This is a genomic window from Pseudomonas sp. SAR267, from assembly GCF_052077595.1.
Lineage (GTDB): Bacteria > Pseudomonadota > Gammaproteobacteria > Pseudomonadales > Pseudomonadaceae > Aquipseudomonas > Aquipseudomonas vlassakiae.
The window spans coordinates 2,285,125-2,370,000 of the sequence record NZ_JBQIHU010000001.1 but is presented as its reverse complement, the minus strand read 5'-3'; the positions used below and the strand labels follow the sequence as shown (position 1 = coordinate 2,370,000).

Genomic DNA, 84,876 nt, shown 5'->3' with positions numbered 1-84,876 from the left:
CTTTAAAGAAAGCGTAATAGCTCACTAGTCGAGTCGGCCTGCGCGGAAGATGTAACGGGGCTCAAACCATGCACCGAAGCTACGGGTATCACCTTCTGGTGATGCGGTAGAGGAGCGTTCTGTAAGCCTGTGAAGGTGAGTTGAGAAGCTTGCTGGAGGTATCAGAAGTGCGAATGCTGACATGAGTAACGACAATGCGAGTGAAAAACTCGCACGCCGAAAGACCAAGGTTTCCTGCGCAACGTTAATCGACGCAGGGTTAGTCGGTCCCTAAGGCGAGGCTGAAAAGCGTAGTCGATGGAAAACAGGTTAATATTCCTGTACTTCCAGTTATTGCGATGGAGGGACGGAGAAGGCTAGGCCAGCTTGGCGTTGGTTGTCCAAGTTTAAGGTGGTAGGCTGAGATCTTAGGCAAATCCGGGATTTCAAGGCCGAGAGCTGATGACGAGTGCTCATTAGAGCGCGAAGTGGTTGATGCCATGCTTCCAAGAAAAGCTCCTAAGCTTCAGATAACTGGGAACCGTACCCCAAACCGACACAGGTGGTTAGGTAGAGAATACCAAGGCGCTTGAGAGAACTCGGGTGAAGGAACTAGGCAAAATGGCACCGTAACTTCGGGAGAAGGTGCGCCGGCGAGGGTGAAGGACTTGCTCCGTAAGCCCATGCCGGTCGAAGATACCAGGCCGCTGCGACTGTTTATTAAAAACACAGCACTCTGCAAACACGAAAGTGGACGTATAGGGTGTGACGCCTGCCCGGTGCCGGAAGGTTAATTGATGGGGTTAGCGCAAGCGAAGCTCTTGATCGAAGCCCCGGTAAACGGCGGCCGTAACTATAACGGTCCTAAGGTAGCGAAATTCCTTGTCGGGTAAGTTCCGACCTGCACGAATGGCGTAACGATGGCGGCGCTGTCTCCACCCGAGACTCAGTGAAATTGAAATCGCTGTGAAGATGCAGTGTATCCGCGGCTAGACGGAAAGACCCCGTGAACCTTTACTATAGCTTTGCACTGGACTTTGAATTTGCTTGTGTAGGATAGGTGGGAGGCTTTGAAGTGGGGACGCCAGTTCTCATGGAGCCATCCTTGAAATACCACCCTGGCAACTTTGAGGTTCTAACTCAGGTCCGTTATCCGGATCGAGGACAGTGTATGGTGGGTAGTTTGACTGGGGCGGTCTCCTCCCAAAGAGTAACGGAGGAGTACGAAGGTGCGCTCAGACCGGTCGGAAATCGGTCGTAGAGTATAAAGGCAAAAGCGCGCTTGACTGCGAGACAAACACGTCGAGCAGGTACGAAAGTAGGTCTTAGTGATCCGGTGGTTCTGTATGGAAGGGCCATCGCTCAACGGATAAAAGGTACTCCGGGGATAACAGGCTGATACCGCCCAAGAGTTCATATCGACGGCGGTGTTTGGCACCTCGATGTCGGCTCATCACATCCTGGGGCTGAAGCCGGTCCCAAGGGTATGGCTGTTCGCCATTTAAAGTGGTACGCGAGCTGGGTTTAGAACGTCGTGAGACAGTTCGGTCCCTATCTGCCGTGGACGTTTGAGATTTGAGAGGGGCTGCTCCTAGTACGAGAGGACCGGAGTGGACGAACCTCTGGTGTTCCGGTTGTCACGCCAGTGGCATTGCCGGGTAGCTATGTTCGGAAGAGATAACCGCTGAAAGCATCTAAGCGGGAAACTTGCCTCAAGATGAGATCTCACTGGAACCTTGAGTTCCCTGAAGGGCCGTCGAAGACTACGACGTTGATAGGTTGGGTGTGTAAGCGCTGTGAGGCGTTGAGCTAACCAATACTAATTGCCCGTGAGGCTTGACCATATAACACCCAAGCAATTTGCTAGCGCAGATTGCGGTGGTGAAGATGACACGAACCGAAAGTTCGCAAGATCACAAATTCACATATCCGAATTAGCCAAGAGTGTTCAAAAGACATTCTGGCAACAGAATTTCTTGACGACCATAGAGCATTGGAACCACCTGATCCCATCCCGAACTCAGTAGTGAAACGATGCATCGCCGATGGTAGTGTGGGGTTTCCCCATGTGAGAGTAGGTCATCGTCAAGATTCATTTCGCAAAACCCCTATCTGCGCATGCAGGTAGGGGTTTTGTCTTTCTGGGCTGAATACAGGCATTTGTCGCAGCCATGCGCAGCCCTTTTCCTATGCAAGCCAACGACCCCTAGCTATCATGCCAGCCTTATTCCAAGTCGAGACTGGCATGCTGAAGTTGTTGAATCTCCTCAAGGATGGCCGGTTCCATTCCGGAGAAACCTTGGGGGCAGCCCTCGGGGTGAGTCGCAGCGCCGTTTGGAAGCAGCTGCAACACCTGGAAAGTGAGCTGAACCTCACCATTCATAAAGTTCGAGGGCGTGGTTACCAGTTGGTTGCGCCGCTGAGCTTGCTTGATGCGCAGGCGATCGCTGAGCTCACCGAGGGTGAGCGCTGGCCCGTTTTCATCCACGAAACAATCGATTCGACCAACGCCGAAGGGCTGCGGCTTGCCAGTGAAGGACAATCAGCGCCATTCCTGGTCCTGGCCGAGCGTCAAAGCGCTGGGCGTGGCCGACGAGGGCGCATGTGGATAAGTCCATTTGCAGAAAACCTCTATTACAGCCTGGTTTTGCGCGTAGATGGTGGCATGCGTCAGTTGGAGGGGCTCAGTCTGGTGGTCGGATTGGCCGTGATGCGCACGCTGCAGGCGTTTGGGGTAGAGGGCGTGGGGCTGAAGTGGCCCAATGATGTCTTGGTTCGCGGGCAGAAGATCACCGGTATTCTTCTGGAGCTAGTGGGCGATCCAGCAGACGTCTGCCATGTGGTGCTTGGCATCGGCATCAATGTGAACATGCAGGTCAATGACCAGGTCGATCAGCAGTGGACCTCGATGCGACGTGAGGTTGGAGTGACAATTGATCGCAATCGCCTGGTGGCCATGCTCAGCCGGCAACTGCAACATGAATTGGCCCGTCATCGGCGCTACGGTTTTGCGGCATTCCAGGAAGAGTGGGAAGAGTCGCATCTGTGGCAGGGGCGTAATGTATCGCTCATCGCCGGTGCCACCCGTATCGATGGTGTAGTGCTGGGGGTGGATGGGCAGGGTGGATTGCGCCTTGAAGTCGACGGTGTGGAAAAGAGCTTCAGTGGTGGTGAGCTCAGTTTGAGGTTGCGTGATGATTCTTGAGCTCGATTGCGGAAACAGCTTCATCAAGTGGCGTGTCATTCATGCTGCCGACGCCACCATTGTCGGTGGTGGCATTGTCGATTCGGACCGGGCGCTGGTAGACGAGGTTGCGGCCCTGCAATCGTTGCGTCTTACCGGTTGTCGAATCGTCAGTGTGCGTAGCGAGGATGAAACCGCTGCCCTCTGCGCACTGATCGCCAAGGCTTTTGCAGTGGTTGCTCGGGTTGCCGAACCTGCACAAGAAATGGCAGGTGTGCGCAATGGTTATGACGATTACCAGCGCCTCGGCATGGATCGCTGGCTCGCGGCCTTGGGTGGGTTCCATCTCGCCAAGGGCGCCTGCCTGGTCATTGATCTGGGCACAGCGGCCAAGGCCGACTTTGTATCGGCCGATGGCGAGCACCTGGGTGGCTACATCTGCCCAGGTATGCCACTCATGCGCAGCCAACTGCGTACGCATACGCGCCGTATTCGCTATGACGACGCTTCGGCTGAGCGGGCATTGAGCAGCCTTGCGCCAGGGCGCTCCACAGTCGAAGCGGTAGAGCGCGGTTGTGTATTGATGCTGCAGGGTTTTGCCCGCACGCAGCTCGAGCAGGCGCGGGCTTTGTGGGGTGAAGACTTCACGGTGTTCCTGACGGGAGGGGATGCGCCGTTGGTACGAGAGGCGGCGCCGCAGGCCAGGGTCGTCCCTGACTTGGTATTTGTCGGTCTGGCCATAGCCTGTCCACTGGACTGAGGTGCTTATGCGTTGGTTGTTTCTGCTGTTGCTGGTGCTTAACGTCTTCTATTACGTCTGGCACCAACAGGAAGCCCCGCTGAAGGCGAAGGACGTCGCCCCGTTGTCGTTGTACAAAGGAAATCAGCAAGAGATCCGTCTGCTCAAGGAGACCGGTGTATCTGCACCGGCCCGGCGACGCGATGAATGCCTGGTGGTAGGTGGCCTGATGGCTCGCGATCAACTCGATGCGCTGCGACAGCGCCTGCTGAGCCTGGACATCAATGCTGTGCCGGTGTCTGGCCAGTTGCCTGGCGCTGAAGGTTCCTGGCTCAAGATTTCCCCGGAAAGCGAGCGTTTGCTGGATCAAACCGTTCTCGAGACTCTTTCCAACGATTTCAAAGACTTAAAACATAAAATTATTTTCTGCCAGGGTATTGCAACTGGTGAATAGCTTGATAGAATGGCGCCCGCTTCACAGGGAACACCACTCAGGTGATAGAACTGGAAGCGAGTGTCAAAGCAGCTAAGTTTCAGATTTGATTGAAAAAATTTGAAAAAAAGCTTGACACTGGGACGGCAGACAAATAGAATGCCGGCCACATCTGGAGGGATTCCCGAGCGGTCAAAGGGGACGGACTGTAAATCCGTTGCGAGAGCTTCGAAGGTTCGAATCCTTCTCCCTCCACCAGTTTTAGCGAGAGCCGCAAGCTCCGCGGGTATAGTTTAGTGGTAGAACCTCAGCCTTCCAAGCTGATGATGCGGGTTCGATTCCCGCTACCCGCTCCAAGTTTGCTGGATTTTGCGCAAAGTGTTTCGCTCTTGTAGCTCAGTTGGTAGAGCACACCCTTGGTAAGGGTGAGGTCAGCGGTTCAAGTCCGCTCAAGAGCTCCATATAAACAAGGCAGATATGAAAATATCTGCCTTTGTTTTATCAGCGTAAGACTATTTTCTTCTGCGGAGGATTGTATCGATGGCTAAGGAAAAGTTTGATCGTTCCCTTCCCCACGTTAACGTCGGCACTATCGGCCACGTTGACCACGGTAAGACCACTCTGACCGCAGCTCTGACTCGCGTCTGCTCCGAAGTTTTCGGTTCGGCCGTCGTTGAGTTCGACAAGATCGACTCGGCTCCAGAAGAAAAAGCACGCGGTATCACCATCAACACCGCTCACGTCGAGTACAACTCGAACATTCGTCACTACGCTCACGTTGACTGCCCAGGTCACGCTGACTACGTGAAGAACATGATCACCGGTGCTGCCCAGATGGACGGCGCGATCCTGGTTTGCTCGGCCGCCGATGGTCCGATGCCACAAACCCGTGAGCACATCCTGCTGTCCCGTCAGGTTGGCGTTCCGTACATCGTGGTCTTCCTGAACAAGGCTGACCTGGTAGACGACGCTGAGCTGCTGGAGCTGGTCGAGATGGAAGTTCGCGACCTGCTGTCCACTTACGACTTCCCAGGCGACGGCACTCCGATCATCATCGGTTCGGCTCGTATGGCGCTGGAAGGCAAAGACGACAACGAAATGGGCACTACCGCTGTCAAGAAGCTGGTAGAAACTCTGGATGCCTACATCCCTGAGCCAGTTCGTGCCATCGACCAGCCATTCCTGATGCCAATCGAAGACGTATTCTCGATCTCGGGCCGTGGTACCGTTGTTACCGGCCGTATCGAGCGTGGTATCGTCCGCGTTCAGGATCCGCTGGAAATCGTTGGTCTGCGTGACACCTCCACCACCACCTGCACCGGTGTCGAGATGTTCCGCAAGCTGCTGGACGAAGGCCGTGCTGGCGAGAACTGCGGCGTTCTGCTGCGTGGTACCAAGCGTGACGACGTTGAGCGTGGCCAGGTTCTGGTCAAGCCAGGTTCGGTCAAGCCGCACACCAAGTTCACCGCAGAAGTCTACGTCCTGTCGAAGGAAGAAGGCGGCCGTCACACTCCGTTCTTCAAAGGCTACCGTCCTCAGTTCTACTTCCGTACCACTGACGTGACCGGTAACTGCGAACTGCCGGAAGGCGTTGAAATGGTAATGCCAGGTGACAACATTCAGATGACTGTTACCCTGATCAAGACCATCGCAATGGAAGACGGTCTGCGCTTCGCTATCCGTGAAGGCGGTCGTACCGTCGGCGCCGGCGTCGTAGCAAAAATTATTGAATAAGTAGTTGATTTACTTGATCAGGCCGGTATAATGGCCGGCCTGATGCAGCGTTACAGGTCAGTAGCTCAATTGGCAGAGCGACGGTCTCCAAAACCGTAGGTTGGGGGTTCGATTCCCTCCTGACCTGCCATTTCACCTCGGTGTGATGGCTTTCTTCTTACAGGATCCTCCTCGATGACCCCCAAAACTGAAGCCCAAGAATCGCGTTTTGATCTGTTCAAGTGGCTGGCTGTAGTGGCTTTGGTGGTTGTTGGTGTCGTGGGTAATCAGTATTACTCCGCCTCTCCGATCCTGTATCGCGTCCTTGCACTTCTCGCCCTGGCTGCTGTCGCAGGCTTTGTAGCTCTGCAGACTGCGAAGGGTAAGTCGTTCTTTGTGCTGGCGAAGGAAGCTCGTACCGAGATCCGTAAAGTCGTGTGGCCGACCCGCCAGGAAACCACCCAGACCACGCTGATTGTTGTGGCTGTCGTGCTGGTTATGGCACTGCTGCTGTGGGGGCTTGATTCCCTGCTCGGCTGGGCGGTCTCCCTGATCGTTGGCTAAAGGTGTCCCGTGGCTAAGCGTTGGTATGTTGTGCATGCTTACTCGGGTTACGAGAAGCATGTAATGCGCTCTCTGATCGAGCGCGTGAAGCTGGCAGGCATGGAAGACGGTTTCGGCGAGATCCTGGTCCCGACCGAAGAAGTCGTTGAAATGCGCAATGGCCAGAAGCGCAAAAGTGAGCGCAAATTCTTCCCTGGCTATGTATTGGTCCAGATGGAGATGAACGAAGGGACCTGGCACTTGGTCAAGGATACCCCTCGTGTGATGGGCTTTATCGGTGGTACTGCAGACAAACCTGCACCGATTACCGATAAAGAAGCTGAAGCTATCCTGCGTCGCGTTGCCGACGGTAGTGACAAGCCGAAGCCGAAGACGCTGTTCGAGCCGGGTGAAGTGGTTCGAGTCATTGACGGTCCGTTCGCTGACTTCAATGGTAGTGTCGAAGAGGTTAACTACGAAAAGAGTCGCCTGCAGGTCGCGGTGCTCATTTTCGGTCGCTCTACTCCGGTGGAGCTCGAGTTCAGCCAGGTCGAAAAGGTCTAGGCGGACGAAGCATCCCATACCCCGCAGCCCTGTGTGCTGCGGGGTTTTGTCGTCACTGGGATAAAACGCAAGTCATCCGGGGAGCCATTAGGCGTTTGTACCCGATTTTGGAGTAGCTCATGGCTAAGAAGATTCAGGCTTACATCAAGCTGCAAGTTAAGGCCGGCCAGGCCAACCCAAGCCCACCCGTCGGTCCAGCTCTGGGCCAACACGGTGTGAACATCATGGAGTTCTGCAAGGCCTTCAACGCCCGTACTCAGGGTCAAGAAGCCGGCCTGCCGACTCCAGTGATCATCACTGTCTACAGCGACCGTAGCTTCACCTTCGAGACCAAGAGCACCCCTGCCTCGGTTCTGCTGAAGAAAGCTGCTGGCCTGACCAGTGGTTCGGCTCGCCCGAACACCGTTAAAGTCGGTACCGTTACCCGTGCTCAGCTGGAAGATATCGCCAAGGCTAAACAGGCTGATCTGACCGCCGCTGACCTGGACGCAGCTGTACGCACCATCGCTGGCTCTGCCCGCAGCATGGGCCTGAACGTGGAGGGTGTGTAATGGCTAAGCTGACCAAGCGCCAAAAGGCAATCGCCGAGAAAATCGAAGCAGGCAAGGCCTACAACTTCGAAGAAGCTGCAACTCTGCTCGCTTCGCTGCCGGCTGCCAAGTTCGTAGAATCCTACGACATCGCCGTTAACCTCGGTGTTGACCCGCGTAAATCCGACCAGGTCGTTCGTAGCGCTACCGTGCTGCCACACGGCACTGGCAAGACCGTACGTGTTGCTGTCTTCACCCAGGGTCCAGCTGCTGAAGCCGCTCTGGCTGCCGGCGCTGACCGCGTAGGTATGGACGATCTGGCTGCCGAAATGAAAGGCGGCGACCTGAACTATGACGTCGTCATCGCATCGCCTGATGCCATGCGCGTTGTAGGTCAGCTGGGTCAGGTTCTGGGTCCTCGCGGCCTGATGCCTAACCCGAAAGTGGGTACCGTGACTCCAGACGTAGCCGGCGCAGTCAAAAACGCCAAGGCTGGTCAGGTTCGCTACCGTACCGACAAAAACGGTATCATCCACACCTCCGTTGGCAAGATCGGCTTCGAAGCTGACAAGCTGAAGGAAAACGTTGAAGCCCTGATCGCTGACCTGAAGCGTATCAAGCCGGCCTCTTCGAAAGGTATCTACGTCAAGCGCGTTACCCTGAGCACCACCATGGGCCCAGGTCTGATCATCGATCAGAGCTCGCTGAACGTGTAAGAACATGGTGGCGCGACCTGTCGCGCCACCAGCAAAAATTGGGGTCCCTGCCTGGCGGGGGCTATCCAAGACCGTAGGCGGCGCGAGCCTTAAAATCCCAGCCCACGCAGATGGTGCTCCCGATTCGTTTACCGAATCAGACACCAAAACGACATCCGGCTTCGGCCAGATGAAACGGTAAAAACCAGGAGTAAACCCGTGGCAATTAAACTCGAAGACAAGAAGGCCATCGTCGCTGAAGTCAACGAGGCTGCCAAAGTCGCTCTGTCCGCTGTCGTGGCCGATGCCCGTGGTGTGACTGTAGGCGCAATGACCGGACTCCGTAAAGAGGCCCGCGAAGCTGGCGTATACGTACGTGTCGTACGTAACACGCTGCTCAAGCGCGCTGTTGAAGGCACCGAATTCTCGATCCTCAACGACGCGTTCAAAGGCCCGACCCTGATTGCTTTCTCCAACGAACACCCGGGCGCTGCCGCTCGTCTGTTCAAAGAGTTCGCCAAGGGTCAGGACAAGTTCGAGATCAAGGCAGCTGCGTTTGACGGCAAGTTCCTTGCCGCTAACCAGATCGACGTGCTGGCGACCCTGCCAACTCGCGACGAGGCTATCGCACAGCTGATGAGCGTAATCCAAGGTGCAACCAGCAAGCTGGCTCGTACCCTGGCAGCTCTGCGCGACCAGAAAGAAGCTGCTGCTGCCTAAGGCACGCGCAACTCTTTCAAAATCATACGTTTAATTTGATGGCTGCGTAGGCTGTCACCCCAATACAGGATTTAAGTGATGTCTCTGACTAACGAGCAAATCATCGAAGCGATCGGCCAGAAAACCGTTCTGGAAATTGTTGAACTGATCAAAGCGATGGAAGAAACCTTCGGCGTTACCGCTGCTGCCGCTGTTGCCGCTGGCCCAGCTACCGCCGCTGCCGCTGTTGAAGAGCAGACCGAGTTCAACGTTGTTCTGGTTGAAGCCGGCGACAAGAAAGTGAACGTGATCAAAGCCGTTCGCGAACTGACCGGTCTGGGCCTGAAAGAAGCCAAAGAGAAAGTCGACGGCGCTCCTCAGGTTGTAGCTGAAGGCGTTTCGAAAGAAGCCGCTGAAGACGCTAAGAAGAAGCTGGAAGAAGCAGGCGCTAAAGTCGAGCTGAAGTAATTTCGACTTTGCGATGCCAGCCTGAGCGTTGAGCGAAAGGCTGATGGCTGGTGGCTTATGCCACCGGCCTTTTTCCGTTATTGGTGGCTGGTCAAGCCGGCCCCGATAACACGCTGCAAGACACCCATGTGGGTGCGCAAACCAAGGGGTTTGCACGATTTTCTGGCTGCTCCCGCCGGGAGAAGCCAAACAAGCAGGTGACCAAGCTGGGGAACGCTGATGGCTTACTCATACACTGAGAAAAAACGTATCCGCAAGGACTTTAGCAAGTTGCCGGACGTCATGGATGTGCCATATCTTCTGGCCATCCAGCTGGATTCGTATCGCGAATTCCTGCAAGCGGGAGCATCCAAGGATCAGTTCCGTGACGTCGGCCTGCACGCGGCCTTCAAGTCGGTATTCCCGATCATCAGCTACTCCGGCAATGCTGCCCTGGAGTACGTAGGCTACCGCCTGGGCGATCCCGCCTTCGATGTGAAGGAATGTGTCCTGCGTGGCGTGACCTTCGCGGTCCCACTGCGGGTCAAGGTGCGCCTGATCATCTTCGACAAGGAATCGTCGAACAAAGCGATCAAGGACATCAAAGAGCAAGAAGTCTACATGGGTGAAATCCCCCTGATGACTGAGAACGGTACCTTCGTTATCAACGGTACCGAACGAGTAATCGTTTCCCAGCTGCACCGTTCGCCTGGTGTGTTCTTCGACCACGACCGTGGCAAGACGCACAGCTCCGGCAAGCTGCTGTACTCCGCTCGCATCATCCCTTACCGCGGTTCGTGGCTGGACTTCGAGTTCGACCCGAAAGACTGCGTGTTCGTGCGTATCGACCGTCGCCGCAAACTGCCGGCCTCGGTGCTGCTGCGCGCGCTGGGCTACAGCACGGAAGAAGTACTCAACACCTTCTACACCACCAACGTGTTCCACATTTCGGGCGAGAAGCTGAGCCTGGAACTGGTACCTCAGCGTCTGCGTGGTGAAGTCGCGGTCATGGACATCCATGACGGCGCTGGCAAGGTCATTGTCGAGCAGGGTCGTCGCATCACTGCGCGTCACGTCAATCAGCTCGAGAAGGCTGGCGTCAACCAGCTGGACGTGCCGATGGAGTACGTCCTCGGTCGCACCACCGCCAAGGCCATCGTTCATCCGGCTACCGGCGAGATCCTGGCCGAGTGCAACACCGAGCTGACCACCGAGCTGCTGATCAAGATCGCCAAGGCTCAGGTTGTCCGCATCGAGACCCTTTACACCAACGACATCGATTGCGGTCCGTTCATTTCGGATACCCTGAAGATCGACACCACCAGCAACCAGCTGGAAGCCCTGGTCGAGATCTACCGCATGATGCGTCCAGGCGAGCCGCCGACCAAGGATGCTGCCGAGACCCTGTTCAACAACCTGTTCTTCAGCGCTGAGCGTTACGACCTGTCTGCCGTCGGCCGCATGAAGTTCAACCGTCGTATCGGTCGTACCGAGATCGAAGGTTCGGGCGTGCTGAGCAAAGAAGATATCGTCGAGGTTCTGAAGACCCTGGTCGATATCCGTAACGGCAAAGGCATCGTCGACGACATCGACCACCTGGGTAACCGCCGCGTTCGTTGCGTTGGCGAGATGGCCGAGAACCAGTTCCGCGTTGGCCTGGTACGTGTTGAGCGTGCGGTCAAGGAACGTCTGTCGATGGCCGAAAGCGAAGGCCTGATGCCGCAGGACCTGATCAACGCCAAGCCGGTAGCGGCGGCGGTGAAGGAGTTCTTCGGTTCCAGCCAGCTCTCGCAGTTCATGGACCAGAACAACCCGCTCTCCGAGATCACCCACAAGCGTCGTGTCTCGGCACTCGGCCCTGGTGGTCTGACCCGTGAGCGCGCCGGCTTCGAAGTCCGTGACGTACACCCGACCCACTACGGCCGCGTGTGCCCGATCGAGACCCCTGAAGGTCCGAACATCGGTCTGATCAACTCCCTGGCAGCCTATGCCCGCACCAACCAGTACGGCTTCCTGGAAAGCCCGTACCGCGTGGTGAAGGAAGGCGTGGTCAGCGACGACATCGTGTTCCTGTCGGCCATCGAAGAAGCGGATCACGTGATCGCCCAGGCTTCGGCCGCGATGAACGAGAAGAAGCAGCTGATCGATGAGCTGGTAGCGGTTCGTCACCTGAACGAATTCACCGTCAAGGCGCCGGAAGACGTCACCCTGATGGACGTTTCGCCGAAGCAGGTTGTTTCGGTTGCCGCGTCGCTGATTCCGTTCCTCGAGCACGACGACGCCAACCGTGCGTTGATGGGTTCGAACATGCAGCGTCAGGCTGTACCAACCCTGCGTGCTGACAAGCCGCTGGTAGGTACCGGCATGGAGCGCAACGTTGCCCGTGACTCCGGTGTCTGCGTGGTTGCTCGCCGCGGTGGTGTTATCGACTCGGTCGACGCCAGCCGTATCGTCGTTCGTGTTGCTGACGACGAAGTCGAGACCGGTGAAGCAGGTGTGGATATCTACAACCTGACCAAGTACACCCGTTCGAACCAGAACACCTGCATCAACCAGCGTCCGCTGGTGAGCAAAGGTGACAAGGTCCAGCGTGGCGACATCATGGCTGACGGCCCGTCCACCGACATGGGTGAACTGGCGCTGGGCCAGAACATGCGCATCGCGTTCATGGCGTGGAACGGCTTCAACTTCGAAGACTCCATCTGCCTTTCCGAGCGTGTGGTCCAGGAAGACCGCTTCACCACCATCCACATCCAGGAACTGACCTGTGTGGCGCGTGACACCAAGCTTGGCCCAGAGGAAATCACTGCGGACATCCCGAACGTGGGTGAAGCCGCTCTGAACAAGCTGGACGAAGCCGGTATCGTCTACGTGGGTGCCGAAGTCGGCGCTGGCGACATCCTGGTTGGCAAGGTCACGCCTAAGGGCGAAACCCAGCTGACGCCGGAAGAAAAACTGCTGCGCGCCATCTTCGGTGAAAAGGCCAGCGACGTTAAGGACACCTCCCTGCGTGTGCCGACCGGCACCAAGGGTACCGTCATCGACGTACAGGTCTTCACCCGTGATGGCGTGGAGCGCGACAGCCGCGCCCTGTCCATCGAGAAGATGCAGCTGGACGAGATCCGCAAGGACCTCAACGAAGAGTTCCGCATCGTGGAAGGTGCAACCTTCGAGCGTCTGCGTGCTGCCCTGAACGGCCAAGTGGTCGACGGTGGCGCGGGCCTGAAGAAAGGCACCGTGATCACTGACGAAGTCCTGGACGGTCTGGAGCACGGCCAGTGGTTCAAACTGCGCATGGCCGAAGATGCACTGAACGAGCAGCTGGAAAAGGCTCAGCAGTACATCGTCGACCGCCGCCGTCTGCTGGACGACAAGTTCGAAGACAAGAAGCGCAAGCTGCAGCAGGGCGATGACCTGGCTCCAGGCGTACTGAAGATCGTCAAGGTCTACCTGGCAATCCGCCGTCGCATCCAGCCGGGTGACAAGATGGCCGGTCGTCACGGTAACAAGGGTGTCGTCTCGGTGATCATGCCGGTAGAAGACATGCCGCACGACGCCAACGGTACTCCGGTTGACGTGGTACTGAACCCACTGGGTGTACCTTCGCGTATGAACGTCGGTCAGATCCTTGAAACCCACCTGGGCCTCGCGGCCAAAGGCCTGGGCGAGAAGATCGACCGCATGATCGAAGAGCAGCGTAAAGCCGCTGAACTGCGCACCTTCCTCACCGAGATCTACAACGAGATCGGTGGTCGTCAGGAGAACCTGGACGAGTTCACCGACGAAGAGATCATCGCCCTGGCGAACAACCTGAAGAAAGGTGTGCCAATGGCTACTCCGGTCTTCGACGGTGCCAAGGAGCGTGAGATCAAGGCCATGCTGAAACTGGCAGACCTGCCAGAAAGCGGCCAGATGGTGCTGTTCGACGGCCGTACCGGCAACAAGTTCGAGCGTCCTGTGACCGTTGGTTACATGTACATGCTCAAGCTGAACCACTTGGTGGACGACAAGATGCACGCGCGTTCCACTGGTTCCTACAGCCTGGTTACCCAGCAGCCGCTGGGTGGTAAGGCGCAGTTCGGTGGTCAGCGTTTCGGGGAGATGGAAGTGTGGGCGCTGGAAGCATACGGCGCGGCATACACCCTGCAAGAAATGCTCACAGTGAAGTCGGACGACGTGAACGGCCGTACCAAGATGTACAAGAACATCGTGGATGGCGATCACCGTATGGAGCCGGGCATGCCCGAGTCCTTCAACGTGTTGATCAAAGAGATCCGTTCGCTCGGTATCGATATCGATCTGGAAACCGAATAACACGTGACGCGAAGGGGAGTGGGGCAGGTAATGCCCGCTCCCTGCTCCGCCAGGAGGAAAGGCCTTGAAAGACCTACTGAATTTGCTGAAAAACCAGGGTCAAGTCGAAGAGTTCGACGCCATCCGCATCGGTCTGGCGTCGCCTGAAATGATCCGTTCGTGGTCGTTCGGTGAAGTTAAGAAGCCGGAAACCATCAACTACCGTACGTTCAAGCCTGAGCGTGACGGCCTGTTCTGCGCCAAGATCTTTGGCCCAGTCAAGGACTACGAGTGCCTGTGCGGCAAGTACAAGCGCCTCAAGCACCGTGGCGTGATCTGCGAGAAGTGCGGCGTTGAAGTTGCCCTGGCCAAGGTTCGTCGTGAGCGCATGGCGCACATCGAACTGGCCTCGCCGGTTGCCCACATCTGGTTCCTGAAGTCGCTGCCGTCCCGTATCGGCCTGCTGATGGACATGACCCTGCGTGACATCGAGCGCGTGCTCTACTTCGAGAGCTACGTCGTGATCGACCCAGGCATGACCACCCTCGAGAAGGGTCAGCTGCTCAACGACGAGCAGTACTTCGAAGCGCTGGAAGAGTTCGGTGACGACTTCGACGCCCGCATGGGTGCCGAGGCTGTCCGCGAGCTGCTGCACGCCATCGACCTGGAGCACGAGATTGGCCGCCTGCGCGAAGAGATTCCGCAGACCAACTCGGAAACCAAGATCAAGAAGCTGTCCAAGCGCCTGAAGCTGATGGAAGCTTTCCAGGGCTCGGGCAACCTGCCTGAGTGGATGGTCCTGACCGTACTGCCAGTACTGCCGCCGGACCTGCGTCCGCTGGTACCGCTGGATGGCGGCCGCTTCGCGACCTCCGACCTGAACGACCTGTATCGTCGGGTGATCAACCGTAACAACCGTCTGAAGCGCCTGCTCGATCTGTCGGCGCCAGACATCATCGTGCGCAACGAAAAGCGCATGCTGCAGGAAGCGGTCGACGCCCTGCTGGACAATGGCCGTCGCGGTCGCGCCATCACTGGCTCGAACAAGCGTCCGCTGAAGTCCCTGGCCGACATGATCAAAGGTAAGCAAGGTCGCTTCCGTCAGAACTTGCTCGGTAAGCGTGTGGACTACTCCGGCCGTTCGGTAATTACCGTAGGCCCGACCCTGCGTCTGCACCAGTGCGGTCTGCCGAAGAAGATGGCGCTCGAGCTGTTCAAGCCGTTCATTTTCGGCAAGCTGGAAATGCGTGGTCTGGCGACCACCATCAAGGCTGCCAAGAAGATGGTCGAGCGCGAGCTGCCAGAGGTATGGGACGTTCTCGCCGAAGTGATTCGCGAACACCCCGTGCTGCTCAACCGTGCACCGACCCTGCACCGTCTGGGTATCCAGGCATTCGAACCGGTACTGATCGAAGGTAAGGCCATCCAGCTGCACCCGCTGGTCTGCGCCGCGTACAACGCCGACTTCGACGGTGACCAGATGGCCGTTCACGTGCCGCTGACGCTGGAAGCCCAGCTCGAAGCGCGCGCGCTGATGATGTCGACCAACAACATCCTGTCGCCAGCCAACGGTGAGCCAATCATCGTTCCGTCGCAGGACGTTGTACTGGGTCTGTACTACATGACCCGTGAAGCCATCAACGCCAAGGGCGAAGGTCGCGTATTCGCCGACCTGCAGGAAGTCGACCGCGTGTTCCGCGCCGGCGAAGCTGCCCTACACGCGAAAATCAAGGTTCGTATCAACGAAACCGTGAGAGAGCGTGACGGTTCGGTGGTCAAGAATACCCGCATCGTCGACACCACCGTCGGCCGTGCGCTGCTGTTCCAGGTTGTTCCGGCAGGCCTGCCGTACGACGTGGTCAACCAGCCGATGAAAAAGAAGGCGATCTCCAAGCTGATCAACCAGTGCTACCGCGTGGTGGGTCTGAAAGAGACCGTTATCTTCGCTGACCAGCTGATGTACACCGGTTTCGCCTACTCGACCATTTCCGGCGTTTCCATCGGTGTTAACGACTTCGTTATCCCGGACGAGAAAGCCCGCATCATCGGTAACGCTACCGACGAAGTGAAGGAAATCGAGAGCCAGTACGCCTCCGGCCTGGTAACCCAGGGCGAGAAGTACAACAAGGTCATCGACTTGTGGTCGAAGGCGAACGACGAAGTGTCCAAGGCGATGATGGCCAACCTCTCGAAAGAGAAGGTCATCGATCGCGATGGCAACGAAGTCGACCAAGAGTCCTTCAACTCGATGTACATGATGGCTGACTCGGGTGCGCGGGGTTCCGCAGCCCAGATCCGTCAGCTGGCTGGTATGCGTGGCCTGATGGCCAAGCCGGACGGCTCGATCATCGAGACGCCGATCACCGCGAACTTCCGTGAAGGTCTGAGCGTACTCCAGTACTTCATCTCGACCCACGGTGCTCGTAAGGGTCTGGCGGATACCGCACTGAAGACTGCGAACTCCGGTTACCTGACTCGTCGTCTGGTAGACGTTGCACAAGACTTGGTCGTGACCGAGATCGACTGCGGCACCGACCAGGGCCTGCTGATGACCCCGCACATCGAAGGCGGCGACGTTGTAGAGCCGCTGGGTGAGCGTGTACTGGGCCGTGTCATCGCCCGTGACGTGTTCAAGCCAGGCACCGAGGACGTCATCGTTCCGGCCGGTACCCTGGTCGACGAGCAGTGGGTCGAGTTCATCGAGCTGAACAGCATCGACGAAGTGGTCGTGCGTTCGCCGATCAACTGCGAAACCCGTTTCGGTATCTGCGCCAAGTGCTACGGTCGTGACCTGGCTCGTGGTCACCAGGTGAACATCGGTGAAGCTGTCGGCGTTATCGCTGCGCAGTCGATCGGTGAGCCGGGTACCCAGCTGACCATGCGTACGTTCCACATCGGTGGTGCTGCAAGCCGTACCTCGGCTGCCGACAGCGTCCAGGTGAAGAATGGCGGTATGGTTCGCCTGCACAACCTGAAACAGGTTGAGCGTGCCGACGGTAACCTGGTTGCCGTATCGCGTTCCGGCGAGCTGGCCATTGCCGACGAATTCGGTCGTGAGCGTGAGCGCTACAAGCTGCCTTACGGTGCGGTGATTTCGGTCAAGGAAGGTGACAAGGTCGAAGCTGGCGCCATCGTCGCCAAGTGGGACCCGCACACCCACCCGATCGTTACCGAACTGAAAGGTACCGTGACCTTCGTGGGCATGGAAGAAAACATCACCATCAAGCGTCAGACGGATGAGCTGACCGGCTTGACCAACATTGAAGTGATGGACGTCAAGGATCGCCCTGCCGCAGGCAAGGAAATCCGTCCGGCAATCAAGATGGTCGACGCCGCTGGCAAGGACCTGTACCTGCCAGGTACCGACGTACCTGCCCAGTACTTCCTGCCGGCCAACGCCCTCGTGGGTGTGGCTGACGGTGCCCAGATCGGTGTTGGTGACGTTATCGCGCGTATTCCGCAAGAAACGTCGAAGACCCGTGACATCACCGGTGGTCTGCCACGCGTTGCCGACCTGTTCGAAGCGCGCCGTCCGAAGGAAGCCTCGATTCTGGCTGAAGTCAGCGGCACCATCGCGTTCGGTAAGGAGACCAAGGGCAAGCGTCGTCTGGTCATCACTCCGACCGACGGCAGCGAGCCGTACGAAGAGCTGATTCCGAAGTGGCGCCACCTGAACGTCTTCGAAGGCGAACAGGTAAACCGCGGCGAAGTTATCTCCGACGGCCCGAGCGATCCGCACGACATCCTGCGTCTGCTGGGTGTGAGCGCGCTGGCCAAATACATCGTCAACGAGATCCAGGACGTTTACCGTCTGCAAGGCGTTAAGATCAACGACAAGCACATCGAGACCATCCTGCGTCAGATGCTGCGCAAGGTCGAGATCGCCGAGTCGGGTGACTCCAGCTTCATCAAGGGCGACCAGATGGAACTGACCCAGGTGCTGATGGAAAACGAGCGCCTGGCAGCGGAAGACAAGTTCGTCTCCAAATACACCCGCGTGCTGCTGGGTATCACCAAGGCCTCGCTGTCGACCGAATCGTTCATCTCCGCGGCTTCCTTCCAGGAAACCACCCGCGTACTGACCGAAGCGGCTGTAACCGGGAAGCGTGACTACCTGCGCGGCCTGAAAGAGAACGTGGTCGTGGGTCGTCTGATCCCGGCTGGTACTGGTCTGGCCTACCACAGCGAGCGCAAGCGCCGCCGTGATGCCGACAAACCGCTGCGTGTGAGCGCCAGTGAGGTGGAAGCCGCACTGACCGAAGCGCTGAACTCCAGCGGTAACTAAGTACAGGGCAGGGCCCCGGCAAACCTCGAACGACCATCGCTGACATGAAATGTTGCCGATGATCGGGCGAGGAGGGCCGGGGCCTCGTCTTGACTGGGTGCAAGATCCTCCGTAGACTTTTGTACCCTTAAATTTGGTGAGGCTCCGTCTCGCCAATTTTTGGCTTTCTTGCAAGACAATAGAGTCGCAAGACAATCAGTGGAGCTAGTAGATGGCAACTATCAACCAGCTGGTACGTCAGCCGCGTAAGCGTTCGGTCGAGAAGTCCGACGTTCCTGCGCTGCAGAACTGCCCGCAGCGTCGTGGCGTGTGCACCCGCGTGTACACCACCACGCCGAAAAAACCTAACTCGGCACTGCGTAAAGTATGCCGTGTGCGTCTGACCAACGGTTTCGAGGTTTCCTCGTACATCGGTGGTGAAGGCCACAACCTGCAAGAGCACAGCGTCGTCCTGATCCGTGGCGGCCGTGTAAAAGACTTGCCAGGTGTTCGTTACCACACCGTTCGCGGCTCTCTGGATACTTCGGGCGTTAAAGGCCGTAACCAGGGTCGTTCGAAATACGGTACCAAGCGTCCGAAGTAATCGGCCGTTTGCAGACATCCATTTTTTTGAGTCGATAAGAGTAAGGTCGGGCAGGGGTCGAAGACCCGCGTCCCGGGCTAACCTGAAGACCGTTTGAGGGCTTATCATGCCAAGACGTCGTGTAGCAGCAAAACGTGAGATCCTTGACGATCCGAAGTACGGATCCCAGATCCTCGCCAAGTTCATGAACCACGTGATGGAAAGCGGCAAGAAGGCCGTAGCCGAGCGCATCGTTTACGGTGCCCTGGATACCGTCAAAGCACGCAAGAACAGCGACCCCCTGGAAATCTTCGAGAAAGCTCTCGACGCCATCGCTCCGCTGGTCGAAGTAAAGTCCCGTCGTGTCGGCGGTGCCACTTACCAGGTTCCGGTTGAAGTTCGTCCATCCCGTCGTAACGCTCTGGCAATGCGCTGGCTCGTAGACTACGCCCGCAAGCGCGGCGAGAAGTCGATGGCTCTGCGTCTGGCCGGTGAGCTGCTGGATGCTGCCGAAGGCAAGGGTGCTGCGGTCAAGAAGCGTGAAGACGTGCACCGTATGGCTGAAGCCAACAAAGCGTTCTCGCACTACCGCTTCTAATTCAAGCATCAATTATTTTGCGAGGGCTTTATGGCTCGTACTACAGCAATTAACCGCTACCGTAACATCGGTATCTGCGCCCACGTTGACGCGGGCAAGACTACCACTACCGAGCGGATCCTGTTCTACACAGGTCTGAGCCACAAGATGGGCGAGGTGCATGACGGCGCCGCGACCACCGACTGGATGGTGCAGGAGCAGGAGCGCGGTATCACCATTACCTCCGCTGCCGTTACCACCTTCTGGAAAGGTTCCCGTGGTCAGTACGACAACTACCGCGTAAACGTCATCGATACCCCCGGCCACGTTGACTTCACCATTGAAGTTGAGCGTTCGCTGCGTGTACTCGACGGCGCGGTCGTTGTGTTCTGCGGTACTTCCGGCGTTGAGCCGCAGTCCGAAACCGTATGGCGTCAGGCCAACAAGTACGGCGTTCCACGTGTTGTCTACGTGAACAAGATGGACCGTGCCGGTGCCAACTTCCTGCGCGTTGTCGGCCAGATCAAGAACCGCCTGGGCCACACCCCGGTTCCGATCCAGCTGGCTATCGGTGCAGAAGACGATTTCCAGGGTCAGGTCGACCTGATCAAGATGAAAGCCATCTACTGGAACGAAGACGACAAGGGTACTACCTACCGTGAGGAAGAAATTCCTGCGGATCTGGTCGACCTGGCTAACGAATGGCGCAACAACATGGTTGAAGCCGCCGCCGAAGCCAGCGAAGAGCTGATGAACAAGTACCTTGAAGAAGGTGAGCTGACCGTCGAAGAAATCAAGGCAGGCCTGCGCGCGCGCACCCTGGCCAGCGAGATCGTTCCGGCTGTCTGCGGTTCGTCGTTCAAGAACAAGGGCGTTCCCCTGGTTCTCGACGCCGTCATCGACTTCCTGCCTGCTCCGACCGAGATTCCTGCGATCAAGGGTATCCACCCTGATCTGGCCGAAGTGCCGAAGGATGAAGTCACTCCTGAGCAGTACGACGAGCGTCACGCCAGCGATGACGAGCCGTTCTCGGCTCTGGCATTCAAGATTGCCACCGACCCGTTCGTTGGTACTCTGACCTTCGTCCGCGTTTACTCGGGCTTCCTGACCTCTGGTGACTCCGTCGTCAACTCGGTCAAGGGCAAGAAAGAGCGCGTTGGTCGTATGGTGCAGATGCACGCCAACCAGCGTGAAGAAATCAAGGAAGTACGTGCAGGCGACATCGCTGCTCTGATCGGCATGAAGGACGTCACCACCGGTGACACCCTGTGCAACGCCGACAAGCCGATCATCCTCGAGCGTATGGACTTCCCTGAGCCGGTAATTTCGCTCTCCGTAGAGCCGAAAACCAAGGCTGACCAGGAGAAGATGGGTATCGCTCTGGGCAAACTGGCCCAGGAAGACCCGTCGTTCCGCGTCAAGACCGACGAAGAAACCGGCCAGACCATCATCTCCGGTATGGGCGAGCTGCACCTGGACATCCTCGTTGACCGCATGAAGCGCGAGTTCAACGTCGAAGCCAACATTGGCAAGCCGCAGGTTTCGTACCGCGAGAAGATCACCAAGTCCAACGTCGAAATCGAAGGCAAATTCGTTCGTCAGTCGGGCGGCCGTGGTCAGTTCGGTCACTGCTGGATCCGTTTCTCGGAGCCGGATCAGGACGACAAGGGCAACATCACCGAAGGTCTGGTGTTCGCCAACGAAGTCGTTGGTGGTGTGATTCCTAAGGAATACATCCCTGCGATCCAGAAGGGTATCGAAGAGCAGATGAAAAACGGCGTTGTTGCCGGTTATCCTCTGATCGGCCTGAAGGCCGCGGTATTCGATGGTTCGTACCACGACGTCGACTCCAACGAAATGGCGTTCAAGATCGCTGCTTCGATGGCAACCAAGCAACTGGCCCAGAAGGGCGGTGGCGTGGTTCTCGAGCCGATCATGAAGGTCGAAGTTGTAACCCCGGAAGACTACCTGGGTGACGTGATGGGTGACCTGAACCGTCGTCGTGGTCTGGTACAGGGTATGGATGAGTCGGTCTCTGGCCGCGTCGTCCGCGCTGAAGTTCCGCTCGGAGAGATGTTCGGTTACGCGACCGACGTTCGTTCCATGTCTCAGGGTCGCGCAAGCTACTCCATGGAATTCTCCAAATACGCCGAAGCTCCGTCGAACATCGTCGAAGCACTCGTTAAAAAACAAGGCTAATCCCCTTTAGGCAAGAGGTTCACTGTCGTGGCTAAAGAAAAATTTGATCGTTCCCTTCCCCACGTTAACGTCGGCACCATTGGCCACGTTGACCACGGTAAGACCACTCTGACCGCAGCTCTGACTCGCGTCTGCTCCGAAGTTTTCGGTTCGGCCGTCGTTGAGTTCGACAAGATCGACTCGGCTCCGGAAGAAAAAGCACGCGGTATCACCATCAACACCGCTCACGTCGAGTACAACTCGAACATTCGTCACTACGCTCACGTTGACTGCCCAGGTCACGCTGACTACGTGAAGAACATGATCACCGGTGCTGCCCAGATGGACGGCGCGATCCTGGTTTGCTCGGCCGCCGATGGTCCGATGCCACAAACCCGTGAGCACATCCTGCTGTCCCGTCAGGTTGGCGTTCCGTACATCGTGGTCTTCCTGAACAAGGCTGACCTGGTAGACGACGCTGAGCTGCTGGAACTGGTCGAGATGGAAGTTCGCGACCTGCTGTCCACCTACGACTTCCCAGGCGACGACACTCCGATCATCATCGGTTCGGCTCGTATGGCGCTGGAAGGCAAAGACGACAACCAAATGGGTACTACCGCTGTCAAGAAGCTGGTAGAAACTCTGGATGCCTACATCCCTGAGCCAGTTCGTGCCATCGACCAGCCATTCCTGATGCCAATCGAAGACGTATTCTCGATCTCGGGCCGTGGTACCGTTGTTACCGGCCGTATCGAGCGTGGTATCGTCCGCGTTCAGGATCCGCTGGAAATCGTTGGTCTGCGTGACACCTCCACCACCACCTGCACCGGCGTCGAGATGTTCCGCAAGCTGCTGGACGAAGGCCGTGCTGGCGAGAACTGCGGCGTTCTGCTGCGTGGTACCAAGCGTGACGACGTTGAGCGTGGCCAGGTTCTGGTCAAGCCAGGTTCGGTCAAGCCGCACACCAAGTTCACCGCAGAAGTCTACGTCCTGTCGAAGGAAGAAGGCGGCCGTCACACTCCGTTCTTCAAAGGCTACCGTCCTCAGTTCTACTTCCGTACCACTGACGTGACCGGTAACTGCGAACTGCCGGAAGGCGTTGAAATGGTAATGCCAGGTGACAACATTCAGATGACTGTTACCCTGATCAAGACCATCGCAATGGAAGACGGTCTGCGCTTCGCTATCCGTGAAGGCGGTCGTACCGTCGGCGCCGGCGTCGTAGCCAAAATCATCGAGTAATCACTCGACCGATTGAAAAAACCCCCGCTCAGCGGGGGTTTTTTTTATTGGGTTGACACTAAATTGGGGCGTCTATAGAATCACGCCTCCTTTTAGCGGGCGTAGTGCGTCCGTTGGGAACAGCCTGGAGTCTGAAATCCAATGCAAAATCAGCAAATCCGTATCAGGTTGAAGGCTTTCGACCATCGCCTGATCGACCAATCCACCCAGGAAATCGTGGAAACCGCGAAACGTACTGGTGCACAAGTGCGTGGTCCAATTCCACTGCCTACCCGCAAAGAGCGTTTCACCGTTCTGGTCTCCCCGCACGTCAACAAAGACGCGCGTGACCAGTACGAGATTCGCACTCATAAGCGTGTTCTGGACATCGTCCAGCCAACGGATAAAACCGTTGACGCGCTGATGAAGCTCGATCTGGCGGCAGGTGTGGAAGTACAGATCAGCCTCGGCTAAGACTTCGGTCTAGTCGTGTAACGCTCTGAAATGGGCGGCCATAGCGGGTGAAAGCCCCGTACACTCATGAGGTTTACAACATGACTATTGGTGTAATCGGTCGCAAGTGCGGTATGACCCGCATTTTCACCGAAGAAGGTGTCTCCATTCCGGTCACGGTCATTGAGATCGAGCCGAATCGTGTCACCCAGTTCAAAACTGAAGAAACCGATGGCTACCGTGCAGTGCAAGTCACTGTCGGCGAGCGTCGTGCTTCGCGTGTGACTGCCGCTCAGGCAGGTCACTTCGCCAAGGCCAACGTTGCCGCTGGTCGCGGTGTCTGGGAGTTCCGTCTTGAAGAAGGCGAGTTCCAGGCTGGCGACTCGATCAAAGCTGAACTCTTCACTGCAGGCCAGCTGGTTGACGTTACTGGTCAGTCCAAAGGTAAAGGCTTCGCCGGTACCATCAAGCGCTGGAACTTCCGTGGCCAGGACAACACCCACGGTAACTCCGTGTCGCACCGTGTCCCAGGTTCCATCGGCCAGTGCCAGACTCCTGGTCGTGTGTTCAAGGGCAAGAAAATGTCCGGTCACATGGGCGCCGAGCGCGTGACTGTTCAGTCCCTGGAAGTAGTTCGCGTAGACGCTGAGCGCAACCTGCTGCTCGTCAAGGGTGCCGTTCCTGGCGCTACTGGCGGCGACGTGGTTGTACGTCCAGCTGTCAAGGCTCGCGGTTAAGGGGATACTGACATGCAACTTAATGTAAATGACGCTCAGGCGATCGAAGTTTCCGAACTGGCTTTCGGTGGCGAATTCAACGAGACGCTGGTACACCAAGCAGTCGTAGCCTACATGGCTGGCGGCCGTCAGGGCACCAAGCAGCAGAAGACCCGTTCCGACGTGGCCGGTGGCGGTAAGCGCCCATGGCGTCAGAAGGGTACTGGCCGTGCTCGTGCTGGTACCACTCGTGGTCCGATCTGGCGTGGCGGTGGTGTAACCTTCGCAGCTCGTCCTCAAGATCACTCGCAGAAGCTCAACAAGAAGATGTACCGCGCAGCCCTGCGCTCCATCCTCGCTGAGCTGGTGCGTAGCGACCGTCTGGTCGTGGTTCAGGACTTCGCTGTTGAAGCGCCGAAAACCAAAGATCTGCTGAACAAGCTGAACGGCATGGGTCTGAACGACGTACTGATCGTTTCCGACGCTGTTGATCAGAACCTGTACCTGGCTGCTCGCAACCTGCCGCACGTCGATGTACGTGACGTTCAAGGTTCCGACCCGGTCAGTCTGATCGCATACGAGAAGGTGTTGATCACCGTCTCGGCCGTGAAGAAATTCGAGGAGCTGCTGGGATGAACCAGGAACGCGTATTCAAAGTCCTCCTTGGCCCGCACGTTTCCGAGAAGGCTACCGTTCTGGCTGAGAAAAAAGGCCAGTTCGTATTCAAGGTTGCTACCGATGCAACCAAGCTGGAAATCAAGAAAGCTGTCGAAGGCCTGTTCAACGTAAAAGTTGAAAACGTGTCGACTGTTAACGTTCTGGGTAAAACCAAGCGTACCGCACGTGGTCTGGGCAAGCGTAATGACTGGAAGAAGGCGATCGTCTCCCTTCAGCCAGGCCAAGATCTCGATTTCAGCAGCAGTGCTGAGTAAGGAAGGGGTGCATCATGGCAATCGTTAAATGCAAACCGACTTCCCCTGGCCGCCGTTTCGTGGTCAAGGTGGTCAACAAGGAGCTGCACAAAGGCGCTCCTCACGCACCGCTGATCGAGAAAAAATCGAAGTCTGGTGGTCGTAACAACAATGGCCGCATTACCACTCGTCACGTTGGTGGTGGTCATAAGCAGCATTACCGTCTGGTCGACTTCCGTCGCAACGACAAAGATGGCATCCCAGCCACTGTCGAGCGTATCGAATACGATCCAAACCGTACTGCTCACATCGCCCTGCTGTGCTACGCAGACGGTGAGCGTCGCTACATCATCGCCCCTAAAGGCGTGAGCGCTGGCGACCAGCTGATCGCAGGTGCCCTGGCCCCAATCAAGGCCGGTAACTCCCTGCAGCTGCGCAACATTCCAGTAGGTAGCACCATTCACGGCATCGAACTGAAGCCGGGTAAAGGTGCTCAGATCGCACGTTCCGCTGGTGCTTCGGCTCAGCTGATCGCTCGTGAAGGTGTCTACGTGACCCTGCGTCTGCGCTCTGGTGAAATGCGTAAAGTCCTGGCTGAGTGCCGTGCGACCCTGGGTGAAGTCTCGAACTCCGAGCACAGCCTGCGTTCGCTGGGTAAAGCTGGTGCCAAACGCTGGCGCGGCGTTCGCCCAACCGTTCGTGGTGTTGCCATGAACCCGGTTGACCACCCACATGGTGGTGGTGAAGGTCGTACCTCCGGTGGTCGTCATCCGGTATCGCCATGGGGCTTCCCAACCAAGGGTGCGAAGACCCGCGGTAATAAGCGTACCGACAACATGATCGTCCGTCGTCGCAAGTAACTAGAGGGATACGACAGTGCCACGTTCTCTGAAAAAAGGTCCTTTTATCGATCTTCACCTGTTGAAGAAGGTCGAAGTGGCGGTGGAGAAGAACGATCGCAAGCCAGTTAAAACCTGGTCGCGCCGTTCGATGATCCTGCCACAAATGGTCGGTCTGACCATCGCGGTTCACAACGGTCGTCAGCATGTCCCAGTTCTCGTGAACGAAGACATGGTCGGCCACAAACTGGGCGAGTTCGCCGGTACCCGCACCTATCGCGGGCACGTGGCTGACAAGAAAGCCAAGCGTTAAGGGGTAAGGAAATGGAAGTAGCCGCTAAGTTGTCGGGCGCTCGCATCTCCGCCCAGAAAGCCCGCTTGGTCGCCGACCAGATCCGCGGGAAGAAGGTGGGCGAAGCGCTCAACCTGTTGGCCTTCAGCAGCAAAAAAGCCGCTGAAATCATGAAGAAAGTCCTCGAGTCGGCCGTAGCCAACGCCGAACACAACGAAGGCGCAGACGTTGATGACCTGAAGGTCTCCACCGTCTTCGTCAACGAAGGGCGTTCGCTGAAGCGCATCATGCCACGTGCCAAGGGCCGTGCTGATCGCATCGTCAAGCGGTCTTGCCATATCACTGTCAAGGTTGCGGACAAGTAACGGAGTCGATCAGATGGGTCAGAAAGTACATCCCACTGGCATTCGCCTGGGAATCGTCAAGGAGCACACCTCCGTCTGGTACGCAGACGGTGCTACTTACGCAGATTACCTGTTGAAGGATCTGAAAACGCGTGAGTACCTCCAAGACAAACTAAAAAGCGCGTCCGTAAGCCGTATCGATATTCATCGTCCGGCTCAAACTGCACGCATCACCATCCACACCGCTCGTCCAGGTATCGTTATCGGGAAGAAAGGTGAAGATGTCGAGAAGCTGCGTCAGGACCTGACCAAGCAGATGGGTGTGCCTGTGCACATCAACATCGAAGAGATCCGCAAGCCGGAACTCGACGCTATGCTGGTTGCGCAGAGCGTAGCTCAGCAGCTGGAACGCCGCGTAATGTTCCGTCGCGCCATGAAGCGCGCCGTACAGAACGCCATGCGTATTGGTGCCAAGGGCATCAAGATCCAGGTGAGCGGTCGTCTCGGCGGTGCTGAGATTGCTCGTACCGAGTGGTATCGCGAAGGTCGTGTGCCGCTGCACACCCTGCGTGCCGATATCGACTACAACACCTACGAAGCTCACACCACTTACGGTGTGATCGGTGTGAAGGTTTGGATCTTCAAAGGCGAAGTTATTGGTGGTCGCCAAGAAGAACTGAAACCACAAGCACCAGCGCCTCGTAAAAAAGCTGCTAAGTAAGGGGTACGCCAAATGTTGCAACCAAAGCGTACAAAATTCCGCAAGCAGATGACTGGCCACAACCGTGGTCTGGCACTGCGCGGTAGCAAAGTCAGCTTCGGCGAATTCGCCCTGAAAGCTGTTGCTCGCGGTCGCCTCACCGCTCGCCAGATCGAGTCCGCACGTCGTGCGCTGACCCGTCACGTGAAGCGTGGCGGCAAGATCTGGATCCGTGTGTTCCCGGACAAGCCGATCTCCAAGAAGCCTCTCGAGGTTCGTATGGGTAAAGGTAAAGGTTCCGTGGAATACTGGGTTGCCCAGATCCAGCCAGGCAAAGTCCTGTACGAGATCGAGGGTGTTTCTGAAGAGCTGGCGCGCGAAGCTTTCGCCCTGGCTGCTGCAAAGCTGCCTCTCGCCACCTCCTTTGTTAAGCGGACGGTGATGTGATGAAAGCGAATGAACTTCGTGAAAAATCTGCACAGCAACTGAATGAGCAACTGCTCGGCTTGCTGCGCGACCAGTTCAATCTGCGTATGCAGAAGGCAACTGGCCAGTTGGGGCAGTCGCACCTGCTCTCGCAAGTTAAGCGTGACATCGCTCGCGTGAAAACTGTGCTTAACCAGCAGGCAGGTAAGTGATCATGGCTGAAGCTGAAAAAACCGTCCGTACGCTGACTGGCCGTGTCGTCAGCGACAAAATGGACAAGACCATCACCGTTCTGATCGAGCGTCGCGTAAAGCACCCGATCTACGGTAAATACGTTAAGCGTTCGACTAAGCTGCACGCGCACGACGAATCCAACCAGTGCAAAATCGGCGACAAGGTTTCCATCCGTGAAACCCGTCCGCTGGCCAAGACCAAGTCCTGGGCACTGGTTGAAGTCCTCGAACGCGCTGTTGAAGTCTAAGGGCTAGGGGTCGGAGAAATTTTATGATTCAGACTCAATCCATGCTCGATGTGGCCGATAACAGCGGCGCTCGTCGCGTCATGTGCATCAAGGTTCTCGGCGGTTCGCACCGCCGTTACGCCGGCATCGGTGACATCATCAAAGTAACCGTCAAGGAAGCAATTCCACGCGGTAAGGTCAAAAAAGGCCAAGTGATGACTGCTGTTGTCGTCCGTACCCGTCACGGTGTACGTCGCGCTGACGGTTCCATCATTCGTTTCGACGGCAACGCTGCTGTTCTGCTGAACACCAAGCAAGAGCCGATCGGCACTCGCATCTTCGGGCCAGTGACCCGTGAACTTCGTACTGAGAAGTTCATGAAGATCGTCTCGCTCGCCCCTGAAGTGCTGTAAGGAGATCCGACATGCAAAAGATTCGTCGTGACGACGAGATCATCGTGATCGCCGGCAAAGACAAAGGTAAGCGCGGTAAGGTGCTGAAGGTTCTGGCTGATGACCGTCTGGTCGTCGGTGGTGTGAACCTGGTCAAGCGTCATACCAAGCCTAACCCGATGGCGGGCGTTCAGGGCGGTATCGTCGAAAAAGAAGCGCCTCTGCACGCTTCCAACGTTGCCATCTTCAACGGCGAAACCAACAAGGCTGACCGCGTTGGTTTCAAAGTAGAAGACGGTAAGAAAATTCGTGTCTTCAAGTCGACCCAAAAAGCGGTTGATGCTTGAACACTGCTAGGTAGAAGACCATGGCACGACTGAAAGAGATTTACCGGAACGAAATCGCTCCTAAGCTTAAGGAAGAACTTAAGCTGTCGAACGTGATGGAAGTTCCGCGCGTTACCAAGATCACCCTGAACATGGGTCTGGGCGAAGCGATCGGCGACAAGAAAGTCATCGAGCACGCTGTTGCCGACCTGGAAAAGATCACCGGTCAAAAGCCGGTCGTGACTTTCGCTCGTAAATCCATCGCGGGCTTCAAAGTCCGTGAAGGATGGCCGATCGGCGTCAAGGTGACCCTGCGTAGCGACAAGATGTACGAATTCCTGGACCGCCTGCTGGCGATCTCCCTGCCTCGGGTACGCGACTTCCGCGGCCTGAATGCCAAGTCCTTCGATGGCCGTGGCAACTACAGCATGGGCGTGAAAGAGCAGATCATCTTCCCGGAAATCGACTACGACAAGATCGATGCTCTGCGCGGTTTGGACATCACCCTGACCACCACTGCTCGTTCGGATGACGAAGGCCGCGCTCTGCTGCGTGCATTCAAATTCCCGTTCCGCAACTGATTGGAGTAGGAAAATGGCCAAGAAGAGCATGAAAAACCGCGAGCTGAAGCGTCAGCTCACGGTAGCCAAGTTCGCCAAAAAGCGTGCTGAGCTGAAAGCGACCATCGTCAACCTGAACGCCTCTCCAGAAGAGCGTTTCGCTGCCGTTGTCGCTCTGCAGAAGCAGCCACGTGATGCCAGCGCTGCGCGTCTGCGCAACCGTTGCCGCCTGACTGGTCGTCCTCACGGTGTATACCGTAAGTTCGGCCTGGGCCGTAACATGCTGCGTCAAGCTGCAATGCGCGGTGACGTACCGGGTCTGGTCAAAGCCTCCTGGTAATCCCTGCAGGTGTGATCCCGGTGGACGGGGAGCAATCTTCCGACCATCGGTGACCTCGCCAACAAACAAGCCCCCTCGTGGGGCTTGTTTCGTTTCTGCCTTATGTCTAGAATGACCGGCTCACCTGAGCCTGGGTTTTTTACCCTGCCCGCTCGGGTGGTTGTGATAGCCGCAAGGCTAATATTTCTTGTATCAGGAGCATCTAGCCCATGAGTATGCAGGACCCGTTAGCGGACATGCTAACTCGCATCCGTAATGCCCAGATGGCTGAAAAGTCCGTCGTAAGCATGCCTTCCTCCACCCTGAAGGTCGCGGTTGCCAAAGTTCTGAAGGACGAAGGTTACATCGCTGGCTACCAGGTTACTGGTGAAGCCAAGCCTTCCCTGTCGATCGAACTGAAGTACTTCGAAGGCCGTCCGGTCATCGAGGAACTGAAGCGCTCCAGCCGTCCAGGCCTGCGCCAGTACAAGTCCGTCGCTGAGCTGCCGAAAGTACGTGGCGGCCTGGGCGTGTCTATTGTCTCCACCAACAAAGGTGTGATGACTGATCGCGCTGCGCGCGCTGCCGGTGTCGGCGGCGAAGTTCTCTGCACAGTGTTCTAAGGGGGGATAGACATGTCTCGCGTCGCTAAGAACCCCGTTAAGCTGCCTTCTGGTGTCGAAGTCAAATTCGCCGGCCAGCAGCTTTCGGTGAAGGGTGCCAAAGGTACTCTCGAACTGAACGTTCACTCGTCTGTTGAAGTTACCGAAGAGTCTGGTGAGCTGCGTTTCGTCGCTCGCAATGGTGACCAGCAAGCTCGCGCCATGGCCGGTACTACCCGCGCTCTGGTCAACAACATGGTCCAAGGCGTAAGCCAAGGCTTCGAGCGCAAGCTCCAGCTGGTCGGTGTTGGTTACAAGGCACAGGCCAAAGGCACCGTCCTGAACCTGGCCCTGGGCTTCTCTCACCCAGTGGATTACGAACTGCCAGCCGGCATCACCGCTGAAACTCCTAGCCAGACCGACATCCTGATCAAGGGTATCGACAAGCAGCTGGTAGGTCAGGTGGCCGCTGAAATCCGCGGGTTCCGTCCGCCAGAGCCTTACAAAGGCAAGGGTGTGCGTTACGCGGACGAAGCAGTCCGTCGTAAAGAAGCCAAGAAGAAGTAGGGCCTAGCAAATGACCGACAAAAAAGTTATTCGACTGCGTCGCGCTCGCAAAGCACGTCTCAAGATGCACGAACTCGAAGTCGTGCGCCTGTGCGTGTTCCGCTCCTCGCAGCACATCTACGCCCAGGTCATTTCGGCCGACGGCAGCAAGGTTCTGGCAAGCGCCTCGACCTTGGACAAAGACCTGCGTGATGGCGCCACTGGCAACATCGACGCGGCCACTAAGGTTGGCAAGCTGGTAGCTGAGCGCGCGAAAGCCGCCGGTGTATCTCAAGTTGCCTTTGACCGTTCCGGCTTCAAGTACCATGGCCGCGTCAAAGCGCTGGCTGATGCTGCTCGTGAAGGCGGGCTGGAGTTCTAAGTTATGGCAAATAACGATCAAAAGCGCGACGAAGGCTACATCGAGAAGCTGGTTCAAGTTAACCGCGTAGCTAAAACCGTAAAAGGCGGCCGTATCTTCACCTTCACCGCACTGACCGTGGTGGGTGATGGCAAGGGTCGCGTTGGTTTTGGCCGTGGCAAGTCGCGCGAAGTACCTGCTGCGATCCAGAAAGCCATGGAAGCTGCACGTCGCAACATGATCCAGGTTGACCTGAAGGGCACCACCCTGCAGTACGCCACCAAGGCTGCCCACGGCGCCTCGAAGGTTTACATGCAGCCTGCTTCGGAAGGTACCGGTATCATCGCCGGCGGTGCAATGCGTGCCGTCCTGGAAGTTGCTGGTGTTCAGAACGTCCTGGCCAAGTGCTACGGTTCGACCAACCCAGTGAACGTGGTTTACGCCACCTTCAAGGGTCTGAAAGCCATGCAATCTCCTGAGTCCATTGCTGCCAAGCGCGGCAAGAGCGTTGAGGAGATCTTCTAATCATGGCAACCGTAAAAGTAACGCTGATCAAGAGCGTCTCGGGCCGCCTGCCTAACCACAAACTGTGCGTTAAAGGTCTGGGTCTGCGTCGCATCGGTCACACTGTAGAAGTCCAGGATACTCCCGAGAACCGCGGGATGATCAACAAGGCTTACTACATGCTGAAGGTCGAGGGTTAATCGATGAAACTCAATGATCTGAGTCCAGCGCCGGGTTCCCGTCGCGAGAAGCATCGTCCAGGTCGTGGTATCGGTAGCGGTCTGGGTAAGACCGGCGGCCGTGGCCACAAAGGTCAGACCTCCCGTTCCGGTGGTTCGATCGCTCCTGGCTTCGAAGGCGGTCAACAGCCGCTGCACCGTCGTCTGCCGAAATTCGGCTTCGTTTCCCTGAAAGCCATGGACCGCGCTGAAGTGCGTCTGTCCGAGCTGGCCAAGGTGGAAGGCGACGTGGTTTCCGTACAGTCCCTGAAGGACGCCAACGTGATTGGTCAGAACGTACAGCGTGTGAAAATCATGCTGTCTGGCGAAGTCACTCGCGCAGTCACCATCAAGGGCATCGCAGCCACCAAGGGTGCGCGTGCGGCTATCGAAGCAGCTGGCGGCAAATTCGAGGAATAAATGGCTAAGCAAGGTGCTCTCTCTTCGCTCGGTAAGGGCGGGATGTCGGAACTCTGGGCTCGTCTGCGCTTTCTGTTCATGGCGATCATCGTCTATCGGATAGGTGCGCATATCCCGGTTCCTGGCATCAATCCAGACCGTCTGGCGGATCTGTTTCGGCAGAATGAGGGGACCATTCTTAGCTTGTTCAACATGTTTTCCGGTGGCGCGCTCGAGCGCATGAGCATCTTTGCATTGGGGATCATGCCGTACATCTCGGCATCGATCATCATGCAGCTGATGACGGCGGTCAGCCCGCAACTGGAGCAGTTGAAGAAGGAAGGTGAAGCTGGCCGTCGCAAGATCAGCCAGTACACCCGCTACGGCACCGTTATCCTGGCACTGGTTCAAGCCATTGGCATGTCCATTGGCCTGGCCAACCAGGGCGTGGCGTTTTCTGTAGGGCTCGGCTTCTATGTCGTTGCTGTCTCCACCTTCGTGGCAGGCGCGATGTTCATGATGTGGCTGGGTGAGCAGATCACCGAGCGCGGTGTGGGTAACGGTATCTCGATGTTGATCTTCGCAGGTATCGTTGCCGGTCTTCCGAGAGCAATCGGGCAGTCTTTCGAGTCTGCACGCACAGGCGATATCAACATTTTCGCCCTGGTCGCAATCGGTTTGCTTGCAGTAGCGATCATCGGTTTCGTGGTGTTCATTGAGCGTGGTCAGCGTCGTATCGCCGTTCACTACGCCAAGCGTCAGCAGGGCCGCAAGGTCTTTGCCGCGCAGACCAGCCACTTGCCGCTGAAGGTGAACATGGCAGGGGTTATCCCGGCCATTTTCGCGAGCAGCATTCTGCTGTTCCCGGCTTCGCTGGGTGCCTGGTTCGGTCAGTCCGAAGGTATGGGCTGGCTGCAGGACATCTCGCAGTCGATCGCTCCTGGTCAGCCGTTGAACATTCTGCTGTTTAGTGCAGGGATCATTTTCTTCTGCTTCTTCTACACAGCGTTGATGTTCAACCCGAAAGACGTAGCGGAAAACCTGAAGAAGTCCGGTGCCTTTATTCCGGGTATCCGTCCTGGTGAGCAGTCCGCACGCTACATTGATGGCGTTCTGACTCGTCTGACCATGTTCGGTGCTCTTTACATGATGGCCGTCTGCCTTCTGCCCCAGTTCCTGGTGGTGGCAGCAAATGTGCCGTTCTACCTTGGCGGGACCTCGTTGCTGATTGTGGTAGTGGTTGTGATGGACTTCATGTCCCAAGTACAATCGCACCTCGTTTCGCACCAGTACGAATCCCTGATGAAGAAAGCCAACCTGAAAGGCTACGGTGGCAGCGGTCTGCTGCGCTGATACGCCCCTAAGGTTCGAGGAGTCGGTAATGAAAGTTCGTGCATCGGTGAAAAAGCTGTGCCGCAACTGCAAGATCATCCGTCGCGAAGGCGTCGTACGAGTGATCTGCAGCGCGGAACCGCGTCACAAACAGCGCCAAGGCTGAGTGTGATCTGCGCTTCAAACCCAGCAGCTAGTGTGCTGCTGGGTTGATTATTCGTTTCTACAGCGATATTATCTCGCGCCCTATTTCTTGGCTTCCGGGGCGTAGGTAGCTGTCAATTGGAGTCCCACTGAATGGCCCGTATTGCAGGCGTCAACATTCCAGATAACAAGCATACTGTTATCTCGCTGACCTACATCTATGGTGTCGGTCGCACTACTGCACAGAAGATCTGTGCAGACGCTGGTGTCAACCCAGCCGCAAAGATCAAGGATCTGAGCGACGAGCAAATCGAAACCCTGCGTGGCGAAGTCGCGAAGTTCACCACCGAAGGTGACCTGCGTCGTGACATCAACATGAAGATCAAGCGCTTGATGGACCTGGGTTGCTACCGCGGCCTGCGTCATCGTAAAGGTCTGCCGGTTCGCGGTCAGCGCACCAAGACCAACGCACGCACCCGTAAGGGCCCGCGTAAGCCGATCCGCAAGTAATCGCCCAGGAATATAGACATGGCAAAACCTGCTGCTCGTCCTCGTAAAAAAGTCAAAAAGACAGTGGTTGATGGCATCGCCCACATCCATGCGTCTTTCAACAACACCATCGTGACCATCACCGACCGTCAGGGCAACGCATTGTCCTGGGCTACTTCCGGTGGTTCGGGTTTCCGTGGTTCGCGCAAATCCACCCCGTTCGCAGCTCAGATCGCTGCTGAGCGTGCTGGTCAAGCTGCGCTGGAATATGGTCTGAAGAACCTCGACGTCAACGTCAAGGGCCCAGGTCCAGGTCGTGAATCCGCCGTTCGTGCATTGAACAGCTGCGGCTACAAGATCGCCAGCATCACCGACGTGACGCCTATCCCGCACAACGGGTGCCGTCCGCCGAAGAAGCGTCGCGTGTAATCAGGAGACAGAAGAATGGCACGTTACATTGGTCCAAAATGCAAACTGTCTCGTCGTGAAGGCACCGACCTGTTCCTGAAGAGCGGCGTTCGCGCTCTGGAATCGAAGTGCAACATCGAAGCAGCCCCAGGTATCCACGGTCAGCGCCGTGGCCGTCAGTCCGACTACGGTACCCAGCTGCGCGAGAAGCAGAAAGTCCGTCGTATCTACGGTGTTCTGGAGCGTCAGTTCCGCGGTTACTACCAAGCTGCTGCCTCGAAAAAAGGCGCAACTGGTGAGAACCTGCTGCAACTGCTCGAGTGCCGTCTGGATAACGTCGTTTACCGTATGGGCTTCGGTTCGACTCGTTCCGAATCCCGTCAGCTGGTTTCGCACAAGGCGATCAGCGTCAACGGTAAGACTGTAAACATTCCATCCTACCAAGTTCGTCCGGGTGACGTGGTCGCGGTTCGCGAGAAGTCGCTGAACCAGCTGCGCATTGTTCAAGCCCTTGAACTGTGCGCCCAGCGTGGCCGCGTTGAGTGGGTAGACGTAGATTCTGCTAAGAAGTCGGGCGTTTTCAAGAACGTTCCTGCTCGTGGCGATCTGTCTGCCGACATCAACGAAAACCTGATTGTCGAGCTCTACTCCAAGTAAGGGCTAGAAAATAGGTGCATCCATGCAGATTTCGGTAAATGAGTTCCTGACTCCCCGCCATATTGATGTGCAGGTAGTCAGTCCGACCCGCGCCAAGATTACGCTCGAGCCTCTCGAGCGTGGTTTCGGCCATACCCTGGGCAACGCGCTGCGCCGCATCCTGTTGTCTTCCATGCCTGGCTGTGCAGTAGTCGAGGCCGAGATCGATGGCGTACTCCACGAGTACTCCGCGATCGAAGGTGTTCAGGAAGACGTCATTGAAATCCTGTTGAACCTGAAAGGCCTGGCTATCAAACTGCACGGTCGTGACGAAGTTACGCTGACCTTGTCGAAAAAGGGTTCGGGGGTGGTTACCGCTGCCGATATTCAGCTGGATCACGATGTCGAGATCGTCAACCCCGATCACGTAATCGCGAACCTGGCGTCCAACGGCGCCCTGAACATGAAGCTCACCGTAGCTCGTGGTCGTGGTTACGAGCCGGCTGACTCCCGTCAAACCGACGAAGACGAAAGCCGTAGCATTGGCCGTCTGCAGCTGGACGCTTCGTTCAGCCCGGTGCGTCGTATCGCCTATGTGGTCGAAAACGCCCGTGTTGAACAGCGTACCAACCTGGACAAGCTGGTCATTGATTTGGAAACCAACGGCACCCTGGATCCTGAAGAGGCTATCCGCCGCGCTGCGACCATCCTGCAACAGCAGTTGGCCGCGTTCGTCGACCTCAAGGGTGACAGCGAGCCTGTCGTAGTCGAGCAGGAAGACGAGATCGATCCGATCCTGCTGCGCCCGGTTGACGACCTGGAACTGACTGTACGTTCGGCCAACTGCCTCAAGGCGGAGAACATCTACTACATCGGCGACCTGATTCAGCGTACCGAAGTAGAGCTGTTGAAGACTCCTAACCTGGGCAAGAAGTCCCTGACTGAAATCAAGGACGTCCTGGCCTCTCGTGGTCTGTCTCTCGGCATGCGCCTCGACAACTGGCCGCCTGCAAGTCTTAAGAAAGACGACAAGGCGACCGCCTGATCGTCGTAATCACCGAACGTAGTGTTTGGTAAGGAATGAATCATGCGTCATCGTAAAAGTGGACGTCACCTGAGCCGTACCAGCTCTCACCGCAAGGCTATGTTCCAGAACATGGCAGTGTCGTTGATCGAGCACGAGCTGATCAAAACCACCCTGCCGAAAGCCAAGGAACTGCGCCGCGTTGCCGAGCCGCTGATCACCCTGGCCAAGGAAGACAGCGTTGCTAACCGTCGTCTGGCCTTCGATCGTACCCGTTCGAAGTCCGCTGTTGGCAAACTGTTCAACGACCTGGGCAAGCGTTACGCCACCCGTCAGGGCGGCTACCTGCGGATCCTGAAGTGCGGTTTCCGCGCTGGCGACAACGCGCCTATGGCGTACGTCGAGCTGGTTGATCGTCCGGTCGGCGGTGCTGTAGAAGCTGCTGAGTAAGACGTTCTGTCTGCTACAAAGAACCGGGCCTAGTGCCCGGTTTTTTGTTCTTGCAGGTATTGTTTATTTCTATTGATGTAACTCATGTAATGAATTTGTTCTGAGGTGACCGCTCATCGATACTTCTTCCCAAGCCGTTTAGCCGGCACTCGAAGACCGATAAGGAGAGCCCATGAGCAAACTTCTCACCACCGCCAGCGGTGCACCTGTAGCCGACAACCAGAATTCCCGCTCCGCCGGCCCGCGTGGCCCGCTGCTGCTCGACGACTTCCACCTGATCGAAAAGCTTGCCCACTTCAACCGCGAGAACATCCCTGAGCGTCGTGTGCATGCGAAAGGCTCGGGTGCCTACGGTACCTTCACCGTCACCCGCGATATCACCTCGTACACCAGTGCCAAGCTGTTCGAACAGATTGGCAAGCAGACCGAGACCTTCCTGCGCTTCTCGACGGTTGGTGGCGAGCGTGGCTCGGCAGATACCGAGCGCGATCCGCGTGGCTTTGCGGTCAAGTTCTACACCGAGGAAGGCAACTGGGACATCGTGGGCAACAACACCCCGGTGTTCTTCATCCGAGATCCGCTCAAGTTCCCGGATTTTATCCACACCCAGAAGCGCCACCCGCAAACCAACCTGAAGAACGCCCAGATGATGTGGGACTTCTGGTCGCATTCGCCCGAGGCCCTGCACCAGGTCACGATCCTGTTCTCCGACCGCGGCATTCCAGACGGTTACCGGCATATGCACGGGTTTGGCAGCCACACCTACAGCCTGGTCAATGGCCAAGGCGAGCGCACTTGGGTCAAGTGGCACTTCAAGACTCAGCAAGGTATCAAGAACCTGACTCCGGCCGATGCAGCGCGCCTGGCCGGCACCGATCCGGACTACGCCCAGCGTGACCTGTTCGAGGCTATCGAGCGTGGTGACTTCCCGCGCTGGACCGTGTGCATCCAGGTGATGAGCGAGGCCGAGGCGGCCAACCGCGACGAGAACCCGTTCGATGTGACCAAGACCTGGTCGCAAAAAGACTACCCGCTGATCGAAGTCGGTGTGCTGGAGCTCAACCGCAACCCGCTCAACTATTTCGCCGAAGTGGAGCAGGCGGCATTCGGCCCGAGCAACATGGTCCCGGGTGTTGGCTTGTCGCCAGACCGCATGCTGCAGGGCCGCGTATTCGCTTACGCCGATGCACACCGCTACCGTGTGGGTACCAACCACCAGCAACTGCCGGTGAACGCCCCACGTAGCCCGGTGAACAGCTACCAGCGCGATGGTTCGATGGCCATGGGCAGTTACGGCAGTGCGCCGAACTACGAGCCCAACAGCCACGCTGATGCGCCAAAGCAGTCGCCACGCTACGCCGAACCCGCACTGGCTCTCAGCGGTGCGGCGGACCGTCACAATCACCGCGAGGACAACGATTACTACAGCCACGCCGGCGCGCTGTTCCGCCTGATGAGTGACGAGCAGAAGGCGCTGCTGATCAGTAATATCGCCGGCGCCATGGCGGGCGTCAGCGAAGATGTGATTCAGCGCCAGTTGCAGTACTTCTACAAGGCTGACCCGGCCTACGGCGAAGGCATCGCCAAGGCATTGGGGGTGAATCTCGCCTAAGTCGAAGTGATAAGAAGAACCGCCCTCATTTGGGCGGTTTTTCAATGAATATCACTACTGTTTAACCGATTTTTTGCTTCTAATTGCGCATTTTTCAGTGACCGCGCGCAAAAGCTGGTTCACACTATGTGCATTAGTCGTTTTCACAGGGAGAAGCAGGGCGATGCAAGGTCACCCGGACGTTATCAACTACCTCGTCACATTGCTGAAGGGCGAACTGGCCGCTCGCGATCAGTACTTCATCCACTCGCGCATGTACGAAGACTGGGGCCTGACCAAGCTCTACGAGCGTATCAACCACGAGATGGAAGAAGAGACGCAGCACGCTGATGCCCTGATGCGTCGTATCCTCATGCTCGAAGGCACTCCGGACATGCGCGCGGATGATCTCGAAGTGGGCAGCACCGTGCCGGAAATGATCGAGGCCGACCTCAAGCTCGAGTACAAGGTGCGTGGCGCTCTGTGCAAAGGCATCGAGTTGTGCGAACTGCACAAGGACTACATCAGCCGCGACATCCTGCGCGCGCAGTTGGCTGATACCGAAGAAGATCACACCTACTGGCTGGAGAAGCAGCAGGGTCTGATCAAGGCCATCGGCCTGGAGAATTACCTGCAGTCGCAGATGTAAGTTATCCACAGCGTCATGAAAAAGCCCCTGGCACCAACGGTACCAGGGGCTTTTTCACGCCAGCGCCAACCGTCAGGCCCGGTCACGCTCCAGCAGCGGCTTGAGGTAGTGCCCGGTATAAGACTGCTTCATCTTGGTCAGCTCCTCAGGCGTCCCGCAGGCGATGATCTGCCCGCCCTTGGAACCACCCTCCGGCCCCAGGTCCACCAGCCAGTCGGCAGTCTTGATCACATCCAGGTTGTGCTCGATCACTACCACGGTGTTGCCGTGGTCACGCAGGCGATGCAGAACGTCCAGCAGCTGCTGGATGTCGGCGAAGTGCAGGCCGGTGGTCGGCTCGTCGAGGATGTAGAGGGTCTTGCCGGTGTCACGCTTGGACAACTCGCGAGAGAGCTTCACACGTTGTGCCTCGCCACCGGACAGGGTGGTCGCCGATTGCCCCAGCTTGATGTACGAAAGCCCCACGTCCATCAGCGTCTGCAGCTTGCGCGCCAACGCTGGTACCGCATCGAAGAACGCACGGGCATCCTCGATGGTCATTTCCAGCACTTCGTGGATGTTCTTGCCCTTGTACTTGATCTCCAGGGTTTCGCGGTTGTAGCGCTTGCTCTTGCAAACGTCGCAGGGCACGTAGATGTCCGGCAGGAAGTGCATCTCGACCTTGATAAGGCCATCCCCCTGGCAGGCCTCGCAACGGCCACCCTTGACGTTGAACGAGAAGCGCCCCGGACCGTAGCCGCGCGAGCGCGATTCCGGTACGCCGGAGAACAGCTCGCGAATCGGCGTGAAGATACCGGTGTAGGTAGCCGGGTTCGAGCGCGGTGTGCGGCCGATCGGGCTCTGGTCGATATCCACGACCTTGTCCAGGTGCTGCAGGCCATCCATGCTGGTGTGCGGCGCGGCTTCCAGGGTGCTCGCGCCGTTCAGGGCGGTGGCCGCGAGGGGGAACAGCGTGTTGTTGATCAACGTCGACTTGCCAGAGCCGGATACGCCGGTCACGCAGGTCAGCAGGCCGATCGGGATTTCCAGGTCGACGTTCTGCAGGTTGTTGCCACGTGCGCCCTTGAGCTTTAGCTGCAGTTTCTTGTCGCGCGGGGTGCGCTTGGCGGGCACGACGATCTTCTTGCGCCCGGACAGGTACTTGCCGGTCAGCGAGTCAGGGTGGTCCATGACCTCCTGTGGCGAGCCCTCAGCGACGATCTGGCCACCGTGCACGCCGGCACCTGGGCCGATGTCCACCACGTAGTCGGCCAGACGTATGGCGTCCTCGTCGTGTTCAACCACGATCACCGTGTTGCCCAGGTCGCGCAGGTGGTTGAGGGTGGCCAGCAGGCGGTCGTTGTCCCGTTGATGAAGGCCGATGGACGGTTCGTCGAGGATGTACATGACCCCGACCAGGCCGGCACCAATCTGGCTGGCCAGGCGGATACGCTGGGCCTCACCGCCAGACAGCGTATCGGCACTGCGGTCGAGGGTCAGGTAGTCGAGGCCGACGTTGACCAGGAACTGCAGGCGCTCGCAAATCTCCTTGAGGATCTTTGCCGCGATTTCGCCGCGCCGGCCGGTCAGGCTCAGGTCAGCGAAATAGCTGCTGGCCTCACCGATCGGCAGGTTGGTCACCGCTGGCAGGGTTTTCTCGCCAACCCACACGTGGCGGGCTTCGCGGCGCAGGCGGGTGCCGCGACAGTCCGGGCAGGGCTGGGTGCCGAGGAACTTGGCCAGCTCTTCACGCACGGTGGCCGACTCGGTTTCGCGGTAGCGGCGTTCGAGGTTCGGCACTATGCCTTCGAACGGGTGCGAGCGCTTGACGATATCGCCGCGGTCGTTGAGGTACTTGAAGTCGACGCTCTGCTTGCCGCTGCCTTGAAGGATCACCTTCTGGTGCTCGGCGGACAGTTCACCGAACGGCTCTTCCAGGCTGAAGCCATAATGCGCTGCCAGCGAGCCGAGCATCTGGAAGTAATACACGTTGCGCCGGTCCCAGCCGCGAATCGCGCCTTCGGCCAGGGTCAGCTCGCTGTTGACCAGGCGCTTGGTATCGAAGAACTGCTTCACCCCGAGGCCGTCGCAGGTCGGGCAGGCACCGGCCGGGTTGTTGAAGGAGAACAGCTTCGGCTCCAGCTCGCTGATCGCGTGGCCACACACCGGGCAGGCGAAGCGCGCGGAGAAGATCATCTCTTCGCCGGGCTCGTCGTCCATGGGCGCTACCAAGGCGATGCCGTCAGCGAGCTTCAGCGCGGTTTCGAACGATTCGGCCAGGCGCTGTTGCAGGTCGGCGCGGACCTTGAAACGGTCCACTACCACGTCGATGCTGTGCTTCTTCTGCTTGTCCAGCTTCGGCAGTTCGTCCAGCTCATGAAGCTTGCCGTTGACCCGTGCACGCACGAAGCCTTGGGCGCGCAACTCGTCGAATACCGCCAGGTGCTCACCCTTGCGCTCGCGCACGACCGGCGCCAGCAGCATCAGCTTGCTGCCTTCCGGGCGCTCCAGTACCAGGTCGACCATCTGGCTGATCGTTTGCGCTTCCAGAGGGATGTCGTGGTCCGGGCAGCGCGGCGTACCGACGCGGGCGTACAGCAGGCGCAGGTAGTCGTAGATCTCGGTGATGGTGCCGACCGTTGACCTTGGGTTGTGCGATGTCGACTTCTGCTCGATGGAAATCGCCGGCGACAGGCCTTCGATGGTGTCGACGTCGGGCTTTTCCATCATCGACAGGAATTGCCGGGCATAGGCCGACAGCGATTCCACGTAGCGGCGCTGGCCTTCGGCGTAGAGTGTGTCGAACGCCAGGGACGACTTGCCGGATCCGGACAGGCCGGTGATCACGATAAGCTTGTCCCGCGGCAGGGTCAGGTCGATGTTCTTCAGGTTGTGGGTACGTGCCCCACGAATCAGGATCTTGTCCACTGCGGCCTCGCTCGGCGGGCATAAACAAGGAAGTATACGGCGCGCTGCCAGTACGCGGCAAAGCGTCGCGTAGATGCCGTCAAGCTGTCGGACTGATAGAATCGCCGCCGGTTCACACGAGGTTTATCCATGCACGACACCCACAACGAGCGCATGAGCAGCGGCGAAACCCGCGCTGCTGGCGGCCTGGCCCTGGTCTTTGCCTTTCGTATGCTGGGCATGTTCATGGTCTTGCCGGTGCTGGCCACCTACGGCATGGACCTGGCCGGCGCTACCCCTGCGCTGATCGGCCTGGCCATAGGCGCCTATGGCCTGACCCAGGCGGTATTGCAGATCCCGTTCGGGATGATTTCCGACCGCATAGGCCGCCGGCCAGTCATTTACCTGGGGCTGGTGGTGTTTGCCCTGGGTAGCCTGCTGGCGGCTCAGGCAGACACCATCTGGGGGGTGATCGCCGGGCGTATCCTGCAGGGGGCCGGGGCGATTTCCGCGGCGGTCATGGCTTTGCTCTCGGACCTGACCCGCGAGCAGCACCGGACCAAGGCGATGGCGATGATCGGCATGAGCATCGGCCTGTCGTTTGCCGTCGCCATGGTCACAGGCCCATTGCTGACAAGCCACTTCGGCTTGTCAGGATTGTTCCTGGCCACTGCAGGACTTGCCCTGGTTGGTATCCTGCTGATCGCCTTCGTCGTGCCCAATACCCACAGCACATTGCAGCACCGCGAGTCGGGTGTGGCGCGCCAGGCCCTCGGCCCGACCCTGCGTCATCCGGACCTTCTGCGCCTGGATGCAGGCATTTTCATCCTCCACGCCATCCTCATGGCCAGCTTCGTCGCGCTGCCCCTGGCCTTCGTCGAACGCGGAGATCTGCCCAAGGAGCAGCACTGGTGGGTGTACCTGACCGCGCTGCTGATCTCATTTTTTGCAATGATCCCGTTCATCATCTACGGCGAAAAAAAGCGCAAGATGAAACGCGTCCTGGCTGGTGCGGTCAGTGTCCTGCTGCTGACGGAAGTGTTCTTCTGGCAGTGGGCTGACGGTTTGCGCGGACTGGTGATTGGCACCGTGGTATTCTTTACCGCATTCAACCTGCTGGAGGCCTCGTTGCCTTCGCTGGTGAGCAAGGTGTCGCCTGCTGGTGGCAAGGGGACGGCGATGGGGGTGTATTCCACCAGCCAGTTCCTCGGCGCTGCCCTGGGAGGCATCCTCGGTGGCTGGCTGTTCCAGCACGGCGGGCTGAACATGGTGTTCCTTGGTTGCGCAATCCTGTGTGCCATCTGGTTGGTCGTCGCCTTGCGCATGAACGAGCCGCCCTATGTGACCAGCCTGCGCATGCCGCTGACGCCAGAGGCCGTTCGGGAAGCCGGCTTGACCGAGCGCCTGATGGCCGTGCCGGGTGTGACCGACGCCGTGGTGGTGGCAGATGAAGCCGCCATCTATATCAAACTGGATACGAAAATTTTGGACCGTGCGACCCTCGAGCGACTGGTGAATCCAGCCTCTTCGGCGTGCGAAGCCTAGGAGAACGTTATGGCCCGTGGGGTTAACAAAGTCATTCTGGTCGGCACCTGTGGCCAGGATCCCGAAGTCCGCTACCTGCCCAACGGTAACGCCGTGACCAACCTGAGCCTGGCCACCAGCGAGCAGTGGACCGACAAGCAGTCGGGCCAGAAGGTCGAGCGTACCGAGTGGCACCGTGTGTCGCTGTTCGGCAAGGTTGCCGAAATCGCCGGCGAGTACCTGCGCAAAGGTTCGCAGTGCTACATCGAAGGCAAGCTGCAGACCCGCGAGTGGGAAAAGGACGGCATCAAGCGCTACACCACCGAGATCATCGTCGACATCAACGGCACCATGCAGCTGCTCGGCGGTCGTCCGCAGGGCCAGCAGCAGGGCGGTGACCCGTACAACCAGGGTGGCGGCAACTACGGTGGCGGCCAGCAGCAACAGTACAACCAAGCTCCGCCACGCCAGCAGGCTCAGCGCCCGCAGCAGCAACAGCGCCCGGCGCCGCAGCAGCCTGCGCCGCAGCCGGCGGCTGACTTTGACAGCTTCGATGACGATATTCCGTTCTGATCGAGCGGCAAGGCGTCTAGCTGGAACAGAAACCCAGGGCAGTTGCCTTGGGTTTTTTTATGCCTGTTCAGGCATCGCTATCCAGCGCCGCCTGAGCAAACTGTGCATCCAGCTCCGGCGTGGCACCACTGATGCCAATACCGCCGATATGCATGCCGTTCTTGTCCATGATCGGCAGGCCTCCTTCCAGCAACGTGAACCCCGGTAATGATGCATAGGGGTTGGCCGGGTGTGCGGAGCTGCGTTCGCCAAGTGCGCGTGAAGACAAGGGGAAGCGGGCAGAGGTCGAAGCCTTGAGTTGCGCTACCTTGATGCTGCCGCTGCTGGTGCCGTCCATGCGGTGGAAGTGTTTCAGGTTGCCATGGTTGTCGATGATGCTGATGACGATCGCATAGCCCTGGGCAGTGGCCGCTCGTTCGGCGGCCGCGGTCATTTTTCGCGCTTGTAGTGACGTGAGTGGCGAAGGATTTTCACCCGAGGCGGCTGCAGGACTTGGGGCAATGGTGCCTGAGCCGGCGACGAGTACACTCAGGCAGAACGTCTTGAAATTCATGAGGACAGATCCCTTTGTCGGAGTTTGCCTCAACCTAGTCAGTTTCAAGCGAATCTGATGTAGTCCTTTTCCGAAAGTGCCGAGCGGGAGGCAGAGCGGTGCAGCATGCCGCTCAATAGAACAACCGCGGCTCCGGTGAATCCAGCAGGCTCGCCAGTTTGGTCAGGGCAAAGCCCAGCTCCTGGCGGCTGGGAGACATCAAGGCAATGCGCACGCCACAGGTGGCATGGTTGCGCTCGGGCAGGAACTGGCTGCCGCTGACCACCGTGACGCCATTGTTGCGCGCCAGGTTGGCGAACTCGTCGCTGGTCCAGGGCTCGGGCAACTCCAACCAGATATGGAAGCTGTTGGGCTGGCTGCGGATCCTGTACTTGCCCAAGATTTCTCGCGCCATGTGCTGACGCGCAGCTGCTTGCTCCTGCTGCACCTGCACCAGCTGATCGGCCATGCCGCTGTTGATCAGGTTGCTGGCCAGTTGCGCCATCAATGGCGATGGCATCCAGACACTGCTGCGTACCATCGATGATAGCCGCGAGAGGGTTTGCGGCGGGGCATACAGGTAGCCGATACGCAGTGCCGGCAGCACGCTCTTGGACAGGCTGGTGAGGTACACCGACCGCTCAGGGGCATACGCGGCAAGCGGCTTGTAGTCCGGGGCGGGTTCGAGAAAACCATAGATGTCGTCATCGACGATGAACAGGTCAAACTCGCGAGCGATCTGGGCGATGGCCTCGCGCCGCGCATGGGGCATGATCGAGTTGGTCGGGTTCTGGTGCGTGGTGACGCACACCAGCAGCGAGGGGCGATGTTCCAGGCATGCCGCACGCAGCGCCTCGGGAATCAGCCCGAATTCGTCCATGGCCACGCCTCGCAGGCGACGCCCCATGCTGTGGGCCAGGGAGATGATGCCTGGGTAGCAGAACGATTCGCACAGCACCACGTCGTCGCTCTTCGACAGGCTGCTGATGGCTACTAGCAAGCCATGCTGGGCGCCCGACGTCAGCACCACCTGCTGCCAGCGGGCTTCGGGCAGCCAGCGCTGGATCCAGGCCGCTCCAGCCTGCTTGTGGGTCGCATGGCCGCCCTCGGTGACATAGTCCAGCACCTGGGCCAGGTCGGGCGACTGGGCCAGTTCGTTGATGGCGCCGCGCAGCCAATCGGTCATGTGGGCGTCATTGGGCTTGATGATCGACAGATCGATCTGCCCGCTCTCGCGCTCGGCGCTGCTGGGGCTGGGCCGTGCAGGTGCAGGCGGGGCAGGGGGCTGCGCCTGGCGTTGCGGCAGCACGAAAGTCCCGCGTCCGACCTCACCCACCACCAGGCCACGCTTGGCGGCTTCGTCATAGGCTCGGCCAATGGTGCCGGGTGTCACGTCCAGTGACTCGGCCAGGTCCTTGAGGGTTGGCAAGCGTTCGCCAGCCACCAGCCGGCCGCTGCCGATGTCCTGCTCCAGGGCGTCGGCGATCATCAGGTAGACCGGCTGCGCCAGGTCGCTGTAGCGAGGAACCCACATAGAAATGGCACCAGAATCTGCGAGAACGCGGAAGCCTAGCACGAAAGGTATGATGGAAGTAATTGTGTTTTCTTACGTGTAAATTGCCTTGATTGAATCGCATCGATCAGTCGGTCGACGACCTTGAATCGAGGCCTTGATCGAAATAAATCCGGTCTGCATCCAGCGCCGTTTCGCCACGCCTTACAGAAACCTTTTGAAATCAATAAGTTGATTGAATCGACTTAATTGTATGTCTTCGCCTTTTGGAAAATGGATTGAATCGACGTTATTTTTGTAATTACAATGATTGCGTCGATGCAATTCGCTGGCCTCTTGCCGGCTTCAGCCGCTTGCATCGTCCCGCTGTGACCGGCTTCAAAAACATAAACATCTGCCGCCGACACCGACTGGCCTCAAGCCAGCAACATGGAATATCACTGCAAATGGAAAGTGCACACCTGCATCAAGGCGCCGAGCTACAAGCCTCACTGGAGATCCGTCTGCCCTGGGTCATCTCCAGCGCCTGGCAAACCTTGCTGAACAACACACCGCTCGACTTCGAGACGAGCAAGGAGCTTTATCCACAGCTCAAGGACCAGGCCCAGGACGTGCTGGGCAAGGCGCTTTGCCAACAGATCCGTGACTTTGTCACGGACCCGTACCTGACCAGCATGATCGTGCGCAATTGCCCGCGTGACCGTGACATCCCACCCACGCCTTATTCGGGCGTACTCAGCCCGCGCAGCACGCCGGTTGCCTGCCTGGTCAGCCTGACCATGCAGAGCCTGATGGGGATCAACCCGGTGGTCTACGAGGGTGAGAACGATGGTCGGCTGTTCCGCCATGTCATTCCTTCGCGTCATTCTTCCAGCCACAAGAGCTCCCATGGCTCGAAGCTGCGCTTCTCCTATCATGTGGACAACCCGGACCTGCCACTGTCATCCGAGCCGCTCGGCGACACGTCTTGCTGCCCGGAATACCTGTCGTTCTTCGGCATGCGCTGCGACCCGCGCATCAGTACCACACTGGTGAGCCTCGATGCCGTGGTGGCGGCACTGCCCGCGGCCACCGTACGCGAACTGTGCCTGCCTCAGTTCGAGATCCGCCGCCCCGACTCCTTTAGCGGCAACCGCCGTTGCACGGCCGAACTCCCTGTACTGGTGCGCGGCCATGCCGGTGAATGGTTGTGCCGTTTCGACAGCGAAAACACCCACGGCCTCAACCTGCGGGCCGAGCAGGCACTGGCCAGCCTGCGCAGCGTGCTGGAAACCCGTCGCTTCGACGAACCCCACCTGCTGCTGCCGGGCGACTTCATGGTCTTCAAGAACCAGCGTGTGCTGCATGCCCGCGATGGTTTCGAGCCACAGAACGATGGCGCCGACCGCTGGCTGCTGCGGCTGTTCGCGGTCAACGACCTGAACCGCGTGCATTTCGCCCGGGCCGATCACCTTTACGAAGTGCTCTCCTGATTCTTTTTACTGACTCGACGGACGTACCGATATGGAACTGTTAGGCGCCTTCTGGGCGGAACACTGGTTGTTGGCGATCCTGATGCTGGGCGCCATCGCATTCGTTGCAGGCTTTGTCGACAGCATCGCCGGGGGTGGCGGGCTGTTTCTGGTGCCGGGCTTTCTGCTGGTGGGCATGCCGCCGCAGGTTGCCCTGGGGCAAGAGAAGCTGGTGAGCACCCTGGGCACCCTCGCGGCCATCCGCAACTTCCTGGCCAACAGCAAGATGGTCTGGCAGGTGGCGCTGGTCGGTGTGCCGTTTTCATTGCTCGGGGCTTACCTGGGCGCGCACCTGATCGTGTCGATCCCCCAGGAAACCGTGGGCAAGATCATCCTGGCGCTGATCCCGTTCGGCATCCTCATCTTCCTCACCCCCAAGGACCGCCCGGTGGAGGAGCGCGAGCTGTCGCCGCGCATGCTGTTCACCGTGGTTCCGCTGACCTGCCTGGCCATCGGCTTCTACGACGGCTTCTTCGGCCCCGGCACCGGCAGCATGTTCATCATCGCGTTCCACTACCTGCTGCGCATGGACCTGGTCTCCAGCTCCGCCAATTCCAAGACCTTCAACTTCGCCTCCAACATCGGCGCACTGGTGGCGTTCGTCATGGCGGGCAAGGTCGTCTACCTGCTGGCGCTACCGCTGGTGGCCTGCAACATCCTCGGCAACCACCTGGGCAGCGCCCTGGCCCTGCGCAAAGGCAATGAAGTGGTACGCAAGGCGTTGGTGTTCTCGATGCTCTGCCTGTTTACCAGCCTGGGCTTGAAGTACCTGGGCTGACCCCTTTCAAAGGAGATAACTGATGAAAACTGCATTCGTCACCGGCGCTTCTTCGGGCTTTGGCCGGGCCATCTGCCGCACCCTGATCGGCAAGGGCTACCGTGTGATCGGCGCCGCCCGGCGCATGGACAAGCTGCAAATGCTGGAGGCCGAGCTGGGCGACAATTTCATTGCTCTGGCGCTGGATGTCACCGATCCGCGGTCGATCGAGTCGGCGTTCGAACAAGTCCGCGACGCCTCGCTGCAAATCGACCTGCTGGTGAACAATGCCGGGCTGGCGCTGGGTGTCGACCGCGCCCAGGCCAGCAGCAGCGAGAACTGGCAGCAGATGATCGACACCAACGTCACCGGCCTGGCGATGGTGACCCACAAGGTCCTGCCGCAGATGGTGGAGGCCGACAGCGGGATGATCATCAACATGGGGTCCATTGCCGGCACTTATCCGTACCCGGGCGGCAACGTGTATGGCGCCAGCAAGGCGTTTGTCCGCCAGTTCAGCCTCAACCTGCGCGCCGACCTGGCCGGCACCCGCGTGCGGGTGAGCAATATCGAACCGGGGTTGTGCTCGGGCACCGACTTTTCGGTGGTGCGCCTGAACGGCGACCTGGATGCCGTGCAAGCGCTCTATCGTGACGTGGAGGCCATCTTGCCGGAGGACATCGCCGCCACAGTGGCGTGGATTGCCGAGCAACCGGGGCATGTGAACATCAATACCGTCGAGATCATGCCGGTGGCCCAGAGCAGTGCGGCACTCAATGTGGCGCGTAACCTGCCGCACTGTTGATTGGCTTATGCGATGACCCATGTCATCGCACGTTCTCGTTTCTTGACTAGTCTTATCCATTGGCGGCCATCAATTAGCCGCCACCGTGACTACCAAGAGGCGCCGGCCATGTTCCGTGCGTCCGAACCTGATCAGGAGTGCACGATGGATCTCAACCGTCGGCAGTTCTTCAAGGTCGCCGCTGTCGGCCTTGGAGGCTCGAGCTTGGCGGCGTTGGGCATGTCCCCTACGCCGGCCTTCGCCGAGCAGGTGCGTCACTTCAAGCTGGCGCACACGAAAGAAACCCGCAACACCTGCCCCTACTGCTCGGTCGGCTGCGGCCTGATCATGTACAGCCAGGGCGATGCGGGCAAGAACGTCAAGCAGAACATCATCCACATCGAAGGCGACGCCGATCACCCGGTCAACCGTGGCACCCTGTGCCCCAAAGGTGCCGGGCTGCTCGACTTTATCCACAGCCCCAGCCGCCTCAAGTACCCCGAGGTGCGCAAGCCGGGCAGCAAAGAGTGGGTGCGGGTCAGTTGGGACGAGGCGCTCGACCGCGTCGCCGACCTGATGAAGAAAGACCGCGACGCCAACTTCATCGAGAAGAATGCCCAGGGGCAAACGGTAAACCGCTGGCTCACCACCGGTTTCCTCGCTGCCTCCGCCGCCTCCAGCGAGGCGGGTTACCTGACCCACAAGGTCGTCCGCGCAACAGGCATGCTGGGGTTCGATAACCAGGCACGTGTCTGACATGGCCCGACGGTGGCAAGTCTTGCCCCGACGTACGGCCGTGGCGCCATGACCAACCATTGGTCCGATATCGCCAACGCGAATCTGGTCCTGGTGATGGGTGGCAACGCAGCAGAAGCGCATCCATGCGGCTTCAAATGGGTGACCGAAGCCAAGGCGCACAACCAGGCGCGGCTGATCGTGGTCGACCCGCGGTTTACCCGTACCGCTTCGGTGGCGGACTACTACGCGCCGATCCGTACCGGTACCGACATCGCCTTCATGGGCGGGCTGATCAACTACCTGCTGAGCAATGACAAGATCCAGCACGAGTACGTGCGCAACTACACCGACGTGTCGTTCATCGTCAAAGAGACCTATGGCTTTGAGGACGGGCTGTTCAGCGGCTACGACGAGGCCAAGCGCGTGTATGCGGACAAATCCGGCTGGGGCTATGAGCTGGGCGAGGACGGCTTCGCCAAGGTCGACCCGACCCTGCAGCACCCGCGCTGCGTGTTCCAGTTGATGAAGCAGCACTACAGCCGCTACACCCCGGAGCTGGCCAGCATGACCTGCGGCATGCCGCAGGACGCCATGATGAAGATCTGGGAAGAGATCGCCACCTGCTCGGTACCGGGCAAGACCATGACGATCCTCTACGCACTCGGCTGGACGCAGCACTCCATCGGCGCGCAGATCATCCGCAGTGCGGCCATGGTCCAGCTGCTGCTGGGCAACGTCGGCATGCCGGGCGGCGGGGTCAACGCCCTGCGCGGGCACTCCAACATCCAGGGCCTGACCGACCTCGGCCTGCTGTCCAACTCATTGCCGGGCTACCTGACCCTGGCTGGTGACGCCGAGCAGGACTACGCCGCCTATATCGACAAGCGCGCTTCCAAACCGCTGCGCCCGGGGCAGCTGTCGTACTGGCAGAACTACGGCAAGTTCCACGTCAGCCTGATGAAGGCCTGGTACGGGCCGAACGCGACGCCCGAAAACAACTGGGGCTATGACTGGCTACCCAAGCTCGATGTGCCGGCGTACGACGTGCTGCGCATGTTCGAAATGATGAGTCAGGGCAAGGTCAATGGCTACATGTGCCAAGGCTTCAACCCGATCGCCGCGCTGCCGGACAAGAATCGCGTCACCGCGGCGCTCGGCAAGCTCAAGTGGCTGGTGATCATGGATCCGCTGGCCACCGAAACCTCGGAGTTCTGGCGCAATGCTGGGCCGTTCAACGATGTCGACACGGCCAATATCCAGACCGAGGTGATCCGCCTGCCCACCACCTGTTTCGCCGAGGAGGATGGCTCGCTGGTCAACAGCAGCCGCTGGCTGCAGTGGCACTGGAAGGGCGCCGACGGCCCGGGCGAGACCCGCACCGACGTGCAGATCATGAGCGAGTTGTTCATTCGCCTGCGCCAGCGTTACCAGGCCGAGGGCGGGGCCTATCCAGACGCCATGATGAACATTCACTGGCCGTACAAGATCCCCGCAGAGCCATCACCCGAGGAGCTGGCCAAGGAGATGAACGGCTGGGCAGTGGCCGATGTCACCGACCCGACCGGCGCAGTCATCAAGGCTGGCCAGCAACTGTCCGGCTTCGGCCAGCTCAAGGATGACGGCAGTACCGCCTCCGGCTGCTGGATTTTCGCCGGCTGCTGGACCGAGCAAGGCAACCAGATGGCCCGCCGCGACAACAGCGACCCGTACGGCATGCACCAGGTGCAGAACTGGGCCTGGGCCTGGCCGGCCAATCGCCGCATCCTCTACAACCGCGCGTCCAGCGACCCCCAAGGCAAGCCGTGGGACCCAGAGAAGAAGCGCCTGGTGTGGTGGAACGGCAAGGCCTGGACCGGCACCGACGTGCCCGACTTCAAGGTCGACTCGCCACCTGAGGCAGGGATGAACCCGTTCATCATGAACCCCGAAGGTGTGGCGCGGTTCTTCGCCATCGACAAGATGGCCGAAGGCCCGTTCCCCGAGCACTACGAGCCGTTCGAGACGCCGATTGGCATCAACCCGCTGCACCCGCAGAACAAGAAGGCCACCAGCAACCCGGCCGGGCGTATCTTCGATTCCGTGTGGGACACCCTTGGCAAGCACGAAGAGTTTCCATATGCGGCGACCACTTACCGGTTGACCGAGCACTTCCACTTCTGGAGCAAGCACTGCCGCCTCAATGCCATCGCCCAGCCCGAGCAGTTCGTCGAGATCGGCGAGGTGCTGGCCAACGAAAAAGGCATCAAGGCCGGTGACCGGGTGCGGGTGTCGAGCAAGCGTGGTCACATCGATGCGGTGGCGGTGGTGACCAAGCGGATTCGCCCGCTGCAGGTCAACAACCAGACGGTGCACCAGATCGGCATACCGCTGCACTGGGGCTTCACCGGGACCACGCGGCATGGCTACCTGACCAACACCTTGGTGCCGTTCCTCGGTGACGGCAACACCCAGACGCCAGAGTCCAAGTCGTTCCTCGTCAAAGTGGAGAAACTCTGATGGCCAGCCAAGACATCATCGCCCGCTCGGCCACCACCACCGTTCCGCCTTCGGTACGCCAGCTGGACGAGGTCGCCAAACTGATCGACACCACCAAGTGCATCGGTTGCAAGGCCTGCCAGGTGGCATGCTCGGAATGGAACGAACTGCGTGACGAGGTCGGCCACAACCACGGCACCTATGACAATCCCCAGGACCTCACCGCTGAAACCTGGACCCTGATGCGCTTCACCGAGCACGAGCGCGACGACGGCAACCTGGAGTGGCTGATTCGCAAGGACGGCTGCATGCACTGCGCCGAGCCGGGCTGCCTGAAGGCCTGCCCAAGCCCGGGCGCGATCATCAAGCACGCCAACGGCATCGTCGACTTCAACCAGGACCACTGCATCGGCTGCGGCTACTGCATCACCGGCTGCCCGTTCAACATCCCGCGCATCTCGCAGAAGGATCACAAGGCTTACAAGTGCACCTTGTGTTCCGACCGCGTGACCGTGGGCCTGGAGCCGGCCTGTGTGAAGACCTGCCCGACCGGGGCGATCGTGTTCGGTACCAAGGAGGAGATGAAGGTGCATGCCGCCGAGCGTATCGTCGACCTCAAGTCCCGCGGCTTCGAGCAGGCCGGGCTGTACGACCCGGACGGTGTCGGCGGCACCCACGTGATGTATGTGCTGCACCACGCCGACACACCGAAGCTGTACGCCGGCCTGCCGGACCAACCGGTGATCAGCCCGCTGGTGGGCTTGTGGAAGGGCTTCACCAAACCGCTGGCGCTGTTGGCCATGGGCGCGGCGGTGCTGGCCGGGTTCTTCCACTACGTGCGGGTGGGGCCACAGCGGGTCGAGGAGGACGAACACCCGGCGCCACCGGACAACAGCGTGCATCAGGTGGACCCTGCGGTGCATGTCTATGACCCGACCAAGCCCGGTGGGCAGGGGGAGCAGCGGCCATGAACGACGACAAACCCATCCTGCGCTACAACGCCAATGAGCGGACCAACCACTGGATCGTCGCCATCCTGTTCATGACGGCAGGTCTTTCCGGGCTGGCGCTGTTCCATCCGGCACTGTTCTGGCTCAGCCATCTGTTTGGCGGCGGACCATGGACGCGCATTCTGCACCCCTTCCTGGGCGTGGCGATGTTCGTGTTCTTCCTCGGCTTGGTGTTCCGTTTCTGGCGCGCCAACTTCATCACCGCCAACGACCGCCTGTGGCTGCGCCGCGTGGACCGGGTGATGTTGAACCAAGAGGAGGGAGTGCCACCGATCGGCAAGTACAACGCCGGGCAGAAGCTGCTGTTCTGGACCCTGCTGGTGTGCATGCTGGTGTTGTTGCTCAGCGGCGTGGTGATCTGGCGCGCGTATTTCAGCCAGCTGTTCGGTATCGAGGTCATTCGCCTGTCGGCGCTGGCCCATGCGCTGGCGGCGTTCGTGCTGATCCTCAGCATTATCGTGCACATCTACGCCGGTATCTGGATCAAGGGCTCGATCGGCGCCATGCTGCATGGCGGGGTCAGCCGCGCCTGGGCACGCAAGCACCATGAGTTGTGGTACCGCGAAGTGACCGGCGACAAGACGCCGGGCAATCACGGACGGAAAGAAGGATGAGCGCTTGAGCACGATACTCGAACCGGGGCAGATCGAAGCGTCGGCAGTGATGCCGCCGTTTCTGCACCTGCCGCCTGCCAATCTGTTTGCACTGCGCGCAGCGCGCCTGGAGCACTTGGCTGAGGGCAATGCCCTTGGCGATTACCTGCTGCTGATCGCTCAACTATGCCGCGTCCAGCAGCAGCTTGTGGATAACCCTCCCGGTAGTTTGCCGGTGGCCGAGGAGCGTCATCGCCTGTGCATAAGTCATGGGCTGCCGCCGTTGGCAGCCGACGGTCTGGTACGGGAGGGGCCGTGGCTGGTCTGGTTGCAGGCCTTGCTCTTGCACTTCGATAGCGAGGCCAGTGGCGCGCTGGGCGAAGCGCTACAGGCCCTGCGCGACAGTGACGACAGCCAGCGCAAGAGCTGGGGGATCGCTTTGCTGGCCGGCCAGTACGATGCGCTGCCGGCGGCGTTGGTACCGTTCATTGGCGCCGCCTTGCAGGCAGCCTGGTCGAGCTGGTTGCTGGCCCTGCCAGCACCGGAACTGAAGCCCGCCGGTAGCCTGGCGCAGTGCCCGGCCTGCGGTTCGCCGGCAATGGCCGGGGTGGTGCGCAACCGTGGCAAGCACAACGGCCTGCGTTACCTGGCATGTTCGTTGTGTGCCTGTGAGTGGCATGTGGTGCGGGTCAAGTGCGTCTATTGCGAATCGAGCAAGGACTTGCGTTACACCAGTCTCGAAGACGATCGCCATGCGCCGGGCAAGGCGCCGCTACGGGCCGAATGCTGCCCGGAATGCTCCAGCTACCTGAAGCAGCATTATCTGGAAAACGATGCGGCGGCCGAGCCACTGGCTGATGACCTGGCCAGCCTGGCGCTGGATATCAGGCTGGACGAGGAGGGCTTCCATCGCCTGGCACCCAACCTGATGCTCGCGCCGGGTAGTGGCTGAGTGTCTACACTGTAATACCGAGTTGCCTGCTTCGCGGGTAAACCCGCTCCCACAGTTACAGCGCACTTCTGAAGGTTGGCGCTATACCTGTGGGAGCGGGTTTACCCGCGAAGAGGCCATCAAAGACAACGGACCCGTCCAAGGTAGTACTCTGCATGCCCTCCAGCCTAGCCAGCGACACCCTGCGCCTGCCCTCCATCGATACCCTCCTGCGCCACCCGGCCTGCCTCCCGCTGATCGACCGTCACGGCCGCGACGCCGTCCTGAGCACCTTGCGCCAGCTGCTCGACGACCTGCGTGACCCTGCCCGCAACGGCGAACTCAGCGCCACCGAACTGGCCCCTGAAATCCTCCTCGGTCGTGCTGGCGAACGCCTCTCGATCCAGCAACGCAGCCAGGTCCGCCGCGTGTTCAACCTCACTGGCACCGTGCTGCACACCAACCTGGGTCGCGCGCTGCTGCCCGAGGAGGCCATCGAGGCCATGCAGACCGCCGCCCGCTATCCCCTCAACCTGGAGTTCGACCTGGCCACCGGCAAGCGCGGCGACCGTGATGACCTGATCGAAGGCCTGATTCGCGAGCTGACCGGCGCCGAGGCCGTCACCGTAGTCAACAACAACGCCGCTGCCGTGCTGCTGGCGCTCAACAGCCTGGGCGCGCGCAAGGAAGGCATCATCAGCCGTGGCGAACTGATCGAGATTGGCGGTGCCTTCCGCATTCCCGACATCATGGCAAGAGCCGGGGTGAAGCTTCACGAAGTCGGCACCACCAACCGCACCCATGCCCGCGACTATGAAGCCGCCATCGGCCCGCGCACCGGCCTGCTGATGCGCGTGCACTGCAGCAACTACAGCATTCAGGGCTTCACCCATCAGGTACCGACTGCCGACCTGGCGCGTATCGCTCACCAGCATGACTTGCCACTGCTCGAAGACCTCGGTAGCGGCAGCCTGCTTGACCTCACGCGCTGGGGCCTGCCCGCCGAACCGACGGTGCGCCAGGCCTTGGCCGATGGCGCCGATATCGTCACGTTCAGTGGCGACAAGCTGCTGGGCGGCCCCCAGGCCGGGATCATCGTCGGTAGCAAAGCCCTGATCGCCAGGATCAAGAAGAACCCGCTCAAGCGCGCACTGCGGGTCGACAAGATCACCCTCGCCGCACTCGAGGCGGTGCTGGCGCTATACCGCAACCCCGACCGCCTGGCCGAACGCTTGCCGAGCCTGCGCCTGCTGACCCGCGGCCAGGCCGAGATCCAGGCCCAGGCCGAACGCCTGGCTCCCGAGCTCAAGGCGCACCTTGGTGAGCAATGGCAAGTCGGCGTCGAGCCGGCGCTGGGCATGATCGGCAGCGGTAGCCAGCCAGTGGCGCGGCTGCCCAGTGCGGCGCTGTGCCTGCGCCCGCTGGTGTCGAAGAAGCTGCGCGGGCGCAGCCTGCATGTGCTGGAGCGTGCCTTGCGCGACCTGCCGGTACCGGTGCTTGGGCGCATCGCTGGCGACGCCCTGTGGCTCGACCTGCGCCAGCTCGACGATGAAGCCCAATGGCTGGCGCAGTTGCCGGCCCTGCAACTTGGGCCCGTGCAATGATCGTCGGCACCGCCGGCCACATCGACCACGGCAAGACTGCGCTGCTTCAGGCCCTTACCGGCCAGGCCGGGGACCAACGCCAGGAAGAGCGCGCGCGTGGCATGACCATCGACCTCGGCTACCGCTACGCGGCGCTGGCCGAGGGGGCTGCCTTGACCGGCTTCATCGATGTGCCGGGCCATGAGCGGTTCATCCACAACATGCTGGCCGGCGCCCATGGCATCGACCTGGTGCTGCTGGTGGTGGCCGCCGACGATGGGGTGATGCCACAGACCCGTGAGCACCTGGCGATCATCGAGCTGCTGGGGATTCCCCAGGCGCTGGTGGTGATCAGCAAATGTGACCGGGTCGAACCCGCTCGTTTGGCAGAGGTGCAGGCGCAGATCAGGGAGTTGCTGGCAGCGGGGCCTTATGCCAAGGCACGGCAGTTCCCCGTGTCGAGCATCACCGGGCAGGGTATCGAGGTGTTGCGTCGGGCCTTGCTAGAGGCCGAGGTGCGGGTGCGTCAGCGCAGCGCACGCGGGGGCTTTCGCCTGGCCGTCGATCGCGCCTTCGCCGTGACCGGCGCCGGGGTGGTGGTGACCGGCACGGCACTGGCCGGGCGTGTCAGTGCCGGCGACACGTTGCTGCTGGGCAAGGCCGGCAAGCCGGTACGGGTGCGTGGCTTGCACGCGCAGAACCAGGTGGCGTTGGTAGCCGAGGCCGGCCAGCGGGTGGCGTTGAACATTAGCGCCGAGCGCCTCGCGGTAGAGCATGTGCACCGAGGCGACTGGCTGGTGCCGGAATGGCTGCATGCGCCCAGCTTGCGAGTCGATATCGAACTTTGCCTGCTTCCCGGTGAAACCCGCCTGTTCGAGCATTTCAGTGCGGTACATGTGCACCTTGGTACTCAGGATGTGACGGCACGGGTGGCCTTGCTCGAAGGTGAAACCTTGGCCGCTGGCCAGCGCATGTTTGCCCAGCTGCTGCTCAACGCACCGTTGCAGGCGGTACATGGAGACCGCCTGGTGCTGCGCGACCAGCGTGCCCAGCGCACCCTGGGCGGCGGCAAGGTGCTCGACCCGTTCGCGCCCAGTCGGCAGCGCCGCAGTGAACAACGCCTGCGCCAACTGCAGGTGCTGCGTGATGCCGATGGCCTGGAGGAGGCACTGCCGGCCTTGCTCGCCAGTGCGCTTGGGGGGCTCGACCCGCAGCGCCTGGAGCGCCAGTTCAATCGCCAGCGCGATACCTGGCTGTTGCCCAATGATGTGTTGGTGGTAGCCACGCGCCAAGGCCCGCTGCTGTTTGCCCAAGGCCAATGGCAAGCGCTGAGGCAGCAGGTGCTGGAGCAACTGGCGCGCTTCCATGAGCAGGAGCCTGACCAGCTCGGCCCGGACCGCGACCGCCTGCGCCGCTTCGCTGCCTTGCCGCTTGAGCGCCCGGCGTTTGTCAGCTTGCTCGATGAGCTGCTCAATGACGAAATGATCGCCAGCAGCGGTCCGTGGCTGCATTTGCCTGATCACAAGGTGCAGTTGAGCGCCGTCGACAGCGCGCTATGGGAGCGGCTGCAGCCGAAGTTGCTCGCAGGGGAATATGACCCACCTTGGGTCCGGACGCTGGCCACCGAAGAACATTGCGCGGAGGCGGATGTGCGCCTGTTGCTGCGCAAGCTGGCCCGGCTGGGCCTGGTACATCAGGTGGTGCGCGACCTGTTCTATCCTGAGGTAACGCTAAGGCGCATGGCAGAGCTGCTGCTGCGGCAGGCTAACGACACGCCAGTAGTGCAGGTTGCTGCGTTTCGCGATATGTTGGGCATCGGTCGCAAGCGCAGTGTGCAGATTCTCGAATACTTCGACCGTATCGGGCTGACCCGTCGGGTGGCTGACCAGCGCTACATCCGCGCCGACAGTGCCCTGGCCCAGCAGCAGGCCAGGCACTGAGTTCAAGGAAGGCAATCGCGCCCGGTGGCGCGGCCGGGCTTCAAACCCGGTTGGGGACGGCAGCCGTTCCCGGGCAGGTTCGACTCCCGCTGCCTTCCGCCATTTTCCGCTTTCAGGCCCGCTCGCCGCAAAGGTCCAGCGCGAACCATTGCTCCACCGCGTCTACATCCAGCCCCGCACCCAGTAGCGCAAACATCTTGCCCAGCGCCGCTTCGCGGGTCATGCCGCCAGCGCTGACCAGTCCAGCCGCGCGCAGGCGGTTGCCTGCCGCATAGGTATCGAACACGACCGAACCTTCGGGGCACTGGCTGATGGCTGCCAGCAGCACACCACGCTGGCGCGCTGCACGCAGCACTTCCAGCAGCGCCTGATCATCCGACGGGCCGGTGCCACTGCCATAGCATTCCAGCAGTAACCCTTGCACGCCGCTGTCGAGCAAGCCCTTCAGATGCCCGGCTTGCAGGCCTGGGTACACCGGCATCACCGCCAGGTTGACTGGCTGACGCTGCTGGCGATAGTTCAGGGCGGCAGGCAATTCGGCGGCACGCTCGCCTCCACGGTGGCGCGGCAGTGCAGCGAAGGCGTCGAAGGCCTCGCTGCGCAGCTTCGAAGCCCGGCAGCCATGCAGCAGCTGGCCATGGAAGTACAGCTGCACGCCAGCCTCCAGGCCCTGTTCGAGCAGGCGCAAGGCCCCGCACAGGTTGCCCCAGGCATCGCTGCCCGGCGCGCCAGCCGGCAACATCGAGCCGGTCAGCAGTACCGGCACCGGCAGGCCCAGCAACAGGAACGACAGCGCTGCGGCGCTATAGGCCAGGCTGTCGGTACCGTGCAGCAGCAGCACACCGTCATGGCCGGCGTCCACCGCCGAGACGATGGCATCGCGCATCGCCAGCCAGTTGTGCTGCTGCATGTTGGCGCTATCGAGCAGCGGGTTCATTTCCTGCAGTGTCCATTGCACCTGGGGCGCGTCGGTCAACTGGGCCAGGTGTTCGCGCATCCGCGCGTCGAAGCCGCCAGCCGGCGCAAGGCCTTCGGCGGTTTCGAGCATGCCGATGGTGCCACCGGTGTAGAGCACGAGAAGATTCTTGACAGCACGCATGGAAAGCATCCGTAGCGGTGAGCGGAGGTGAAGCAGCCGCCCACGGACGGGGCGGCCAGGCAGGGGAGGATATCAGCGCTGCGTCTGAACTTGGCCAGCGGCCGCGTCAGTGGCGGTTTCCGCCTGCGGATTGGCAGGCCAGGCGTTACGGTCCAAATCCAGGTCGGCGAATTTCGACGAATCGAACACCGGCTGCTGGATGCCGGCCTTGCGCTGTTCGTCGTAGTCGCGCATTACCCGCAGGCCGACTTTGAACAGCAGCGCCAGGGCCACCAGGTTGACGAAGGCCAGGCAGGTCATGGTGATGTCGGCGAAGGCGAATACGGTCGACAGGTCCTGCATCGAACCCCATACCACCAGCGCCAGTACCAGGGCGCGGAATACCAGCAGCACTACGCGGTTGCGGCTGAGGAACTGCAGGCTGTTTTCACCCAGGTAGTAGTTGTAGAGGATGCAGGTGAACACGAACAGCGACAGTGCCACGCTGACGAACAGGCGGCCCCAGTCGCCGACCACGGCGGCCAGCGAGTTCTGGGTCAGGACGATGCCGTCACCTTCGAAGCCCGGGGTGTAGAAGCCCGACAGCAGGATCAGCAGCGCGGTGCAGGTGCAGATGACGAAGGTGTCGAGGAACACGCTGAACGCCTGGACCACGCCCTGGGCGCCCGGGTGTTTCACAGCGGCCACGGCAGCCACGTTTGGTGCACTGCCCAGGCCCGCTTCGTTGGCGAACACGCCACGCTTGACGCCCATGACGATGGCGCTGCCGAGCAGGCCACCGAACGCCGGGTCAAGGCCGAATGCGCTCTTGAAGATGGTTTCCAGCATGGCGGGCACGTGTTCGATCTGGGTGCCGATCACGTACAGGGTCACGCCGATGTAGGCCAGGGTCTTGACCGGTACCAGCAGGTCGGACACTGCGGCAATGCGCTTGATGCCACCGATGAAGGTGATGGCCAGCAGCACGGCAAGGACGATGCCGGTGTGCTTGGGGTCAAAGGCAAAGGCATTCTGCAGCGAGTGGGTCACGGTATACGACTGCAGGCCGATGAAGGCGAAGCCATAGGTGACCAGCAGCAGGATCGAGAACAAGATGGCCATGCTCTTGAGCTTCAGGCCGTGCTGGATGTAGTAGGCCGGGCCGCCACGGTACAAGCCGTCGCCGTCAGCGCGCTTGTAGACCTGGGCCAGGGTGCATTCGAAGAAACTGCTGGCCATGCCGACCAAGGCAGTGACCCACATCCAGAACACCGCGCCTGGGCCACCCAGAGTCACGGCGATACCGACACCGGCGATGTTACCGGCGCCAACGCGGCCGGCGAGGCTCAGCATCAGGGCCTGGAAGGAGCTCAGCTGGCCTGCCTGGCCACGCAGCGATTCCTTGAATACAGCAAACATGTGGCCGAAGTGGCGGAACTGGACGAACCGCGAACGGATGGTGAAGTAACCGCCGAGACCGACGATCAGCACGATGAGGAGTTTCCCCGAAAGGAAATCGTTGAGTGCTTCGAGCATTGGAAAATGACCTCGATTCTTATTCTTCGCATGGAATGAACAGCGGACGGCAGGCGTATCGCTGTTCGTTGGCGCGCATGGTTGGCCATGACAAAGGTGGTTACAATTTCGCGGGTTGCTCTAATTTGGTGCGACTTGATGCTACACTGGCGTCAATCGCGTCACCCGAGCCCCTAAGCATGAGCGATCATTTCGCTACCAACCTCAAACTGGCGTGCAGCCATTACCGCTCTATCTCCGAAGTTTGCCGCCAGCTGTCGATAAACCGCGCGCAATTCAACAAGTACCTGAGCGGGCAGAGCCGTCCGACGGCTTACAACCTCAAGCGCATCGGTGATTTCTTCGGCGTTGAAGATTACGAGCTGAACTTGCCGCCTGAGCAGTTCAGCCGCCTTATCGGTGCCCGTGCATCGACACCGGCCGAGCAGAGCGGTGACCCGATCAGCGAACTGTTCCGCCCGCTGCACGATCACGCGGGTAATCTGTCGCGTTATTGCGGCTACTACCTAGAATACTCCAACTGCATGTCCGTCCCGGGCACCATCCTGGTGTCGTTGGTGCACCTGTGGGAGGAGCGTGGCCGCTATTTGTTCGAGCGCCAGGAACGCCAGGAGCGCTCCAGTGCCACCGACCCACATGCCGAGGTGCGTTGCCGCTACCTGGGGGCGGCGTTCCAGTTGCAGGACCGTATGTTCCTGGTCGACTACGAATCGTTGACCTTCAACGAGATGAGCCAGACCATCCTGATCCCCAGCTTCAAGAGCCGCATCACGCGCCTGAACGGCCTGAAGGCCGGGGTCTCCAGCGGCGATCGGCGCAACCCGGCCTGCACCCGCGTGGTGTGGGAGTACCTGGGGGAGGAGATCAACCGCATCAATGCCTATCGGCAGGTGAGGTTGTACCAGCCGGATGATCCACGGATCGATGACGATGTGCGTGAGCGGTTGAGTGTTGGGCCGTTGCGTAACAGCTTGTTCGAGATTGAGTGAAATATTTAGTGCAGCACTGTGTAAGCGCGCAGCCATTCACCTACCGGATGACCGTCACCCAGCAGCAACTTCGTCGCCATCAGGCAACACACCGTGATCAACAGTGGCTTGATCAGTTGCGGCCCGAAGTAGAGGGCGCAACGAGCGCCGAGTTGAGCACCGAGGATGGCGCAGGCTGCCATGGCCAGCGCCAAAGGCCAAATGATGGCCCCACCGAAGGCAAATACTGACAACGCTCCAAGGTTGCAGGATGCATTGAGCAGTTTGCTGCTGCAGATTGCCTGCATGAGGTGCTGCCCCAGCAGCAACGTGAAGGCGACCATGAAGAATGAACCGGTACCCGGGCCAAAAATACCGTCATAGAAACCAATGCCTGGCGCTACCACGAGCGCGAAGCACAAATACGACAGCCGCCGCTTACGGTCCTGGTCCTCAAGCTTGGGGCTGAGTGCAAAATAAGCAGCGACCGCTATCAGCAAGAGCGGCACAATTGCTTCCAGGACCGCTCTGTCGAGCAAGCTGATCGACAAGGCGCCTGCAACACCACCTGCGAATGACAGCAAAGCCATTGGCCAGTCTGTTCGCCATTGGATCATTCGCTTGCGGGCGAACGCCCAGACTGCTGAAGAACTGGCCGAGGAGGCCTGGAACTTGTTGGTAGCCATTGCCGCCAGCGGATCGACTCCAGCAATGAATAACGCCGGAAGCGTGAGTAAACCACCGCCGCCTGCGATGGCGTCGAAGAAGCCTGCCAGCAATGCAGTGGCGGCAAGGATCAACAAAGTTGAAGTTTCGATTTCCATATTTGTTATTCCGTCTTATCCGCGAACGACGAGTGGGTCTGATTGAAGTACCAGAGGCTCCGCGTGAGGTGCATATGCAAACAGCCGAACCAGAAGCCTCCTGTTATCAAGAATGGTGTCCCGAGAATGCAGGGCCTGGCTGTTGTTGATCAAAAGCGCTGAGCTTGAGTCCAGCACAAATACTTTGGCTTCTATTTCGCTGACTAATCCCGCTAATGCCTTAAGTGCGTGCTGCGCAGGGATTGAAGCCTCTGAGTCCAACGAGTAGCGGTAAGTGCTGTAGCGCAAGGCAAACCCTTCCATTCTGTCGAACTGCAATATGGAACTTGCACGAGGAGGCGGGCTGTCGTCCTTGATGAAGCATTCGCTTCGGCTGAAGCGAAACGAGCGTGATGTGAGCGCAAGTGCCTCGATACCGTTCAGTCTTCTAATGGCTCCGCGCATGGGTGTTAACCGTGTCGGCTCGCGCTGAGGGTTCCATCTTGCGGTCAGGATAAGTGCGCTCGGTGCTGGTGAGTGTTCGTCTTCAGCCTTGACCGAACAGTTGTAAGGGGGTTCTGTATGGGGGCCAAGGCTGACGCCTGCATGGGAGCTCAATTCGGCCGTTCGGTCTTGTTTTTCCTCAACAAGCGGGACCTTTCCACCACCTTTGAAGTTACCCACAAGACGCGTTTGTCTCCCCTCGTTATCGATATCAAATGCGAAGGATTGGTATCCGACGAGACTCAGCAGAATCTGATGTCTGGACGCCAGATAAATAATAGCGGGCGCAGTGTTGAGGTTCCCATGTGGCGGCATTACATCAGGGAGTGGGTCACTGGACAATGGCAGCATGTTGCAGAACTCAATTGCGCAAACCTGGCCGGATGTGAATGCATCAAGAAGTCTCTGCTGTCGAGCTGTGATCTCCTGTTTCAGCCGCTCAGCATAGTGTCTGGATAACGCTGCAGTGCCTGAAGCATCAGGCCCCCCCTCAGCGGCCACACGAAGGCACGCTTCATCCAGTCTACGAGCTTGATCTGGCTCGAAGTTGAAGTGAGCAACATCGTGTAATTCTTCGCTATAGCCCGCAGCCATTGTTTTGTCCTTGCCTGTAGGGATTCTGTGAAACTTTCAAAGATACGGGAGCTATTTAGGCAACTTTTTTTGATGTTGGATGCAGGACCTGGCTACTCGAAGGTGTAGGAATATTCCTGCGAGGTGGTGGCTCCAAGGCGCATTAGTAGCGGCGCACCCTAGGGTTGGACTTCCCCGCCCGGAAACCGCAAAATGGCTCCTTTCCTTCTATCAACCTGTTCGGATCTGCTGACTCTATGCGTATGCGCCTGATGCTGTTGGGTGGTGGCAATGCCCTCGGGCAAGCGCTGATTCGTCTCGGGGCCGAGGAGGACATCGCATTTCTGGCACCGCGCCCGCCGGAGAACGGCTGGGCCCCGGCCAGCCTCACTCAGCTGCTTGACGATCATCGCCCCGATGCCCTGGTCAACCTGGCCTATTACTTCGACTGGTTCCAGGCCGAGTCGGTCAGCGACCAGCGCCTGGCCCAGCAGGAGCGGGCGGTAGAGCGGCTGGCGGAGTTGTGCCAGCACCACCAGATCACCCTGGTGCAGCCTTCCAGCTACCGGGTGTTCGACGGTTCGCGGGCCACGGCCTACAGCGAAAAGGACGAACCGGTCCCCTTGGGCCAGCGGGGCCAGGCCTTGTGGCGTATCGAGCAGAGCGTGCGTGCGGCGTGCCCGCAGCATGTGCTGCTGCGCTTCGGCTGGTTGCTGGACGAAAGCATTGACGGTGTTTTGGGCCGCTTCCTGACCCGAGCCGAGCAACCCCAGGAACTGCTGCTGGCCGATGACCGCCGCGGCAACCCGACGCCGGTCGACGACGCCGCGCGGGTGATCCTGTCGGTGCTCAAGCAGCTCGATTGCAGCGCGCCGCTGTGGGGCACCTACCACTACGCCGGTAACGAGGCGACCACGCCGCTGGCACTGGGCCAGGCAATCCTCAGCGAGGCCGGGCAGTACCGTCAGCTGGCCGTGCAGGCCCCGACCGCGCAGGCCCATGCCGCACGGCCGGATGCCAGCGAGGAGCCGCAGCACGCGGTACTGGCCTGCAAGAAAATTCTTCACACCTTCGGCATCAAGCCGCGTGCCTGGCGCGCTGGCTTGCCGCCACTATTGGATCGATTCTACCGCCATGGCTGATGCCCCCATCCTGATCACCGGCGGCGCCGGCTTCATTGGCTCCCACCTGTGCGATGCGTTGCTGGCCAAGGGCTACGCCGTACGTATTCTCGACGACCTTTCCACCGGCAAGCGCGATAATCTGCAACTGGATAACCCGCGCCTCGAACTGATCGAAGGCGATGTGGCCGACGCCGCGCTGGTTCAGCGTGCCGCCGCCGGTTGCGCTGCCGTGGTCCACCTGGCCGCGGTGGCGTCGGTGCAGGCGTCGGTCGAAGATCCGGTGAAGACCCACCAGAGCAACTTCATTGGCACCCTCAATGTGGCCGAGGCCATGCGCGTGCATGGCGTGCGCCGCGTGCTTTTTGCATCGAGCGCAGCGGTTTATGGCAACAATGGTGAAGGCGAGTCGATTGCCGAGGAAACGCCCAAGGCGCCGCTGACGCCCTATGCCGTGGACAAGCTGGCCAGCGAGCAGTACCTGGATTTCTACCGCCGTCAGCATGGCCTGGAGCCGGTGATATTCCGCTTCTTCAACATCTTCGGCCCGCGCCAGGACCCATCCTCGCCATACTCGGGCGTGATCAGTATCTTCAGTGAACGGGCGGTCCAAGGGTTGCCGATCACCGTGTTCGGTGATGGCGAGCAGACCCGGGACTTCCTCTACGTCGGGGACCTGGTGCAGGTGATGGTGCAGGCGCTGGAGCAGCCGCAGGTGGAAGAGGGCGCGGTGAACGTTGGCCTCAACCAGGCCACTTCGCTGAACCAGATGCTCAAGGCGCTGGAGCAGGTGGTGGGCAGCCTGCCAGCGATCAGTTACGGCCAGGCGCGCTCCGGTGATATTCGCCATTCGCGGGCGGACAACCAACGCTTGCTGGCGCGTTTTGCATTCCCGCAGCCGACCCCGATGGTCGAGGCATTGGCCAAGCTACTCGGCAAGGCTTGAGATAGCTGGGGCCGCTTTGCGGCCCTTTCGCGACACAAGGCCGCTCCTACAAGGGATCTCGGTCTGTGGTAGGAGCGGCCTTGTGTCGCGAAAGGGCTGCGAAGCAGCCCCAGCTCACGTATGCCGCACAACCTTGCGTAGGCAATCCTCCGCCGCGAGCAGTCTGCCATCTTCGGCCCGCACCTGCAGAATCCCGACTGGCCGCCCCTTGGCACTGTCCACCAGCTCCGACCGCGCTTCCCCCGCCTCGAACAGAAACCGCTCCCCCCACTGGCGCAACCCCACCACGATCGGAAACACCGAGCGTCCTTTCTCGGTCAGCACGTATTCCTTGTAGGCACTGCCATCCGACGCCGGCTGCAAAGCCAGCAGCCCACTCTCCACCAGCCATTTCAGCCGTGACGCCAGGATGTTCTTCGCCAGCCCCAGGTTCTTCTGGAACTCGCTGAAACGGCACAGGCCATCGAAGGCATCACGCAGGATCATCAGCGCCCAGCGGTCACCCAGCACTTCCAGCGCCCGGGCCACAGGGCATTGAGCATTCACTTCATCGAGCATTGGCAGCACCTGCATGATTCATCTGGTTGCAGATTAAAACCACATTTGCTAAATATCCATCATGTGGTTTCAATTTGAAACCAGGTGCGTAGGAGTCAGCCCGATGAATCGCTGGATAACCCTGTTGCTTGCCGCCACCTGCGCCATGGCAGTGGCCACGGTCTATTTCGCCCAGCCTCTGCTCGAGTCGATCGGCAGTGACCTGGGGGTGGCGCAGCGACAGATCGGTTGGGTAGTCGGTGCGACCCAGGCGGGTTATGCCCTTGGGCTGATCCTGATCGTACCGCTGGGCGATCTGATCGAGCGCAAGCGCCTGCTGCTGGTGCAGCTGCTGGTTGCCGCTTTGGCCCTGGTCGGTGTTGGCCTCGCACAGGACTGGCTTGTTCTGCTGGCAGCCTTGGCCCTGGTCGGGCTGATGGCGGTCATGGTGCAGGTGATGGTCGCCCACGCCGCCACCCTCGCCACCCCTGCCAGTCAGGGCCAGGCGGTTGGCACGGTCACCAGCGGGATCGTGCTGGGCATCCTGCTGGCGCGTCTGGTCTCCGGAGCACTCGCCGACCTGGCCGGATGGCGCAGTGTGTACTTCGTGGCGGCGGCACTGCTCATGCTGATGGCCGTGGTGCTCTGGCGCTGGCTGCCAGCGAGTCGGTTACCTGCACAACGACCTGGCTACCTGCGACTGATTGGCTCTTTGTACGCCTTGTATCGCCACGACAGTCTGCTGCGCCGGCGTGGGTTGCTCGGCCTGCTGATCTTCGCTGCGTTCAGCGTCCTGTGGAGTGCCATGGTGCTGCCCCTGAGTGCACCCGCGCTTGCGCTCAGCCATACCGAGATCGGCCTGTTCGGCCTGGCAGGTATCGCCGGCACCTTGGCGGCGTCGCGGGCCGGGCGTCTGGCTGATCGAGGGTTGGGCGAGCGCACCACCGGCCTGGCGCTGGCGTTGTTGACGCTGTCATGGCTGCCGACGGCCTTCGTCGGCCAATCGCTGACTTTGTTCGTGCTGGGTGTGCTGATGCTGGATTTCGCCGTGCAGGCGGTGCATGTCACCAACCAGAGCCTGCTGCTGGCGGGGCGTGGGGCGATGGCCAGCCGCTTGATCGGCGCCTACATGTGTTGCTACTCGATTGGTAGCGGCCTGGGCGCAGTGCTGGCGAGCTGGGTGTATGCGCGCTGGGGCTGGACCGCAGTATGCGGGCTGGGGATGGTGATCAGTGGGTTGGCACTGGGGTACTGGTCTTGGGGGCAACGAGAAAGGGCGACCGAAGCCGCCCTGCCGTGTTCAGGTCAGAACTTGTAGCCAAGGCCGACCATGTACACCCATGGGTCGACATCGACGTCGACCTTGGTCTTGCTGTAGCCCAAGGCGGTCGGGCCGTTGACGCTGGCCTTGGTGTCGATGTCGACATACCAGACCGAGGCGTTCACCAGCAGGTTGTCGGTGATCATGTAGTCCATGCCCAACTGGCCGGCGATACCCACCGAATCCTGCAGCTTGAGGTTGCTGAAGCCCTGTTGCTTGCGCTCGCTGGTCAGGTCTTCATCGAAGAACAGGGTGTAGTTGATGCCGACGCCAGCGTAGGGCTGGAACTTGGAGTTGGGCTCCATCGGGTAGTACTGCACGGACAGGGTCGGTGGCAGTTGCTTGATGTCGGCCAGCTTGCCGTCCAGCCCGCCGCCCAGGCCCTTGACGCCTACGCTGTGCTTGAACGGGGTCGCGGCCAGCAGCTCCAGGCCGATGTGGTCGGTGAGCATGTAGGCGAAGGTCAGGCCCAGCTGGGTGTCGCTGTCCAGGGTCGCCTTGGTGCCCGACACCTTGTTGCCGTCGAATTTCAGGTCGCCGCTGCTTTCGTTCGGCGCAGTGGTAATGGCACCGGCGCGGACGATGACATCACCCGCCTGGTGGGCGTGGGCAACAGGGGCGGCGAGCGCAAGGGCCACAAGCGAGGCGCCGAGCAAGGACTTGTTCATGGAAGCTCCCAAAGGACGTGAGTAATCGAATAGTCCAATGGTACGGAGCTGGCTAAACGGAATGTTTGACCCAGCTCAAAGAAGCGTCGTCATGAATCCGACACAGTTCTCACTTGAGAACATAAGCGTATATTTTCTCCGCTTCCATCTGGTATCCGGCGTCGGCCAATTCGCTGCTGGAGGCTCTAACCTGCATCTTTCCCTCGATCCAGTAGGGCTGATAGAGGTCCTCCACGCGCACACCCATTTCGCTGGAAACATGCACGATCTGATTCGACGGCGGCGGTGGCACATGGATGCAGGCGCCGTAGTAGGGCACCAGCAAAAACTCTGTGGTGCGCCCCTCTTCGCTCACCTCCAGCGGCACGATGTAGCCCGGGATCTTGACCTGCTGGCCGTCGAGGCTTTTCACCACTGGGGCATCAGGTGCCTGCTGGCGTGCAGCTGGGGCCGACTCGGCCGACAGCGCATCGCTCAACTGCGACATGTCGTGCAGCGGTGCCAGTTGTGGCGGGATGACCGGCGCGCCTTCGGGGATCAGCGCAGGCCAATCCAGCTCTTTGGGTTCGGCGGCCCACAAGGGCATCGACACTGTCAGCAGCAGGATCAACCCTATCTGCAGTGCTCGCCTGTTCGCGGCCCCTCTGCAAGAGTTGAGGCCTGCGCAGAACCCTGTGGGAGCGGGTTTACCCGCGAAAATGGCAGTGAGGTGCTGGATCATTGCACGGACTCAGAGGTGAATGGACAGGCCATCGGCCAGCGACTGCCGATAGGCACGCCAGGCCGGTACGCTGCCCATCAGCAGCGCAGCGCCAAGGATGATGGCCAGCAATGTCCATTCATGTGCGCTGGGCAAGGCCAGAGGCAGATACAGCCCGTAGTTGGCCTGAACGTAGCCCTGGGCCAGGGCGATGCCCGCGTACAGCAAACCCAGCCCCGCTGCGATGCCGGTGACGGCCAGGGCTAACGCTTCCAGCACCAGCAGCCCGGCGATATGCCATGGCCGCGCGCCCACCGAACGCAGGATCGCCATTTCCCGGCGGCGTTCGTTGAGGCTGGTGAGAATCGCCGTGAGCATGCCGATCAGGCCGGTCAGCACCACGAACAACGAGACCACGAACAACGCCTGCTCGGCAGTGCCCATCAGGCTCCACAGCTCCTGCAAGGCCACCCCAGGCAGGATCGCCAGCAACGGCTCGTTGCGATACTCGTTGATCTCGCGCTGCAGGCTGAAGGTGGCGATCTTGTTGTTCAGGCCGAGCATGAACGCGGTGATGGCCGCTGGCTGCAGGTCCATGGTCCGCGCCTGTTCGGCACTGATGCGCCCGGCACCACGAGCCGGCACGCCGTTGTGCCAGTCGATGTGGATGGCCTCCATGCCGCCGAGGCTGATGTGCAGGGTGCGGTCGACCGGCGTGCCGGTGCGCTTGAGCACGCCGACCACGGTGAACGGCTTGTCGTCATGCTTGACCAGGCTGATCGCGGCGACACCGTGCGCCAGTACCAGCTTGTCGCCAAGCTTGTAGTGCAGCGCGTCGGCCACTTCGGCGCCGAGTACCACTTCGAACGGGTCGCTGGCGAATTCACGGCCCTGGCTCAGCTGCAGATGCTGCTTGCGGCCGTACTGGTAGTGGCTGAAGTAATCGGTGGTGGTCCCCATCACCCGGTAGCCACGGTGCGAATCGCCCAGCGAAATCGGGATCGCCCACTTGACCCGTGGGTCCTGGGCGTAGTGCTGGTAGCTGTCCCAGCGGATGTTGTTGGTGGCGTTGCCGATGCGGAACACCGAGTACAGCAGCAGGTTCACCGACCCCGAGCGGGCACCGACGATCAGGTCGGTGCCGCTGATGGTGCTGGCGAAGCTGGCGCGCGCTTCGGTGCGCACCCGTTCGACCGCCAGCAGCAGGCATACCGACAGGGCGATGGCGAAGGCGGTGAGGAAGGCGGTGAAACGGCGGTTGGCCAGGCTGGCCAGGGCTAGGCGGGGCAGGTACATCAGGCCTCCCGGGGCTTGGCGGCGTGGTTGAGTTCGGCCAGGGACAGGTGACGGTCGAACAGCGGTGCCAGGCTCTGGTCATGGCTGACGAACAGCAGGCTGGAACCGGCCGCGCGGCATTCGTCGAACAGCAGGCGGATGAAGGCCTCACGGGTGTCGGCATCCAGTGCCGAGGTCGGCTCGTCGGCGATCACCAGTTCCGGCTGGCCGATCAGTGCGCGAGCAGCCGCAACGCGCTGCTGCTGGCCGATCGACAGGCTGTCGGCACGCCGTGCGAGCAACGTCGGGTCCCCCAGGCCCAGGTGCGCAAGCAGCTCGCTGGCGGCCTGGTCGACGCTGCCGTGGCGCTGGATGGCCCGTTCGGCGCGGCTGCGCGAGAAGCGGCAGGGTAGCTCGACATTCTCGCGCACCGAGAGGAACGGCAGCAGGTTGAACTGCTGGAAGATGTAGCCAGTGTGGTCGACCCGGAAGCGGTCACGTGCCCCCTGGCCGAGCAGGGCGAGGTCCTGGCCGAGCAGCTGGATACGCCCCTGTCCCGGCCGGTTGACCCCGCCGAGCAGGCCCAGCAGGGTGGTCTTGCCACTGCCGCTGGGGCCCTTGAGAAACAGCGCTTCGCCGGCCTCCAGGCGGAATGCCGGGATATCCAGCAGCGGCGCCTGGCCGGGCCATGCGAACACCAGACCTTGCAGTTCAATCAACGCCTGGCTCATTTTCAGAATGCAACCACAGCCTTTGCGGGCGAAGTTTCGACGCCTTTCTGGCCGTTCGGGCCAATCAATTGCACATTGATCTTCTGCGTGGCCGGGAAGGCTTTGTACAGCGGGGCGAGGTCGATCTGGGTGAGCTTTTCCGGGGTGGCGCAGGTCAGCTGATAGTGGGCATTGATGTCGCTGTGCACGTGGCCCTTCTCGTGTTCATCACCGTCGTCGTCAGCCTTGGCCGCGTCGCCGAACAGCGGGCTTTCCAGTTCTTGCTGGTCTTCCTTGCAGCCGGCGGACGAGGCCAGGGCAAACAGCTTCAGGGGTTGTTCGAGCTGCTGGCGCACCGCGGCAACCTTGGCCTTGTCGGCATCGCTGCTGGCCATGTGCTCGAAGCCGACCAGGTTCATCGCCGGGCTGTCCAGCTCCAGCTCCAGGGTGTTGCCGTCGAGCACGGCGTTGAGCCTGGCCACACCATGCTCGTGGGCGCCGAGGGTACCGTGGGCGTGATCGTGGTCATGTTCGTCGTGGGCGTGGGCCACGGCCAGGGGCAGCAGGGCGAAGGGCAGGGCGAGCAGCAGACGACGCATGAACGACTCCGGGAGCGGGCTGGAAGATTGGGTTATGTTATAACAACTTTTCTTGGCGCCGCCAGCCTGCGTGGCGCAGGTTTCATGTTGCGGTAGCATGGCTGCATTGACTTGAGCTCAAGGAACGCATCGTGAGAATTCGTGGACAGATTGGTGACTGGCCGGTGGACCTGACCATCGAGCTGGAGCCGCAGGAGTGGGCGCAATTGGGGCGGCAGATCGAGGTGCCAGTGGCTGAGCCGGTAGCTGCAGCGGCAGCTGCGCCGCGCCAGGATGATGGGCAGTGGCACGCGGCGTGTGAGGTGCTGCGCCTGGCCGGGCAGATGAGCGGGCCGGAGTTGCTCGATCGGCTGGAAGGGCTGGCCGGCAGTACGGCGGCGGGCAAGCGGTTGCTGGTGCGCTTGCGGCACAGCAGTGAGGTGAAGGTGGAAAGTGGCGTGGATGCGCCGGTGTATCACTGGGTGGGGTGAGGTTCTTTCTGGGGCTGCTCTGCAGCCCTTTCGCGACACAAGGCCGCTCCTACAAGGGCACGCGGTCTCGTGTAGGAGCGGCCTTGTGTCGCGAAAGGGCCGCAAAGCGGCCCCGGCAACCCCAACTCAGAACATGGCCGAAGACAGTCGACGGCGGTAAACACCCACCAGCGGATGATCACTGCCCAGCAGCTCGAACACCTGCAGCATCGCCTTCTGCGGCAAGCCGTTCTCATACCCACGATTACGCTGGAACAGCTTCAGCAACCCGTCCAGTGCCGCTTCATACTGCTGACGCGCCAACTGCTGAATGCTCAGCTGGTAGGTCGCCTCATCATCCTGCGGGTTCTGCGCCAGGCGGCTCTTCAAGTCGGCTATTTCCGGCAGGCTGGCGGCCTGGCGCAGGAAGGTCAGCTGGGCCTTGGCACCGGCCAGTGCAGCCTTGTGCTCATCGGTCTTGACCGCGTCCAGCACCACCTGGGCTTCACCCAGCTCACCGCGTTCAGCCAGGCAGCGGGCATAGTAGATCAGTGCTTCAGCATTGCTGTTGTCTTCACCCAGCAACGCTTGCAGCAGGGCCTCAGCCTCGGCGAAGCGGCTTTCGGCGAACAGCGCCTTGGCCTGTTCCAGCGGCGAAGCGGCTGGCGCGGCCGGCAGCTGTACATGTGGCTCGAGCATGGCGCGGATCGCCGACTCCGGCTGCGCACCGGCAAAGCCGTCAACCGGCTGGCCATCCTTGAACAGCACCACGGTCGGCAGGCTGCGGATGCCGAATTGGGCGACTACCTGCTGCTCGACGTCGCAGTTGATCTTGGCCAGCAGCAGTTCGCCCTGGTAACCCTCGGCGATCTTTGCCAGCAGCGGCATCAGCGCCTTGCACGGCGCGCACCACTCGGCCCAGAAGTCCACCAGCACCGGCTTGTGGAAGGAGTTCTCGATCACCAGTTGCTGGAAGGTGGCATCGGTGGCATCGAAGATATATGGGGTGTCCTGGCTCATCGCGACTCTCGCAAATCCGTGAATGGCACCACTATAAAGGCTCGCGGCTGGCATGGTACAGGCTGACCCGGCGGAATTCGTGCGGTTCGGCCAGGTCTGGCAGGGTCAAGGCGTCCAGCACGCCAAGCTGCTGGTACAGCGGGTGGCTGAAATCACGGACACGTGAGTCGGCCACCAGTGCCTGGCGGCCTCGGCCAAGGAAGGCATCGAGCAGCGGCAGGTTGGCGCGGTCGTAGAGCACGTCGGCGACCAGGATCAGGTCGAAGCGGTCGGCTTCGGCGAAAAAATCGCTGCTGTAGCCCAGCTCGACATGGTTGAGCATGGCGTTGGCACGGCAGGCTTCCAAGGCCAGCGGGTCAAGGTCACAGGCGACCACTTCCAGCGCCCCGGCCCGGGCTGCCGCGATCCCGGCTATGCCGGAGCCGGCTCCGAAGTCCAGCACGCGCTTGCCGGCGACCCACTCGGGGTGCGCCGCCAGGTAGCGGGCCATGGCCAGGCCGCTGGCCCAGCAGAAGCTCCAGTACGGTGGTTCTTCGAGGATGCGCCGGGTTTCTTCGCTGCTGAAGGCGCGGTCCATGTTCTGATCATCGATCAGCCACAGCTTCAGCTCGCACTCTGGTAGATGGCTGACGACCAGCCGCGCTTCACCGATCAGGCCGCTGAGGGCCTGTTGCAGGGCAAGCGGCGCCACTTACGGCATCTTCTCGAAGCGCAGCGGGCCGGTGGCCTGGGTCTGGGCCTGGAGGATCCGCACGGGGGCCAGATGCATGATCAACTGGCCGGAACTGCTGGCGCGGCCGCGCAGCTCGACGCGGGCGCCGGCCGGGAAGGCCTCGGGGTTGAAACGCAAGTGATACGGCAGGGCCTGGCCGGTGCCGGTCAGGTTGCTGCTGGCCAAAAGCTGTTGCGGGCGGTCGCGGTCGTCGATGACCAGCAGCGCCAGCTCGACGTCGGCGCCGGCGGGGATTTCCAGCAAGGTGCCGCTCAATTCACGCTGATAGGCCGGCAGCGGCCCAAGCGGTTCGGCGTTGTTCGCCACCTTGGCCACTGCTGGTGCGGGGGCTGCTTCAGGCTTGGGGCGGTCACTGCCGCAGGCGGCGAGCAGGGAAGCGCAGCACAGCACGACGAGCGCACGAAGATGCATGGGTAGGTCCTTCACGGGCAGAATTGTATGGATGTTAACCCCTTTGGCTTGTCTTGCCAGTGCAATGCGCTACCATGGCCCTCCCTTTTTTTGTTGCCTGCCACCATGCACTGTCCCTTTTGCGGTGCCAACGACACCAAGGTCATCGACTCGCGTCTGGTCGCCGAGGGCGAACAGGTGCGCCGCCGCCGTGAATGCGTCGCCTGCGGCGAGCGCTTCACCACCTTCGAAACCGCCGAGCTGGTGCTGCCCCGGCTGATCAAGCAAGACGGCACGCGCCAGCCTTTCGATGAAGAGAAGCTGCGTGCCGGCATGCAGCGAGCGCTGGAGAAGCGCCCGGTCAGCATCGAGCGCCTGGAAGCGGCGCTGGCGCATATCAAGAGCCGCCTGCGCGCCACTGGCGAGCGCGAGGTCAAGTCCCTGGTGGTAGGCGAAATGGTCATGGCCGAGCTGCGCAAGCTCGACGAAGTGGCTTATATCCGCTTTGCCTCGGTGTACCGGCGCTTCCAGGACCTCGACGAATTCCGCGAAGAAATCGACCGCCTGGCCCGCGAGCCGGCCAAAGAGTGAGCATGCCCAGCCAGACCGCGATCCTCGACGCCCATTACATGGCCCGCGCGCTGGAGCTGGCGCGCAAGGGTGTGTACACCACCCACCCCAACCCGCGAGTGGGTTGCGTGATCGTCCGCGATGGCGAGGTGGTCGGTGAAGGCTGGCACGTGCGTGCCGGCGAGCCGCATGCCGAAGTGCATGCCCTGCGTCAGGCCGGCGAACTGGCCCGTGGTGCCTGCGCCTACGTGACCCTGGAGCCGTGCAGCCACCATGGCCGCACGCCGCCGTGCGCAGAGGCGCTGGTCAAGGCTGGCGTAGCCCGGGTGGTCGCGGCCATGCAGGACCCCAATCCGCAAGTCGCAGGGCAAGGCCTGCGGCGCCTGGCAGAAGCCGGCATCGTCGTGGCCAGCGGCGTGCTCGAAACCGAAGCCCGCGCCCTCAACCCTGGCTTCCTCAAACGCATGGAACACGGCCTGCCATTCGTCCGCGCCAAGCTGGCCATGAGCCTGGATGGCCGCACCGCCATGGCCAGCGGCGAAAGCCAGTGGATCACCGGGCCGGCTGCCCGCTCGGCAGTGCAGCGCCTGCGCGCCCGTTCCAGTGTGGTGCTGACCAGTGCGGCCAGCGTGCTGGCCGATAACGCGCGGATGACCGTGCGGGGCAGCGAACTGGGGCTGGACGCCGAAACCACCGCCCTGGCACTGAGCCGCACGCCGTTGCGCGTTTTGGTCGACGGTCGCCTGCGTTTGCCGCTGGACGCGCCGTTCTTCCAGGCCGGCCCGGCGCTGGTGGTCACTGCCGTCGCAGATGACGTGCGCTATGCCGCTGCCGGCCATGAACTGCTCAGCCTGCCGGGCGACAATGGCCAGGTAGACTTGCCGGCGCTGCTGCAGGCGCTGGCCGCCCGCGGCGTCAATGAGGTCCTCCTGGAGGCCGGTGCCAGCCTGGTCGGCGCCTTTGCCCAGCTGGGCCTGATTGACGAATACCAGCTGTTCGTCGCCGGCACATTCCTCGGTTCCCAGGCCCGGCCGTTGCTGGACTGGCCGCTGCAGAAGATGAGCCAGGCACCACGGCTGAAAATCACCGAAATGCGCGCAGTGGGCGATGACTGGCGGGTCACGGCCATCCCTCTGCCGGCGCCCGGCGTATAATGCCGGGCTTGCCCCGCGCGACCCGTTTCTGAGGAAGTCCCCATGTTCACCGGCATCATCGAATCCATCGGCACCATCCGCAGCCTGACCCCCAAGGGCGGTGACGTGCGCGTCTACGTCGAAACCGGCAAGCTCGACCTGGGTGACGTCAAGCTCGGCGACAGCATTGCCGTCAACGGCGTGTGCCTGACCGCCGTCGAGCTGCCGGGCAACGGGTTCTGGGCCGACGTCAGTGTCGAGACCCTCAAGCGCACCGCGTTCATCGACCTCAAGAGCGGCAGCAAGGTCAACCTGGAAAAAGCCCTGACCCCGACCACCCGCCTGGGCGGCCACCTGGTCAGTGGCCACGTCGACGGCGTCGGCGAGATCGTCTCGCGCAGCGATAGCGCCCGCGCCATCCAGTTCCGGGTGCGTGCGCCCAAGGAGCTGGCCAAGTACATCGCCCACAAGGGTTCGATCACCGTCGACGGCACCAGCCTGACGGTCAACGAGGTCAATGGCGCCGAATTCGAGCTGACCATTGTCCCGCACACCCTGTCCGAAACCATCATGGCCGACTACCGCGCAGGGCGTCGGGTCAACCTTGAGGTCGACTTGCTGGCCCGTTACCTGGAGCGTCTGCTGCTGGGCGACAAGGCTGCCGAACCGAGCAAGGGCAGTGGCATCACCGAAAGCTTCCTGGCCGCCAACGGCTTCTTGAAATCCTGATTGAGAAGGGGGTGCCGAGTGGCGCTCAACAGCATCGAAGAACTGGTCGAAGACATCCGCCAGGGCAAAATGGTCATCCTCATGGATGACGAAGACCGCGAGAACGAAGGCGACATCATCATGGCGGCCGAGTGCTGCCTGCCTGAGCATATCAACTTCATGGCCAAGCACGCCCGGGGCCTCATCTGCATGCCGATGACCCGCGAGCGCTGCGAAACCCTGAAACTGCCGCTGATGGCGCCGCGCAACGGTTCGGGCTTCGGCACCAAGTTCACCGTGTCGATCGAAGCCGCCGAGGGCGTCACCACCGGCATCTCCGCCGCTGACCGTGCGCGCACCGTGCAGGCGGCCGCTGCCAAGGACGCCAAGGCCGAAGACATCGTCAGCCCAGGCCACATCTTCCCGCTGATGGCCCAGCCGGGCGGCACCCTGGCCCGCGCCGGCCATACCGAAGCGGCTTGCGACCTGGCGCGCATGGCCGGCTTCGAGCCGAGCGGCGTGATCTGCGAAGTGATGAACGACGATGGCACCATGTCGCGTCGCGCCGAACTTGAAGTGTTCGCCGCCGAGCACGGCCTGAAGATCGGCACCATCGCCGACCTGATCCACTACCGCATGATCCACGAACGCACCGTGCAGCGCGTCTCCGAGCAGCCGATCGAGAGCGAGCTGGGCGAGTTCAACCTGGTCACCTACCGTGACTCGGTGGAAGGCGACGTGCACATGGCCCTGACCCTGGGCAATATCTGCGCCGAAGAGCCGACCTTGGTGCGCGTGCACAACATGGACCCACTGCGCGACCTGCTGCTGGTCAAGCAGCCTGGCCGCTGGAGCCTGCGCGCGGCCATGGCCGCGGTGGCCGAGGCGGGCAGCGGCGTGGTGCTGCTGCTGGGCCACCCGCTGGACGGTGACGTGCTGCTGGCGCACATCCGCGAAAGTGCGGGTGATGCACCGACCAAGGCGCCGACCACCTACAGCACCGTCGGTGCCGGTTCGCAGATCCTGCGCGACCTTGGCGTGCGCAAGATGCGCCTGATGAGTTCGCCGATGAAGTTCAATGCGATATCCGGATTCGATCTGGAAGTTGTAGAATACGTGCCCTCCGAGTGACTTGAGGCGGCATTGACGCCCTTAAGCTCGAGTCCAGACCCCTGTCGAGGCCGCTTGTAAGCGGCCTCGCTCTTGAAGATGAGAATATCGGAATGACCCTGAAGACCATCGAAGGTACCTTCATCGCCCCCAAAGGTCGCTATGCTTTGGTGGTTGGCCGCTTCAACAGCTTCGTTGTCGAAAGCCTGGTAAGCGGCGCCGTTGATACCCTGGTACGCCACGGTGTCAGCGAAAGCGACATCACCATCATCCGTGCCCCGGGCGCCTTCGAAATCCCGCTGGTGGCACAGAAAGTCGCCCAGCAAGGCGAATACGACGCGATCATCGCCCTGGGCGCCGTGATCCGTGGCGGTACCCCGCACTTCGAATACGTGGCGGGCGAATGCACCAAGGGCCTGGCCCAGGTGTCCATGGAGTTCGGCGTACCGGTGGCCTTCGGCGTTCTGACCGTCGACTCCATCGAACAAGCCATCGAACGCTCCGGCACCAAGGCTGGCAACAAAGGCGGTGAAGCTGCCCTGTCCGCTCTGGAAATGGTCAGCCTGCTGGCGCAGTTGGAGGCCAAGTGATTAGCGACGAAAGCGATCGTTTCAACCCGCGCGATCCAAAACCTGCGGATGCCGGCAAGCCCTCGAAAAGCGCCAAGCGCCGCGAAGCCCGCAAGCTCGCGACCCAGGCCCTGTATCAGTGGCACATGGCCCAGCATTCGCTGAACGAGATCGAAGCGCAGTTCCGGGTCGATAACGATTTTACCGATGTCGACGGTGCCTATTTCCGCGAGATCCTCCACGGGGTCCCGGCGATCAAGGGCGAAATCGACAAGGCGCTGGTGCCTTGCATGGCCATCGCCCTGGAAGAACTCGACCCGGTCGAGTTGGCAGTGTTGCGCCTGTCCACCTGGGAACTGATCAAGCGCGTCGACGTTCCGTACCGCGTGGTGATCAACGAAGGCGTGGAACTGGCCAAGGTCTTCGGCGCCACTGATGGCCACAAGTTCGTCAACGGTGTGCTGGACAAGCTCGCCCCGGCCCTGCGTGAAGCAGAAGTCAAGGCGAACAAGCGCTGATCCTGGCGCTGCCGGCCCATGGGTGAGTTCGAGCTGATCAACCATTACTTCGCCGCCGCGCCTTGTGCGCAGGGCGGTGAGGGCGTGGCCCTGGGTATCGGCGACGACTGTGCCCTGCTGGACCTTCCACCCGGTGAACAACTGGCGGTGTCGACCGACACCCTGGTCGCCGGGGTGCATTTCCCTGCTGTCTGCGATCCGCTGCTGCTTGGCCAGCGCTCGTTGGCTGTGGCGGCCAGTGACCTGGCAGCCATGGGCGCGACGGCGATCGGCTTTACCCTTGCCCTGACCCTGCCTGATGTCGGCGCCGACTGGCTGGCGGCTTATGCCGACGGCCTCAGCCGCATGGCCCAGCGTTGCCGCATGAGCTTGATCGGTGGGGATACCACCCGCGGCCCGCTGAGCATCACCGTCACCGTGTTCGGCCGCGTGCCGGCCGGCCAGGCGTTGCGCCGCAGCGGCGCGCGGCCGGGCGATCTGCTGTGTGTCGGTGGTTCGCTGGGCAAGGCGGCAGGGGCGTTGCCGCTGGTCCTGGGTGAGCGCGAGGCACCGGCGGAGCTGGCCGAGCCGCTGCTCCAGCACTACTGGTCGCCGATGCCTCAGCTCCACCTGGGCCAGCTGCTGCGCGGCCGGGCCACGGCGGCGTTGGATATTTCCGATGGCCTGCTCGCCGACTGTGGGCATATTGCCAAGGCGTCCGGGGTCGCACTCGAGGTGAACCTGATGCAGGTGCCAGTGTCTCCTGCATTGGAAGCCTTCCTTGGCCATGATGCGGCCCGGCGGGCAGCGCTGACCGGCGGCGACGACTACGTACTGGCCTTCACCCTGCCACCTGCGGCGCTCGCGCCGCTGACCGACCTCGGTTTCGCCGAGTTGCATGTCATCGGCCGCGTGCTCGAAGGCCAGGGCGTGACCCTGCGCGACCCGCAGGGCCAGGACATCACCCCGGTTCAACGGGGCTATCAACACTTTAGGGAGACACCGTGACCGACCACCCCAACCAGGTGCCTGCGGAGTTCGTTCCGCCATCGGTCTGGCGCAACCCGTGGCACTTCATCGCTTTCGGCTTCGGCTCCGGCACCCTGCCCAAGGCCCCCGGCACCTGGGGCTCGATGGTAGCGATCCCGTTCATCCCGCTGTGGCAGATGCTGCCTGACTGGGGCTACTGGCTGTTGCTGGGCGTGACCATGCTGTTCGGCTTCTGGCTGTGCGGCAAGGTCGCCAACGACTTGCGTGTGCACGACCATGAAGGCATTGTCTGGGACGAAATGGTCGGCATGTGGATCACCCTGTGGCTGGTGCCGGAAGGGTGGCAGTGGCTTCTCGCGGGGTTCCTGATGTTCCGCTTCTTCGACATCCTCAAGCCATGGCCGATTCGCTGGATCGATCGCCATGTGCACGGGGGTGTCGGGATCATGCTCGACGATATCCTGGCCGGTGTATTTGCCTGGCTGGGCATGCAGATTCTGGTGTGGGCGGTAGGCTGAAGCAGGGAGCGTTTCGATGGCCATAAGGACTGTGCTGCTGGCAATGATGCTGAGCCTTGCCCCTTGGGCGGTGGCGGCCGATGCGTTACCGAAGCAGATTCACCTGGTCAGCGAAGAGTGGATCGACTACACCAATGCCGATGGCAGCGGTGTGGCCTGGGATGTGCTGCGCAAGGTGTTCGAGCCTGCCGGGGTCAAGGTGGTGGCCCAGAGTGCGCCGTACAGCCGCGCGGTCGGCCTGGTCAAGCGTGGCGAGGCCGATGCCTGGGTCGGGTCGTACAAGGAAGAGAACGACGACAACCTGTATCCGCGCTGGCATTTCGATATGGACCACATCTACGCCCTGGGCCTGGCCAGCAAGCCGGTGCCGACCTTGGCCACCGTCGGCCAGTACCGCCTGGCCTGGGTGCGCGGCTATGACTACGGCAGTTACCTGCCCAATGCGCACAACTTCCGCGAAATCCAGCGCCGCGAAGGCATCCTGCCGATGCTTGAGCATGAGCGGGTGGATTTCTACATCGATGCGCAGACCGAAGTCGACTATGTGCTCGGGCAGGCCTCGCAGCCGGAGCGTTTTCGCAGCACCCATGTGGCCGAATTGCCGCTGTACCTGGCGTTCTCCAGAAACGAGCACGCCAAAGCCCTGTGCGACCTGTTCGACAAACGCATGGCCGAGCTGGTGCACAGCGGCGAGCTGAAGCCGATCTTCGAGCACTGGAAGCAGCCGTATCCCTTCACGGCGGACAGCAAGCCACAGTAAGACCACTGTTTCATGGCCTGCGCGGCCTCCTGTGGGAGCGGGCATGCCCGCGAAGCAGGCGACGCGGTGGATGGCACCGGCGCTGCCGGTGTTCGCGGGCACGCCCGCTCCCACAGGGGTCGTGTAAGGCCCAGGCGAGTGCCAGCCCCCGACTAAGCATCGAACTTTTCGATCTTAAGCCACGGTATTCAACGAGCGCACACGCAGCGACCTGCTGATACAATCGGCTCACGAGAAATTTCCTACTTAATCCAGGAGCACAACGTGCCCGTCGTCTTTGTTGCCGCCTCGAAACTCCCGACTCCCTTTGCGATCTTCACCATGCATGGCTTCCTCGACGAAGCCACTGGCCGTGAGCACGTCGTGCTCAGCCTGGGTGATATCGCCGACGGCGAGCCGGTGCTGGGGCGCCTGCACTCCGAGTGCCTGACCGGCGATGCCCTGTTCAGCCAGCGCTGCGACTGCGGTTCGCAGCTGGAAGCCGCGCTGCAGGCGATCGCCCGTGAAGGCCGTGGCGTGCTGCTGTACCTGCGTCAGGAAGGCCGCGGCATCGGCCTTCTGAACAAGATCCGTGCCTATGAGCTGCAGGATGGTGGTGCCGACACCGTCGAGGCCAACGAGCGCCTGGGCTTTGCCGCGGACCAGCGCGACTACGCCATGTGCCTGCCGATGCTCGAGCACCTGGGTGTGAAATCGCTGCGCCTGATGACCAACAACCCGCGCAAGGTCAAAGCGCTGACCGACATGGGTATCAAGGTCGCCGAGCGCGTGCCTCTGCACACCGGGCACAACCCGCACAACCGCTACTACCTGGCGACCAAGGCCGGCAAGCTTGGCCACATGCTGGGTAATGAACACCAGGGCGAGGCGCCCCAGGCGTGACTCGCGGCGAGGTCAAGCGGCGCCTGGCGCTGGCCTGGTGGCAGTACCTGGCGGTTGGCCTGGTGCCGCTGCCGGTCATGGCCTGGGCCTTTGGCGGCGGCGAAGCACTGATCCCGGTGCTGGCGATGCCGCTGTTCATCGCCGGTGCCGCGACCATGTTCCTCAGCCTGCCGCGTTTCGGCGCCTACAAGCGGGCACTGATCGCCACCTCGAAGGTGCTGGGCACGGCTGAAGAGCCCGCCGCCTGGATCATCCTGGCGCGGGTGCGGCGCATGGCCATGCTGTTTGCCTGCTTCCCGGCCTGGGTCGCTGCGCTGTCGGTGCTGGTCGGGCTGGAGGCGGTGCCGCAGATCCTCCTCGCGCTGTCCACCGTGGTGCTGCTCTACCTCTACCGCATTCCGCGTCAGCTGGGCTGATGCGCATCCTGCTCTGCCTGCTGGCATTGCTGGCCCTTGGCGCAAGGGCCGGCGAGCCTTTGCGCGTGGTCAGCCTCGCGCCGTCGATGAGCGAAATCATGCTCGAACTGCACGCCGATGACCTGCTGGTGGGTGTGCTTGACGGCGGCGAGCGACCGCAGGCGCTGCAACGGCTGCCTTCGGTCGGGCGCCAGGGCCAGCTGGACATGGAAACCCTGCTCAGTCTCAAGCCTGACCTGCTGCTGCTCTGGCCCGGTAGCGTGGCACCCGCCCAGCGCGACCAGCTCAAGCGCTTGGGCATTGCCACCTACAGCGCCGAACCCCACGACCTGAATCAGCTGATCGAGCAGATCGAGGCAATTGCCGTGCGTGTCGGGCGGGGCGAGCAAGGCAGGCCCTACGTGCAGGCGTTGCGCGAGCGCCTGCGGCAGCTGCGCCAGCAATACCGGCGCGAGCAGCCGTTGCGGGTGTTCTACCAGGTGTGGGATCGGCCGCTGTACACCCTGGGCGGGCGGCAGGTGGTCAGCGATGCCTTGGCGGTGTGTGGGGCGCGCAATGTCTTTGCCGATCTGAGCCAGCCGGCACCGCAGGTGAATGTCGAGTCGGTGCTGATGCGTGACCCGCAGGTGATCCTGGCGGGTGACAAGGCGCAGCTGGCGAGCTGGAAGGCCTGGCCGCGGCTGAGCGCGGTGGCCGGCGAGGGCTTGCTGGTGGTGCCGGACAAAGGCCTGGAGCGGCCCAGCGGGCAGATGATCGAAGCCACCGCCCGCTTGTGCGCGCTGCTGGCGGCTAGAGTGCCGGCGTCCAGGTCACGCTGAACAGCGCAGTGCGGCCTTCTTCGCGGTAGCCGTAGCTGGCCCCATCGAAGCTGTACAGCGCCCGGCTGTAGTCCTTGTCCAGCAGGTTATCCAGCTTCACTTCCAGCTTCAGTTCCTCGCTTGCCAGCCAGCCTGCACGCAGGCCCAGCAAGCCGTAGCCGCCGAGTCGATTGCGGTTGGCTTCGTCGTCGTAGCTGGCGCTCACGGCCTGCCAGCTGGCGCCTACGTTTAAACGTTCGAACTGGCGATCCAGGTCCAGGCTCAAGGTGCGGCGGGCGCGGCGGGCGAGGGTATGGCCACTGTCGCGGTCACGTGGGTCGATCAGCGCCAGGCCAAGCTGGCTGCGCCATTCGCCCCATTGCTGGTCCAGTGCCATCTCCAGGCCGTTGATACGCGCCGAGGCGACGTTTTGCGGAATCGAGTCCTGGCCGAAGATGATCGCGTCGCGCAGGTCGGTGCGGTACAGCGAGGTCTCCAGCCGGCTGTCATGGGTCAGCTGGCTGCGCCACTGCACTTCGTAGCTCTTCGAACGCTCGGGCTTGAGGTCCGGGTTGCTGTACTGCGGGTAGTACAAGTCGTTGAACGTCGGGGCGCGGAAGCCTTCGCTATAGGACAGCAGCACGTCATTGCGGGCATTCAGCGGTATGGTGAGGCTGCCACTCCAGGTGGTCTGGCCGCCGAACTGCTGGTTCTCGTCGTGCCGTACACCCAGCTCGGTGGAGAAGTCTTCACCGCTGTAGCGGTGCTGGATGAAGGCCGCACGGTTCCAGCGGCTGTCTTCGCTGAAGTCGGTGCTGCCGTGCACGCGGTCTTCGTACCAGTCACCGCCCAGCAACAGGTTGTGTTGCTCGGCCAGCTTCAGGTCGTTCTGCCAGGTGATCTGGTCACGGTAAGTGTTGAACACGAAACGCTCGTCGCTCAGCTTGTCGCGCTTGTCGTCACGGTTTTCGCTGTGGGCGAGCTCCAGGCGCGAATGCCAGGCATCGTTGAGCTGAGCGTCAAGATAGCTGCCCAGACTGCTGACGCTGAAGTCGGTGTAGGGCTTTTGCCCGAAGCTTTCGAAAGTGACCGGGTCGAAGCGGCCGAACGGGTTGTCGTATTCGCTGCGGCCGCGGCTGTCGAGCAGGTTCAGGCCGGCTTCGAAGCGCTCGTCGAAAGTATGGCTCAGGCTCAGGGTGAGCGACTTGTCGCGGTAGGCGTCGTGGTCGCCGTCGCTGGCAAACGACGGGCCGGTCGAGTCGATGCCAGCGGTTTCTTCGAGGCTGGCGCCGAGGTTGAAACGGGTAGCATCGTCACCGCCGGACAGCCCCAGGCTGCGCTGGAACGTCTGGTTGCTGCCTGCCGCCAGGCGCAGGCGGGGTTGCAGGCCAGGGCCGCTGCTGCGGCGGGTGAAGATCTGGATCACCCCGCCGATGGCATCGCTGCCATACACCGCCGAGCGCGAACCGCGCAGCACTTCGACGCGTTCGATCTGGTCGACATCGAGAAATTGCAGGCCGCTGTCGCCGGAGGTGGCATTGGCGATACGCACGCCATCGACCAGCACCAGGCTCTGGGCGGCCTTGGTGCCGCGGATGAAGACGCCAGGCAGGCTGCCGCGGCCTCCGGTGGGCGCGACTTGCACGCCGGGCACGCGGGTGAGCAGGTCGGTCACGCTGCTGGGTTGCAGGCGGTCGATGTCGGCGCGGGTGAAGACGGTGTTGGCGGCGCTGGTGGCGGTGCGCGATTCGACCTGGCGGTTGGCGCTGATCAGGGTGTCGGGGAGCTTGAGGGCGTCGTCGCGCTCGGCGGCCAGCAGGATCGTGGGGGCGCAGAGTAGCGCAGCACAGGCGGCATTTTTCATTGGCAGTTCCAAAGCATTCGCGGGCATGCCCGCTCCCACATGGGCATC

General features: G+C 60.7%; 91 protein-coding genes, 5 tRNA genes and 2 rRNA genes (1 of these 98 only partly in view). 81 read left to right on the top strand and 17 right to left on the bottom strand.

Annotated elements, in window-relative coordinates; all coding sequences use genetic code 11:
* From ACTORR_RS11465 to bfr, 52 genes are all read left to right on the top strand, one after another.
* Positions 1–1,823: ribosomal RNA gene (locus ACTORR_RS11465) — 23S ribosomal RNA — on the top strand (it extends 1,070 nt beyond the left edge of the window).
* A 131-nt stretch (positions 1,824–1,954) separates the two neighbouring features.
* Positions 1,955–2,070 (top strand): 5S ribosomal RNA (gene rrf / locus ACTORR_RS11460).
* 154 nt (positions 2,071–2,224) lie between these two features.
* Positions 2,225–3,184 carry a bifunctional biotin--[acetyl-CoA-carboxylase] ligase/biotin operon repressor BirA gene (gene birA / locus ACTORR_RS11455; protein WP_418055839.1) on the top strand — a complete coding sequence of 320 codons (960 nt, stop codon included), beginning with the start codon at positions 2,225–2,227 and terminating at the stop codon, positions 3,182–3,184.
* Positions 3,174–3,923, top strand: coding sequence for a pantothenate kinase (locus tag ACTORR_RS11450; RefSeq protein WP_418055838.1), 750 nt, complete (start codon positions 3,174–3,176; stop codon positions 3,921–3,923). Before birA ends, ACTORR_RS11450 begins: the two co-directional genes overlap by 11 nt.
* Positions 3,924–3,930: 7 nt before the next feature.
* Positions 3,931–4,356: a hypothetical protein gene (locus tag ACTORR_RS11445; protein WP_054887268.1), complete on the top strand. Its 426-nt coding sequence runs from the start codon at positions 3,931–3,933 to the stop codon at positions 4,354–4,356.
* Positions 4,357–4,509: 153 nt separating this feature from the next.
* Positions 4,510–4,593: transfer RNA gene (locus tag ACTORR_RS11440), tRNA-Tyr, on the top strand.
* Positions 4,594–4,617: 24 nt separating this feature from the next.
* Positions 4,618–4,691: transfer RNA gene (locus ACTORR_RS11435), tRNA-Gly, on the top strand.
* A gap of 29 nt (positions 4,692–4,720) precedes the next feature.
* A tRNA-Thr gene (locus tag ACTORR_RS11430) sits at positions 4,721–4,796 on the top strand.
* Between the two features lie 79 nt (positions 4,797–4,875).
* Positions 4,876–6,069, top strand: a complete 1,194-nt coding sequence (gene tuf, locus ACTORR_RS11425; protein WP_418055836.1) for an elongation factor Tu — start codon at positions 4,876–4,878, stop codon at positions 6,067–6,069.
* A gap of 54 nt (positions 6,070–6,123) precedes the next feature.
* Positions 6,124–6,199 (top strand) — tRNA-Trp (locus tag ACTORR_RS11420).
* A 44-nt stretch (positions 6,200–6,243) separates the two neighbouring features.
* The gene (gene secE, locus ACTORR_RS11415; protein ID WP_054887148.1) at positions 6,244–6,612 is read left to right on the top strand and encodes a preprotein translocase subunit SecE; all 369 of its coding nucleotides are present in this window, start codon (positions 6,244–6,246) and stop codon (positions 6,610–6,612) included.
* A 9-nt stretch (positions 6,613–6,621) separates the two neighbouring features.
* Complete coding sequence (gene nusG / locus ACTORR_RS11410) at positions 6,622–7,155, top strand: transcription termination/antitermination protein NusG (RefSeq protein ID WP_003255501.1); 534 nt, start codon at positions 6,622–6,624, stop codon at positions 7,153–7,155.
* Positions 7,156–7,274: 119 nt separating this feature from the next.
* A complete protein-coding gene (gene rplK, locus ACTORR_RS11405; protein ID WP_003255500.1) occupies positions 7,275–7,706 on the top strand; it encodes a 50S ribosomal protein L11 in 432 nt (143 codons plus the stop codon).
* A complete protein-coding gene (gene rplA, locus ACTORR_RS11400; RefSeq protein ID WP_027919361.1) occupies positions 7,706–8,401 on the top strand; it encodes a 50S ribosomal protein L1 in 696 nt (231 codons plus the stop codon). Before rplK ends, rplA begins: the two co-directional genes overlap by 1 nt.
* A gap of 198 nt (positions 8,402–8,599) precedes the next feature.
* On the top strand, positions 8,600–9,100 hold the full coding sequence (gene rplJ, locus ACTORR_RS11395; protein ID WP_003257082.1) for a 50S ribosomal protein L10: 501 nt from the start codon (positions 8,600–8,602) through the stop codon (positions 9,098–9,100).
* Positions 9,101–9,178: 78 nt separating this feature from the next.
* Entirely contained in the window at positions 9,179–9,547 is a 369-nt protein-coding gene (gene rplL, locus ACTORR_RS11390; RefSeq protein WP_054887147.1) for a 50S ribosomal protein L7/L12, read from the top strand.
* 219 nt (positions 9,548–9,766) lie between these two features.
* Positions 9,767–13,840, top strand: coding sequence for a DNA-directed RNA polymerase subunit beta (gene rpoB / locus ACTORR_RS11385; protein ID WP_054887146.1), 4,074 nt, complete (start codon positions 9,767–9,769; stop codon positions 13,838–13,840).
* Between the two features lie 64 nt (positions 13,841–13,904).
* Positions 13,905–18,104 carry a DNA-directed RNA polymerase subunit beta' gene (gene rpoC / locus ACTORR_RS11380; protein WP_054887145.1) on the top strand — a complete coding sequence of 1,400 codons (4,200 nt, stop codon included), beginning with the start codon at positions 13,905–13,907 and terminating at the stop codon, positions 18,102–18,104.
* A gap of 211 nt (positions 18,105–18,315) precedes the next feature.
* Positions 18,316–18,687 carry a 30S ribosomal protein S12 gene (rpsL, locus tag ACTORR_RS11375; protein ID WP_003255492.1) on the top strand — a complete coding sequence of 124 codons (372 nt, stop codon included), beginning with the start codon at positions 18,316–18,318 and terminating at the stop codon, positions 18,685–18,687.
* A gap of 106 nt (positions 18,688–18,793) precedes the next feature.
* A complete protein-coding gene (gene rpsG, locus ACTORR_RS11370) occupies positions 18,794–19,264 on the top strand; it encodes a 30S ribosomal protein S7 (protein ID WP_003246741.1) in 471 nt (156 codons plus the stop codon).
* Between the two features lie 30 nt (positions 19,265–19,294).
* Entirely contained in the window at positions 19,295–21,442 is a 2,148-nt protein-coding gene (gene fusA / locus ACTORR_RS11365) for an elongation factor G (protein WP_054887144.1), read from the top strand.
* 27 nt (positions 21,443–21,469) lie between these two features.
* On the top strand, positions 21,470–22,663 hold the full coding sequence (gene tuf, locus ACTORR_RS11360) for an elongation factor Tu (protein ID WP_441343637.1): 1,194 nt from the start codon (positions 21,470–21,472) through the stop codon (positions 22,661–22,663).
* Between the two features lie 141 nt (positions 22,664–22,804).
* Entirely contained in the window at positions 22,805–23,116 is a 312-nt protein-coding gene (gene rpsJ / locus ACTORR_RS11355; protein WP_003186070.1) for a 30S ribosomal protein S10, read from the top strand.
* Between the two features lie 80 nt (positions 23,117–23,196).
* On the top strand, positions 23,197–23,832 hold the full coding sequence (rplC, locus tag ACTORR_RS11350; RefSeq protein ID WP_027917847.1) for a 50S ribosomal protein L3: 636 nt from the start codon (positions 23,197–23,199) through the stop codon (positions 23,830–23,832).
* Positions 23,833–23,844: 12 nt separating this feature from the next.
* The gene (rplD, locus tag ACTORR_RS11345) at positions 23,845–24,447 is read left to right on the top strand and encodes a 50S ribosomal protein L4 (RefSeq protein ID WP_027917846.1); all 603 of its coding nucleotides are present in this window, start codon (positions 23,845–23,847) and stop codon (positions 24,445–24,447) included.
* Positions 24,444–24,743, top strand: a complete 300-nt coding sequence (rplW, locus tag ACTORR_RS11340) for a 50S ribosomal protein L23 (protein WP_003255484.1) — start codon at positions 24,444–24,446, stop codon at positions 24,741–24,743. The genes rplD and rplW overlap by 4 nt, the downstream gene beginning before the upstream one ends.
* A 14-nt stretch (positions 24,744–24,757) precedes the next feature.
* The gene (gene rplB, locus ACTORR_RS11335) at positions 24,758–25,582 is read left to right on the top strand and encodes a 50S ribosomal protein L2 (RefSeq protein WP_003255483.1); all 825 of its coding nucleotides are present in this window, start codon (positions 24,758–24,760) and stop codon (positions 25,580–25,582) included.
* A 16-nt stretch (positions 25,583–25,598) separates the two neighbouring features.
* Entirely contained in the window at positions 25,599–25,874 is a 276-nt protein-coding gene (gene rpsS / locus ACTORR_RS11330) for a 30S ribosomal protein S19 (protein WP_003255482.1), read from the top strand.
* Positions 25,875–25,885: 11 nt separating this feature from the next.
* On the top strand, positions 25,886–26,218 hold the full coding sequence (rplV, locus tag ACTORR_RS11325; RefSeq protein ID WP_003103908.1) for a 50S ribosomal protein L22: 333 nt from the start codon (positions 25,886–25,888) through the stop codon (positions 26,216–26,218).
* A gap of 13 nt (positions 26,219–26,231) precedes the next feature.
* Positions 26,232–26,918, top strand: a complete 687-nt coding sequence (gene rpsC, locus ACTORR_RS11320) for a 30S ribosomal protein S3 (protein ID WP_003255481.1) — start codon at positions 26,232–26,234, stop codon at positions 26,916–26,918.
* A gap of 12 nt (positions 26,919–26,930) precedes the next feature.
* On the top strand, positions 26,931–27,344 hold the full coding sequence (rplP, locus tag ACTORR_RS11315) for a 50S ribosomal protein L16 (RefSeq protein ID WP_003255479.1): 414 nt from the start codon (positions 26,931–26,933) through the stop codon (positions 27,342–27,344).
* Positions 27,344–27,535 (top strand): 50S ribosomal protein L29, encoded by a 192-nt coding sequence (gene rpmC, locus ACTORR_RS11310; RefSeq protein ID WP_002555481.1) that lies wholly within the window; start codon positions 27,344–27,346, stop codon positions 27,533–27,535. Before rplP ends, rpmC begins: the two co-directional genes overlap by 1 nt.
* A 2-nt stretch (positions 27,536–27,537) precedes the next feature.
* The gene (rpsQ, locus tag ACTORR_RS11305) at positions 27,538–27,804 is read left to right on the top strand and encodes a 30S ribosomal protein S17 (protein ID WP_008089812.1); all 267 of its coding nucleotides are present in this window, start codon (positions 27,538–27,540) and stop codon (positions 27,802–27,804) included.
* 23 nt (positions 27,805–27,827) lie between these two features.
* Positions 27,828–28,196: a 50S ribosomal protein L14 gene (gene rplN, locus ACTORR_RS11300; protein WP_008089810.1), complete on the top strand. Its 369-nt coding sequence runs from the start codon at positions 27,828–27,830 to the stop codon at positions 28,194–28,196.
* A gap of 11 nt (positions 28,197–28,207) precedes the next feature.
* A complete protein-coding gene (gene rplX, locus ACTORR_RS11295) occupies positions 28,208–28,522 on the top strand; it encodes a 50S ribosomal protein L24 (protein ID WP_016715319.1) in 315 nt (104 codons plus the stop codon).
* A 20-nt stretch (positions 28,523–28,542) separates the two neighbouring features.
* Positions 28,543–29,082, top strand: a complete 540-nt coding sequence (rplE, locus tag ACTORR_RS11290; protein WP_003255474.1) for a 50S ribosomal protein L5 — start codon at positions 28,543–28,545, stop codon at positions 29,080–29,082.
* A gap of 13 nt (positions 29,083–29,095) precedes the next feature.
* Positions 29,096–29,401 (top strand): 30S ribosomal protein S14, encoded by a 306-nt coding sequence (rpsN, locus tag ACTORR_RS11285; RefSeq protein ID WP_012316516.1) that lies wholly within the window; start codon positions 29,096–29,098, stop codon positions 29,399–29,401.
* Positions 29,402–29,610: 209 nt separating this feature from the next.
* Positions 29,611–30,003 carry a 30S ribosomal protein S8 gene (rpsH, locus tag ACTORR_RS11280; RefSeq protein ID WP_009681971.1) on the top strand — a complete coding sequence of 131 codons (393 nt, stop codon included), beginning with the start codon at positions 29,611–29,613 and terminating at the stop codon, positions 30,001–30,003.
* 12 nt (positions 30,004–30,015) lie between these two features.
* Positions 30,016–30,549, top strand: a complete 534-nt coding sequence (gene rplF / locus ACTORR_RS11275; protein WP_054887033.1) for a 50S ribosomal protein L6 — start codon at positions 30,016–30,018, stop codon at positions 30,547–30,549.
* Positions 30,550–30,559: 10 nt separating this feature from the next.
* Complete coding sequence (rplR, locus tag ACTORR_RS11270) at positions 30,560–30,910, top strand: 50S ribosomal protein L18 (protein WP_003255467.1); 351 nt, start codon at positions 30,560–30,562, stop codon at positions 30,908–30,910.
* Between the two features lie 3 nt (positions 30,911–30,913).
* Positions 30,914–31,414: a 30S ribosomal protein S5 gene (gene rpsE, locus ACTORR_RS11265; protein ID WP_003255465.1), complete on the top strand. Its 501-nt coding sequence runs from the start codon at positions 30,914–30,916 to the stop codon at positions 31,412–31,414.
* Between the two features lie 2 nt (positions 31,415–31,416).
* Positions 31,417–31,593: a 50S ribosomal protein L30 gene (gene rpmD / locus ACTORR_RS11260; protein WP_003255463.1), complete on the top strand. Its 177-nt coding sequence runs from the start codon at positions 31,417–31,419 to the stop codon at positions 31,591–31,593.
* A gap of 3 nt (positions 31,594–31,596) precedes the next feature.
* Positions 31,597–32,031 carry a 50S ribosomal protein L15 gene (gene rplO / locus ACTORR_RS11255; protein ID WP_023382625.1) on the top strand — a complete coding sequence of 145 codons (435 nt, stop codon included), beginning with the start codon at positions 31,597–31,599 and terminating at the stop codon, positions 32,029–32,031.
* Positions 32,032–33,363 (top strand): preprotein translocase subunit SecY, encoded by a 1,332-nt coding sequence (gene secY, locus ACTORR_RS11250; RefSeq protein WP_016393394.1) that lies wholly within the window; start codon positions 32,032–32,034, stop codon positions 33,361–33,363.
* A gap of 28 nt (positions 33,364–33,391) precedes the next feature.
* The gene (gene rpmJ / locus ACTORR_RS11245) at positions 33,392–33,508 is read left to right on the top strand and encodes a 50S ribosomal protein L36 (protein WP_002555468.1); all 117 of its coding nucleotides are present in this window, start codon (positions 33,392–33,394) and stop codon (positions 33,506–33,508) included.
* A gap of 131 nt (positions 33,509–33,639) precedes the next feature.
* The gene (rpsM, locus tag ACTORR_RS11240) at positions 33,640–33,996 is read left to right on the top strand and encodes a 30S ribosomal protein S13 (RefSeq protein WP_003255457.1); all 357 of its coding nucleotides are present in this window, start codon (positions 33,640–33,642) and stop codon (positions 33,994–33,996) included.
* An 18-nt stretch (positions 33,997–34,014) separates the two neighbouring features.
* Positions 34,015–34,404: a 30S ribosomal protein S11 gene (rpsK, locus tag ACTORR_RS11235; RefSeq protein ID WP_003255454.1), complete on the top strand. Its 390-nt coding sequence runs from the start codon at positions 34,015–34,017 to the stop codon at positions 34,402–34,404.
* Positions 34,405–34,419: 15 nt separating this feature from the next.
* Complete coding sequence (gene rpsD, locus ACTORR_RS11230; RefSeq protein WP_027917844.1) at positions 34,420–35,040, top strand: 30S ribosomal protein S4; 621 nt, start codon at positions 34,420–34,422, stop codon at positions 35,038–35,040.
* A 22-nt stretch (positions 35,041–35,062) separates the two neighbouring features.
* Entirely contained in the window at positions 35,063–36,064 is a 1,002-nt protein-coding gene (locus ACTORR_RS11225) for a DNA-directed RNA polymerase subunit alpha (protein ID WP_003255452.1), read from the top strand.
* Between the two features lie 42 nt (positions 36,065–36,106).
* Complete coding sequence (rplQ, locus tag ACTORR_RS11220) at positions 36,107–36,493, top strand: 50S ribosomal protein L17 (protein ID WP_003255451.1); 387 nt, start codon at positions 36,107–36,109, stop codon at positions 36,491–36,493.
* Positions 36,494–36,665: 172 nt separating this feature from the next.
* The gene (locus ACTORR_RS11215) at positions 36,666–38,105 is read left to right on the top strand and encodes a catalase (RefSeq protein WP_099814599.1); all 1,440 of its coding nucleotides are present in this window, start codon (positions 36,666–36,668) and stop codon (positions 38,103–38,105) included.
* A 163-nt stretch (positions 38,106–38,268) separates the two neighbouring features.
* Positions 38,269–38,733: a bacterioferritin gene (gene bfr, locus ACTORR_RS11210; RefSeq protein WP_016715322.1), complete on the top strand. Its 465-nt coding sequence runs from the start codon at positions 38,269–38,271 to the stop codon at positions 38,731–38,733.
* A gap of 72 nt (positions 38,734–38,805) precedes the next feature.
* Here bfr and uvrA read toward each other — a convergent pair whose 3' ends face one another.
* Entirely contained in the window at positions 38,806–41,640 is a 2,835-nt protein-coding gene (gene uvrA / locus ACTORR_RS11205; protein ID WP_286934014.1) for an excinuclease ABC subunit UvrA, read from the bottom strand.
* 129 nt (positions 41,641–41,769) lie between these two features.
* Between uvrA and ACTORR_RS11200 the strand changes: the two genes are divergently transcribed.
* Together ACTORR_RS11200 and ACTORR_RS11195 are read left to right on the top strand one after the other, a co-directional pair.
* Positions 41,770–43,164: an MFS transporter gene (locus tag ACTORR_RS11200; RefSeq protein ID WP_054887030.1), complete on the top strand. Its 1,395-nt coding sequence runs from the start codon at positions 41,770–41,772 to the stop codon at positions 43,162–43,164.
* 9 nt (positions 43,165–43,173) lie between these two features.
* Positions 43,174–43,716 (top strand): single-stranded DNA-binding protein, encoded by a 543-nt coding sequence (locus ACTORR_RS11195; RefSeq protein ID WP_085677073.1) that lies wholly within the window; start codon positions 43,174–43,176, stop codon positions 43,714–43,716.
* A 67-nt stretch (positions 43,717–43,783) separates the two neighbouring features.
* Here ACTORR_RS11195 and ACTORR_RS11190 read toward each other — a convergent pair whose 3' ends face one another.
* Positions 43,784–44,269 (bottom strand): GlcG/HbpS family heme-binding protein, encoded by a 486-nt coding sequence (locus ACTORR_RS11190; protein WP_082433645.1) that lies wholly within the window; start codon positions 44,267–44,269, stop codon positions 43,784–43,786.
* A gap of 112 nt (positions 44,270–44,381) precedes the next feature.
* Positions 44,382–45,782, bottom strand: coding sequence for an aminotransferase-like domain-containing protein (locus ACTORR_RS11185; RefSeq protein WP_286934012.1), 1,401 nt, complete (start codon positions 45,780–45,782; stop codon positions 44,382–44,384).
* Between the two features lie 425 nt (positions 45,783–46,207).
* Here ACTORR_RS11185 and ACTORR_RS11180 point away from each other — a divergent pair, with 425 nt between their 5' ends.
* The 10 genes from ACTORR_RS11180 to ACTORR_RS11135 all read left to right on the top strand — a co-directional run bounded on the left by ACTORR_RS11180 (position 46,208) and on the right by ACTORR_RS11135 (position 58,185).
* Entirely contained in the window at positions 46,208–47,233 is a 1,026-nt protein-coding gene (locus ACTORR_RS11180) for a TauD/TfdA family dioxygenase (RefSeq protein WP_286934011.1), read from the top strand.
* Positions 47,234–47,264: 31 nt separating this feature from the next.
* On the top strand, positions 47,265–48,050 hold the full coding sequence (locus ACTORR_RS11175; RefSeq protein WP_286934010.1) for a sulfite exporter TauE/SafE family protein: 786 nt from the start codon (positions 47,265–47,267) through the stop codon (positions 48,048–48,050).
* 22 nt (positions 48,051–48,072) lie between these two features.
* Positions 48,073–48,834, top strand: a complete 762-nt coding sequence (locus ACTORR_RS11170; protein ID WP_286934009.1) for an SDR family NAD(P)-dependent oxidoreductase — start codon at positions 48,073–48,075, stop codon at positions 48,832–48,834.
* Positions 48,835–48,978: 144 nt separating this feature from the next.
* Entirely contained in the window at positions 48,979–52,047 is a 3,069-nt protein-coding gene (fdnG, locus tag ACTORR_RS11165) for a formate dehydrogenase-N subunit alpha (RefSeq protein ID WP_286934007.1), read from the top strand.
* Positions 52,047–52,997 (top strand): formate dehydrogenase subunit beta, encoded by a 951-nt coding sequence (gene fdxH, locus ACTORR_RS11160; protein WP_286934006.1) that lies wholly within the window; start codon positions 52,047–52,049, stop codon positions 52,995–52,997. Before fdnG ends, fdxH begins: the two co-directional genes overlap by 1 nt.
* On the top strand, positions 52,994–53,650 hold the full coding sequence (locus ACTORR_RS11155; RefSeq protein ID WP_054886529.1) for a formate dehydrogenase subunit gamma: 657 nt from the start codon (positions 52,994–52,996) through the stop codon (positions 53,648–53,650). The genes fdxH and ACTORR_RS11155 overlap by 4 nt, the downstream gene beginning before the upstream one ends.
* A gap of 4 nt (positions 53,651–53,654) precedes the next feature.
* Entirely contained in the window at positions 53,655–54,581 is a 927-nt protein-coding gene (gene fdhE / locus ACTORR_RS11150; RefSeq protein ID WP_054886530.1) for a formate dehydrogenase accessory protein FdhE, read from the top strand.
* A 155-nt stretch (positions 54,582–54,736) separates the two neighbouring features.
* Entirely contained in the window at positions 54,737–56,164 is a 1,428-nt protein-coding gene (gene selA, locus ACTORR_RS11145) for an L-seryl-tRNA(Sec) selenium transferase (protein ID WP_286934003.1), read from the top strand.
* Positions 56,161–58,083, top strand: coding sequence for a selenocysteine-specific translation elongation factor (selB, locus tag ACTORR_RS11140; RefSeq protein ID WP_099814610.1), 1,923 nt, complete (start codon positions 56,161–56,163; stop codon positions 58,081–58,083). Before selA ends, selB begins: the two co-directional genes overlap by 4 nt.
* 6 nt (positions 58,084–58,089) lie before the next feature.
* Positions 58,090–58,185, top strand: a tRNA-Sec gene (locus ACTORR_RS11135).
* Positions 58,186–58,195: 10 nt separating this feature from the next.
* Here the strand turns inward: ACTORR_RS11135 and ACTORR_RS11130 are convergent.
* Together ACTORR_RS11130 and ACTORR_RS11125 are read right to left on the bottom strand one after the other, a co-directional pair.
* On the bottom strand, positions 58,196–59,182 hold the full coding sequence (locus ACTORR_RS11130; RefSeq protein ID WP_099814611.1) for an asparaginase: 987 nt from the start codon (positions 59,180–59,182) through the stop codon (positions 58,196–58,198).
* Between the two features lie 72 nt (positions 59,183–59,254).
* Complete coding sequence (locus ACTORR_RS11125; RefSeq protein WP_054886534.1) at positions 59,255–60,697, bottom strand: alanine/glycine:cation symporter family protein; 1,443 nt, start codon at positions 60,695–60,697, stop codon at positions 59,255–59,257.
* A gap of 179 nt (positions 60,698–60,876) precedes the next feature.
* Between ACTORR_RS11125 and ACTORR_RS11120 the strand changes: the two genes are divergently transcribed.
* On the top strand, positions 60,877–61,686 hold the full coding sequence (locus ACTORR_RS11120) for a helix-turn-helix domain-containing protein (RefSeq protein ID WP_054886535.1): 810 nt from the start codon (positions 60,877–60,879) through the stop codon (positions 61,684–61,686).
* A 5-nt stretch (positions 61,687–61,691) separates the two neighbouring features.
* Here ACTORR_RS11120 and ACTORR_RS11115 read toward each other — a convergent pair whose 3' ends face one another.
* Both ACTORR_RS11115 and ACTORR_RS11110 read right to left on the bottom strand, forming a co-directional pair.
* Positions 61,692–62,489, bottom strand: a complete 798-nt coding sequence (locus ACTORR_RS11115) for a TSUP family transporter (RefSeq protein WP_262108808.1) — start codon at positions 62,487–62,489, stop codon at positions 61,692–61,694.
* A 15-nt stretch (positions 62,490–62,504) separates the two neighbouring features.
* Entirely contained in the window at positions 62,505–63,566 is a 1,062-nt protein-coding gene (locus tag ACTORR_RS11110) for a hypothetical protein (protein WP_286933999.1), read from the bottom strand.
* A 236-nt stretch (positions 63,567–63,802) separates the two neighbouring features.
* On the opposite strand from ACTORR_RS11110, the gene ACTORR_RS11105 reads away from it, so the two are divergent.
* The gene (locus tag ACTORR_RS11105) at positions 63,803–64,687 is read left to right on the top strand and encodes an NAD(P)-dependent oxidoreductase (protein WP_262108811.1); all 885 of its coding nucleotides are present in this window, start codon (positions 63,803–63,805) and stop codon (positions 64,685–64,687) included.
* Positions 64,680–65,612 (top strand): NAD-dependent epimerase/dehydratase family protein, encoded by a 933-nt coding sequence (locus tag ACTORR_RS11100; RefSeq protein ID WP_286933998.1) that lies wholly within the window; start codon positions 64,680–64,682, stop codon positions 65,610–65,612. Before ACTORR_RS11105 ends, ACTORR_RS11100 begins: the two co-directional genes overlap by 8 nt.
* Before the next feature lie 114 nt (positions 65,613–65,726).
* Here ACTORR_RS11100 and ACTORR_RS11095 read toward each other — a convergent pair whose 3' ends face one another.
* Positions 65,727–66,170 (bottom strand): winged helix-turn-helix transcriptional regulator, encoded by a 444-nt coding sequence (locus ACTORR_RS11095; RefSeq protein ID WP_441343634.1) that lies wholly within the window; start codon positions 66,168–66,170, stop codon positions 65,727–65,729.
* 61 nt (positions 66,171–66,231) lie between these two features.
* On the opposite strand from ACTORR_RS11095, the gene ACTORR_RS11090 reads away from it, so the two are divergent.
* On the top strand, positions 66,232–67,467 hold the full coding sequence (locus ACTORR_RS11090) for an MFS transporter (RefSeq protein WP_409520996.1): 1,236 nt from the start codon (positions 66,232–66,234) through the stop codon (positions 67,465–67,467).
* On the opposite strand, the gene ACTORR_RS11085 is transcribed toward ACTORR_RS11090, so the two are convergent.
* The 5 genes from ACTORR_RS11085 to ACTORR_RS11065 form a co-directional block, all read right to left on the bottom strand.
* Entirely contained in the window at positions 67,455–68,138 is a 684-nt protein-coding gene (locus tag ACTORR_RS11085; protein ID WP_054886541.1) for an OmpW/AlkL family protein, read from the bottom strand. The two genes, ACTORR_RS11090 and ACTORR_RS11085, sit on opposite strands and share 13 nt — an antisense overlap.
* A 109-nt stretch (positions 68,139–68,247) precedes the next feature.
* Positions 68,248–68,724 carry a DUF3299 domain-containing protein gene (locus tag ACTORR_RS11080; protein WP_371263258.1) on the bottom strand — a complete coding sequence of 159 codons (477 nt, stop codon included), beginning with the start codon at positions 68,722–68,724 and terminating at the stop codon, positions 68,248–68,250.
* Positions 68,725–68,868: 144 nt separating this feature from the next.
* The gene (locus ACTORR_RS11075) at positions 68,869–70,134 is read right to left on the bottom strand and encodes an ABC transporter permease (protein WP_286934044.1); all 1,266 of its coding nucleotides are present in this window, start codon (positions 70,132–70,134) and stop codon (positions 68,869–68,871) included.
* Positions 70,134–70,844 (bottom strand): ABC transporter ATP-binding protein, encoded by a 711-nt coding sequence (locus ACTORR_RS11070; protein WP_313364288.1) that lies wholly within the window; start codon positions 70,842–70,844, stop codon positions 70,134–70,136. Before ACTORR_RS11070 ends, ACTORR_RS11075 begins: the two co-directional genes overlap by 1 nt.
* Positions 70,845–70,846: 2 nt before the next feature.
* The gene (locus ACTORR_RS11065; protein ID WP_262108815.1) at positions 70,847–71,422 is read right to left on the bottom strand and encodes a DUF2796 domain-containing protein; all 576 of its coding nucleotides are present in this window, start codon (positions 71,420–71,422) and stop codon (positions 70,847–70,849) included.
* A 131-nt stretch (positions 71,423–71,553) separates the two neighbouring features.
* On the opposite strand from ACTORR_RS11065, the gene ACTORR_RS11060 reads away from it, so the two are divergent.
* On the top strand, positions 71,554–71,892 hold the full coding sequence (locus ACTORR_RS11060; protein ID WP_054886545.1) for a hypothetical protein: 339 nt from the start codon (positions 71,554–71,556) through the stop codon (positions 71,890–71,892).
* A 126-nt stretch (positions 71,893–72,018) separates the two neighbouring features.
* On the opposite strand, the gene trxA is transcribed toward ACTORR_RS11060, so the two are convergent.
* The 3 genes from trxA to ACTORR_RS11045 are packed head-to-tail and all read right to left on the bottom strand — an operon-like array spanning position 72,019 to position 74,035.
* A complete protein-coding gene (trxA, locus tag ACTORR_RS11055; protein WP_286935131.1) occupies positions 72,019–72,891 on the bottom strand; it encodes a thioredoxin in 873 nt (290 codons plus the stop codon).
* Positions 72,892–72,922: 31 nt separating this feature from the next.
* A complete protein-coding gene (locus ACTORR_RS11050) occupies positions 72,923–73,582 on the bottom strand; it encodes a class I SAM-dependent methyltransferase (RefSeq protein ID WP_054886547.1) in 660 nt (219 codons plus the stop codon).
* Positions 73,583–74,035, bottom strand: coding sequence for a YbaY family lipoprotein (locus ACTORR_RS11045; RefSeq protein WP_286935132.1), 453 nt, complete (start codon positions 74,033–74,035; stop codon positions 73,583–73,585). It lies immediately after the preceding gene.
* Between the two features lie 105 nt (positions 74,036–74,140).
* On the opposite strand from ACTORR_RS11045, the gene nrdR reads away from it, so the two are divergent.
* From nrdR to ACTORR_RS10985, 12 genes are all read left to right on the top strand, one after another.
* Positions 74,141–74,605 carry a transcriptional regulator NrdR gene (nrdR, locus tag ACTORR_RS11040; protein WP_054886565.1) on the top strand — a complete coding sequence of 155 codons (465 nt, stop codon included), beginning with the start codon at positions 74,141–74,143 and terminating at the stop codon, positions 74,603–74,605.
* 2 nt (positions 74,606–74,607) lie between these two features.
* The gene (gene ribD / locus ACTORR_RS11035; RefSeq protein ID WP_054886549.1) at positions 74,608–75,738 is read left to right on the top strand and encodes a bifunctional diaminohydroxyphosphoribosylaminopyrimidine deaminase/5-amino-6-(5-phosphoribosylamino)uracil reductase RibD; all 1,131 of its coding nucleotides are present in this window, start codon (positions 74,608–74,610) and stop codon (positions 75,736–75,738) included.
* A 42-nt stretch (positions 75,739–75,780) separates the two neighbouring features.
* Positions 75,781–76,446 carry a riboflavin synthase gene (locus ACTORR_RS11030; RefSeq protein WP_286935133.1) on the top strand — a complete coding sequence of 222 codons (666 nt, stop codon included), beginning with the start codon at positions 75,781–75,783 and terminating at the stop codon, positions 76,444–76,446.
* An 18-nt stretch (positions 76,447–76,464) separates the two neighbouring features.
* Positions 76,465–77,556 carry a bifunctional 3,4-dihydroxy-2-butanone-4-phosphate synthase/GTP cyclohydrolase II gene (gene ribBA, locus ACTORR_RS11025; protein ID WP_054886550.1) on the top strand — a complete coding sequence of 364 codons (1,092 nt, stop codon included), beginning with the start codon at positions 76,465–76,467 and terminating at the stop codon, positions 77,554–77,556.
* A gap of 92 nt (positions 77,557–77,648) precedes the next feature.
* On the top strand, positions 77,649–78,125 hold the full coding sequence (gene ribH / locus ACTORR_RS11020; RefSeq protein ID WP_027917814.1) for a 6,7-dimethyl-8-ribityllumazine synthase: 477 nt from the start codon (positions 77,649–77,651) through the stop codon (positions 78,123–78,125).
* Complete coding sequence (gene nusB / locus ACTORR_RS11015; protein WP_054886551.1) at positions 78,122–78,622, top strand: transcription antitermination factor NusB; 501 nt, start codon at positions 78,122–78,124, stop codon at positions 78,620–78,622. Before ribH ends, nusB begins: the two co-directional genes overlap by 4 nt.
* A gap of 18 nt (positions 78,623–78,640) precedes the next feature.
* Positions 78,641–79,609: a thiamine-phosphate kinase gene (gene thiL, locus ACTORR_RS11010; protein WP_054886552.1), complete on the top strand. Its 969-nt coding sequence runs from the start codon at positions 78,641–78,643 to the stop codon at positions 79,607–79,609.
* Positions 79,606–80,109 (top strand): phosphatidylglycerophosphatase A family protein, encoded by a 504-nt coding sequence (locus tag ACTORR_RS11005; RefSeq protein ID WP_054886553.1) that lies wholly within the window; start codon positions 79,606–79,608, stop codon positions 80,107–80,109. The genes thiL and ACTORR_RS11005 overlap by 4 nt, the downstream gene beginning before the upstream one ends.
* A gap of 16 nt (positions 80,110–80,125) precedes the next feature.
* On the top strand, positions 80,126–80,869 hold the full coding sequence (locus ACTORR_RS11000) for a substrate-binding periplasmic protein (RefSeq protein WP_054886554.1): 744 nt from the start codon (positions 80,126–80,128) through the stop codon (positions 80,867–80,869).
* A gap of 264 nt (positions 80,870–81,133) precedes the next feature.
* Positions 81,134–81,751, top strand: a complete 618-nt coding sequence (ribA, locus tag ACTORR_RS10995) for a GTP cyclohydrolase II (protein WP_054886555.1) — start codon at positions 81,134–81,136, stop codon at positions 81,749–81,751.
* The gene (locus ACTORR_RS10990) at positions 81,748–82,167 is read left to right on the top strand and encodes a hypothetical protein (protein ID WP_054886556.1); all 420 of its coding nucleotides are present in this window, start codon (positions 81,748–81,750) and stop codon (positions 82,165–82,167) included. The genes ribA and ACTORR_RS10990 overlap by 4 nt, the downstream gene beginning before the upstream one ends.
* Positions 82,167–82,985: a cobalamin-binding protein gene (locus tag ACTORR_RS10985; protein WP_286935090.1), complete on the top strand. Its 819-nt coding sequence runs from the start codon at positions 82,167–82,169 to the stop codon at positions 82,983–82,985. The genes ACTORR_RS10990 and ACTORR_RS10985 overlap by 1 nt, the downstream gene beginning before the upstream one ends.
* On the opposite strand, the gene ACTORR_RS10980 is transcribed toward ACTORR_RS10985, so the two are convergent.
* A complete protein-coding gene (locus ACTORR_RS10980) occupies positions 82,957–84,828 on the bottom strand; it encodes a TonB-dependent receptor domain-containing protein (protein ID WP_286935091.1) in 1,872 nt (623 codons plus the stop codon). The two genes, ACTORR_RS10985 and ACTORR_RS10980, sit on opposite strands and share 29 nt — an antisense overlap.
* Positions 84,829–84,876 lie beyond the last annotated feature (48 nt).

What these genes read in the sequence shown, in the direction of transcription:
- birA (WP_418055839.1), top strand. Translation starts at nt 2,225, where the DNA reads ATGCTGAAGTTGTTGAATCTCCTCAAGGATGGCCGGTTCCATTCCGGA.
- ACTORR_RS11450 (WP_418055838.1), top strand. Translation starts at nt 3,174, where the DNA reads ATGATTCTTGAGCTCGATTGCGGAAACAGCTTCATCAAGTGGCGTGTC.
- ACTORR_RS11445 (WP_054887268.1), top strand. Translation starts at nt 3,931, where the DNA reads ATGCGTTGGTTGTTTCTGCTGTTGCTGGTGCTTAACGTCTTCTATTAC.
- tuf (WP_418055836.1), top strand. Translation starts at nt 4,876, where the DNA reads ATGGCTAAGGAAAAGTTTGATCGTTCCCTTCCCCACGTTAACGTCGGC.
- secE (WP_054887148.1), top strand. Translation starts at nt 6,244, where the DNA reads ATGACCCCCAAAACTGAAGCCCAAGAATCGCGTTTTGATCTGTTCAAG.
- rplK (WP_003255500.1), top strand. Translation starts at nt 7,275, where the DNA reads ATGGCTAAGAAGATTCAGGCTTACATCAAGCTGCAAGTTAAGGCCGGC.
- rplA (WP_027919361.1), top strand. Translation starts at nt 7,706, where the DNA reads ATGGCTAAGCTGACCAAGCGCCAAAAGGCAATCGCCGAGAAAATCGAA.
- rplL (WP_054887147.1), top strand. Translation starts at nt 9,179, where the DNA reads ATGTCTCTGACTAACGAGCAAATCATCGAAGCGATCGGCCAGAAAACC.
- rpoB (WP_054887146.1), top strand. Translation starts at nt 9,767, where the DNA reads ATGGCTTACTCATACACTGAGAAAAAACGTATCCGCAAGGACTTTAGC.
- rpsL (WP_003255492.1), top strand. Translation starts at nt 18,316, where the DNA reads ATGGCAACTATCAACCAGCTGGTACGTCAGCCGCGTAAGCGTTCGGTC.
- rpsG (WP_003246741.1), top strand. Translation starts at nt 18,794, where the DNA reads ATGCCAAGACGTCGTGTAGCAGCAAAACGTGAGATCCTTGACGATCCG.
- fusA (WP_054887144.1), top strand. Translation starts at nt 19,295, where the DNA reads ATGGCTCGTACTACAGCAATTAACCGCTACCGTAACATCGGTATCTGC.
- rpsJ (WP_003186070.1), top strand. Translation starts at nt 22,805, where the DNA reads ATGCAAAATCAGCAAATCCGTATCAGGTTGAAGGCTTTCGACCATCGC.
- rplC (WP_027917847.1), top strand. Translation starts at nt 23,197, where the DNA reads ATGACTATTGGTGTAATCGGTCGCAAGTGCGGTATGACCCGCATTTTC.
- rplD (WP_027917846.1), top strand. Translation starts at nt 23,845, where the DNA reads ATGCAACTTAATGTAAATGACGCTCAGGCGATCGAAGTTTCCGAACTG.
- rplW (WP_003255484.1), top strand. Translation starts at nt 24,444, where the DNA reads ATGAACCAGGAACGCGTATTCAAAGTCCTCCTTGGCCCGCACGTTTCC.
- rplB (WP_003255483.1), top strand. Translation starts at nt 24,758, where the DNA reads ATGGCAATCGTTAAATGCAAACCGACTTCCCCTGGCCGCCGTTTCGTG.
- rplV (WP_003103908.1), top strand. Translation starts at nt 25,886, where the DNA reads ATGGAAGTAGCCGCTAAGTTGTCGGGCGCTCGCATCTCCGCCCAGAAA.
- rpsC (WP_003255481.1), top strand. Translation starts at nt 26,232, where the DNA reads ATGGGTCAGAAAGTACATCCCACTGGCATTCGCCTGGGAATCGTCAAG.
- rplP (WP_003255479.1), top strand. Translation starts at nt 26,931, where the DNA reads ATGTTGCAACCAAAGCGTACAAAATTCCGCAAGCAGATGACTGGCCAC.
- rpmC (WP_002555481.1), top strand. Translation starts at nt 27,344, where the DNA reads ATGAAAGCGAATGAACTTCGTGAAAAATCTGCACAGCAACTGAATGAG.
- rpsQ (WP_008089812.1), top strand. Translation starts at nt 27,538, where the DNA reads ATGGCTGAAGCTGAAAAAACCGTCCGTACGCTGACTGGCCGTGTCGTC.
- rplN (WP_008089810.1), top strand. Translation starts at nt 27,828, where the DNA reads ATGATTCAGACTCAATCCATGCTCGATGTGGCCGATAACAGCGGCGCT.
- rplX (WP_016715319.1), top strand. Translation starts at nt 28,208, where the DNA reads ATGCAAAAGATTCGTCGTGACGACGAGATCATCGTGATCGCCGGCAAA.
- rplE (WP_003255474.1), top strand. Translation starts at nt 28,543, where the DNA reads ATGGCACGACTGAAAGAGATTTACCGGAACGAAATCGCTCCTAAGCTT.
- rpsN (WP_012316516.1), top strand. Translation starts at nt 29,096, where the DNA reads ATGGCCAAGAAGAGCATGAAAAACCGCGAGCTGAAGCGTCAGCTCACG.
- rpsH (WP_009681971.1), top strand. Translation starts at nt 29,611, where the DNA reads ATGAGTATGCAGGACCCGTTAGCGGACATGCTAACTCGCATCCGTAAT.
- rplF (WP_054887033.1), top strand. Translation starts at nt 30,016, where the DNA reads ATGTCTCGCGTCGCTAAGAACCCCGTTAAGCTGCCTTCTGGTGTCGAA.
- rplR (WP_003255467.1), top strand. Translation starts at nt 30,560, where the DNA reads ATGACCGACAAAAAAGTTATTCGACTGCGTCGCGCTCGCAAAGCACGT.
- rpsE (WP_003255465.1), top strand. Translation starts at nt 30,914, where the DNA reads ATGGCAAATAACGATCAAAAGCGCGACGAAGGCTACATCGAGAAGCTG.
- rpmD (WP_003255463.1), top strand. Translation starts at nt 31,417, where the DNA reads ATGGCAACCGTAAAAGTAACGCTGATCAAGAGCGTCTCGGGCCGCCTG.
- rplO (WP_023382625.1), top strand. Translation starts at nt 31,597, where the DNA reads ATGAAACTCAATGATCTGAGTCCAGCGCCGGGTTCCCGTCGCGAGAAG.
- secY (WP_016393394.1), top strand. Translation starts at nt 32,032, where the DNA reads ATGGCTAAGCAAGGTGCTCTCTCTTCGCTCGGTAAGGGCGGGATGTCG.
- rpmJ (WP_002555468.1), top strand. Translation starts at nt 33,392, where the DNA reads ATGAAAGTTCGTGCATCGGTGAAAAAGCTGTGCCGCAACTGCAAGATC.
- rpsM (WP_003255457.1), top strand. Translation starts at nt 33,640, where the DNA reads ATGGCCCGTATTGCAGGCGTCAACATTCCAGATAACAAGCATACTGTT.
- rpsK (WP_003255454.1), top strand. Translation starts at nt 34,015, where the DNA reads ATGGCAAAACCTGCTGCTCGTCCTCGTAAAAAAGTCAAAAAGACAGTG.
- rpsD (WP_027917844.1), top strand. Translation starts at nt 34,420, where the DNA reads ATGGCACGTTACATTGGTCCAAAATGCAAACTGTCTCGTCGTGAAGGC.
- ACTORR_RS11225 (WP_003255452.1), top strand. Translation starts at nt 35,063, where the DNA reads ATGCAGATTTCGGTAAATGAGTTCCTGACTCCCCGCCATATTGATGTG.
- rplQ (WP_003255451.1), top strand. Translation starts at nt 36,107, where the DNA reads ATGCGTCATCGTAAAAGTGGACGTCACCTGAGCCGTACCAGCTCTCAC.
- ACTORR_RS11215 (WP_099814599.1), top strand. Translation starts at nt 36,666, where the DNA reads ATGAGCAAACTTCTCACCACCGCCAGCGGTGCACCTGTAGCCGACAAC.
- bfr (WP_016715322.1), top strand. Translation starts at nt 38,269, where the DNA reads ATGCAAGGTCACCCGGACGTTATCAACTACCTCGTCACATTGCTGAAG.
- ACTORR_RS11200 (WP_054887030.1), top strand. Translation starts at nt 41,770, where the DNA reads ATGCACGACACCCACAACGAGCGCATGAGCAGCGGCGAAACCCGCGCT.
- ACTORR_RS11195 (WP_085677073.1), top strand. Translation starts at nt 43,174, where the DNA reads ATGGCCCGTGGGGTTAACAAAGTCATTCTGGTCGGCACCTGTGGCCAG.
- ACTORR_RS11190 (WP_082433645.1), bottom strand. Translation starts at nt 44,269, where the DNA reads ATGAATTTCAAGACGTTCTGCCTGAGTGTACTCGTCGCCGGCTCAGGC.
- ACTORR_RS11185 (WP_286934012.1), bottom strand. Translation starts at nt 45,782, where the DNA reads ATGTGGGTTCCTCGCTACAGCGACCTGGCGCAGCCGGTCTACCTGATG.
- ACTORR_RS11180 (WP_286934011.1), top strand. Translation starts at nt 46,208, where the DNA reads ATGGAAAGTGCACACCTGCATCAAGGCGCCGAGCTACAAGCCTCACTG.
- ACTORR_RS11175 (WP_286934010.1), top strand. Translation starts at nt 47,265, where the DNA reads ATGGAACTGTTAGGCGCCTTCTGGGCGGAACACTGGTTGTTGGCGATC.
- ACTORR_RS11170 (WP_286934009.1), top strand. Translation starts at nt 48,073, where the DNA reads ATGAAAACTGCATTCGTCACCGGCGCTTCTTCGGGCTTTGGCCGGGCC.
- fdxH (WP_286934006.1), top strand. Translation starts at nt 52,047, where the DNA reads ATGGCCAGCCAAGACATCATCGCCCGCTCGGCCACCACCACCGTTCCG.
- ACTORR_RS11155 (WP_054886529.1), top strand. Translation starts at nt 52,994, where the DNA reads ATGAACGACGACAAACCCATCCTGCGCTACAACGCCAATGAGCGGACC.
- selA (WP_286934003.1), top strand. Translation starts at nt 54,737, where the DNA reads ATGCCCTCCAGCCTAGCCAGCGACACCCTGCGCCTGCCCTCCATCGAT.
- selB (WP_099814610.1), top strand. Translation starts at nt 56,161, where the DNA reads ATGATCGTCGGCACCGCCGGCCACATCGACCACGGCAAGACTGCGCTG.
- ACTORR_RS11130 (WP_099814611.1), bottom strand. Translation starts at nt 59,182, where the DNA reads ATGCGTGCTGTCAAGAATCTTCTCGTGCTCTACACCGGTGGCACCATC.
- ACTORR_RS11125 (WP_054886534.1), bottom strand. Translation starts at nt 60,697, where the DNA reads ATGCTCGAAGCACTCAACGATTTCCTTTCGGGGAAACTCCTCATCGTG.
- ACTORR_RS11120 (WP_054886535.1), top strand. Translation starts at nt 60,877, where the DNA reads ATGAGCGATCATTTCGCTACCAACCTCAAACTGGCGTGCAGCCATTAC.
- ACTORR_RS11115 (WP_262108808.1), bottom strand. Translation starts at nt 62,489, where the DNA reads ATGGAAATCGAAACTTCAACTTTGTTGATCCTTGCCGCCACTGCATTG.
- ACTORR_RS11110 (WP_286933999.1), bottom strand. Translation starts at nt 63,566, where the DNA reads ATGGCTGCGGGCTATAGCGAAGAATTACACGATGTTGCTCACTTCAAC.
- ACTORR_RS11105 (WP_262108811.1), top strand. Translation starts at nt 63,803, where the DNA reads ATGCGTATGCGCCTGATGCTGTTGGGTGGTGGCAATGCCCTCGGGCAA.
- ACTORR_RS11100 (WP_286933998.1), top strand. Translation starts at nt 64,680, where the DNA reads ATGGCTGATGCCCCCATCCTGATCACCGGCGGCGCCGGCTTCATTGGC.
- ACTORR_RS11095 (WP_441343634.1), bottom strand. Translation starts at nt 66,170, where the DNA reads ATGCTCGATGAAGTGAATGCTCAATGCCCTGTGGCCCGGGCGCTGGAA.
- ACTORR_RS11090 (WP_409520996.1), top strand. Translation starts at nt 66,232, where the DNA reads ATGTGGTTTCAATTTGAAACCAGGTGCGTAGGAGTCAGCCCGATGAAT.
- ACTORR_RS11085 (WP_054886541.1), bottom strand. Translation starts at nt 68,138, where the DNA reads ATGAACAAGTCCTTGCTCGGCGCCTCGCTTGTGGCCCTTGCGCTCGCC.
- ACTORR_RS11080 (WP_371263258.1), bottom strand. Translation starts at nt 68,724, where the DNA reads ATGCCCTTGTGGGCCGCCGAACCCAAAGAGCTGGATTGGCCTGCGCTG.
- ACTORR_RS11075 (WP_286934044.1), bottom strand. Translation starts at nt 70,134, where the DNA reads ATGTACCTGCCCCGCCTAGCCCTGGCCAGCCTGGCCAACCGCCGTTTC.
- ACTORR_RS11070 (WP_313364288.1), bottom strand. Translation starts at nt 70,844, where the DNA reads ATGAGCCAGGCGTTGATTGAACTGCAAGGTCTGGTGTTCGCATGGCCC.
- ACTORR_RS11065 (WP_262108815.1), bottom strand. Translation starts at nt 71,422, where the DNA reads ATGCGTCGTCTGCTGCTCGCCCTGCCCTTCGCCCTGCTGCCCCTGGCC.
- trxA (WP_286935131.1), bottom strand. Translation starts at nt 72,891, where the DNA reads ATGAGCCAGGACACCCCATATATCTTCGATGCCACCGATGCCACCTTC.
- ACTORR_RS11045 (WP_286935132.1), bottom strand. Translation starts at nt 74,035, where the DNA reads ATGCATCTTCGTGCGCTCGTCGTGCTGTGCTGCGCTTCCCTGCTCGCC.
- nrdR (WP_054886565.1), top strand. Translation starts at nt 74,141, where the DNA reads ATGCACTGTCCCTTTTGCGGTGCCAACGACACCAAGGTCATCGACTCG.
- ribD (WP_054886549.1), top strand. Translation starts at nt 74,608, where the DNA reads ATGCCCAGCCAGACCGCGATCCTCGACGCCCATTACATGGCCCGCGCG.
- ACTORR_RS11030 (WP_286935133.1), top strand. Translation starts at nt 75,781, where the DNA reads ATGTTCACCGGCATCATCGAATCCATCGGCACCATCCGCAGCCTGACC.
- ribH (WP_027917814.1), top strand. Translation starts at nt 77,649, where the DNA reads ATGACCCTGAAGACCATCGAAGGTACCTTCATCGCCCCCAAAGGTCGC.
- thiL (WP_054886552.1), top strand. Translation starts at nt 78,641, where the DNA reads ATGGGTGAGTTCGAGCTGATCAACCATTACTTCGCCGCCGCGCCTTGT.
- ACTORR_RS11000 (WP_054886554.1), top strand. Translation starts at nt 80,126, where the DNA reads ATGGCCATAAGGACTGTGCTGCTGGCAATGATGCTGAGCCTTGCCCCT.
- ACTORR_RS10985 (WP_286935090.1), top strand. Translation starts at nt 82,167, where the DNA reads ATGCGCATCCTGCTCTGCCTGCTGGCATTGCTGGCCCTTGGCGCAAGG.
- ACTORR_RS10980 (WP_286935091.1), bottom strand. Translation starts at nt 84,828, where the DNA reads ATGAAAAATGCCGCCTGTGCTGCGCTACTCTGCGCCCCCACGATCCTG.